General features: G+C 65.4%; 95 protein-coding genes, 1 tRNA gene, 1 rRNA gene and 2 pseudogenes. 66 read left to right on the forward strand and 33 right to left on the reverse strand.

Going from position 1 to position 115,343, the window contains the following annotated elements:
• Positions 1-4 precede the first annotated feature (4 nt).
• A 5S ribosomal RNA gene (rrf, locus tag AB4Y40_RS09595) occupies positions 5-118 on the forward strand.
• Between the two features lie 126 nt (positions 119-244).
• Here the strand turns inward: rrf and AB4Y40_RS09600 are convergent.
• A complete protein-coding gene (locus AB4Y40_RS09600; protein ID WP_368687488.1) occupies positions 245-1,438 on the reverse strand; it encodes a M20 aminoacylase family protein in 1,194 nt (397 codons plus the stop codon).
• A gap of 179 nt (positions 1,439-1,617) precedes the next feature.
• Here AB4Y40_RS09600 and AB4Y40_RS09605 point away from each other — a divergent pair, with 179 nt between their 5' ends.
• On the forward strand, positions 1,618-3,696 hold the full coding sequence (locus tag AB4Y40_RS09605) for a molybdopterin-dependent oxidoreductase (RefSeq protein WP_368687489.1): 2,079 nt from the start codon (positions 1,618-1,620) through the stop codon (positions 3,694-3,696).
• 148 nt (positions 3,697-3,844) lie between these two features.
• Positions 3,845-5,518: a long-chain fatty acid--CoA ligase gene (locus AB4Y40_RS09610; protein ID WP_368687490.1), complete on the forward strand. Its 1,674-nt coding sequence runs from the start codon at positions 3,845-3,847 to the stop codon at positions 5,516-5,518.
• 163 nt (positions 5,519-5,681) lie between these two features.
• On the opposite strand, the gene AB4Y40_RS09615 is transcribed toward AB4Y40_RS09610, so the two are convergent.
• Positions 5,682-6,878 carry a porin gene (locus tag AB4Y40_RS09615; RefSeq protein WP_368687491.1) on the reverse strand — a complete coding sequence of 399 codons (1,197 nt, stop codon included), beginning with the start codon at positions 6,876-6,878 and terminating at the stop codon, positions 5,682-5,684.
• Between the two features lie 308 nt (positions 6,879-7,186).
• Between AB4Y40_RS09615 and coq7 the strand changes: the two genes are divergently transcribed.
• The 18 genes from coq7 to lpxC all read left to right on the forward strand — a co-directional run bounded on the left by coq7 (position 7,187) and on the right by lpxC (position 27,663).
• Positions 7,187-7,849 carry a 2-polyprenyl-3-methyl-6-methoxy-1,4-benzoquinone monooxygenase gene (coq7, locus tag AB4Y40_RS09620; protein ID WP_133183005.1) on the forward strand — a complete coding sequence of 221 codons (663 nt, stop codon included), beginning with the start codon at positions 7,187-7,189 and terminating at the stop codon, positions 7,847-7,849.
• Positions 7,850-8,247: 398 nt separating this feature from the next.
• The gene (mraZ, locus tag AB4Y40_RS09625; RefSeq protein WP_368687492.1) at positions 8,248-8,676 is read left to right on the forward strand and encodes a division/cell wall cluster transcriptional repressor MraZ; all 429 of its coding nucleotides are present in this window, start codon (positions 8,248-8,250) and stop codon (positions 8,674-8,676) included.
• Between the two features lie 17 nt (positions 8,677-8,693).
• On the forward strand, positions 8,694-9,647 hold the full coding sequence (rsmH, locus tag AB4Y40_RS09630) for a 16S rRNA (cytosine(1402)-N(4))-methyltransferase RsmH (RefSeq protein WP_368687493.1): 954 nt from the start codon (positions 8,694-8,696) through the stop codon (positions 9,645-9,647).
• The gene (gene ftsL, locus AB4Y40_RS09635; RefSeq protein ID WP_028207784.1) at positions 9,644-10,000 is read left to right on the forward strand and encodes a cell division protein FtsL; all 357 of its coding nucleotides are present in this window, start codon (positions 9,644-9,646) and stop codon (positions 9,998-10,000) included. Before rsmH ends, ftsL begins: the two co-directional genes overlap by 4 nt.
• The gene (locus AB4Y40_RS09640; RefSeq protein WP_368687494.1) at positions 9,997-11,889 is read left to right on the forward strand and encodes a peptidoglycan D,D-transpeptidase FtsI family protein; all 1,893 of its coding nucleotides are present in this window, start codon (positions 9,997-9,999) and stop codon (positions 11,887-11,889) included. Before ftsL ends, AB4Y40_RS09640 begins: the two co-directional genes overlap by 4 nt.
• A complete protein-coding gene (locus tag AB4Y40_RS09645) occupies positions 11,886-13,436 on the forward strand; it encodes a UDP-N-acetylmuramoyl-L-alanyl-D-glutamate--2,6-diaminopimelate ligase (protein ID WP_368687495.1) in 1,551 nt (516 codons plus the stop codon). The genes AB4Y40_RS09640 and AB4Y40_RS09645 overlap by 4 nt, the downstream gene beginning before the upstream one ends.
• Entirely contained in the window at positions 13,433-14,857 is a 1,425-nt protein-coding gene (gene murF / locus AB4Y40_RS09650) for a UDP-N-acetylmuramoyl-tripeptide--D-alanyl-D-alanine ligase (RefSeq protein WP_368687496.1), read from the forward strand. The genes AB4Y40_RS09645 and murF overlap by 4 nt, the downstream gene beginning before the upstream one ends.
• 20 nt (positions 14,858-14,877) lie before the next feature.
• Positions 14,878-16,047 (forward strand): phospho-N-acetylmuramoyl-pentapeptide-transferase, encoded by a 1,170-nt coding sequence (mraY, locus tag AB4Y40_RS09655; protein ID WP_028207787.1) that lies wholly within the window; start codon positions 14,878-14,880, stop codon positions 16,045-16,047.
• Positions 16,048-16,075: 28 nt separating this feature from the next.
• Positions 16,076-17,593 (forward strand): UDP-N-acetylmuramoyl-L-alanine--D-glutamate ligase, encoded by a 1,518-nt coding sequence (gene murD / locus AB4Y40_RS09660; protein ID WP_368687497.1) that lies wholly within the window; start codon positions 16,076-16,078, stop codon positions 17,591-17,593.
• A complete protein-coding gene (gene ftsW / locus AB4Y40_RS09665) occupies positions 17,590-18,855 on the forward strand; it encodes a putative lipid II flippase FtsW (protein WP_368687498.1) in 1,266 nt (421 codons plus the stop codon). The genes murD and ftsW overlap by 4 nt, the downstream gene beginning before the upstream one ends.
• Complete coding sequence (gene murG / locus AB4Y40_RS09670; RefSeq protein ID WP_368687499.1) at positions 18,852-19,955, forward strand: undecaprenyldiphospho-muramoylpentapeptide beta-N-acetylglucosaminyltransferase; 1,104 nt, start codon at positions 18,852-18,854, stop codon at positions 19,953-19,955. Before ftsW ends, murG begins: the two co-directional genes overlap by 4 nt.
• Positions 19,952-21,346: a UDP-N-acetylmuramate--L-alanine ligase gene (gene murC / locus AB4Y40_RS09675; RefSeq protein ID WP_368687500.1), complete on the forward strand. Its 1,395-nt coding sequence runs from the start codon at positions 19,952-19,954 to the stop codon at positions 21,344-21,346. The genes murG and murC overlap by 4 nt, the downstream gene beginning before the upstream one ends.
• A 5-nt stretch (positions 21,347-21,351) precedes the next feature.
• Positions 21,352-22,293 (forward strand): D-alanine--D-alanine ligase, encoded by a 942-nt coding sequence (locus AB4Y40_RS09680; protein WP_368687501.1) that lies wholly within the window; start codon positions 21,352-21,354, stop codon positions 22,291-22,293.
• Between the two features lie 60 nt (positions 22,294-22,353).
• Positions 22,354-23,109 carry a cell division protein FtsQ/DivIB gene (locus tag AB4Y40_RS09685; RefSeq protein WP_322033927.1) on the forward strand — a complete coding sequence of 252 codons (756 nt, stop codon included), beginning with the start codon at positions 22,354-22,356 and terminating at the stop codon, positions 23,107-23,109.
• A gap of 27 nt (positions 23,110-23,136) precedes the next feature.
• Positions 23,137-24,369: a cell division protein FtsA gene (gene ftsA, locus AB4Y40_RS09690; protein ID WP_042270315.1), complete on the forward strand. Its 1,233-nt coding sequence runs from the start codon at positions 23,137-23,139 to the stop codon at positions 24,367-24,369.
• Positions 24,370-24,510: 141 nt separating this feature from the next.
• Positions 24,511-25,713 carry a cell division protein FtsZ gene (gene ftsZ / locus AB4Y40_RS09695; RefSeq protein WP_028207795.1) on the forward strand — a complete coding sequence of 401 codons (1,203 nt, stop codon included), beginning with the start codon at positions 24,511-24,513 and terminating at the stop codon, positions 25,711-25,713.
• Between the two features lie 263 nt (positions 25,714-25,976).
• Positions 25,977-26,486, forward strand: coding sequence for a peroxiredoxin (locus AB4Y40_RS09700; protein WP_368687502.1), 510 nt, complete (start codon positions 25,977-25,979; stop codon positions 26,484-26,486).
• Positions 26,487-26,745: 259 nt separating this feature from the next.
• On the forward strand, positions 26,746-27,663 hold the full coding sequence (lpxC, locus tag AB4Y40_RS09705) for a UDP-3-O-acyl-N-acetylglucosamine deacetylase (RefSeq protein WP_133183019.1): 918 nt from the start codon (positions 26,746-26,748) through the stop codon (positions 27,661-27,663).
• Between the two features lie 89 nt (positions 27,664-27,752).
• Here the strand turns inward: lpxC and AB4Y40_RS09710 are convergent, their stop codons facing one another.
• A complete protein-coding gene (locus AB4Y40_RS09710; protein WP_368687503.1) occupies positions 27,753-28,226 on the reverse strand; it encodes a DciA family protein in 474 nt (157 codons plus the stop codon).
• A 342-nt stretch (positions 28,227-28,568) separates the two neighbouring features.
• Here AB4Y40_RS09710 and secA point away from each other — a divergent pair, with 342 nt between their 5' ends.
• The 4 genes from secA (at position 28,569) to mutT (ending at position 34,055) form a co-directional block, all read left to right on the forward strand.
• On the forward strand, positions 28,569-31,373 hold the full coding sequence (secA, locus tag AB4Y40_RS09715; RefSeq protein WP_368687504.1) for a preprotein translocase subunit SecA: 2,805 nt from the start codon (positions 28,569-28,571) through the stop codon (positions 31,371-31,373).
• Between the two features lie 120 nt (positions 31,374-31,493).
• Positions 31,494-32,735 (forward strand): bifunctional glutamate N-acetyltransferase/amino-acid acetyltransferase ArgJ, encoded by a 1,242-nt coding sequence (gene argJ / locus AB4Y40_RS09720; RefSeq protein ID WP_368687505.1) that lies wholly within the window; start codon positions 31,494-31,496, stop codon positions 32,733-32,735.
• Positions 32,736-32,754: 19 nt separating this feature from the next.
• The gene (locus tag AB4Y40_RS09725; RefSeq protein ID WP_368687506.1) at positions 32,755-33,627 is read left to right on the forward strand and encodes an ATP-binding protein; all 873 of its coding nucleotides are present in this window, start codon (positions 32,755-32,757) and stop codon (positions 33,625-33,627) included.
• Positions 33,624-34,055, forward strand: a complete 432-nt coding sequence (mutT, locus tag AB4Y40_RS09730; RefSeq protein ID WP_368687507.1) for an 8-oxo-dGTP diphosphatase MutT — start codon at positions 33,624-33,626, stop codon at positions 34,053-34,055. Before AB4Y40_RS09725 ends, mutT begins: the two co-directional genes overlap by 4 nt.
• An 89-nt stretch (positions 34,056-34,144) precedes the next feature.
• Here the strand turns inward: mutT and AB4Y40_RS09735 are convergent, their stop codons facing one another.
• The 9 genes from AB4Y40_RS09735 to AB4Y40_RS09775 form a co-directional block, all read right to left on the reverse strand.
• Positions 34,145-34,339 carry a DNA gyrase inhibitor YacG gene (locus tag AB4Y40_RS09735; RefSeq protein ID WP_028207803.1) on the reverse strand — a complete coding sequence of 65 codons (195 nt, stop codon included), beginning with the start codon at positions 34,337-34,339 and terminating at the stop codon, positions 34,145-34,147.
• Between the two features lie 49 nt (positions 34,340-34,388).
• The gene (zapD, locus tag AB4Y40_RS09740) at positions 34,389-35,144 is read right to left on the reverse strand and encodes a cell division protein ZapD (RefSeq protein WP_254356868.1); all 756 of its coding nucleotides are present in this window, start codon (positions 35,142-35,144) and stop codon (positions 34,389-34,391) included.
• 128 nt (positions 35,145-35,272) lie between these two features.
• Entirely contained in the window at positions 35,273-35,893 is a 621-nt protein-coding gene (gene coaE, locus AB4Y40_RS09745; RefSeq protein WP_368687508.1) for a dephospho-CoA kinase, read from the reverse strand.
• 4 nt (positions 35,894-35,897) lie between these two features.
• Positions 35,898-36,815, reverse strand: coding sequence for an A24 family peptidase (locus AB4Y40_RS09750; RefSeq protein ID WP_368687509.1), 918 nt, complete (start codon positions 36,813-36,815; stop codon positions 35,898-35,900).
• A gap of 28 nt (positions 36,816-36,843) precedes the next feature.
• The gene (locus tag AB4Y40_RS09755) at positions 36,844-38,064 is read right to left on the reverse strand and encodes a type II secretion system F family protein (RefSeq protein WP_368687510.1); all 1,221 of its coding nucleotides are present in this window, start codon (positions 38,062-38,064) and stop codon (positions 36,844-36,846) included.
• The gene (locus AB4Y40_RS09760; RefSeq protein ID WP_368687511.1) at positions 38,061-39,275 is read right to left on the reverse strand and encodes a GspE/PulE family protein; all 1,215 of its coding nucleotides are present in this window, start codon (positions 39,273-39,275) and stop codon (positions 38,061-38,063) included. The genes AB4Y40_RS09755 and AB4Y40_RS09760 overlap by 4 nt, the downstream gene beginning before the upstream one ends.
• A 156-nt stretch (positions 39,276-39,431) precedes the next feature.
• Positions 39,432-40,751, reverse strand: coding sequence for an HlyC/CorC family transporter (locus AB4Y40_RS09765; RefSeq protein WP_083245610.1), 1,320 nt, complete (start codon positions 40,749-40,751; stop codon positions 39,432-39,434).
• A 188-nt stretch (positions 40,752-40,939) separates the two neighbouring features.
• Positions 40,940-41,016 (reverse strand) — tRNA-Pro (locus AB4Y40_RS09770).
• A gap of 37 nt (positions 41,017-41,053) precedes the next feature.
• Positions 41,054-42,046 (reverse strand): polyprenyl synthetase family protein, encoded by a 993-nt coding sequence (locus AB4Y40_RS09775; RefSeq protein WP_368687512.1) that lies wholly within the window; start codon positions 42,044-42,046, stop codon positions 41,054-41,056.
• 293 nt (positions 42,047-42,339) lie between these two features.
• Between AB4Y40_RS09775 and rplU the strand changes: the two genes are divergently transcribed.
• The 4 genes from rplU (at position 42,340) to proB (ending at position 45,432) form a co-directional block, all read left to right on the forward strand.
• Entirely contained in the window at positions 42,340-42,651 is a 312-nt protein-coding gene (gene rplU / locus AB4Y40_RS09780; protein ID WP_007180329.1) for a 50S ribosomal protein L21, read from the forward strand.
• A gap of 26 nt (positions 42,652-42,677) precedes the next feature.
• Complete coding sequence (rpmA, locus tag AB4Y40_RS09785) at positions 42,678-42,941, forward strand: 50S ribosomal protein L27 (protein ID WP_028207811.1); 264 nt, start codon at positions 42,678-42,680, stop codon at positions 42,939-42,941.
• A 183-nt stretch (positions 42,942-43,124) separates the two neighbouring features.
• A complete protein-coding gene (cgtA, locus tag AB4Y40_RS09790) occupies positions 43,125-44,228 on the forward strand; it encodes an Obg family GTPase CgtA (RefSeq protein ID WP_368687513.1) in 1,104 nt (367 codons plus the stop codon).
• Between the two features lie 85 nt (positions 44,229-44,313).
• Entirely contained in the window at positions 44,314-45,432 is a 1,119-nt protein-coding gene (proB, locus tag AB4Y40_RS09795; RefSeq protein WP_368687514.1) for a glutamate 5-kinase, read from the forward strand.
• A gap of 98 nt (positions 45,433-45,530) precedes the next feature.
• Here proB and AB4Y40_RS09800 read toward each other — a convergent pair whose 3' ends face one another.
• On the reverse strand, positions 45,531-46,100 hold the full coding sequence (locus AB4Y40_RS09800; protein WP_342924462.1) for a CNP1-like family protein: 570 nt from the start codon (positions 46,098-46,100) through the stop codon (positions 45,531-45,533).
• Between the two features lie 259 nt (positions 46,101-46,359).
• Positions 46,360-46,908 (reverse strand): annotated as a pseudogene (locus AB4Y40_RS09805) (RNA pyrophosphohydrolase); the annotation flags it as partial.
• A 277-nt stretch (positions 46,909-47,185) separates the two neighbouring features.
• Here AB4Y40_RS09805 and AB4Y40_RS09810 point away from each other — a divergent pair.
• Together AB4Y40_RS09810 and AB4Y40_RS09815 are read left to right on the forward strand one after the other, a co-directional pair.
• A complete protein-coding gene (locus AB4Y40_RS09810; protein WP_368687515.1) occupies positions 47,186-48,922 on the forward strand; it encodes a proline--tRNA ligase in 1,737 nt (578 codons plus the stop codon).
• A gap of 35 nt (positions 48,923-48,957) precedes the next feature.
• Positions 48,958-49,557: a MarC family protein gene (locus AB4Y40_RS09815; RefSeq protein WP_342924464.1), complete on the forward strand. Its 600-nt coding sequence runs from the start codon at positions 48,958-48,960 to the stop codon at positions 49,555-49,557.
• Positions 49,558-49,643: 86 nt separating this feature from the next.
• Here the strand turns inward: AB4Y40_RS09815 and AB4Y40_RS09820 are convergent, their stop codons facing one another.
• Positions 49,644-50,195 (reverse strand): hypoxanthine-guanine phosphoribosyltransferase, encoded by a 552-nt coding sequence (locus AB4Y40_RS09820; protein WP_028207817.1) that lies wholly within the window; start codon positions 50,193-50,195, stop codon positions 49,644-49,646.
• 147 nt (positions 50,196-50,342) lie between these two features.
• Positions 50,343-51,710: a signal recognition particle protein gene (ffh, locus tag AB4Y40_RS09825; RefSeq protein ID WP_069268510.1), complete on the reverse strand. Its 1,368-nt coding sequence runs from the start codon at positions 51,708-51,710 to the stop codon at positions 50,343-50,345.
• 116 nt (positions 51,711-51,826) lie between these two features.
• Between ffh and AB4Y40_RS09830 the strand changes: the two genes are divergently transcribed.
• The 7 genes from AB4Y40_RS09830 to AB4Y40_RS09860 all read left to right on the forward strand — a co-directional run bounded on the left by AB4Y40_RS09830 (position 51,827) and on the right by AB4Y40_RS09860 (position 59,990).
• On the forward strand, positions 51,827-52,756 hold the full coding sequence (locus tag AB4Y40_RS09830) for an inner membrane protein YpjD (protein ID WP_368687516.1): 930 nt from the start codon (positions 51,827-51,829) through the stop codon (positions 52,754-52,756).
• Positions 52,757-52,778: 22 nt separating this feature from the next.
• Complete coding sequence (locus tag AB4Y40_RS09835; RefSeq protein WP_368687517.1) at positions 52,779-53,087, forward strand: PP0621 family protein; 309 nt, start codon at positions 52,779-52,781, stop codon at positions 53,085-53,087.
• On the forward strand, positions 53,084-53,713 hold the full coding sequence (ampD, locus tag AB4Y40_RS09840) for a 1,6-anhydro-N-acetylmuramyl-L-alanine amidase AmpD (protein WP_368687518.1): 630 nt from the start codon (positions 53,084-53,086) through the stop codon (positions 53,711-53,713). Before AB4Y40_RS09835 ends, ampD begins: the two co-directional genes overlap by 4 nt.
• 559 nt (positions 53,714-54,272) lie before the next feature.
• Positions 54,273-57,263 (forward strand): ribonucleoside-diphosphate reductase subunit alpha, encoded by a 2,991-nt coding sequence (locus AB4Y40_RS09845; protein WP_368687519.1) that lies wholly within the window; start codon positions 54,273-54,275, stop codon positions 57,261-57,263.
• A gap of 554 nt (positions 57,264-57,817) precedes the next feature.
• Entirely contained in the window at positions 57,818-59,041 is a 1,224-nt protein-coding gene (locus AB4Y40_RS09850) for a ribonucleotide-diphosphate reductase subunit beta (protein WP_368687520.1), read from the forward strand.
• Between the two features lie 93 nt (positions 59,042-59,134).
• Entirely contained in the window at positions 59,135-59,461 is a 327-nt protein-coding gene (locus AB4Y40_RS09855; RefSeq protein WP_083245612.1) for a hypothetical protein, read from the forward strand.
• Between the two features lie 28 nt (positions 59,462-59,489).
• On the forward strand, positions 59,490-59,990 hold the full coding sequence (locus AB4Y40_RS09860; protein WP_321930803.1) for a histone H1-like DNA-binding protein: 501 nt from the start codon (positions 59,490-59,492) through the stop codon (positions 59,988-59,990).
• 261 nt (positions 59,991-60,251) lie between these two features.
• Here the strand turns inward: AB4Y40_RS09860 and AB4Y40_RS09865 are convergent, their stop codons facing one another.
• The 10 genes from AB4Y40_RS09865 to AB4Y40_RS09910 all read right to left on the reverse strand — a co-directional run bounded on the left by AB4Y40_RS09865 (position 60,252) and on the right by AB4Y40_RS09910 (position 68,834).
• Positions 60,252-60,728, reverse strand: a complete 477-nt coding sequence (locus tag AB4Y40_RS09865) for a glycine zipper 2TM domain-containing protein (RefSeq protein WP_368687521.1) — start codon at positions 60,726-60,728, stop codon at positions 60,252-60,254.
• A gap of 43 nt (positions 60,729-60,771) precedes the next feature.
• Complete coding sequence (locus tag AB4Y40_RS09870) at positions 60,772-61,713, reverse strand: carbohydrate kinase family protein (protein ID WP_368687522.1); 942 nt, start codon at positions 61,711-61,713, stop codon at positions 60,772-60,774.
• 101 nt (positions 61,714-61,814) lie between these two features.
• A complete protein-coding gene (gene tpx, locus AB4Y40_RS09875; RefSeq protein WP_368687523.1) occupies positions 61,815-62,315 on the reverse strand; it encodes a thiol peroxidase in 501 nt (166 codons plus the stop codon).
• Positions 62,316-62,421: 106 nt separating this feature from the next.
• Positions 62,422-63,792, reverse strand: coding sequence for a zinc-ribbon and DUF3426 domain-containing protein (locus AB4Y40_RS09880; protein ID WP_368687524.1), 1,371 nt, complete (start codon positions 63,790-63,792; stop codon positions 62,422-62,424).
• Between the two features lie 136 nt (positions 63,793-63,928).
• The gene (gene prmA / locus AB4Y40_RS09885) at positions 63,929-64,825 is read right to left on the reverse strand and encodes a 50S ribosomal protein L11 methyltransferase (protein ID WP_342924475.1); all 897 of its coding nucleotides are present in this window, start codon (positions 64,823-64,825) and stop codon (positions 63,929-63,931) included.
• Positions 64,826-64,828: 3 nt separating this feature from the next.
• A complete protein-coding gene (gene accC / locus AB4Y40_RS09890; protein WP_042270391.1) occupies positions 64,829-66,196 on the reverse strand; it encodes an acetyl-CoA carboxylase biotin carboxylase subunit in 1,368 nt (455 codons plus the stop codon).
• A 197-nt stretch (positions 66,197-66,393) separates the two neighbouring features.
• Positions 66,394-66,861 (reverse strand): acetyl-CoA carboxylase biotin carboxyl carrier protein, encoded by a 468-nt coding sequence (gene accB / locus AB4Y40_RS09895; RefSeq protein WP_342924476.1) that lies wholly within the window; start codon positions 66,859-66,861, stop codon positions 66,394-66,396.
• A 97-nt stretch (positions 66,862-66,958) separates the two neighbouring features.
• A complete protein-coding gene (gene aroQ / locus AB4Y40_RS09900; protein WP_042270394.1) occupies positions 66,959-67,411 on the reverse strand; it encodes a type II 3-dehydroquinate dehydratase in 453 nt (150 codons plus the stop codon).
• Between the two features lie 194 nt (positions 67,412-67,605).
• On the reverse strand, positions 67,606-68,178 hold the full coding sequence (locus tag AB4Y40_RS09905; protein WP_368687525.1) for a TlpA family protein disulfide reductase: 573 nt from the start codon (positions 68,176-68,178) through the stop codon (positions 67,606-67,608).
• A gap of 11 nt (positions 68,179-68,189) precedes the next feature.
• Entirely contained in the window at positions 68,190-68,834 is a 645-nt protein-coding gene (locus AB4Y40_RS09910; protein WP_368687526.1) for a UDP-N-acetylmuramate--alanine ligase, read from the reverse strand.
• Between the two features lie 249 nt (positions 68,835-69,083).
• Here AB4Y40_RS09910 and mpl point away from each other — a divergent pair, with 249 nt between their 5' ends.
• From mpl to mtgA, 5 genes are all read left to right on the forward strand, one after another.
• Positions 69,084-70,475 carry a UDP-N-acetylmuramate:L-alanyl-gamma-D-glutamyl-meso-diaminopimelate ligase gene (gene mpl, locus AB4Y40_RS09915; protein WP_368687527.1) on the forward strand — a complete coding sequence of 464 codons (1,392 nt, stop codon included), beginning with the start codon at positions 69,084-69,086 and terminating at the stop codon, positions 70,473-70,475.
• Positions 70,472-71,047: a YqiA/YcfP family alpha/beta fold hydrolase gene (locus AB4Y40_RS09920; RefSeq protein ID WP_368687528.1), complete on the forward strand. Its 576-nt coding sequence runs from the start codon at positions 70,472-70,474 to the stop codon at positions 71,045-71,047. The genes mpl and AB4Y40_RS09920 overlap by 4 nt, the downstream gene beginning before the upstream one ends.
• Positions 71,048-71,127: 80 nt before the next feature.
• Positions 71,128-73,254 carry a ribonuclease catalytic domain-containing protein gene (locus AB4Y40_RS09925; RefSeq protein WP_368687529.1) on the forward strand — a complete coding sequence of 709 codons (2,127 nt, stop codon included), beginning with the start codon at positions 71,128-71,130 and terminating at the stop codon, positions 73,252-73,254.
• Positions 73,251-74,126, forward strand: a complete 876-nt coding sequence (aroE, locus tag AB4Y40_RS09930) for a shikimate dehydrogenase (RefSeq protein ID WP_368687530.1) — start codon at positions 73,251-73,253, stop codon at positions 74,124-74,126. Before AB4Y40_RS09925 ends, aroE begins: the two co-directional genes overlap by 4 nt.
• Before the next feature lie 36 nt (positions 74,127-74,162).
• Positions 74,163-74,936: a monofunctional biosynthetic peptidoglycan transglycosylase gene (mtgA, locus tag AB4Y40_RS09935; protein WP_368687531.1), complete on the forward strand. Its 774-nt coding sequence runs from the start codon at positions 74,163-74,165 to the stop codon at positions 74,934-74,936.
• 81 nt (positions 74,937-75,017) lie between these two features.
• On the opposite strand, the gene queF is transcribed toward mtgA, so the two are convergent.
• The 3 genes from queF to ilvA are packed head-to-tail and all read right to left on the reverse strand — an operon-like array spanning position 75,018 to position 78,310.
• Positions 75,018-75,842: an NADPH-dependent 7-cyano-7-deazaguanine reductase QueF gene (gene queF, locus AB4Y40_RS09940; RefSeq protein WP_342924483.1), complete on the reverse strand. Its 825-nt coding sequence runs from the start codon at positions 75,840-75,842 to the stop codon at positions 75,018-75,020.
• Positions 75,839-76,771, reverse strand: a complete 933-nt coding sequence (locus AB4Y40_RS09945) for a 5'-nucleotidase (protein ID WP_368687532.1) — start codon at positions 76,769-76,771, stop codon at positions 75,839-75,841. Before AB4Y40_RS09945 ends, queF begins: the two co-directional genes overlap by 4 nt.
• A gap of 12 nt (positions 76,772-76,783) precedes the next feature.
• On the reverse strand, positions 76,784-78,310 hold the full coding sequence (ilvA, locus tag AB4Y40_RS09950; protein ID WP_368687533.1) for a threonine ammonia-lyase, biosynthetic: 1,527 nt from the start codon (positions 78,308-78,310) through the stop codon (positions 76,784-76,786).
• A 549-nt stretch (positions 78,311-78,859) separates the two neighbouring features.
• On the opposite strand from ilvA, the gene AB4Y40_RS09955 reads away from it, so the two are divergent.
• The 18 genes and pseudogenes from AB4Y40_RS09955 (at position 78,860) to AB4Y40_RS10040 (ending at position 101,404) form a co-directional block, all read left to right on the forward strand.
• Positions 78,860-82,906 (forward strand): DUF3683 domain-containing protein, encoded by a 4,047-nt coding sequence (locus AB4Y40_RS09955; RefSeq protein ID WP_368687534.1) that lies wholly within the window; start codon positions 78,860-78,862, stop codon positions 82,904-82,906.
• 41 nt (positions 82,907-82,947) lie between these two features.
• Positions 82,948-83,373 (forward strand): HIT family protein, encoded by a 426-nt coding sequence (locus tag AB4Y40_RS09960; protein ID WP_342921248.1) that lies wholly within the window; start codon positions 82,948-82,950, stop codon positions 83,371-83,373.
• Between the two features lie 78 nt (positions 83,374-83,451).
• Positions 83,452-83,865 carry a gamma-butyrobetaine hydroxylase-like domain-containing protein gene (locus AB4Y40_RS09965; RefSeq protein WP_368687535.1) on the forward strand — a complete coding sequence of 138 codons (414 nt, stop codon included), beginning with the start codon at positions 83,452-83,454 and terminating at the stop codon, positions 83,863-83,865.
• A 90-nt stretch (positions 83,866-83,955) separates the two neighbouring features.
• Complete coding sequence (ubiE, locus tag AB4Y40_RS09970; protein WP_133182926.1) at positions 83,956-84,687, forward strand: bifunctional demethylmenaquinone methyltransferase/2-methoxy-6-polyprenyl-1,4-benzoquinol methylase UbiE; 732 nt, start codon at positions 83,956-83,958, stop codon at positions 84,685-84,687.
• A gap of 36 nt (positions 84,688-84,723) precedes the next feature.
• Positions 84,724-85,740 (forward strand): Tim44 domain-containing protein, encoded by a 1,017-nt coding sequence (locus AB4Y40_RS09975; RefSeq protein ID WP_368687536.1) that lies wholly within the window; start codon positions 84,724-84,726, stop codon positions 85,738-85,740.
• Positions 85,741-85,911: 171 nt separating this feature from the next.
• Positions 85,912-86,547, forward strand: coding sequence for an SCP2 domain-containing protein (locus AB4Y40_RS09980; RefSeq protein ID WP_368687755.1), 636 nt, complete (start codon positions 85,912-85,914; stop codon positions 86,545-86,547).
• Between the two features lie 18 nt (positions 86,548-86,565).
• On the forward strand, positions 86,566-88,143 hold the full coding sequence (gene ubiB, locus AB4Y40_RS09985) for a ubiquinone biosynthesis regulatory protein kinase UbiB (protein WP_368687537.1): 1,578 nt from the start codon (positions 86,566-86,568) through the stop codon (positions 88,141-88,143).
• Positions 88,144-88,170: 27 nt separating this feature from the next.
• Entirely contained in the window at positions 88,171-88,821 is a 651-nt protein-coding gene (locus AB4Y40_RS09990) for a methyltransferase domain-containing protein (RefSeq protein WP_368687538.1), read from the forward strand.
• Positions 88,822-89,038: 217 nt separating this feature from the next.
• Positions 89,039-89,398: an FmdB family zinc ribbon protein gene (locus AB4Y40_RS09995; RefSeq protein ID WP_368687539.1), complete on the forward strand. Its 360-nt coding sequence runs from the start codon at positions 89,039-89,041 to the stop codon at positions 89,396-89,398.
• Between the two features lie 96 nt (positions 89,399-89,494).
• On the forward strand, positions 89,495-90,136 hold the full coding sequence (locus tag AB4Y40_RS10000) for a DUF502 domain-containing protein (RefSeq protein ID WP_042266455.1): 642 nt from the start codon (positions 89,495-89,497) through the stop codon (positions 90,134-90,136).
• A gap of 63 nt (positions 90,137-90,199) precedes the next feature.
• Positions 90,200-92,005: an aspartate--tRNA ligase gene (gene aspS, locus AB4Y40_RS10005; protein WP_368687540.1), complete on the forward strand. Its 1,806-nt coding sequence runs from the start codon at positions 90,200-90,202 to the stop codon at positions 92,003-92,005.
• Positions 92,006-92,153: 148 nt separating this feature from the next.
• On the forward strand, positions 92,154-92,630 hold the full coding sequence (gene nudB, locus AB4Y40_RS10010) for a dihydroneopterin triphosphate diphosphatase (protein WP_368687541.1): 477 nt from the start codon (positions 92,154-92,156) through the stop codon (positions 92,628-92,630).
• Between the two features lie 103 nt (positions 92,631-92,733).
• Positions 92,734-94,026, forward strand: a pseudogene (locus AB4Y40_RS10015) (phosphatidylserine/phosphatidylglycerophosphate/cardiolipin synthase family protein); the annotation flags it as partial.
• Between the two features lie 242 nt (positions 94,027-94,268).
• Positions 94,269-94,868, forward strand: coding sequence for a TetR/AcrR family transcriptional regulator (locus AB4Y40_RS10020; RefSeq protein WP_028206015.1), 600 nt, complete (start codon positions 94,269-94,271; stop codon positions 94,866-94,868).
• A 69-nt stretch (positions 94,869-94,937) separates the two neighbouring features.
• Positions 94,938-96,725: an acyl-CoA dehydrogenase C-terminal domain-containing protein gene (locus AB4Y40_RS10025; RefSeq protein ID WP_368687542.1), complete on the forward strand. Its 1,788-nt coding sequence runs from the start codon at positions 94,938-94,940 to the stop codon at positions 96,723-96,725.
• A gap of 129 nt (positions 96,726-96,854) precedes the next feature.
• On the forward strand, positions 96,855-99,296 hold the full coding sequence (locus tag AB4Y40_RS10030; RefSeq protein WP_368687543.1) for a 3-hydroxyacyl-CoA dehydrogenase/enoyl-CoA hydratase family protein: 2,442 nt from the start codon (positions 96,855-96,857) through the stop codon (positions 99,294-99,296).
• A 34-nt stretch (positions 99,297-99,330) separates the two neighbouring features.
• Positions 99,331-100,530: an acetyl-CoA C-acyltransferase gene (locus tag AB4Y40_RS10035; RefSeq protein WP_368687544.1), complete on the forward strand. Its 1,200-nt coding sequence runs from the start codon at positions 99,331-99,333 to the stop codon at positions 100,528-100,530.
• A 103-nt stretch (positions 100,531-100,633) separates the two neighbouring features.
• Positions 100,634-101,404, forward strand: coding sequence for an enoyl-CoA hydratase (locus tag AB4Y40_RS10040; protein WP_368687545.1), 771 nt, complete (start codon positions 100,634-100,636; stop codon positions 101,402-101,404).
• 15 nt (positions 101,405-101,419) lie between these two features.
• Here the strand turns inward: AB4Y40_RS10040 and fdhD are convergent, their stop codons facing one another.
• Complete coding sequence (gene fdhD / locus AB4Y40_RS10045) at positions 101,420-102,292, reverse strand: formate dehydrogenase accessory sulfurtransferase FdhD (protein ID WP_368687546.1); 873 nt, start codon at positions 102,290-102,292, stop codon at positions 101,420-101,422.
• Positions 102,293-102,467: 175 nt separating this feature from the next.
• On the opposite strand from fdhD, the gene AB4Y40_RS10050 reads away from it, so the two are divergent.
• Together AB4Y40_RS10050 and AB4Y40_RS10055 are read left to right on the forward strand one after the other, a co-directional pair.
• Positions 102,468-102,950, forward strand: coding sequence for a nitrate reductase associated protein (locus tag AB4Y40_RS10050; RefSeq protein WP_342921235.1), 483 nt, complete (start codon positions 102,468-102,470; stop codon positions 102,948-102,950).
• 248 nt (positions 102,951-103,198) lie between these two features.
• Positions 103,199-106,711: an EAL domain-containing protein gene (locus tag AB4Y40_RS10055; RefSeq protein ID WP_368687547.1), complete on the forward strand. Its 3,513-nt coding sequence runs from the start codon at positions 103,199-103,201 to the stop codon at positions 106,709-106,711.
• Between the two features lie 39 nt (positions 106,712-106,750).
• On the opposite strand, the gene AB4Y40_RS10060 is transcribed toward AB4Y40_RS10055, so the two are convergent.
• On the reverse strand, positions 106,751-107,146 hold the full coding sequence (locus AB4Y40_RS10060) for an acyl-CoA thioesterase (protein ID WP_028206008.1): 396 nt from the start codon (positions 107,144-107,146) through the stop codon (positions 106,751-106,753).
• 279 nt (positions 107,147-107,425) lie between these two features.
• Between AB4Y40_RS10060 and AB4Y40_RS10065 the strand changes: the two genes are divergently transcribed.
• Positions 107,426-109,354: an ABC transporter ATP-binding protein/permease gene (locus AB4Y40_RS10065; protein ID WP_368687756.1), complete on the forward strand. Its 1,929-nt coding sequence runs from the start codon at positions 107,426-107,428 to the stop codon at positions 109,352-109,354.
• Positions 109,355-109,401: 47 nt separating this feature from the next.
• Here AB4Y40_RS10065 and murU read toward each other — a convergent pair whose 3' ends face one another.
• Both murU and AB4Y40_RS10075 read right to left on the reverse strand, forming a co-directional pair.
• Entirely contained in the window at positions 109,402-110,163 is a 762-nt protein-coding gene (murU, locus tag AB4Y40_RS10070) for an N-acetylmuramate alpha-1-phosphate uridylyltransferase MurU (protein ID WP_368687548.1), read from the reverse strand.
• 11 nt (positions 110,164-110,174) lie between these two features.
• Complete coding sequence (locus AB4Y40_RS10075) at positions 110,175-111,248, reverse strand: aminoglycoside phosphotransferase family protein (RefSeq protein ID WP_368687549.1); 1,074 nt, start codon at positions 111,246-111,248, stop codon at positions 110,175-110,177.
• A gap of 247 nt (positions 111,249-111,495) precedes the next feature.
• Between AB4Y40_RS10075 and AB4Y40_RS10080 the strand changes: the two genes are divergently transcribed.
• Positions 111,496-113,880, forward strand: a complete 2,385-nt coding sequence (locus AB4Y40_RS10080) for an LPS-assembly protein LptD (RefSeq protein ID WP_368687550.1) — start codon at positions 111,496-111,498, stop codon at positions 113,878-113,880.
• A gap of 94 nt (positions 113,881-113,974) precedes the next feature.
• The gene (locus AB4Y40_RS10085) at positions 113,975-115,342 is read left to right on the forward strand and encodes a peptidylprolyl isomerase (RefSeq protein ID WP_368687551.1); all 1,368 of its coding nucleotides are present in this window, start codon (positions 113,975-113,977) and stop codon (positions 115,340-115,342) included.
• Position 115,343 lies beyond the last annotated feature (1 nt).

Consider the following 115,343-nt stretch of genomic DNA (forward strand, 5'->3'; position numbering starts at 1 on the left):
CATGCCTGATGACCATAGCGAGCTGGTCCCACCCCTTCCCATCCCGAACAGGACCGTGAAACAGCTCCACGCCGATGATAGTGCGGATTGCCCGTGTGAAAGTAGGTAATCGTCAGGCTCCTTATGCTGTAACGTCCAGAACCCCGGTGTCTCCGAAAGAGCACCGGGGTTATGGCGTTTACGCTTTAGAAGCAGCAAACAAAAAAGCCGTCCGGTGGACGGCTTTTTGCATTGGTGCCCAGAATTACTGCTGCGCCAGAAATCTCGTCGCCAGATGCACCCAAAACGACGATCCGACTGGCAGCAGTTGATCGTTGAAGTCATAGCTCGCGTTGTGCAGCATGCAAGGACCCGCGCCGTGTCCTGCATCCCGGTGACCACCTTCGCCGTTGCCGAGAAACGCGTAGCAACCGGGTTTCTCCAGCAGCATGAACGAGAAGTCCTCGGCGCCCATGGTCGGCTCGACGTTCGCATCGACGTGATCGGCACCGACCACCTCACGCATGACCTCCGCGGCGAACTGCGCCTCCGCGCTGCTGTTCACCGTCGGCGGATAGTTGCGATGGAAGGTGATGTCGACCGAGCAGTCGTACGCTTGCGCCGTGCTCTCGGTGATCTTGCGCAGTCGCGATTCGATCAGATCCAGCGTTTCCGTCGTGAAGGTACGCACCGTTCCCGCGATCCAGGCCGTATTCGGCACCACGTTGACCGCATCGCCCGCATGAATCTGTGTGATCGAGAGCACCGCCGTATCGAGCGGCTTCTTGTTGCGCGTGATGATGCTCTGCAGCCCGTTCGCGATCTGCACTGCTGTGAAGACCGGATCGCGGCCATTGTGCGGCAACGCCGCGTGCGAACCTACGCCCTTGATTTCAAGGCGGAATTCGTTGCTCGAGGCCATAATCGGCCCTTCGGTCACGCCGAAGTAGCCAGCCGGCATGCCCGGCCAATTGTGAATGCCGAAAACGGCGTCCACCGGAAACTGTTTGAAGAGGCCATCTTCGATCATGGCTTTCGCGCCGGCGCCGCCTTCTTCGGCGGGCTGGAAAATGAAGACGATCGTGCCGTCGAACTGCCCGTGTCGCGCGAGATATTGCGCCGCGCCAAGCAGCATCGCCGTATGGCCGTCGTGGCCGCACGCGTGCATCTTGCCTTCGTTGCGCGAGCGATGGTCGAATGTGTTGAGTTCCTGGATCGGCAACGCATCCATATCGGCGCGCAATCCGACCATCCGTTTGCCGGTGCCGCGTTTGAGCACGCCGACGACGCCGGTCTGGCCCATGCCGCGATGCACTTCGATGCCCCATTCTGTGAGTTTTGCCGCGACAAGGTCGGAGGTCTGGGTTTCTTCGTAGCGCAGTTCGGGGTGCGCGTGGATCGTTCGTCGGAGGCCCTGAATTTCGCCTTGGGCGGCCTGGATTTCCGGAATCAGTTTCATGGCGGACGGTGCTCAAAAAGTGGGCGCCCGGCTTTCGTCTCCAAAATAAGCCGGGTCTAGACGGACCATTCTACGCCGAACCTTTTTTTTCGCGCCAACCCACAGGGTGCGTACAGGGCGCGCACCCCGAACATAATAAAATCGCTCTTACGACAAAACGCCTGACCCACGGATTTCCGATGAACGCCCCAGCCGAATTTGCCCGTGCAGTGTGCCCGCACGATTGTCCCGATACTTGCGCGATGCGCGTGACCGTCGAAAACGGCCGGGCAATCAAGGTGAGCGGCGATCCCGATCACCCGCCGACGCAAGGCGTGCTGTGCACGAAGGTGACCCGCTATGCCGAGCGTGTCCATCATCCGAAGCGTTTGACGCAGCCGATGAAGCGTGTGGGGCGCAAGGGCGAAGGGCGTTTCGAGCCGATCAGTTGGGACGAAGCCTGTCGCCTTGCCGCCGACCGCCTCGGCGAAATCGCGCAGCGCGCGCCCGAAGCGATCCTGCCGTACAGCTATGCCGGCACGATGGGACTCGTTCAGGGCGATAGCATCGCGCAGCGCTTCTTTCACAAGCTCGGCGCGTCGCGTCTCGATCGCGCAATCTGCGCGGCGGCGGGCGCCGCCGGCCTGCGTTATACGTTCGGCTCGAGCCTCGGCATGCTCACCGAGTATTTCGCGGAAAGCGAAGTGATCCTGATCTGGGGCGCCAACCCGATCGCGTCGAACCTGCACTTCTGGACCCGCGCGCAGGAAGCGAAACGCAACGGTGCGAAGCTGATCGCGATCGACCCCTATCGCTCGCTGACGGCCGAGAAGTGCCATCAGCACATTGCGCTCAAGCCCGGCACGGACGGCGCGCTCGCGCTCGGCATGATGCACGTGCTGATCACCGAGGACCGTCTCGATCACGATTACATTGCGGCCCATACGCACGGCTTCGACGAGCTGAAGGCGCGTGCGCTCACCTACACGCCCGCACGCGTCGCCGCGATCTGTGGCATCGAGGAACAGGTCGTCGTCGATCTCGCGCGCCTCTACGCCTCGACGCGCAAGGCGGCGATTCGCATGAACTATGGCCTGCAGCGCGTGCGCGGCGGCGGCAACGCCGTGCGCGCCATCGCCTGCCTGCCCGCGTTGACCGGTGCGTGGCGCGAGCGCGCGGGCGGCGTGCTGCTTTCGTCGTCGGGCTGGGCCCCTGTCGATGCGAACGCGCTCCAGCGTCCGGATCTGATCCCGGGCTGGCCGCAGCATCAGCCGCGTATCGTCAACATGAACCAGATTGGCGACGCGCTCACGCACGCAGGCGACGCCGCATTCGGCCCGAAGGTCGAAGCGATCGTCGTCTACAACTCGAATCCGGTTGCGGTTGCGCCCGAATCGGCGAAGGTTGCGGCCGGCTTCGCACGCGAAGACCTCTTTACGATCGTGCTTGAGCAGTTCCAGACCGACACCGCCGATTACGCCGACCTGCTGCTGCCGGCCACGACCCAGCTCGAGCATCTCGACGTCCACAAGTCCTACGGCCACACGCACGTCATGGCGAACTTGCCTGCCATCGCGCCCGTTGGCGAGGCGCGGCCGAATACCGAAATCTTCCGCTCCATCGCGCGCGCGATGGGCCTGACCGAGCCGGCGCTGTTCGAAAGCGACGAAGACGTGGCGGCCCACGCTTTCGACTGGACCGATCCCGCGCTGGGCGGCGCCGACTGGGCGGCGCTCAAGCGCGAAGGCTGGCTGAAGCTGAACGTCGCCGAAGCACCGTTTGCGAACGGCGGTTTTCGCACGCCCACGGGCAAGTGCGAGTTCCATAGCGAGGCGCTTGCGAAGGCCGGGCTCGATCCGCTGCCCGACTATCTGCCGCCGCACGAATCGGCGGACGGTGCGCCCGAGCTCGCTGCGCGCTTTCCGCTCGCGATGATCTCGCCGCCCGCCCGCAACTTCCTGAACAGCACCTTCGTGAACGTGGAAAGCCTGCGCGCGACCGAGGGGGAGCCGCACGTGGACCTCCATCCGGCTGACGCCGCACGCCGCGAGATTGCCGATGGCGACGAGGTTCGCGTGTTCAACGACCGCGGCTCGATGCGCGCGCGGGCGCGCGTGACCGATCGGGCACGCAGCGGTCTCGTGGTGGGCCTGTCGATCTGGTGGAAGAAGCTTGCGCCGGATGGCCGCAACGCCAACGAGGTGACGAGCCAGGCGCTCACCGACCTTGGCGGCTCGGCGACGTTCTACGATTGCCTCGTCGAGGTCGAGCGGGCCTGAAAGCGTCTCACGCTACCGCTAGCGGCCCCGCGACGCGCGTTCGAGGGGCCTTTCTAACTCGCTGATTTGCTGACATAAAAGCTGGGTCGCCATGCTACGATCCAATTTTTTAGCACGACCATTCGAAAAATCAAGGAGGAGACGCTGCATGGAAAAAGTCTGGCTGAAATCGTACCCGCCCGGCGTTCCCGCTGAAATCGACGCAAGCCGTTACGCGTCCATCACTGCGCTGCTCGAGGAGAGCTTCAGCGAATTCCGTGCAAAGCCCGCTTTCGCCTGCATGGGCAAGACGATCACCTACGGCGAGCTGGACCAGCTCTCCCAGCGCCTGGCCGCGTGGTTCCAGTCGCGCGGCATCGCACGTGGTGCGCGCATCGCGCTCATGATGCCCAACGTGCTCCAGTATCCGGTCGCGCTCGCCGCGGTGCTGCGCGCGGGATATGTCGTCGTGAACGTGAATCCGCTCTACACGCCGCGCGAACTCGAACACCAGTTGAAGGACAGCGGCGCCGAGGCGATCGTCGTCCTCGAGAATTTTGCCGGAACCGTAAGCGCGGTCGTCGCCAATACGCGCGTGAAGCACGTGCTGGTCGCGGCGATGGGCGACCTGCTTGGCGCGAAGGGCTTCATCGTCAACTTCGTCGTGCGAAGCGTGAAGAAGATGGTGCCCGCCTGGAACCTGCCCGGCCACGTGCGCTTCAACGACGCGCTCGCCGAAGGGGCGCGCACAGGCTTCAAGCGCGTCGAGCAGACGCCCGAGGACGTCGCCTTCCTGCAGTACACGGGCGGCACGACCGGTGTGGCCAAGGGGGCGACGCTGCTGCATCGCAACCTGATCGCCAACGTGCTGCAGTCGGCGGCATGGACCGAGCCCGCGCTGGCGAAATTGCCGTCCGGTACGCAACCGGTGACGGTCGCGGCGCTGCCGCTGTACCACGTGTTCGCGTTGACCGTTTGCGGGCTGCTGACGCTGCGCACCGGAGGTCTCGCGATCCTGATCCCGAATCCGCGCGACATCGCCGGCATGATCAAGGAGCTGCGCGGGTACTCGATCACGTGTTTCCCCGCGGTGAATACGCTCTACAACGCGATGCTCAACCATCCGGAATTCGGCAATCTGGACTTTTCGCATCTGCTCGTTGCAAACGGCGGCGGCATGGCGGTGCAGGAAGCCGTGGCCAAGCGCTGGTACGAGCGCACGCATACGCCGATCGTCGAAGGCTATGGCCTCTCGGAAACCTCACCCAGCGTGACCTGCAATCCGGTCACGGCGACGGAATACACCGGCACGATCGGTTTGCCGCTGCCTTCCACCGAAATTTCGATTCGCGACGACGCCGGCAACGAACTGCCGATCGGCGAAGCGGGGGAGATCTGCATCCGCGGTCCGCAGGTGATGGCGGGCTACTGGCAGCGGCCGGAAGAAACGGCGAAGGTCATGACGCCGGACGGCTACTTCAAGTCGGGCGACATCGGTCTCATCAACGCGCGCGGCTACATCAAGCTCGTCGACCGCAAGAAGGACATGATTCTGGTCTCGGGCTTCAATGTGTATCCGAACGAAGTCGAGGACGTCGTGGCCAAGCTGCCGGGCGTGTTCGAAGTGGCGGCGGTGGGCGTGCCGGACCAGAATTCGGGCGAGGCGGTGAAGCTGTATATCGTCAAGAAGGACCCGGCGCTCACCGACAAGGACGTATTCGAGTACTGCAAGACGCAGCTCACCGGCTACAAGCGGCCGAAGATCATCGAGTTCCGCAACGATCTGCCCAAGAGCAACGTCGGCAAGATCCTGCGCCGCGAGCTGCGCGACGGTCGCGCCTGAAAACGCAAGAGCGAAGCGAAAGGCCCGCGAGTCAAAAGCGAAGAGCGGTCTGCCCATCGAGGGCAGGCCGCTTTTTTGTCGTGCGCACTGTGGCGAAACGACAAAACGCACCAAAGAAAAAAGGCGCCCGGAGGCGCCTTCGAGATTACAGCGACTGTTCTTCTTAGAACTTGTGACGGATACCAACGCGAGCCGTGAACACGTTGTTCGTGCTCGACGGCGTCAGGCCGTTGATCGACGCAACAGCGGTGCCGCCCGTCGAGTCGGAGCCCGTAGCGTGCTGGTACACGCCGATCAGGTAGACGTCCGTGCGCTTCGACAGGAAGTAGTCCGTGCCCAGTGCGTACTGGAAGTACTTCGCGCCGCTTTCGCTCGTGCCGTTCGCACGCGTGACGCTGCTGCCGTCCGTGAAGTCGAACGCAAAGCCTGCCAGCAGGGCCGGCGTGAACTGGTACTTGATGTTCGCTTCGACGTTGTTGAAGTTGGCGTTCGTGCCGCGTTCGAACAGCGAGGTCGACGTCGAGCCGAGGTTGCGGAAGCTGACGTTCGAGTACGTCAGGCCGAGCGTTGCTGCGCCGAACGTATATGCGCCGCCTGCGCCGATGACCTGGTACGTGTTAGCCGATGCGAAGCCGCCGTACACCGGGTTGAACGAAGTGCCCGTAACGCCCTTTACGCCCGTCTGCGGCGATGCGGTGCCGCCGTTGTTGAACAGGCCGCCGGTCGCGTTCGGCGTACGTGCGTTCAGGTAACCCACGCCGAGGACGAGGGGACCGTTGTTATAGCCGGCGCCCAACGACCAGATCTGGTTCGCCGAGAAGTTGCCTGCCTGGCCACCGAAGCTGTACGTGCCGCCGAAGGTCAGGCCAGCGTAGTTGGCGCTGGTGAACTTGACCGTGTTGTTCGTACGGTAGGCGTTGTTGAAGTTGTCCAGATCCTGCGGGTGCGCTGCGATGTAGCCACCCCACTGGTCGCCTGCTTCGAGCGGGCCGACGTAGTCGACGACGGAGTCGTACTGGCGACCCAGCGTGACCGTGCCGAATTGCGAGCTCGAGAGACCAACGTAAGCCTGACGACCGAACATCAGGCCGCCCTGGCCGAGCTTGCCGTTATTCACGTCGAAGCCGTTTTCGAGCACGAAGACTGCCTTCAGGCCGCCGCCGAGGTCTTCAGCGCCGCGCAGGCCGAAACGGCTGCCTTGCATCACGCCGCTCGACAGGTTGTACAGGTGCTTGCCACCCGAATTCGTGTTGATGTTGAAACCTTCGTCGATGATGCCGTACAGCGTGACGCTGCTCTGAGCGTGAGCAACGCCCGCGAACGCGCCCAGCGCAGCCAGCGCGAGAAGCGACTTCTTCATTGAATGATCTCCAGTGTTTGCGAATCTTTTGCGTCTTTTAACGGGACCAGTTTTTTATCTTGCGTAGGGTCCTGTCCTTCTAACTTCGCGAGAAGTTGCACGTAATGTAACAAAAGGGTTAATAGTCACAAAGGAAAAGCCTGGGCCTCGCTAAGTACCTGTTTCGTTTACACAACATGGTCTAGAATATGCAGCTATCTATCGGCGCTGCCCCGGATTGACGGATGTCCGTGAGTTTGTGTAGTGGTGAAAGGGCAGTCCGGGCGAGCGACCAATCCGGCTCGCCAACGAAATGAAAGGGAGGCTGGATGACGCTAGATGACTTGATTACCGAATTCGACCGGGGCCTGCGCTCTCTCACCGGCGTGTCGCGCATGACGCGTCCGATGCCGCAGCCTTCCCCCGTTACCATCGAAGTGACGCCCGAGGGCGATGCCGTACCCGCCGGCAGCGAACTCACGCCTGCCGAGCGCACGCACGCCGCCGGGCTCATGCGCGTCAATCACGTCGGCGAAGTGTGCGCACAGGCGCTGTATCAGGCGCAGAAAATCTCGGCGCGCTCGCCCTCGCTCAGGGCGGCCTTCGAGCAGGCCGCGCGCGAAGAAGAGGATCACCTTGCGTGGACCTCGCGCCGGCTGCAGGCGCTCGACTCGCGTCCGAGCCTGCTCAATCCGCTGTGGTACGCGGGCGCACTCGCGATCGGCTTCGCCGCCGGCCGCCTCGGCGACAAGGTGAGCCTCGGCTTCATGGCCGAAACCGAGCGCCAGGTCGAGCATCATCTCGACAGCCACCTCGACAGCCTGCCGCCCGCCGATCTCGAGTCGCGCGCGGTCGTCGAGCAAATGCGCGCCGACGAAATCTCGCACGCCAAATCGGCCACCGATCTGGGCGGCGTCGAATTGCCTTTGCCGGTGCGTTCGCTAATGCGTGTAGCATCGAAAGTCATGACGCGAACCGCCTACTACATCTGATTAATGGCATGGGCCGGCAATCGCTGTCGGCCCAAACCCGGATTAATCTTTCAGAGCTTTCAGCCCCCGGTTTTAATCCCCGCAAGCCCCCCGCTCGATCCCGCCGTAGGCCGTTTATCGCCGCGCTTTTCACGTATCACCTTCAGAACCTGCGTTAGCTCATTCATTCATAACGGTTTTTGGCTTTTGTCCCGACTTCAACAAGTGCCGCTAAGTCCTTGTTCTAGCGGATAAATTTCGTCAAAAAACGTCCGGTCTCCCTTGACCCTCGTTGGGCGTTCCTCTAAAGTGGGAGACAGTGTGAGAAAGTGTATTTTTGTGTGATTTCAGGCGCGTATTCAGGTAGATTTTCCGGGATTTAGGCGGGCGGCGAAAAGCGCCGCATTAGGGGGAGCAAATTGTTCCAGGGGGCGTCGGCGCTAACACTCGATGCGAAAGGACGGATGTCGATTCCGTCGCGCTATCGGGAAGCGCTGCAACAACAGGCAGAAGGACGGGTGACGATCACCAAGCACCCGGACGGCTGCCTGTTGCTATTTCCGTGCCCCGAATGGGAAGTGTTCCGCTCGAAGGTCGCCGCCTTGCCGATGGACGCGCACTGGTGGCGCCGTATTTTTCTGGGCAATGCGTCCGACGTCGATGTCGACAGTGCGGGCCGCGTGCTCGTCTCACCTGAATTGCGTCTGGCGGCAGGAATGGAAAAGGAAGTCATGCTGCTCGGCATGGGTAGTCATTTTGAGTTGTGGGATGCGCAGACCTACGCCGCCAAGGAACAGGCGGCAATGGCGCAGGGCATGCCCGACGCCTTGAAAAATTTCACGTTCTGATCGCGGTTCAAAAAGCTATGGCATCTGCGATGGGACAGGGACTGCAGCATCGCACGGTGCTGCTAGACGAAGCGGTGAACGCGCTGGTCACGCGCGCGGACGGCGTCTATGTGGACGGCACGTTCGGTCGCGGCGGGCACAGTCGCGCGATCCTCGGGCGTCTCGGCGAGGCCGGGCGCCTGATCGCGTTCGACAAGGACCCGCTGGCGATCGCGACGGCGCAAACCGTGAACGACGCGCGGTTTTCGATCGTGCATGAGAGTTTTGCTTCGCTGCGCGACGAGCTCGCGTCGCGCGGGGTAGGGCGTGTGTCGGGAATATTGCTGGACCTTGGCGTGTCGTCGCCGCAGTTCGACGATCCGCAGCGCGGTTTCAGTTTCCGCGCGGATGGTCCGCTCGACATGCGGATGGACCCGACGCGCGGCGAGTCCGCCGCTGACTGGCTCGCTCGGGCCACGTTGCAGGAACTGACGGAGGTAATTCGGGATTATGGGGAAGAACGGTTTGCTTTTCAGATTGCAAAGGCGCTTGTTGCTCGCCGGGCAGAGTCCGACCGTCTCGGGCCTCTCGACAGCACGGGCGAGCTTGCCCAAATCGTGGCTAACGTCGTCAAAACCCGTGAGAAGGGTAAGGACCCGGCAACCCGCACCTTTCAAGCTATACGGATTCACGTCAATCAAGAGCTTGCGGAGCTGCAGGTCGTTCTAGAAGCAGCACTGTCGTTGCTGGAACAGGGGGGGCGGCTGGTGGTCATCAGCTTTCATTCGCTCGAAGACCGGATCGTCAAGCGGTTCATGCAGGCGCACGCGAACGCGCCGGCGGTGGACCGCCGCCTGCCGATCCGCGCCGTCGACCTGCCGAGCCCGCCGCTCAAGCTGCTCGGGCGCGTGTTCGCGAGCGACGAGGAAGTCGCCGCGAATCCGCGCGCCCGCTCGGCCGTGATGCGCACCGCGGAGCGCGTCACGCCATGAATCGTCTGAACATCTTCCTGCTGATCGTCGTCATGGGGTGCGCGCTTTCCGTCGTGAACGCCACCAATCAGCAGCGTCAGATCTTCATCCAGTTGCAACGCGCGCAGTCGCAGGAGCATCAGCTCCAGCAGGACTACGCACAGCTTCAATATCAGCAGAGTGCGCTGTCGAGAACGTCGCGCATCGAACAGATCGCCACCGACTCGCTCAAGATGCAGCCCGTCACGACCGGACGCACGCAATATCTGACGCTCGCGCCCGGCAGCGCCACCGCCGTCGACGCCCCCGTGCCGACCTCGGCGCCCCCGCAGGGCGCCGCGCCCACGCCTGCCCGCCGCGGAGGCACGCGATGAAAAAGGACAATCGCCGCAAGAGCGTCGCCTTCAGCGCCAACCCCATTCTCTCCGTGCGCCTGCCGATGTGGCGCTCGAAGCTCGTCGTGTTCCTGCTCTTCATGGCGTTCGTCGCGCTTGCCGCGCGCGCGTTCTGGATTCAGGGCCCGGGCAACGCGTTCTATCAGAAGCAGGGCGAAAGCCGCTACCAGCGCACGATCGAGCTGCCGGCCACGCGCGGCAAGATTCTCGACCGCAACGGCCTCGTGCTCGCCACGAGCCTGCCCGTGCGCGCGATCTGGGCGATTCCCGAAGCCGTCCCCGACGATCTCGGCGCCGACAAGCTCAACCAGCTCGGCGCGCTGCTCGGCATGAACACGAAAGAGCTGCGCGCGAAGCTGTCTGAAGACAAGACCTTCGTCTACGTGAAGCGCCAGGTGCCGCTCGACGTCGCGCAGAAAGTGACGGCGCTCGACATTCCGGGCATTTACCAGCGCAACGAATACAAGCGCTTCTATCCGGAAGGCGACGTCACTGCGCACTTGATCGGCTTCACCAACGTCGAGGACGAGGGCCAGGAAGGCGTCGAGCTGTCGGACCAGAAAGTGCTCGCGGGCGTGCCGGGCATTCGCCACGTCATCAAGGACCGCATGGGCCACATCGTCGAGGACGTCGACGAAACGGTCGTGCCCCACGATGGCAAGGACGTCGAACTTTCGATCGACAGCAAGATTCAGTACATCGCCTATTCGAACCTGAAAGCCGCCGTCGAGAAGTTCAAGGCCAAGGCCGGCGCCGCGATGGTGGTGGACGTGCGCACCGGCGAAGTGCTCGCGCTCGTGAACTATCCGACCTACAACCCGAACGACCGCTCGCACCTCACGGGCGAGCAGCTGCGCAACCGCATTCTCACCGACGTGTTCGAGCCGGGCTCGATCATGAAGCCGTTCACGGTGTCGCTCGCGCTGGATCTGCACCGCGTCTCGCCGAGTACACTGGTGGATACGGGCGCGGGCCACTTCACCCTCGACGGCGCGACCATCACCGACGACGCCGGCTTTGGCGTGCTGACGGTGGGCGGCGTGATCCAGAAGTCGAGCAACATCGGTGCGACCAAGATCGCGATGACGCTGCGCCCCGAAGAAATGTGGGACATGTACACCAGCATCGGTCTCGGTCAGGCGCCGAAGGTCGGGTTCCCCGGCGCGGCGGCGGGCCGTTTGCGTCCGTGGAAAAGCTGGCGCCGCATCGAGCAGGCGACGATGTCCTACGGCTACGGCCTCTCCGTTTCGCTGTTCCAGCTCGCGCGCGCGTACACGGCGATCGCGCACGACGGCCAGATTCTGCCGGTCACGATCTTCCGCCACCCGGGCGACACGCAGCCGGTGCAGGGCACCCAGGTCTTCGCGCCGACCACGGCGCGTGAAGTGCGCACGATGCTGGAGAGCGTGGTGTCGAAGGACGGCACCTCGCCCGACGCCGCCGTGCCCGGCTACCGCGTGGGCGGCAAGTCCGGCACGGCGTACAAGCACGGCCCGCACGGCTACGATCATTCGAAATATCGCGCGTCGTTCGTCGGCATGGCGCCGATGCCGAATCCGCGCATCGTCGTGGCCGTCACGGTCGACGAACCGACGGCCGGCAGCCACTTCGGCGGCGCGGTGTCGGGTCCGGTGTTCTCGGGCATCGTCGGCGATACGCTGCGCTCGCTCAACGTGCCGCCGGACATGCCGGTGAAGCAGCTCGTCGTCGAGGACACCAGCGCCGCCGCCTCGGCCCCGGCCGTCGCGAACGCGCCCGCTACGCCGGTGAAGCGCGTGTCGAACACGACTACCGCGAAAAGCGCCGCCGCCGCGCGTCACATGACCATCGCGGACAACGCGAAAAATCGACCCGGAGTCGTCCGATGAGCGCCACGCGCAACCAGCATCCCGCGCACCGGCAGATCGCGGACGCGCTCGCATGGCTGCGAACGCACGTCGCGTCCGCAGCCGGCCTGCACGCCGACACGCGCTCGCTCCAGCCGGGCGACGTGTTTCTCGCCTACGCCGTAGAGGGCGCGGACAACCGCCCGCACATCGCCAATGCGATCGAGCGTGGCGCCGCAGCCGTGCTGTATCAGCCGGAAGGCTATGCGGGCGAACAGCCCGACGCGTCGATTGCGCTCGCAGTGCCGCAGCTCGACGTGCTCGCGGGCGAAATCGCCAGCGGCTGGTATGGCGACCCGAGCGATGCCATGCTCGTGGTCGGCGTGACGGGCACGAACGGCAAGACGTCGTGCAGCCAGTGGATCGCCTCGGCGTTCACGGCCATCGGCCAGAAGTGCGCGATCGTCGGCACGCTGGGCACGGGCTTTCCGGGCCAGCTCGTGCATACGGGCTTCACTACGCCCGACGCGCCGCAGCTGCAGCGCAGCCTAGCGCAATTGCGCGGTGCCGGCGCACAGGCGATTGCGATGGAAGTCTCTTCGCACGCGCTGCATCAGGGCCGCGTGAACGGGACCTCGTTCGACATCGGCGTCTTCACGAATCTCACGCAAGACCATCTCGACTATCACCACACTTTCGAGGCCTACGAGGCCGCGAAGGCGCGTCTGTTTGCATGGCCGGGCCTGCGCGCCGCGATCATCAACGCCGACGACGCAGCGGGGCGCCGCCTGATCGCCGCGACACGCGGCAAGGCTCGCACGATTGCGTATGGCGTGGCGACGCCCGCCGCCGACGCACCCGTTGCCGACGCGTGGCTGCGCGCGAACGACGTGCGCGCCACTGCCACCGGCACGGCATTCCATCTGGAAACGTCGGACTGGGGCGAGGCGCAAGTCGAGGCGCATGTGCTCGGCCTCTTCAACGTGAGCAATCTGCTCGGCGTGCTCGGCGCGCTGCTTGCGGCGAACGTGCCGCTCGTCGCGGCGCTCAACGAGATCTCCAAGCTGCAGCCGGTGAACGGGCGCATGGAGCGTCTCGGTGGCCGCGCCGATCACGACGAGCCGCTCGTCGTGATCGATTACGCGCATACGCCGGACGCGCTCGAAAAAACGCTCGAAGCGCTGCGCCCGATGGCAGCGGCACGCGGCGGCCAGCTCGTCTGCATGTTCGGCTGCGGCGGCGATCGCGACGCGACCAAGCGCCCGCTCATGGGCGCGATCGCGGAACGCCTCGCCGACCAGGTCGTCGTGACGAGCGACAACCCGCGCAGCGAGACGCCCGCGGCGATCATCGAGCAGATCGCACAAGGCATGCGCGACGCCGCGAAGGCGCGCCGCATCGAGGATCGCGCGAGCGCGATCCTGCAGGCGGTGCGCGGCGCGGCGCGCGAAGACGTCGTCGTGCTGGCCGGCAAGGGCCACGAGGCGACCCAGGAAATCATGGGCAAGAAGCGCGCGTTTTCCGATCAGGACCACGCGCGGCTTGCACTCGCCGCCCGTGCCACGCACGGGCGCGGAGGTGGTGAATGACGATGCTTTCCCTGCGCGAAGCCGCGGCGCTGATTCCCGGCGCGAGCGTACTCGGCGACGAGAACGCCACGTTCGAGCGCATTTCGACCGACAGCCGCACCACGGGCCCCGGCGATCTCTTCGTCGCGCTCAAGGGCGACCGCTTCGACGCGCACGACTTTCTCGGCGAGGTCGCGAACCGTCACGTGAGCGCGGCGCTCGTTTCGCGCAGCCCCGGCGACTGGCGCATTCCCGCGCTACGCGTGGACGACACGCGCAAGGCGCTCGGCGCGCTCGCGCTCGGCTGGCGCCGCCGCTTCTCGATGCCGCTCGTCGCCGTGACGGGCAGCAACGGCAAAACGACGGTCAAGGAAATGATCGCGTCGATCTTCGCGGCGGCCGTGGGAGAAAATTTGCGTCTCGCGACCACCGGAAACCTCAATAACGACATCGGCGTGCCGTTAACGTTGCTGCGTTTGAGCGGCGCTCATCAGCTGGCGGTGGTCGAACTCGGCATGAATCACCCGGACGAGACCGAGTTGCTGGCGAAATTCGCCGAGCCGACGGTCGCGGTGGTGAACAACGCGCAGCGCGAGCATCAGGAATTCATGGCGACGGTGGAAGCCGTCGCGCTCGAGCATGCGAGCGTGATTCACGCGCTCAAGCCCACGGGCGTCGCGGTGTTTCCGGCCGACGATGCCTACGCGAGCATCTGGCGCGTGGCGGCGACGGGTTCGCGCATTCTCGACTTCGCGCTGCATACGGAGACGCGTGCGGTGGAAGCGGCAGTCACCGGCAAGCTCGTCGACAAGCTGGCGGGCAACCGGCTCGCGATCGCGACGCCGGAAGGCCATCTCGAAGTGGAGTTGAAGGTGCTGGGCGCCCACAACGCGCACAACGCGCTCGCGGCCACGGCGGCGGCGATTGCGTCGGGCGTCTCGCTCGAGGCGATCGGCCGCGGGCTCGAGGCGTTCGAGCCGGTCAAGGGCCGCTTGCAGGTGAAGCGCGCGGCGCTCGGCGAGCTGACGGGCGCGACGGTGATCGACGACACCTACAACGCGAATCCCGATTCGGTGCGCGCAGCGATCGACGTGCTGGCTTCGCGCACGTCGCCGCGCGTGCTGGTGCTCGGAGACATGGGCGAAGTCGGCGACGACGGTCCCGCATTTCACCGCGAGGTGGGCGCCTACGCGAAGGAACGCGGCATCGACGCGCTCTACACGCTCGGCGACGCAGCGCGTGACAGCGCGGCGGCGTTCGGCGCGCAGGCGCTGCATGCCGCCGACGTGGGCGAGCTCGTGCGCGCGCTGGCTGGTGCCGGTTACGGCGCCGGCGCAACGATTCTCGTGAAAGGCTCGCGCTTCATGCAGATGGAGCGCGTAGTAGCGTCACTCACGAATCCGCAAAACCCTGCGCCGGACGCGAAGTCCGGTGCGCACTGAAATACGAAGGAATACAAGGCATGCTACTGGCGCTGGCGCAATGGCTGCAGAATGACGCAAGCTTCTTGCGCGTGTTCAGTTATCTGACGTTCCGTGCGGTGATGGCCACCATCACCGCGATGGCGATCGGGCTTTTTCTCGGCCCGTGGGTGATCCGCAAGCTCACCGCAATGAAGGTCGGCCAGGCCGTGCGTACGGACGGCCCGCAGACTCACCTCGTGAAGTCCGGCACGCCTACCATGGGCGGCGTGCTCATTCTGCTGGGCATCGCGGTTTCCACCTTGCTGTGGGGCGACCTCACGAACCGCTTCATCTGGATCGTGATGCTCGTCACGTTCGGCTTCGGCGCGATCGGCTGGGTCGACGACTATCGCAAGGTCGTCTACAAGGACCCGCGCGGCATGTCTTCGCGCGAGAAGTACTTCTGGCAGTCGGTGATTGGTCTGTTCGCGGCGGTGTACCTCGCGTTCAGCGTCTCCGAGGCGAGCAACGTGCGCGTGTTCGATCTCTTCATGGCGTGGGTGCGCAGCGGCCTGTCGATGGGCCTGCCCGCGCGCGCCGACTTGCTGCTGCCGTTCCTCAAGTCGATCAGCTATCCGCTCGGCGTGTGGGGCTTCATCGCGCTCACGTATTTCGTGATCGTCGGCGCGAGCAACGCCGTGAACCTCACCGATGGCCTCGACGGCCTCGTGATCATGCCGGTCGTGCTGGTCGGCGCATCGCTCGGCGTGTTCGCCTATGTGATGGGCAGCTCGGTCTACTCGAAGTATCTGCTTTTTCCGCATATTGCCGGAGCGGGCGAACTGCTCATCTTCTGTTCGGCGATGGGCGGGGCAGGGCTCGCGTTCCTCTGGTTCAACACGTATCCGGCCCAGGTCTTCATGGGCGACGTGGGCGCGCTCGCGCTCGGCGGCGCGCTGGGAACCATCGCGGTGATCGTGCGTCAGGAAATCGTGCTCTTCATCATGGGCGGCATCTTCGTGGCGGAGACGCTCTCCGTGATGCTGCAGGTCACCTGGTTCAAGTACACGAAAAAGCGTTACGGCGAAGGGCGCCGCATCTTCAAGATGGCGCCGCTGCATCACCATTTCGAACTGTCCGGCTGGAAGGAAACGCAGGTTGTCGTGCGTTTCTGGGTTATCACGCTGATGCTGTGTCTGATTGGTCTATCCACGCTCAAGCTGCGTTGAGCCTTTAAGTAAGCAAGGGAAGCAAGCGATGTTCGGCGAGAAGTTTCGGGATCGGCAAAAGCCGATGGTGCTCGTGCTGGGACTCGGGGAATCGGGTCTCGCGATGGCGCGCTGGTGCGCGCGGCATGGTTGCCGCCTGCGCATTGCCGACACGCGCGAAGTGCCGCCCAATCTTCCCGAACTCGCCGCGCGCGGCATCGACGCCGATTTCGTCGGCGGTCCGTTCACGACGGCGCTGCTCGACGGCGTGGAACTCGTCGCGATTAGCCCGGGCCTCTCGCCGCTCGCCGAAGATCTCGTGCCGCTGATCGCGGCGGCGCGCGAGCGCGGCATCGAAGTGTGGGGCGAGCTCGAACTCTTCGCGCAGGCGCTGCGCCATCTCGGCGAGAGCGGCTACGCGCCGAAGGTGCTCGCCATCACCGGCACGAACGGCAAGACCACCACGACGAGCTTGACCGGCATGCTCTGCGAGCGCGCGGGCAAGCGCGTGGCGGTGGCGGGCAATATCAGCCCGGCCATGCTCGACAAGCTCGCCGAAGCCATCGACAACACCGCGCTGCCCGACGTCTGGGTGCTCGAACTGTCGAGCTTCCAGCTCGAGACGGCGCACACGTTCGAGCCGGACGCCGCGGCGGTCCTCAACATCACGCAGGACCATCTCGACTGGCACGGCGGCCTCGACGCTTACGCGGCCGCGAAGGGCCGTATCTTCGGGCCGCGCACGACGCGCGTGCTCAACCGCGACGACGCGCGCGTCATGTCGCTCGCGAGCGCGAAGGCGAGCGGCGACGCGAAGATCGTGACCTTCGGCCTGAACGAGCCCGAGAACGACGGCGACCTGGGTCTGTTGCGCGAGAACGGCATGCAGTGGCTCGTGCAGGCCCACGACCTCGACGCGGCCGACGTGCCTGTCTCCCCGCGTCGCCGCAAGCAGCAGGAAGCGGCGCCCGTGAACCTCGGCATGAAGCGCCTCATGCCCGCCGACGCCCTGCGCATTCGCGGCCTGCACAATGCGGCCAACGCGCTCGCGGCGTTTGCGCTCACGCGCGCGATCGATCTCGCGCCCGCGCCGCTTCTGCACGGCCTGCGCGAGTATCGCGGCGAGCCGCATCGCGTGGAGCTGATCGCCTCGATCGACGGCATCGACTACGTGGACGACAGCAAGGGCACGAACGTCGGCGCGACAGTGGCGGCGCTCGACGGCCTCGCGCAGCGCACGGTGCTGATCGCCGGCGGCGACGGCAAGGGCCAGGACTTCGATCCGCTCGCCGCGCCGGTTGCGCGCTGGTGCCGCGCCGTGATGCTGATCGGCCGCGACGCGTCGAAGATCCGCGCGGCGCTCGAAGAAACCGGCATCGCGATGAGCGACTACGCGACGCTCGAGGAAGCCACGCGCGCGGCGACGGCGCTCGCGCAACCCGGCGACGTCGTGCTGCTTTCGCCCGCTTGCGCGAGCCTCGACATGTTCCGCAACTACGCCCATCGCGCGGCCGTGTTCCACGACACCGTAGAAGAAATCGCCGCAGAACGGGGGACGATGATATGAGCTGGTCCGAGCGATTCGGTGCGCGCCTCTCGCGCGAAAACGGCCAGGCCGGCGGCTCGTCGAGCGGCGGCGCGCGCTCGGGCGGTCTCGCGAGCGTCGTCAACGGCGTGCGTCCCGGACGCTCGCGCATGCTCGACTACGACCACTCGCTGCTGTGGGCCGTGATCGCGCTGCTCGGGCTTGGCGTGGTGATGGTCTACTCGGCCTCGATCGCCATGCCCGATTCGCCCAAGTACGCCTCGTACCGCGACTGGGCGTTTCTCGTGCGCCACCTCGTTTCGCTCGCGATCGCCACGGTCGCGGCGCTCGTCGCGTTCCGTATTCCCGTTTCGACGTGGGAGCGTTACGCGCCCAAGCTCTTTCTCATCTCGCTCGCCATGCTGGTGGTCGTGCTGATTCCGCACATCGGCAAGGGCGTGAACGGCGCGCGCCGCTGGATTCCGCTCGGCGTGACGAACATGCAGCCGTCGGAAATCATGAAGCTCGCCGTGACGATCTACGCTGCGAACTACACGGTGCGCAAGCAGGAATACATGCATAGCTTCGCGAAAGGCTTCCTGCCGATGGCATTCGCCGTGGGCGTGGTCGGCGCGCTGTTGCTGCTCGAGCCTGACATGGGCGCATTCATGGTGATCGCCGCGATCGCCATGGGCGTGCTGTTCCTCGGCGGCGTGAACGGCAAGCTGTTCGGCGGCCTCGTGGCCACGGCAGTGGGCACCTTCACGCTGCTCGTGTGGGCGTCGCCGTGGCGCCGCGAGCGGATCTTCGCGTACCTCGATCCGTGGGACGACCGCTACGCACAGGGCAAGGCGTACCAGCTCACGCACTCGCTCATCGCGTTCGGTCGCGGCGAATGGTTCGGCGTGGGTCTTGGCGGCAGCGTCGAGAAGCTCAACTATCTGCCGGAAGCGCATACCGACTTCATTCTCGCCGTGATCGGCGAGGAACTCGGTTTCGTCGGCGTCCTCGTCGTGATCCTGCTGTTCTACTGGATCGTGCGCCGCTCGTTCGAGATCGGCCGTCAGGCGCTCGCGCTCGACCGCACGTTCGCGGGCCTCGTCGCCAAGGGTCTTGGCGTGTGGTTCGGCGCGCAGGCCTTCATCAACATGGGCGTGAACCTGGGTCTCTTGCCGACCAAGGGTCTCACGCTGCCGCTCGTGAGCTATGGCGGCTCGGGCATCCTGCTCAATTGCGTCGCCGTGGCGTTGCTGCTGCGCGTGGATTACGAAAACCGGGTCCTGATGCGCGGAGGCAAGGTATGACTGCAGCGACGCGCACGCTCATGGTGATGGCCGGCGGCACCGGGGGACACGTGTTCCCGGGGCTCGCCGTCGCGCATCGCATGGAGCAGTGGGGCTGGCGCGTGGTGTGGCTCGGCAATCCCGCAGGCATGGAAGCGACGCTCGTGCCCAAGCACGGCATCACGATGGAATACGTGCGCTTTGGCGGCGTGCGCGGCAAAGGCATCAAGACCAAGCTGATGCTGCCGCTGAACCTGCTGCGCGCCTGCACGCAGAGCCTCGCGGCGCTGCGCCGCGTGAAGCCCGACGTCGTGCTCGGCATGGGCGGCTACATCACGTTCCCGGCGGGCGTGATGAGCGCGCTGTCGGGCCGTCCGCTCGTGCTGCATGAACAGAATTCGATCGCCGGTCTCGCGAACAAGGTGCTCGCGAAGCTGGCCAGGCGCGTGCTCGTGGCGTTTCCGGGCGCCTTGCCGAACGCCGAGTGGACCGGCAACCCGATCCGCGAGGCGCTCGAACACGTCGACGCACCGGCGGCGCGCTACGCCGCGCGCAGCGGTCCGCTGCGCGTGCTCGTGGTGGGCGGCAGCCTCGGCGCCACGGCGCTCAACGAAGTGGTGCCGCGCGCGCTGTCGCTGCTTGCACCAGAAGAGCGTCCGCACATCGTGCATCAGGCGGGCGCGAAGCACATCGACGCCTTGCGTCAAAACTATCTCGACGCCGGACTCGAACTGAACGACACGGTGCAGCTCGTGCCGTTCATCGACGACATGGCGAGCGCCTATCGGAACGCGGATCTCGTGGTCTGCCGTTCGGGCGCAATGACGGTGGCCGAGATCGCGGCCGTGGGCGTGGCGGCATGCTTCGTGCCGTTCCCCTACGCCGTGGACGACCACCAGACCACCAACGCCGCGTTCCTTGCCGACAAGGACGCAGCGCTCGTGGTGCAGCAACGCGACCTGACGGCGGAGGGACTCGCCGACTGGTTGCGGCATCAGACCAGAACATCGCTGGCAGAAATGGCCGGGCGCGCTCGCGCGCTCGCGAAACCCGACGCCGCCGATCAGGTCGCGCGCATCTGCGCGGCCGTGGCGGGCGTAGTAGCGGGAGGAAAGCAATGAAACACATCGTCAAACATATCCATTTCGTCGGCATCGGCGGCGCGGGCATGAGCGGCATCGCCGAAGTGCTCGTCAATCTTGGCTATCAGGTAAGCGGCTCGGACCTCGCGAAGAACGGGGTCACCGATCGACTCGCCGCGCTCGGCGCGCGCATCGCGATCGGCCATGCCGAAGAGAACATCGAAGGCGCGAATGCCGTAGTCGTTTCGACCGCGGTGCGCAGCGACAACCCCGAAGTGCTCGCGGCACGCCATCGCCGCATTCCCATCGTGCCGCGTGCCGTGATGCTCGCGGAACTGATGCGTCTGAAGCAGGGCATCGCAATTGCAGGCACGCACGGCAAGACCACCACGACCTCGCTCGTGGCGAGCGTGCTGGCCGCGGGCGGGCTCGATCCGACCTTCGTGATCGGCGGGCGTCTGATCAGTGCGGGCGCGAACGCGCGCCTCGGCACGGGCGACTTCATCGTGGCGGAAGCCGACGAATCCGACGCATCGTTCCTGAACCTGTTCCCGGTGATCGAAGTCATTACGAACATCGACGCCGATCACATGGACACCTACGGGCACGACTTCGCGCGCCTGAAGCAGGCGTTCATCGAGTTCACGCATCGCCTGCCGTTCTATGGCATCGCGGTGCTGTGCGTGGACGACCCGAACGTGAAGGAGATTCTGCCGTTCGTCTCGAAGCCGATCATCCGTTATGGCTTCGCGTCCGACGCGCAGGTGCGCGCGGTCAACGTGGTCGCGCGCGAAGGCAAGATGTACTTCACGGTGATGCGCGAAGACGCGCCGTCGCTCGACATCGTGCTGAATCTGCCGGGCACGCACAACGTGCAGAACGCGCTCGCTGCGATTGCGATCGCGACCGAACTCGAAGTCAAGGACGCCGATATTCAGCGCGCGCTCGCGGAATTCAACGGCGTGGGCCGTCGTTTTCAGCGCTATGGCGAAATTCCCGTCAACGGCGGCGGCGCCTGGACGTTGATCGACGACTATGGCCATCACCCGGTGGAAATGGCCGCGACGATCGCAGCGGCGCGCGGCGCGTTTCCCGAGCGCCGTCTCGTGCTGGCGTTCCAGCCGCACCGCTACACGCGGACGCGCGACTGTTTCGAAGACTTCGTGCGCGTGCTGTCGACCGTCGATGCGCTCGTGCTGACCGATGTCTATGCGGCCGGCGAAGCGCCGATCGTCGCAGCGGACGGCCGTGCGCTCGCACGCGCGATTCGCGTCGCGGGCAAGGTCGAGCCCGTGTTCGTCGAGACCGTGGATGAAGTGCCGGAGGCGCTAGCTGCTGTCGTGCGCGACGGCGATGTGGTGATTACGATGGGTGCGGGTTCGATCGGCGGTGTGCCGGGTCGAATCGCCCAACAGGAACAGAAGGCGTGAGTGACATGAGCAGTATCGATCCGAAACAATTTGGCAAGGTCGCGGTGCTGTACGGCGGCGTGTCGGCCGAGCGCGAAGTGTCGCTCAAGTCGGGCACGCTGGTGCTGCAGGCGTTGCAGAGCGCCGGCATCGACGCGCATCCGTTCGACCCGTCCGAGCGGCCGCTTTCGGCGCTCAAGGACGAAGGTTTCGTGCGCGCGTTCAACGCGCTGCATGGCGGCTATGGCGAAAACGGCCAGATCCAGGGCGCGCTCGACTTCTACGGCATTCGCTATACGGGCACGGGCGTGCTCGGCTCCGCGCTCGGGCTCGACAAGTTCCGCAGCAAGCTCGTGTGGCAGCAGCTCGGCATTCCCACGCCGCCGTTCGAGGCGGTGCTGCGCGGCGACGACTACGCGGCGCGCGCGCCGCAGATCGTCGCGAAGCTCGGCCTGCCGCTCTTCGTGAAGCCCGCGAGCGAAGGCTCGAGCGTGGCCGTGATCAAGGTGAAGGCGGAAAGCGAACTCGTGCCGGCGCTCGAAGAAGCCGCAAAGTTCGACAAGATCGTGCTGGTGGAAAAGAGCATCGAAGGCGGCGGCGAGTACACCGCGTGCATCGCGGGCGACCTCGATCTGCCGATCATCAAGATCGTGCCGGCGGGTGAGTTTTACGACTACGACGCGAAGTACATCCTCGACACGACGCAGTATCTGATTCCGTGCGGCGTCGCGCCGGAGAAAGAAGCGGAACTGAAGAAGCTCGCGCGCCGCGCGTTCGACGTGCTCGGCTGCACCGATTGGGGCCGCGCCGATTTCATGATGGACGGCGCAGGCAACGCGTACTTCCTCGAAGTGAACACGGCGCCGGGCATGACCGATCACTCGCTGCCGCCGAAGGCCGCGCGCTCGGTAGGCATCGAGTATCGCGATCTGGTGGTGCGCGTGCTGGCACAAACGCTAAAAGATTGAACCCCTGATTAATCTCTGACCGACGAATTGCCGAACCAGTAGTGAACCGACAATCTCGAAATGTGGAATAACGTACGCCAGCTCAACCTTGCCGCCAACGCGTTGCACGCGCTGCTCGCGCTCGCGCTGCTGGCGGCCGGCTGCTACTGGCTCGTGCAGCGTCCGAACTTCGCGCTGCGAGAGATCCGCATCGAGGGCGACACCGAGCACATCAACTCGCCCACCGTGCGTGCGAGCGTGGTCGGCCGGCTGAAGGGCAACTTCTTCACTGTCGATCTCGATACGGCGCGCGCCGCGTTCGAGCAGATGCCGTGGGTGCGTCACGCGAGCGTGCGCCGCGTGTGGCCCAACGCACTGGCTGTCACGCTCGAAGAGTACAAACCGCTGGGCACGTGGGGCAGCGATCAGCTCGTGAGCACGGATGGCGAACTGTTCACGGCGAACCAGGGCGAACTCGACGAAGAGTTGCCCGCGTTCGACGGCCCCGACGGCACGGCGCCCGAGGTGGTTGCGCGCTACCGCGACCTGGAGAAGTGGTTCGCGCCGCTCGGGCTCACGCCCGACGAAGTGACGCTCTCGCCGCGTTACGCATGGACGGTGAAGCTCTCGAACGGCATGCAGGTGGAGCTGGGCCGCGAGCGCAACGCCGACACACTGAGCGAGCGTTCTCACCGCCTCATCGCGGCATGGTCGGCGGTAACGCAACGTTGGGGCAAAGAGATCGAATACGCGGACTTGCGTTATCCAAACGGGTTTGCGATAAGGGCGGCCGGCATGCGCTTCATCAGTGACACGCCCGCTCCGGGCAAGAAGTAACAGGACATCACACGCAACGAGCACGATATGAGTAAAGACTATAAGGATCTGCTGGTCAGCCTCGACATCGGGACGTCGAAGGTGGTGGCCGTCGTCGCCGAATTGAAGGGCGAAGGCCACTACGAAGTGATCGGTCTCGGCCAGAGCGAATCGAAAGGTCTCAAGAAAGGCGTGGTGGTGAACATCGAGGCCACAGTGCAGTCTATCCAGAGAGCGCTCGAAGAAGCGGAACTCATGGCCGACTGCAAGATCACTAACGTATTCACCGGCATTGCGGGTAGCCATATTCGCAGCTTCAACTCGAGCGGCATGGTCGCCATCAAGGAGAAGGAAGTCACGCAGGCAGACGTCGCGCGCGTGATCGAAACGGCGAAGGCGATCAACATCCCGACCGACCAGCAGGTGCTGCATATCCTCACGCAGGAATTCATCATCGACGGCCAGGAAGATGTGCGCGAGCCGATCGGCATGAGCGGCATCCGCCTGGAAGTGAAGGTGCATATCGTGACGGGCGCGGTGAGCGCGGCGCAGAACATCGTGAAGTGCGTGCGCCGTTGCGGCCTCGAAGTGAACGACCTCATCCTGCAGCCGCTCGCTTCGTCGCTGGCGGTGCTGACCGAGGACGAGAAGGAACTGGGCGTGGTGCTCGTCGACGTCGGCGGCGGCACGACCGACATCGCGATCTTCAGCGAAGGCGCGATTCGCCACACCGCGGTGATTCCGATCGCGGGCGACCAGGTGACGAGCGACATCGCCATGGCGCTGCGCACGCCCACGCCCGACGCGGAAGACATCAAGGTGAGCTACGGCATCGCGAAGCAGGCGCTCGCCGATCCGGACGAGATGATCGAAGTGCCGGGGCTGGGCGAGCGCGGTCCGCGCACGCTGTCGCGCCAGGCGCTCGCCGCCGTGATCGAGCCGCGCGTGGAAGAGCTTTTCTCGCTCGTGCAGCAGGTGGTGCGCGAGTCGGGCTACGAAGAACTGCTGAGCTCGGGTGTCGTGCTCACGGGCGGCGCCGCGATGATGCCGGGCATGGTGGAGCTGGGCGAGGACATTTTCCTGAAGCCGGTGCGCATCGGCGTGCCGGAATACGCGGGCGGTCTGGCCGACGTGGTGCGCAATCCGCGCTACTCGACGGCGATGGGCCTGCTCGTCGAAGGCCGCTCGCAGCGCATGCGCGGGCGCAAGGTTGCAGTGCAGTCGGGGTCGATGGGCCAGGTCTTTTCACGCATGAAGGACTGGTTCCTCGGCAACTTCTAACCACAGAAGTCGCAGGACAGAAGGCGAAGTACAAGCTTCGAAAATCGCGCTGGTGACGGCGGCTAGCGCGCAGTGGAAGGTTGCCCGATCTTCCACTGGATAACGGCCGAGGAGCGGAATCTTTTTCTTGACGGAGGCAACATGGAATTCCAGATGCTGGAAACCGAAACCAACGGCACCATCATCAAGGTGGTAGGCGTTGGTGGTGCGGGCGGCAATGCCGTGCAGCACATGATCAACCGCGGCGTGCAAGGCGTCGACTTCATCGTGATGAACACGGACGCACAGGCGCTCTCGCGCTCGCGTGCATCGGCCGTGATTCAGCTCGGCAACACGGGCCTTGGCGCCGGGGCGAAGCCGGAGATGGGCCGCGCGGCAGCAGAAGAAGCCCGTGAGCGCATCGCCGACGCACTGCGCGGCGCACACATGGTGTTCATCACCGCCGGCATGGGCGGCGGCACCGGCACGGGCGCAGCCCCGGTCGTCGCGCAGATCGCCAAGGAGATGGGCATTCTCACAGTTGGCGTGGTGAGCAAGCCGTTCGAGTTCGAAGGCGGCAAGCGTATGCGCGTGGCGGAAGCCGGCTCGCAGCAACTGGAGGATCACGTCGACTCGCTGATCGTCGTCCTGAACGACAAGCTGTTCGACGTGATGGGCGATGACGCCGAGATGGACAAGTGCTTCCAGTGCGCGGACGACGTTCTGAACAACGCAGTTGCCGGCATCGCCGAAATCATCAACGTCGACGGCCTCGTGAACGTCGACTTCGAAGACGTGAAGACGGTGATGGGCGAGCAGGGCAAGGCGATGATGGGCACGGCGACGGTTGCCGGTGTCGATCGCGCACGCCTCGCGGCGGAACAGGCCGTGGCGAGCCCGCTGCTCGAAGGCGTCGATCTGTCGGGTGCGCGCGGCGTGCTGGTCAACATCACGTCGAGCCGTTCGCTGCGTCTGTCGGAAACGCGCGAAGTGATGAACACCATCAAGAGCTATGCCGCAGAAGACGCGACGGTGATCTTCGGTGCGGTGTACGACGACGCGATGGGCGACGCGCTGCGCGTGACGGTGGTGGCAACGGGCCTCGGCCGCGCTGCGAAGAAGCAGCAAGCCGCGCCGATGCAACTGCTGCGCACGGGCACGGACAACCAGCCGATCCCGGCTCCGGCGGGTTCGTACGCACCGCAGCACAGCGGCCACGGCAACACGGCCGACTACGGCGCGCTCGACACGCCGGCAGTGTGGCGCACGTCGCGCGACACCGCGGCTTCGCACGTGCAGGCGCTGCAGGAAAAGGGCGTCGACACGTACGATATCCCGGCGTTCCTGCGCAAGCAGGCGGACTGACACGCGAGCCGATCTGACTGCGGCAGGGCACGCGTTGCCCTCGCCCGCAGACAGACAGCGCGCTGCGTAGCAATGAAGGCGAGCAAGGCCAGCAAGGCCGCATCCGCGAGGATGCGCGGCAGGGACGGTTGCCCGCCACGCGTTGAGCGTGGGGGACAGGCGCGGTGTCGCCAGGCGTTCCTGTGTAACCTTGGAGTACATCGTTGCCCAACATTGCACGACGCCAGCGCGACACGCTTGCGCATCGTTGCGAAGGACGAGTCATGATCAAACAGGGTGAAACGCTGCCCGAAGCGACCCTCTTCGAGTTCGTCGAAGACGCGCGCGAGGGTTGCACGCTGGGGCCGAACAGCTTCGACGTGCAAAAGGAAGCGGCGGGCAAGCGCGTGGTGATCTTCGGATTGCCGGGCGCGTTCACGCCCACGTGCTCCGCGAAGCACGTGCCGGGTTACGTCGAGCACTATGACGCGCTGCGCGCGGCCGGTGTCGACGAGGTCTGGTGCGTGTCCGTCAACGACGCGTTCGTCATGGGCGCGTGGGGACGCGATCAGCGTACCTCGGGCAAGGTACGCATGATGGCCGACGGCAGCGCAGCGTTGACTCGTGCACTCGGACTGGAGCAGGATTTGTCGGCGCGTGGCATGGGAATCCGCTCCCAGCGCTATGCGATGGTGGTCGACGACGGCGTGGTCAAGACGCTGCACGTCGAAGCACCCGGCAAGTTCGAAGTGAGCGATGCTGCGAGCATACTTGCCACGTTGACCCGCGCATGAGCGCGTTCGCGGGCGCGGCGTTGCCCTGAAGCAACGTGTACCTGCGGCGCAAATGTGACAGGCGATTACGTGAGCCCAGCGGGCCGATTACCCCGGGAACGCCTCCGTTCCGGGCGTCGGCCCGCGCTCCATCCCCATTGGGTAACACGGGGAAACAGTTTGTCACGCCGGTGAAAACGACGGACTCGGCGCAACTGGAGTATAATTCGTGCTATGAATTAAAAAGTCCCGATTGGGATTTTCAATGAGCAAGAAGACCATGTTGAAGCAGCGAACCATCAAATCAATCGTGAAGACAGTCGGCATCGGCCTGCATTCGGGGCGCAAGGTCGACCTGACGCTCCGTCCGGCGGCGCCGAACACGGGCATCGTGTTTTCGCGCGTGGATTTGCCGACGCCGGTGGACATCCCCGCATCGGCGATGGCGATTGGCGATACCCGCCTCGCTTCGGTGCTGCAGAAAGACGGCGCACGTGTCTCGACGATCGAGCACCTCATGTCCGCCTGCGCAGGCCTTGGCATCGACAACCTCTACGTGGATGTGACCGCCGAGGAAATTCCGATCATGGACGGCAGCGCGGCTTCGTTCGTGTTCCTGATCCAGTCGGCGGGTATCGAGGAGCAGAACGCTCCGAAGAAGTTCATCAAGGTCAAGAAGCCCGTGGAGATCCGCGACGGCGACAAGTTCGCACGCCTCGACCCTTACTTCGGCTTCAAGCTCAAGTTCACGATCGACTTCCGCCACCCGGCCGTCGACAAGACGGGTCAGGCGCTCGAAGTGGACTTCGCGAATACCTCGTACGTGCGCGAAATCGCGCGCGCCCGCACGTTCGGCTTCGCGCACGAAGTCGAGATGATGCGCGAGCTGGGCCTCGCGCGCGGCGGCAGCATGGACAACGCCATCGTGCTGGACGAGTACCGCATTCTGAACAACGACGGCCTGCGCTACGACGACGAGTTCGTGAAGCACAAGATGCTCGACGCGATCGGCGACCTGTACGTGGTCGGCCATCCGCTGCTGGCGGCGTACGACGCGTACAAGTCGGGCCACGGCCTGAACAACGCGCTGCTGCGCGAGCTGCTCGCGAATGAGGACGCCTACGAGATCGTTACGTTCGACGATCCGCAGAAGGCGCCGCGCGGCTTCGGCTACGAGGCACAGACCGCATTCGCCTGAGTTTCGGGTGCGATCTGGCAGTAAAAAGGGCAGCTATATGCTGCCCTTTTTCTTTTTTGCGCGGCTTCGAGAAATTTCGGCGCCGCAGATCAGCGCTTTTTGGTGTGGCGCGCCGCCATCTTCGCGAGGGCGGCCTGCAGCGGCGAGGCCTCGAGCGTCTCGCTCAGCGCCTGGAGCGCTGCCGCGCCGGCCGGCGTCATGCGCGCCTGCTTGGGCGGCGTGGGATCTTTCACGGCTTGCGGACGCACGCGGATGCGCACACTGTTCAACGCCCAGCCGCGCGCCTGCAGGTCCGCCACGAGCCGGGGCTCCAGATGCCGCAACCGCGCGGCTAGCGCATTGTGCGCGGTGAAAAGGGCCAGCGTGCCGTCCTTGATGAAGCCGGGCTCGACGCTCGCCGCGAGATAGTCGGGCAGCAGCGCGTTCAGGTCGCGCTGGATCGCCGCGATCTGCTCGACGCCGGCGCGCAGCGGCGCGAACGCGTCCGTGCGGCTCAGCACTTCAGCGAGCGGCTGGGGGGCGCGTGGTCCCCTGGACCTTGAAAACGGCGAGAAACGGCTCATGTGGCGTAAGGAGGGGCGAGCGCGCGGACGGGACTCTGATGCCGTCATTGTAGCCTGCGCACCGCTCATCCAAGCGCCTTCAGGCCATTCGGCCAGGGCCGCATCGCGGCCCTTCGCCGCACGGCGGGAAGGCCGTCCGTGCGGGCACCGCGCGCCAGAGCCGTCTTCGCGCTGACACAGGCGGGTGAGAGGGCGCGTGCTAAAATGCCCGATTCGAATCCACCATTTTTGGGCTAAAGCCGCCGAGGTCCCTCCGGTCCGGATGCGTAGTGCACACATGCACAACCCGCTGAACCCGCCCTCAGGAATCACGGCCGAAGCCGCGACGCAGACACCGATCCGATGACCACCGGTTTCTTACAGAAAATCTTTGGCAGCCGCAATCAGCGCCTGATCAAGCAATATCAGAAGACGGTCGCGGCGATCAACGCGCTCGAACCGAAGATCGAGCAGTACACCGACGAGCAACTGCGCGCGAAGACGGTCGAGTTCCGCGAGCGCGTGGCCAATGGCACCTCGCTCGACGAACTGCTGCCCGAGGCGTTCGCCGTTTGCCGCGAGGCGAGCAAGCGCGTGCTGAAAATGCGCCACTTCGACGTGCAGCTGATCGGCGGCATGGTGCTGCATTACGGCAAGATCGCTGAAATGCGCACCGGCGAAGGCAAGACGCTCGTCGCCACGCTGCCCGTCTACCTGAATGCGCTGTCGGGCCGCGGTGTCCACGTCGTGACGGTGAACGACTACCTCGCGCAGCGCGACGCCGAATGGATGGCGCGCCTCTACAACTTCCTCGGTCTGTCCGTCGGCATCAACCTGTCGCAGATGGACCACGCGACGAAGCAGGAAGCGTACGCCGCGGACATCACCTACGGCACGAACAACGAGTTCGGCTTCGACTACCTGCGCGACAACATGGTCTACGAGACCGAGGCGCGCGTGCAGCGTGCGCTGAACTTCGCCGTGGTCGACGAGGTGGACTCGATCCTGATCGACGAAGCGCGTACGCCGCTCATCATCTCGGGCCAGGCCGAAGACCACACCGAACTCTACGTGCGCATGAACGCGCTGCCGCCGCTGCTCGAGCAGCAGATCGGCGAAGAGAAGGCCGACGGCACGGGCGTGGAAAAGCCGGGCGACTACACGCTCGACGAAAAGGCGCGCCAGGTGTTCCTCACCGAGTCGGGCCACGAGAAGGCCGAGCGCATGCTCTCCGAGTGGGGCCTGATCGGCCAGGGCGAAAGCCTCTATGCGCCGCAGAACATCACGCTGATGCACCACGTGTACGCCGCGCTGCGCGCCCACACGCTGTTTCACAAGGACCAGCACTACGTGGTGCAGAACGGCGAAGTCATCATCGTCGACGAATTCACCGGCCGTCTGATGGCCGGCCGCCGCTGGTCGGACGGCCTGCACCAGGCCGTGGAAGCGAAGGAACACGTGAAGATCCAGAGCGAGAACCAGACGCTCGCTTCGATCACGTTCCAGAACTACTTCCGCATGTACGCGAAGCTCTCGGGCATGACGGGTACGGCCGACACCGAAGCGTACGAATTCAACGAGATCTACGGCCTCGAAACGGTGGTGGTCCCGACGAACCGCACACCCAAGCGGATCGACAAGCAGGATCAGATCTACAAGACGGCGAACGAACGCTACGACGCCGTGATCCGCGATATCCGCGAATGCTACGAGCGTGGTCAGCCGGTGCTGGTCGGCACGACGTCGATCGAAAACTCGGAGCTGCTTTCGAACCTGCTCACGAAGGCCGGTCTGCCGCACGAAGTGCTCAACGCGAAGCAGCACGCGCGTGAAGCCGCGATCGTCGCTGAAGCGGGCCGTCCGCAGCGCGTCACCATCGCCACCAACATGGCGGGCCGCGGTACCGACATCGTGCTGGGCGGCAATGCGGAGAAGCAGGCAGCGTTTATCGAAGCCGACGAAGCGATTCCCGCCGACGAAAAGGCGCGCCGCATCCAGCAACTGCACGACGAGTGGCAAACGCTGCACGATCAGGTGAAGGCCGCGGGCGGTCTGCACATCATCGGCACCGAGCGTCACGAGTCGCGCCGGATCGACAACCAGCTGCGCGGCCGTGCGGGCCGTCAGGGCGACCCGGGTTCGTCGCGTTTCTATCTCTCGCTCGAAGACCCGCTGCTGCGCATTTTCGCGGGCGACCGCGTGCGCGCGATCATGGACCGCCTGAAGATGCCGGAAGGCGAGGCGATCGAGGCGGGCATCGTCACGCGTTCGATCGAATCGGCGCAGCGCAAGGTCGAAGCGCGCAACTTCGACATCCGCAAGCAGCTGCTCGAATACGACGACGTCTCGAACGATCAGCGCAAGGTGATCTACCAGCAGCGCAACGAACTGCTCGAAGCGCATGACATCACCGAAACGATCGGCGCGATGCGCCATGGCGTGATCACCGACATCGTGCGCCAGTTCGTGCCGCACGGCAGCATCGAAGAGCAGTGGGACGTGCCCGAGCTCGAAGAAGTGCTGCGCAACGAATGGCAGCTCGACCTCGCGATCCAGGAGATGATCAACGAGTCGTCGTCGATCGACGCCGATGAAATTCTCGAAGCCGTACTGGCCGCCGGCGACGAAGCGTACGAGCAGAAGGTCGCGCTCGTGGGCCGCGAATCGTTCAGCGCGTTCGAGCGCTCGGTCATGCTGCAAACGCTCGACCGCAGCTGGCGCGAACACCTCGCGGCGCTCGACCACCTGCGCCAGGGCATCCATCTGCGCGGCTATGCGCAGAAGAACCCGAAGCAGGAGTACAAGCGCGAGGCGTTCGAACTGTTCGCCGCGATGCTCGAAGCCGTCAAGCTCGAAGTCACGCGCATCGTGATGAACGTGCAGATCCAGTCGCCGGAGCAGCTCGAACAGGCGGCCGAGCAGATCGAAGAGCAGGGCCATCATGTCGAGAACGTCGAGTTCCGCCATGCCGAATTCGCCGAAGCCGACACGGCGCCGGCTCCCGCGGCTGCCGCACCGGTGGCTGCCGACGCCGCCGCCGCGATGGTGGGCGCGGCCATGAGCCATACGCCGCCGGTGGGCAGCGAGATGCCGAAGGTGGGCCGCAACGATCCGTGCCCGTGCGGCAGCGGCAAGAAGTACAAGCAGTGTCACGGCAAGATCGCGTGACGCAGGCTTGAACGTAGATTCCGGTGGCCCGCTTTCCCTGGCGGGCCTTGCGTTTTGAATCCCGATGCCGGCCAGGCTCCAGCGCCCTGGCCGGCATTGCCTTTTCGACAGGTCGCCACCATGGCTGTCAATTTCCCCTCGATTGATCCCGCACAACTTCATCCGGTCGCCGGCGTGACGCTCGGCTGGGCGGAAGCCAACATCCGCAAGCCCAATCGCAAGGACGTCCTGGTGATTTCCGTCGACGAAGGCGCGAGCGTGGCCGGCGTGTTCACGCTGAACCGTTTCTGTGCCGCGCCGGTGACGGTGTGCCGCGAACATCTCGCGAAGGTGCGCGCCGGCGGCAAGGGCATTCGCGCGCTGGTGGTGAACACCGGCAATGCGAACGCGGGCACCGGCGAGCCGGGCATGAAGCACGCCCGCGAGACCTGCGATGAACTCGCGCGCCTGGCCGGCCTCGAATCCTCGCAGGTGCTGCCGTTCTCGACCGGCGTGATCCTCGAGCCGCTGCCCATCGACCGCCTGAAGGCGGGCCTGCCTGCCGCGCTGGCGAACCGCAAGGCCGCGAACTGGTACGACGCCGCGCAGGCCATCATGACGACCGACACGCTGCCGAAGGCCGTGTCGCGCCAGGTGACGGTCGACGGCCACACCGTCACGTTCACGGGCATCAGCAAGGGCGCGGGCATGATCAAGCCGAACATGGCGACCATGCTCGGCTTCCTCGCTTTCGATGCGAACGTCGCGCAGCCCGTGCTCGACGAACTCGTGAAGTACGTGGCGGACCGCTCGTTCAACTGCGTCACGATCGACGGCGATACCTCGACCAATGACTCGTTCATCATGATCGCCTCGGGCAAGTCGAGCCTGCCCGCGATCACCTCGACGGATACGCCCGCCTACGCCGCGCTGCGCGACGCCGTGACGGCCGTCGCCCAGGAACTCTCGCAGCTGATCGTGCGCGACGGCGAAGGCGCGACCAAGTTCATGACCGTGCAGGTGGAAGGCGGCAAGGACGTGGCCGAGTGCCGCCAGATCGCCTATGCGATCGGCCATTCGCCGCTCGTGAAGACGGCGTTCTACGCATCGGACCCCAACCTCGGCCGTATCCTCGCGGCGATCGGCTATGCCGGCGTGACGGACCTCGACGTCGACAAGATCGACCTGTATCTCGACGACGTGCTCGTGGCGAAAGCGGGCGGTCGCAACCCGGCCTACCGCGAAGAAGACGGCCAGCGCGTCATGAAGAAGAGCGAGATCCTGATTCGCGTGCTGCTCGGCCGCGGCGACGCGCAGGCCACGATCTGGACCTGTGACCTCTCGCACGACTACGTGAGCATCAACGCGGATTACCGCTCCTGATTTCAAGCGCCTTCACCACATGGACAAGCTCGAACAGTTTCTGACCCGCGCCGAAGCGCTGCTCGGCCGCCTCGAGGCCGTGCTGCCGCCGTCGGCACCCGATGTCGACTGGAACGCGGCCGTCGCGTTTCGCTGGCGCAAGCGCCAGGGGCGCGGCTTCCTGCAGCCGGTGCCCGCGATCTCGCTGATCTCGCTCGACGACCTGCAGAACATCGACCGGCAGAAAGATCTCATCGACCGCAACACGCGCCAGTTCGTGCAGAAGAAGCCCGCGAACAACGTGCTGCTCACCGGCGCACGCGGCACCGGCAAGTCATCGCTGATCAAGGCCTGCCTGAACGCGTACGCGCAACAGGGCCTACGCCTGATCGAAGTCGACAAGGACGATCTGCATGACCTCGGCGATATCGTCGATCTCATCTCGACGCGCCCCGAGCGCTTCATCGTGTTCTGCGACGACCTCTCGTTCGAGGAAGGCGAATCGGGCTACAAGGCGCTGAAGGTGGCGCTGGATGGCTCGGTGGCTGCGCAGTCGGACAACGTGCTGATCTACGCGACCTCGAACCGGCGCCATCTGCTGCCCGAGTACATGAGCGACAACGAGACGTACAAGCACATGCCCGACGGCGAGATTCATCCGGGCGAAGTGGTGGAAGAGAAGATCTCGCTGTCCGAGCGTTTCGGCCTTTGGGTGAGCTTCTATCCGTTCAAGCAGGACGACTATCTGACGATCGTCGGCCACTGGCTGCGCCATTTCGGTTGCGACGACGCCGAAGTCGAATCGGCGCGCGGCGACGCACTCGTCTGGGCGCTGGAGCGCGGCTCGCGTTCGGGCCGCGTGGCGTGGCAATTCGCACGCGACTGGTCGGGCAAGAAGGCGCAAGAGGCATGAGCGCCGAGGCCAACACCGCAAACGATGCTTCCGGAAAGACACGCCCCGTGACGGAAGTCGCGGTGGGCGTGCTGGTGCAGCCCGATGGCCGCTACCTGCTCGCGCAGCGCCCCGCAGGCAAGCCGTATGCAGGCTACTGGGAGTTTCCGGGCGGCAAGCTGGAACCGGGCGAAACGGTCGAAGCGGCGCTCGCGCGCGAGCTGCACGAGGAGCTGGGCATCGACGTGATGGTGTGCCACCTGTGGCACACGCTTGAACACGACTACCCGCACGCCTACGTACGGCTCTACTTCTGCAAGGTGACCGAGTGGACCGGCGAGCCGCATGGCCGCGAAGGTCAGGCGTTCGTCTGGCAGTCGCTGCCGGCGAGCGTCGAGCCGCTCTTGCCCGCGACGATTCCCGTGCTGGAGTGGCTCGCCGCGGAGTAACACCCAGCGGCCACGACGATGCAAAAGGCCGCTGTGTGTGATGCACAGCGGCCTTTTTTCGTCCGGCGCAAGCGCGTCGCGGCGCTCGCTTACTGGCGCGTATCGGTGGGCGGCGCGTCTTCAGGCGGCGTTTCGTCGTCGGCGCCGCCAATGCGGTATTTTTCGGCCGCCCATGCGCCGAGGTCCATCTGCTTGCAGCGCTCGGAGCAGAACGGTCGGAAGCGGTTTTCCGGCACCCAGCGGACTTCCTTGCCGCAGGTCGGACATTTGACGACAGTGGTCATGCGATAGAACTTTGGTTGCGTTGAGTCTGGCGTGGCGGCGCGTCCGGTTTTACAGGCTGCACAGCGTGAGCTGGAACGGCACGTCCTGATCGACGGCCCGCGGACGCAGATCGCCATCCTGCACGGTGAAGCGCACCCACAGCATGTACTTGTTGGCGCTCGCCTCGGGAATCATGCGCAATTCCGGTGCCACGCGGACCTGCATGAGCTGATACGCACGGCCCGACAGCATCTGCTGATAGCTGCCCTGCATCGCCATCACCTTCGACGCCTGGCCCGACTCGCGCGCGAGGCGTAGCACGATGGCGGCGGCGTCGCGCAGCGGCAGCAGCGGCGTGACCCATTTCGCGATGTCCTGGCGGCGCTGATCGGCGTGCAGTTGCTGCCACGCGTAATACGACGGCAGATCGAACTTGCAGGTGCCGCCGGGAATGATCGCGCGGCTGCGGATGCTCGTGAGCCACTCGTTGTCCATCAGGTGCTGGCCCGTCTTGCCTTGCATCTGCGTGAGGCCGGCGAGCGTCTGCTCGATTTCGCCCAGCACGGTTTCGAGCGCATTCTGCTCGATGCCGGGATTGCCGCGGAACGGCGCGAGCGTTTGGCGCTGCCGCTCGAGTTCCTTCATGAGATCCGACTTCAGGTCGGCGCGGCCTGCGACTTCGGCGATTTCGAAGAGCGTCGTAAGCGCGACGTGATGTTCCCTCGGATCCTCCTGGGTCAGGAAAAACGTGAAGCGCTCGAACAGGTCTTCGAGGCGCAGCAGCGTCCGGATTCGCTCGTTGAAGGGATACTCGTAAAGAATCAAGCGCGCTCGCCTCGGGCGTGGTAGGTGACGGATTGCAGGACATTCTAATGCCGTGGGACTACGGTCGCAATCGCGCCGGGCCGGCGCTATGCCGATGTGACCCGCTAATCGCGCGCGGATGGCGCCTTTTACGCTTTACTGGCCTTTTCGGCAGCGAGCCTGAGATACGTCTGGTGCAATGCGTCGACGTCCTGATCGAGCGTTTCGAGCGTCGCACCGTTGTCGTTCACCACCACGTTGTCGGCGGCCGCGAGGCGTGCTTCGCGCGTGGCCTGCCGCGCGATGATGGCGAGCACTTGCTCACGTGTGAAGCCATTGCGGCGCATGACACGCGCGATCTGCGTTTCCACGCTGCAATCGACGGTGAGCACGCGATCGACACGCGTTTTCCAGGTGCCCGACTCTACGAGCAAGGGCACGACCACGATCACGTACGGCCCGCTGGCCTCTCGCGTTTCGCGTTCGGTCTCGGAGCGGATCAACGGGTGCGTGATGGCCTCGAGCCGCTTGCGCGCGGACTCGTCGCCGAACACGAGCGTGCGCATGCGCGCGCGGTCCATCGAACCGTCCGGCGCGACGAATTCAGGGCCGAATTCCGCGGCGATCTGCGCCATCGCGACGCCGTGCGGTGCGGTAATGCGATGCGCGATGAGATCGGTGTCGACGATCGTCACGCCGCGCGCGGCAAAGCCATCCGCGACCGTGGACTTGCCGCTGCCGATGCCGCCCGTCAATCCGACCGCGAACATTTGATCAGTTCCCCCACGCAAATACGCCATACAGCGGTGTGCCCGCAAACAATGTGACGAGTGCGCCAGCGGCCAGATACGGGCCGAACGGCAGCGGCTCTTCGAAACGCATGCGTCCCGTCAACGTAGCGATGATGCCGACGAGCGCGCCGGCCACTGCGGCGATCACGACGATCTGCGGCAGCGCGCTCCAGCCGAGCCATGCGCCGAGCGCGGCGAGCAGCTTGAAGTCGCCGTGGCCCATGCCTTCTACGCCACGCAACAGCTTGAAGATCCAGTAGACGCACCAGAGCGCCAGATAGCCCGCGACCGCACCGATCACCGCTTCGCGCAGCGTGACGAAGGTGCCGGCAAAATTGACCAGCAACCCGACCCACAGCAGCGGCTGCGTGATCTCGTCGTGCAGCATCTGGTGTTCGAGGTCGATGGCGCTTGCAGCGATGAGCGTGGCGCACAACACGAAGGCGGCGAGCGCCTTGCCGGTGGGTCCGAAGGCGAGCAATGCGCCGGCCGCGCAGGCCGCGCCCGCGATCTCGATGAGCGGGTAGCGCACGCTCACGCGCGCATGACAGTGCGAGCAGCGCCCGCGCAGCGCGACCCAACTGAGCACCGGGATGTTTTCCCGCGCGCGCAGGACGTGGCCGCAGTGCGGGCACGCGCTGCGTGGGAGCCAGAGGTTGTAGCGCGCAGGCAGCCCGTCTTCTTCGAAGAGCGGACCGGGCGTGCCCGTCGCTTCGGCCACATCGGCGCGCCACGCGCGCTCCAGCATGATCGGCAGCCGGTGCACGACGACGTTGAGGAAGCTGCCGATGACGAGCCCGAACGCAATGGCGAAGACCATGAGCACGCCGAACGGCAGAGCGGCGAGAGCGGCTGCGAGCGGCGTTGCGGTATCGGGCGTGGACAGGAGTTGGACGGGCATGAGAGGGAACCGGAATCTGGCTGCGATGCTACACCACGTTGCCCAGTTGAATGATGGGAAGATACATCGCCATGACGAGGCCGCCGACCAGCGCACCGAGCACGACGATCACGAGCGGCTCGCACAGGCTCGACACGAGCGCGATCTTTTCGTCGACCTGACGGTCGGCGAGCGAGGCCACATCGAGCAACATCGCATCGAGCGCGCCCGATTCTTCCGCGACCGCAACGGGCTGAACCACATCGGCCGGAAAGCATCCCGCCGCACGCATGGCTGCGGCGAGCCGCTCGCCGTGCCGCAGGCGCTCGCTGATACCTGCGCTCGCGCGATCGAAGAAGGCGTTGCCGCTTGCGTGCGCGAGCGAATCGAAGGCGTCGGCGAGCGGCGTGCCGGCGGCGAGCAGCGTACCGAGCGCTCGGCTCCAGCGGGCGGCACACAGTGTGGTGAGCAGCGCACCGCAAAGCGGGAGCCTCAGCAGCGTGCATCCGAACGCGATGCGCGTGGCTTCCGAGCGGCGCAAGCCCGCTCGCAGGGCGAGCGTGCCGGTGGCTGCGGCTACGGCAGCCGGCACGCTCCAGCGCGCGGCGCCCGCCGAGAGCGTCAGCACGAACCGCGTGGGCGCGGGCAGGGCAGCGCCGAAGCCGTCGAAGATCTGCTTGAACGTGGGCACGACCCAGACCAGCAACGCCGCCGTAATGACAAACGCGAGCAGCAGCACTGCGACGGGGTAGGTGAGCGCGGCGCGCACTTTGGCGCGCTGCGCGGCGGCACGCTCGCGGTCGTCGGCGAGGCGCGCGAGTACGGCGGCGAGCGCACCCGAGGCTTCGCCAACGGCGACGAGCTGGCAATACAGCGCGTTGAAACGCGCCGGATGTTGCGCGAGCGAGTCGGCGAAGCGCAGGCCGCCGGCGATGTCGCGCGCGAGCGCGGCGGCAATGCGCGGCATGCCGTTCGGTCCCGGCGAGAGCGCGAGCAGTTCGAGCGCGTTCGCAAGCGGCAGGCCGGCGCGCAGGAGGCTCGCGAGCTGGCGCGTAAAGCGTGTGACGTCCGCGTGACGTGCCTTGGGCGCGCCTGCGCTCGACCTGCGCTCGATGGCGAGCACGGTGATGCGCTCGCGCTTGAGCGCGGCGCGCACAGCCGCGGCGTCGAGCGCGATCAGCGTGCCACGCCTGGTCGTGCCCGATGCGTCGAGACCGCGCCACACGAAGCGCCACTCGGATGGGCCGCGATGGGCGCGCGCGGCGCTCATGGCGCTTCCGTTGCGGCAAGCGCTTCGGCGAGGCTCGTGGTGCCGTCGCGCACGCGTGCGAGCGCCGCGTCGCGCAGGGTTGCCACACCGCTTCTGCGTGCTGCGCGAGCGATTTCGTGCGCGCCGCTCCCAGTGACGATCAGGTCGCGGATGGTCTCCGAGATCGGCAAGACCTCGTGAATTCCCACGCGGCCGCGATAGCCGATGCCGTGGCAAGCCTCGCAGCCGCGCGCAATATAAGGCTGCGTCATGTCACCGTCGTAGGTGTTGAGTCCCGCCGCGACGAGTGCCGCCGGCGAAGCTTCGCCGCGCACGCGGCATTGCGGGCATAGCCGCCGCACGAGACGTTGCGCCGTGACGAGCCGCAGCGAGGCCGCCAGGTTGTACGGTTCGACGCCGATGTCGACGAGCCGTGCGCAGGCCGCGCTGGCGTCGTTCGTGTGCACGGTCGAGAGGACGAGATGGCCGGTCTGCGCGGCCTTGACGGCCACGCTGGCGGTTTCTTCGTCGCGGATTTCGCCGATCATGATGACGTCCGGGTCCTGGCGCAGCAGCGCACGCAGTGCTACCGCAAAGGTGAGCCCGGCCTTCTCGCGCACGTTGACCTGATTGATGCCTGCGAGCTGGATTTCGGCGGGATCTTCCACCGAGCAGAGATTGCGCGTCGTGCCATTGAGCCTTTGCAGGAAGCAGTAGAGCGAGAGCGTCTTGCCGCTGCCGGTGGGGCCCGTGACGAGGACGAGACCATGCGGCGCGCCGATCGCTTCGGCTACGGTGCGCTGTTGCGCTTCGTCGAGCCCGAGTTCGGCAAGCGACAGTTCGGCGGGGAGCGCTTCGAGCCTGCGCAATACGAGCTTTTCGCCATGAAGTGTGGGCAGCGAATTCACGCGATAGTCCTCGGCGGCTTGCGACGCCCCCGAGAGTGCGAGCCGCAGCCTGCCGTCCTGCGGAATGCGCCGTTCGGCGATGTCCATGCGGGCGAGCACCTTGATGCGCGTGACGAACGCATCGCGCAGATGCGCGGGCGGCCGCACCATTTCGTGCAGTACGCCGTCGATGCGCAGACGCACGCGCCAGCCGTGTTCCATCGGCTCGATGTGCAGATCGGAGGCGCTGCGCCGCGCGGCTTCGCGCAGCGTTTCGGAGAGCAGGCGAACGGCGGGTGCGTCGTCGAGTTGCGGTGCGGAGACAGGCGCAGATGTGCGCGCCATTGCTCCGCTGCCCGTACCGCCTTCGGCAGCCGCGGCGGCAAAAGGGCGCGCACGATAAGGAGTAGAAAGCATCGGCATGCCGGCGCGAAGCCGCCTCGAACAGATGACGCCTTCATCATGGCGCGAGGCGCACTGCGCCGCCACCCGGCCGAACGGCTAACGTCCCGGCAGCAGCTTCTTCGCCTTTTGCAGCGTGCCCTGGCGCGGCTTGGCGCCGGGTTTGAAGAGCTTGACCGTGCGTACGGCCTGGTCGTCGCTGCGTAGCACTTCGAGCTTCACGTCGCCGATCTGCAGGCACACATCGCCTTCGGGAATCTCTTCGAGCACTTCGAGGATCAGGCCGTTGAGCGTCTTGGGCCCATCCGTGGGCAGCTTGATATGAAGCCAGCGATTGAGTTCGCGCAAAGGCATGCTGCCCGGCACGATACATTCGCCTTCGTCGTTCCAGCCGCCGCGTCCGGTGCCGCTGCGCGGCATCGAGGTGGTGAATTCGCCGATCAGCTCCTCGATGATGTCTTCGGGTGTCACGAGTCCTTCCATCTCACCGTACTCGTTCACGACGAGCGCGATGCGATGGCGGCTTTCCTGGAAGTACTGAAGTTGCTGGAATCCAGGCGTGCCCGTGGGCACGAAGTACGGCTCGGCAAGCAGTTCGCGCAGCGTCTCGCGCTCGAATTCCTGGTTATGCAGCGCGGCCAACGTCTTGCGCACATGCAGCACGCCGAGCACCCGGTCGATGTCGCCTTGATAGACGATCAGCTTGTTGTGATAGCAGGTCTCGAGCTGATGCAGGATGTCTTCGAGCGGGGCGTCGTAGTCGAGCGCCTCGATGCGCCGGCGCGGAATCATCACGTCGTCGACGGTGATGTTCTCCAGGTCGAACAGGTTGAGCAGGATGCTGCGGTGCTTGGTCGGCATGAAGCTGCCCGACTCGAGCACGATGGTGCGCAACTCCTCGGTGGAAAGCCGCTGGTCATGCGCCTTGTGCGTATTGATGTGCAGGATGCGCAGGATGGTGTTCGCAAACATGTTGACGAACCAGATGAGTGGCTTCGTCACACGCATGAGCGGCGCGATCAGCAGGCTCGCGGGCAGCGCGATTTTTTCCGGAAACGTTGCGCCCACAATCTTCGGCGTGATTTCCGCGAACACGATGATGAGGAACGCGACGATGCCCGTCGCGATCGAGAGCACGAGGTTATTGCGGCCGAACGTATGGAGCGCGATCGAGGTCGTGAGGACCGGGATGATGGTGTTGAAGAGATTGTTGCCGATCAGGATCACCGAAAGCAGCAGGTCGGTGCGCGCGAGCAGCTTCTGGGTGGTCTTCGCGCCGAGCGTGCCGTGATTGGCGAGGTATTTGAGCCGATGGCGATTGAGCGCCATCATCGCCGTTTCGGAGATGGAGAAGAAGCTGGAGCAGATGAGCAGGACGAAGACGGCGCAAATCTGCGCCCATAAGGGAAGGTGGTCCACGCGTCGAGACAATGAGGGGGGGCGGATGGGGAAACTATAACAGAGGGGTACCGCAGTTCCAGGGCCACTGGCCGAACGGACAAGGCGGTTGCCGGTTACGCGCCGCGAGTTGCCGGACAGGGATGGAAGTGCGGGAGATGCAGGCGAAAAAAAACCGCGCAATGAATGCGCGGTTTTTTCTCGAATTCTGGTCGGGGTGAGAGGATTCGAACCTCCGGCCTCTACGTCCCGAACGTAGCGCTCTACCAGGCTAAGCTACACCCCGAATTGACTGCTGGACTCCACAACTTGCTTCGTCTGTTTCAAGACTGGCGCGTCGTCGAGTAAGAACATAATTCTAGCAGGCTATCTTTGTAAATGGAAGGGGGGAACGCTGAAATCGCATCGGCGGCGGCCCGGGCCTCGGTGCGCGCGCATTGCAGCGTGTGCTCGAGCGCGCCTGAGCGCGTGATCGCCGCGAAGATTTCATCGAAACGCGTCGTGCCGCCTTGCTCGATCGCTTCGCGCGCAAGCGCGGCTTCCGCCGCCGTGCCGTGCTCGATCAGCCAGATGAGCGGCAGCGTGGGCTTGCCTTCGCGCAGGTCGTCGCCCGCGTTCTTGCCCATCGATTCAGGCGTGCCCGTGTAGTCGAGCCAGTCGTCCATGATCTGGAATGCCGTGCCGATGCGCCGCCCGTACTCGGCTGCGGCTTCCTCGGTGCGCGCATCCGCCCCCGAAAGCACCGCGCCGAGCTGCGCCGCGGCTTCGAAAAGCTTGGCGGTCTTGTAGCGGATCACCTGCATGTAGCGGTCGGTGTCCACGTCGGCGTCGTGCATGTTCAGCAGCTGCAGGACTTCACCCTCGGAGATGATCGTCGTGGCGGCGGACAGGATTTCCATCACGCGCATCTTGCCGACGCCCACCATCATCTCGAACGAGCGTGAGTACAGGTAATCTCCCACCAGCACGCTGGCGGCGTTGCCGAACAGCGCGTTGGCCGTCTGGCGGCCGCGCCGCAGGTCCGATTCGTCGACGACGTCGTCGTGCAGGAGGGTCGCCGTGTGAATGAACTCGACGACCGCTGCAAGCACATGGCGCTCGGTGCCGTGGTCGCCGAGCGCGCCGGCCACCATCAGCAGGAGCGCCGGACGCAGCCGCTTGCCGCCCGCGCCGATGATGTACTCGGAGATCTGGTTGATCAGCATCACCTCGGACGCCAGGCTCTGCCGGATGACACGATTCACCTGCTCCATGTCACTGGCGATGGGGGCAAGCAGGGTGGCTGCGCTGGGGGATGGGGTGGCGGTGGACGACATGATGGCAAATAGGGGTAGTGCCGCGGATTATAAGGCGAATCGACAGCATGCCGGACGCTCCGCTACCGTCCTGCCGATGGCTCCCTCTATTTTCTCGCGGCCCGGACGGCCGCATGGATGCTGGCGCTATGCTGTGCGGATAGCCTTGGAGTCCGTCTGACGGGCCCAGGATCCCTCGCGCGCACTCGCGCAACGGACTTGCACAGCTTTTGACCGCCAAGCTAACTCTATGTATAATCTAAGGTTTCGGGCGCGCAGTGTGCCTGAAAAGATTACTCAGAGTGAGGTTCTCAATGTACGCGGTCATAAAAACCGGCGGCAAGCAGTACAAGGTTGCCGTTGGCGAAAAACTTAAAGTAGAACAGATACCGGCTGACATTGACGCAGAAATCACGCTCGACCAGGTTCTCGCAGTGGGCGAAGGCGAATCGATTAAGTTCGGTACGCCGCTGGTCAGTGGGGCTTCCGTCAAGGCCACCGTTGTGTCGCAAGGCCGACACGCCAAAGTGACCATCTTCAAGATGCGTCGCCGGAAGCACTACCAGAAGCATGGCGGCCACCGCCAGAACTACACCGAACTGCGCATCGACGCGATCAACGCGTAAGCGCACGCAGGTAAAGGAGCAAACAAATGGCACACAAAAAGGCAGGCGGGTCGTCACGTAACGGCCGCGACTCAGAGTCGAAACGACTTGGCGTGAAGGTGTACGGCGGCCAGGCGATCCTCGCAGGCGGCATCATCGTTCGCCAGCGCGGCACGCGCATGCACCCGGGCCTGAACGTCGGTATCGGCAAGGACCACACGCTCTACGCGCTGGTCGACGGCCACGTCGCGTTCACGATCAAGGGCGCAGCCAACAAGCAACTGGTCAACGTCGTCCCGGCAGCGGCCTAAGCTTTAGACCGCTCGCGAGCGGGCTGCACGCGACGCAAGGAAGGCCCCGCGAAGTTTGCGGGGCCTTTTTATTTATCCGCAGTCTTTCGGGGTCGTAACGGGCTTCCGTTGACTTGCGGTGCGTTGTTGGCCAGTTTCGGCCATGGCGGGCAAAATATCGATATCCACGGGACGGAGTAACTCATGAAGTTCATTGACGAAGCGAAGATCGAAGTCATCGCCGGCGATGGGGGCGATGGCAGCGCGTCGATGCGACGCGAGAAGTTCGTCCCGTTCGGCGGGCCGGACGGCGGTGACGGCGGGCGCGGCGGCAGCGTCTACGCCGTCGGCGACCGCAACATCAACACCCTCATCGACTACCGCTACACGAAGAAGCACCAGGCGCGCAACGGCGAGAACGGCCGCGGCTCCGACTGCTACGGCAAGGGCGGCGACGACATCACGCTGCGTATGCCGGTGGGCACGGTCATCACCGACCAGGACACGGGCGAGCTGATCGCCGACCTGACCGAGCACGAACAGCAGGTGATGGTCGCGAAAGGCGGCGCGGGTGGCCTCGGCAACCTGCATTTCAAGTCGTCCACGAACCGCGCGCCGCGTCAGAAGACCGACGGCAAGCCCGGCGAGCGCCGCATGCTCAAGCTGGAACTGAAGGTGCTGGCCGACGTCGGCCTGCTCGGCATGCCGAACGCGGGCAAGTCCACGTTCATCGCCTCGGTGTCGAACGCGAAGCCCAAGATCGCCGACTACCCGTTCACGACGCTCGCGCCGAATCTGGGCGTGGTGCGCGTGGGGCCGAGCAAGAGCTTCGTGATCGCCGATATTCCGGGCCTGATCGAAGGCGCCGCCGAAGGCGCGGGCCTCGGTCACCAGTTCCTGCGCCATCTGCAGCGCACGAACCTGCTGCTGCATCTGGTCGATCTCGCGCCGTTCGACGAAAGCGTCGATCCGGTTGTCGAGGCGAAGGCGATCGTCGGCGAGCTGCGCAAGTACGACGAGACGCTCTATGACAAGCCGCGCTGGCTCGTGCTGAACAAGCTCGACATGGTGCCGGACGATGAGCGCGCCGCGCGCATTGCGGACTTCGTGAAGCGCTTCGAGTGGGACGGTCCCGTGTTCGAGATTTCCGCGCTCACGGGGCAGGGCTGCGAAAACCTGTGTTACGCGGTGTACGACTACGTCTCCGCGCACTCGGACGCGCGCCGTGCTGCCGAAGCCGAAGACCTCGCCTCGGACGTGCGCTTCCGCGAGGGCAAAGGTGGGAACGCGGAGCAGCCGCAGGAGTAATTCGCTGCACCGGCCGGCGCGCGAGCCGCGCACGCCGCGCCGGGGAAACTTCACGCGTCATCAGTCATTTGGGAGACCGCGCAGCATGCGTTCCGTCATCGCCGATTCGCGGCGTCTGGTAGTGAAAGTCGGTTCGAGCCTCGTCACCAACGACGGCCGCGGGCTCGATCATGCGGCAATCGGCCGCTGGGCCGCGCAGATTGCGGCGCTGCGTGCGCAAGGCAAGGAAGTCGTGCTCGTGAGTTCGGGCGCGATCGCCGAAGGCATGCAACGGCTCGGCTGGACGAAGCGGCCGCGCGAGATCGACGAGCTTCAGGCTGCCGCCGCAGTCGGGCAGATGGGGCTTGCGCAGGTCTATGAGAGCCGCTTTGCCGAGCACGACATCCGCACTGCGCAGATCCTGCTCACGCATGCCGACCTGGCTGACCGCGAACGCTATCTCAATGCGCGCTCCACCTTGCTCACGCTGCTGCGCCTCGGCGTCGTGCCGATCATCAACGAGAACGACACCGTGGTCACCGACGAAATCAAGTTCGGCGACAACGACACGCTCGGCGCGCTCGTTGCGAACCTGATCGAAGGCGATGCGCTCATCATCCTCACCGACCAGAGCGGGCTTTATACGGCCGATCCGCGCAAGGATCCGGGCGCGACGCTCGTGCAGGAAGCCGACGCAGGCAAGCCGGAACTCGAGGCGATGGCGGGCGGCGCGGGCTCGAGCATCGGCCGCGGCGGCATGCTCACCAAGATCCTCGCGGCCAAGCGCGCCGCGCATAGCGGCGCGAACACGGTGATCGCGAGCGGGCGCGAAGCGCAGGTGCTCGTGCGTCTGGCCGCGGGCGAGGCGATCGGCACGCAGCTCATCGCACGCACGGCGCGCATGGCGGCGCGCAAGCAGTGGATGGCCGACCACCTGCAGGTGCGCGGCCACGTCGTGATCGACGACGGCGCGGTGCAGAAGCTCACGGCAGACGGCAAGAGCCTGCTGCCCATCGGCGTGACCGGTGTGCAGGGTGCGTTCGCGCGCGGCGAGGTGATCGCTTGCCTGAACGGCCTGGGCGTGGAAGTGGCGCGCGGGCTCACCAACTACAGCAGCGCGGAAACGAAGCTGATCCAGCGTCATCCGAGCGGCGAGATCGAGGGCATCCTCGGCTATATGCTCGAGCCGGAGCTGATTCACCGCGACAATCTCGTGCTGGTTTGACGGCCGTTCCTGGCCAGCCTCGCATCGCCTCACCAGAAGTTAAAAAGCCGCTGTGGCCAAAGGCCGCAGCGGCTTTTTTTCATGCCCATCAAAGGCAGTTAACGCACCAGCGTCGACTGCGTGCGGCCGTAGCGCAGGTTTTCGATCAGGGTCGACGCCTTCGCGATCGGCATCTTGTTGGCGCAGAAGTAGTCCTGATAGAGCCTCGACTGGTATGCGTTGAGCGTGCCGTTCTCGATGCGCGACCAGTTGTTCGCGACGGTCTGGTCCCAGCCGTTGTGATCGGCGTCGAGGCTCGCGTAGAGGCGCCACTCGTAGGTGTCGCAGCGAATCCCTTCGTAGTTCACGTTACGCGCGCCGCTCGGGCTCGTGATGACGATCGTATAGCGCACGACGCCATCCGTGCCGACCGTGAGCGATGCGGGGTCGATGGCGAACTTGAGCGGCGAGTTGTTCGAGACGTCGAACGGCAGCAGCGTCGCGCCGGCCTGCGGCAGCGGCGGCAGGCCTTCGAGCTTGTTTTCCTGCCATTCGCCCTTGCGGTCCAGAAGGTAGACGAACGCGCTGTCGTCCTTGTTCGTGGGACCGGAACTGGAGCACGCGGCCAGTCCTGACACAAGCAGCACACCGCCTGCGGCGCATGCCGCAGCAAGAGCAAATCGTTTCAAATTGGTTTCCTCGAAGCACGGGCGCGCGTTACGAACGAACGGCGCCGCGAATGCGAACCGGCGGGACCCGGCGCGTGATGCGCCGGGCCCCGCCGGTTCGGGCGTTCTTTGCGTTGGCTCAAGCCCCTTGATCCTGCTCGTCCTGCGCAGGCTCGATGATACTCTGCGCCGACGCGCAATCGCTTTCGATCGGCGTACGCGGCGTACGTTCGGCTACGCCTTCCGGTGCAACCTCATACGGCTCGGCGTGCACCGCGTCTGCGTGCGCCGACGTCACGATGCGCGGGTAGCGCACCTCGTGAGCCTGCACGCCCAGACGCTCCTGACGCGGCGCGGGCCGGCGCAGGAAGCGCGAAAGTTCGGTCAGCGCGAGCTGATAGACGTCGCGCTTGAACTCGATGACCGCTTCGAGCGGCACCCAGTATTCATTCCAGCGCCACGCATCGAACTCGGGATGCTCCGTTGCCCGCAGGCAGATATCGCAGTCGCGCCCGACCATACGCAGCAGAAACCAGATCTGTTTCTGGCCGCGATAATGGCCGCGCACTTCGCGCTTGATGAACTTGTCCGGCACCTCATAACGCAACCAGTCGCGTGTGCGACCGACGATCTTGACGTGCTCCGGATGCAAACCGGTTTCTTCGTGCAACTCCCGAAACATTGCCTGCATGGGGGTTTCACCATACTTGATGCCCCCTTGCGGAAACTGCCAGGAATGTTCGCGAACCCGCTTGCCCCAAAACACCTCGTTTCGCGCGTTCAAGAGGATGATGCCGACGTTCGGGCGAAACCCCTCACGATCCAGCATACAACCACCTTCGAATCCTTTAAAATTGCTTTGATTATAAACAGATAACGGCCCTCACGCACCCGCCGTCCGTGACCCGCCGTCCGGAAAGTCGAGCGAATGGCCGAGACTGCGCAAAACGGTCTCGGGGCGCGATCGGCTTCGAGTTTGGCCGCGCCCGTCGCTGGCGTCATCAGCACGGCGCCCGGCACGTTGTCATAATGGCGGGTTCGTGAACTCCTCCGCTGGTCACTTCTTCGGGCGGTCCGCACCGGGCCGCCGCTTTTGGATAATTTGAATGAAAGCCTCCCGTTTCTTTATCGGCACCCTGAAGGAAGCGCCCGCTGACGCGGAAATCGTCAGCCACAAGCTGATGGTTCGCGCGGGCATGATCCGTCGCATCGCTGGCGGCATTTACAACTATCTGCCGATCGGTCTGCGTTCGATCCGCAAGGTCGAGCAGATCGTGCGCGAGGAAATGAACCGCGCCGGCGCCATCGAGCTGCTCATGCCGGCCGTGCAGCCGGCCGAGTTGTGGCAGGAATCGGGTCGCTGGGAACAATACGGGCCGGAACTGCTGCGCTTCAAGGATCGCAAGCAGAGCGACTTCGTGATGGGCCCGACGCACGAAGAGGTCGTCACCGACATCGCGCGCGGCCAGATCAAGAGCTATCGCCAGCTGCCGGTGAACTTCTATCAGGTGCAGACGAAGTTCCGCGACGAAATCCGTCCCCGTTTCGGCGTGATGCGCGGGCGCGAATTCATCATGAAGGACGCGTACTCGTTCGATAAGGACGTCGAAGGTCTCAAGCTGTCGTACCAGAAGATGTACGACGCTTACGTGCGCATCTTCACGCGACTGGGCCTGCAGTTCCGCGCAGTCGCGGCCGACAACGGCTCGATCGGCGGCAGCGGCTCGCACGAATTCCACGTGATCGCGGAAACGGGCGAGGACGACATCGCCTACTGCCCGAGCTCGGACTTCGCGGCCAACGTCGAAGCCGCCGAAGCGCTGCCGCTCATCGCGCAGCGCGGCGCACCCACGCAGGCGCTGACGAAAACGCCCACGCCGGGCGCGGCCAAGTGCGAAGCCGTCGCCGAACTGCTCGGCATCCCGCTCGAAAGCACCATCAAGTCGATCATCCTCGCGACGGACAACGAAGGCGCCGAGCCCACGATCTGGCTGCTGATGCTGCGCGGCGACCACGACCTGAACGAGATCAAGGTCGGCAAGCTCGAAGGCCTGAGCGGCTTCCGCTTCGCGACCGAAGCGGAAATCGTCGAGTGGTTCGGCACGCCGCCGGGCTACCTCGGACCGCTTAACACGAAGAAGCCGGTCAAGGTGATCGCCGATCGTACGGTCGCGAACATGAGCGATTTCGTGGTCGGCACGAACGAAGTCGACTTCCACACCACGGGCGTGAACTGGGGCCGCGACCTGCCGGAGCCGGTCGTCGCCGACATCCGCAACGTGAAGAAGGGCGATCCCTCGCCGGACGGCAAGGGTGTGATCGACATCTGCCGCGGCATCGAAGTGGGCCACGTGTTCCAGCTCGGCACGAAGTACTCGGAAGCGATGAACGCCACGTTCCTCGCCGAGAACGGCAAGCCGGCGCCGATGCAGATGGGCTGCTACGGCATTGGCGTCACGCGTATCCTCGGTGCAGCCATCGAGCAGAACTTCGACGAGAAGGGCATCATCTGGCCTGAGTCGATCGCGCCGTTCCAGGTCGTCGTGTGCCCGATGGGCATGGACCGCAGCGAGCTCGTGCGCGAGCACGCCGAGCGCGTCTACAACGAACTGCTCGAAGCGGGCGTGGACGTGATTCTCGACGACCGCGGCGAGCGTCCGGGCGTGATGTTCGCCGACTGGGAGCTGATCGGCGTGCCGCATCGTCTCGTGATCGGCGAGCGCGGCCTGAAGGACGGCAAGATCGAGTACCAGGGCCGCCGCGATACCGAAGCGACGCTGCTAGCGGCCGATGAGGCCGCGCAGACGGTGGCGCAGAAGATCCGCGCGGCACTCGCGGTTTAACGACGGTCCATCCCGGTTAAAGGAGCGCTGCGAGCGTGGAGTACAGTTTTCTGTCCGCTACGGTCCTGCTGCTCCTCATCACCGACCCGCTCGGGAATATTCCGCTCTTCATCAGCTGCCTGCGCGGCGTTGCCAAGCAGCGCCGCGCGGTCGTGATCCTGCGCGAGGTCGCGATCGCGTTCGTGATCCTGCTGATCTTCATGGTCGCCGGCAACAGCTTCCTGCGCATGATGGGGCTCACCGATACCTCGCTGCGCATCGGCGGCGGCATCGTGCTGTTCCTGATCGCGCTGCGCATGATCTTTCCGCATCCGGGCGGCCCGTTCGGCAGTGGCGACAAGGGCGGCGAGCCGCTCATCGTGCCGCTCGCCATTCCCGCGCTGGCGGGGCCTTCGGCGCTCGCCACGGTCATGCTGCTCACCTCGCAGGCGCCCGGCAAACTCTATGAATGGGTGGCCGCGCTCGTCGTGACGATGGTGATCTGCGCGGTCGTGCTGGTGATGGCGGAGCGCATCCAGCAGTGGCTCGGCGAGCGCGTGGTGACGGCCTTCGAGCGGCTGATGGGCCTCGTGCTCGTGGCGATATCGGTGGAGATGATCCTCGCGGGGATCGCCACCTTCGTGCATCACCTCTGACGCCGCGTGCAGCGCGCGTCGCAGGCAATAAAAAAGCAGCCCGCGGGCTGCTTTTTTCATGACGCTCCGATTAACTCAGAAGCGCTTCAGGCTCCTTCGGTCAGCGCACGGATGGTCGGCAGATTGCGCCAGTAACCCTTGGCGTCCATGCCGCAGCCGAACACGTAGCGGTCCGGCACCGAAAAGCCGCAGTAGTCGGGATGCAGCGGCTTGGCCTTCGTGAGCGTCTTCTCGCACAGCACGGCCGAGAGGAAACGCTTCGCGCCCATGTCCATGATGCGGTCGCGAATCGCGGCCATGGTCTCGCCTTCGTCGAGGATGTCGTCGAGCACGAGCACCACACGGTCCTTCACCGACTCGCGCGGCGCCACGCGCCACTGCATCTCGGCGCTGCCCTTGATCGCGTTGCGGTAGCGCGTGAGGTGGATGTAGTCGAACTCGAGCGGGAAGTCGAGGTGCGGCAGCAGCATGCCGGTGAACACGGCGGCGCCGCCCATCACCGACAGCACGAGCGGGAAGTCCTCGCTGATCTCGGCGCGGATGGCTTCGGCCATCCGGCCGATCGACGCATTGACGTCGCCCTCCGAAACGATCTCTTCGGAGTGGCGGAAAATGTGCAGGGCTTCTTCGCGATTCATGACTCTGGCGGGAAGGTAGCTGTAGCTACTGAAGTGTGGAAAATAACGGCGGCGCGCGCTACAGCATAAACCCGCGCATTTGGTCCGTCGCGCGCCGCGTCGAGTCGGGCCGCCGTGCGCGCGATATGCGCCGTGCGGCCCGCGGGATCAGCGCATGCCGGGCATCATGCCCTTCATGCCGCGCATCATCTTCTGCAGATTGCCGCCCTTGAGCTTCTTCATCATGGTGCGCATCTGCTCGTACTGGTTGAGCATGCGGTTGACTTCCTGTACCTGCACGCCCGCGCCCGCCGCGATGCGGCGCTTGCGCGTGGCCTTGATGAGCTCGGGCTTGGCGCGCTCGGCGGGCGTCATCGAGTTGATGATGCCTTCCATGCGGCGCATCTGCTTCTCGGCCTGGCCCATGTTGGCGCCCGAGGCGGCCTGCTGGAACTGCGCGGGCAGCTTGTCCATGAGCGACGACAGGCCACCCATGCTCTTCATCTGCGAAAGTTGCGCGCGGAAGTCATTGAGGTCGAAGTCGCCGCCTTTCTTGACCTTGTCGGCGAGCTTTTGCGCGGCCTGGACGTCCACGCCGCGCTGCGCTTCCTCGACGAGCGCGAGAATGTCGCCCATGCCGAGAATACGGTTCGCCATGCGGTCCGGGTGGAACACCTCGAGGCCGTCGAGCTTTTCCGCGACGCCGACAAACTTGATCGGCTTGCCCGTGATGTGGCGCACGGAGAGCGCCGCGCCGCCGCGCGAATCGCCGTCGAGCTTGGTGAGCACGACGCCGGTGAGCGGCAGGGCGTCGTTGAACGCCTTCGCGGTGTTGACCGCGTCCTGGCCGAGCATGGCGTCGACCACGAACAGCGTTTCAGCGGGCTTGAGCGAGGCGTGCAGCGCGGTGATCTCGTTCATCATCGCCTCGTCGATACCGAGGCGGCCGGCCGTGTCGACGAGCAGCACGTCGTGGTAGTGGCGTTTGGCCCAGTCGACCGCCGCGGCGGCGATCTCGACGGGCTTCTGGTCCGGCTGCGAGGGGAAGAAGTCGGCGCCGACCTGTTCCGTCACCGTCTTCAACTGCGCGATGGCGGCCGGGCGGTAGACGTCGCACGAAACGGTGAGGACCTTCTTCTTGTACTTCTCGCGCAGGAGCTTGGCGAGCTTGCCGGTGGTGGTGGTTTTACCGGCGCCCTGCAGGCCCGCCATGAGGATGACGGCAGGCGGCGTGACGGCGAGGTCGAGTTCGGCAGCACGGCCTTCGTAGTCGCCGCCGATCACGGCGGTCAGCTCGCGCTGCACCACGCCGACGAGCGCCTGGCCCGGCGAGAGGCTGGAGATCACTTCCTCGCCGAGCGCCTTCTCCTTCACCTTGGCGATGAATTCGCGCACGACGGGCAGCGCCACGTCCGCTTCGAGCAGGGCGAGACGCACCTCGCGCAGCATTTCCTGCGTATTGGCTTCGGTCAGCCGGGCTTCGCCGCGCAGCGTCTTGACGACGCGCGCCATCCGTTGAGTGAGATTGTCGAGCATGGGGAGGCGGTGAGCAGTGCGGCCCGGCCCGCGCGCGCAAAACGGGAATGCGCCGCGTTTCGTCGCCGATTCGTTAGGTAAGCGCGCGGCCAGGGGGCCTATAGTAAACTTCGAACATGGTTATTGTACTGTATGCCCTCACCGTGCTCCTGTACGGCGGATTGTGCGCCGCCGACTGGCGTGCGCTGCGCCGCGCGGGTACCGCGCCGCTGCTCGGCAGCGTGCCGCCCGTTCCGGTGACGTTCGGCGCGGGCGGCGACGCCCTGCGCGCGCGGACTTTCGGCCCGCTTTCGCGTGCGCTGCTCTTCGTCGCGCTCGCCGCGCACGGCGTGCTCCTGCACATGACGATCTTCCCCGCCAACGAAATGGTGTTCGGCTTCGCCTTCGCGTTGTCGGCCATGTTCTGGCTCGGCGCCGGCATCTACTGGATCGAGAGCTTTTTCTTTGCGCTCGACGGCCTGCGCCTCCTGCTGCTGCCGTTGGCGGCCGTCGCGTCGATCCTGCCGTTCGTGTTCGGCGGCGTGCGCGTGCTGCCCTATGCGGCCGCGCCGATGTTCAAGCTGCACTTCGTCATCGCGAACATTGCCTACGGGCTCTTTGCGATCGCCGCGTTGCATGCGGTGCTGATGCTCGCCGTCGAGCGCCGGCTGCATGCGCTCAAGGGCGCGGGCTTCCAGCGCAACGCGAGCAATCGCGGCGGCGGCTGGCTCTCGAACTGGATCGAGACGCTGCCGCCGCTCCTCACCATGGAAAAGCTGCTGTTCCGCCTGATCGGCGCGGGCTTCGTGCTGCTCACGGCCACGCTCGTCTCGGGCATCGTGTTCAGCGAGCAGTTGATCGACCGGCCGCTTTCGCTCGATCACAAGACCGTCTTCGCGATTCTTTCGTGGCTGATGTTCGGCGCGCTGCTCACCGCGCGCAAGATTTCCGGCTGGCGCGGCCGCGCTGCGCTGCGCTGGGTGATCGCATCGTTCATCGCCTTGCTGCTCGCCTATGTGGGCAGCCGTTTCGTCTTCGAGGTGCTGCTGCACCGCCCCGTGGTTTGAGTCGTGTGAGTCGCGTGTTCCGATGAGACAGATTCTTCTCCTCGTCCTGCTGTTCGTGGTCGGACAGTGGTTCGTCAAGGCGCTGCGCCGTGCGCAGACGCAAACGCGTGCCGGTGCCCAACCGGGGCAGGGCGCTGCGCGCAGCGCCAATGGCGGCGCGAGCGCGAGCGGCAAACCCGCGCTGCCCGAGCCGATGGTGCGCTGCGCCGAGTGCGGTGTGCATGCGCCGCGCAGCGAATCGGTGAATGTCGGCACGCGCTCGTTCTGCAGTTCCGAGCACGCGCGCGCGTACGACGCGCGCGCCACGGCCCAGGATCGCCCCGCACGATGAGCGCTGCTGCATCGCCAGGATCGCGCGCGTACGAAGTCGATGCGCAGGGCTGGGTGTCCGGCGCGCGCCGCCTGCCTTCACCCAACTTCGAGGCCCGCCCGCAAGGCGCCGTGCCGACGCTCATCGTCGTCCACAACATCAGCCTGCCGCCCAACGTCTTCGGCGGCCCCGAGATCGCCGATCTCTTTCTCAACCGCCTCGACTGCGACGCGCATCCGTACTTCGATGCCAACCTGCGCGGCGTGCGCGTCTCGGCGCACTTCGTCATTCATCGCGATGGCGCGCTCGAGCAGTTCGTCTCGTGCGACGAGCGCGCGTGGCACGCGGGCGCGTCGAGCTTCTTCGGGCGCGAGCGCTGCAACGATTTCGCCATCGGCATCGAGCTGGAAGGCAGCGACTCGACGGCCTTCGAGGCGCCGCAATACGCCACGCTCGCCGCGCTCGTGAAGGCGCTCGTCGCGCACTATCCGATCGAGGCGCTGGCGGGCCATTCGGACATCGCGCCTGGGCGCAAGACCGACCCCGGCCCGCACTTCGACTGGGCGCGCCTCAAACACGATACGCAGCTCGCCGATGCCAGCTTCCCCTATATCCAGGGGCACGGCGCGCAGAACGCGGCGTCGTGACACGTTCGATCGCCTGCTGAACCCTCTCAAACTGCACAAGAAATAAGCACCTTTTGCGCGCAAACGCAGGGTCTTCGCGCGCGCCTCGCAGACCACTCGCAGGGGCATTCGCCGCCAGGCCCCGCGCTGCTTGGCTTGTGGCCTTGTCAAGATAGGACCAGCAAAAAAAGCCATTTGATCGTACTGTTTCTTCCACTATACTTGGTACCCGAAACAAGGCTTCACACCATATGTTGTGTTGTACCGCGGCGCCCCGCTTCATTCGCAAGGCGCCGCGCGCGTTACCAGCATAGAAAAAACAGAAACTTTGTACGGTGCCGTCGGCCGAGAGAACCGGCGCACCGGCTGTAATCGAGAGAGAAGGTACAGCCAATGATCGCGACATCCACGATGAAGACCGAAGCAGTCCGTGATTCATCTGCCTTGTCGCATCCGGCAGCCTCGCCAGGCTGGACTTTTTTCTCTGCCCGATCGAGCGTGCACACGGGGGCACGACGTCGGCGTCCGTCTTAATCCGCGAACTCTCTTCGCACCTTTCCAGGACCCAGGAGCTTTGCACATGCAAACGACCGATAACGTCTCGACCCGGTATGAAGGCGCGCCCGCCGCGCACACGCTGGGTGGCCAACCGCAAGACGGCCAGACGAGCGCGCAGCAGTTCGCCGACCACAAGGTGATTCGCCGCAACGGTAGCGTGGTGTCGTTCGAACCTTCGAAAGTCGCGATCGCGATGACGAAGGCCTTCCTCGCCGTGAACGGCGGCCAGGGCGCGGCTTCGGCGCGCGTTCGCGAGCTCGTCGAGCAGCTCACGCAGAACGTCGTGCGCGCACTCGTGCGCAGCCGTCCGAACGGCGGCACGTTCCATATCGAAGACATCCAGGATCAGGTCGAACTCGCGCTGATGCGCGGCGGCGAGCACAACGTCGCGCGCGCCTACGTGCTGTATCGCGAGAAGCGCAACCAGGAGCGCGCCAACGCGCCGGAAACGGCCGCGAGCGCAGCGCCCGGCATCAACGTCACGGACAACGGCGTGACGCGCCCGCTCGACATGCAGGCGCTGCGCGCGCTGATCGACTCGTCGTGCGACGGTCTCGGCGACGCGGTCAACGCCGACCCGATCGTCGCGGAAACGGTGAAGAATCTGTACGACGGCGTGCCGATGAGCCAGGTCTACGACTCGGCCATCCTCGCTGCGCGCACGATGATCGAAAAGGACCCGGCGTATAGCCAGGTGACCTCGCGCATCCTGCTGCACACGATCCGTCGCGAAATTCTCGAAGAGGAAGTGACGCAAGCCGAAATGGCCGTGCGCTACGCCGACTACTTCCCGCAGTTCATCAAGCGCGGCGTGGAAGCGGGCCTGCTCGACGACAAGCTGCAGCAGTTCGACCTCAAGCGTCTGGGCAACGCGCTCGACGCGGGCCGCGATCTGCAGTTCGGCTACCTCGGCCTGCAGACGCTCTATGACCGCTACTTCCTGCACGTCGGCGGCACGCGCATCGAAATGCCCCAGGCATTCTTCATGCGCGTCGCGATGGGCCTCTCGCTCAACGAGATCGACCGCGAAGCGCGCGCGATCGAGTTCTACAACGTGCTCTCGTCGTTCGACTTCATGTCGTCCACGCCCACGCTGTTCAACTCGGGCACGCACCGCTCGCAGCTCTCGTCGTGCTACCTCACGACGGTGGCCGACGACCTCGACGGCATCTACGAGGCGCTCAAGGACAACGCGCTGCTCTCGAAGTTCGCCGGCGGTCTGGGCAACGACTGGACGCGCGTGCGCGCGCTCGGCTCGCACATCAAGGGCACCAACGGCAAGTCGCAAGGCGTCGTGCCGTTCCTGAAGGTCGTGAACGACACGGCGGTCGCCGTGAACCAGGGCGGCAAGCGCAAGGGCGCGGTGTGCGCCTACCTGGAATCGTGGCACCTCGACATCGAAGAATTCCTCGAGCTGCGCAAGAACACGGGCGACGACCGCCGCCGCACCCACGACATGAACACGGCGAACTGGATTCCCGACCTGTTCATGAAGCGCGTGATGGAAGGCGGCGACTGGACGCTCTTCTCGCCCTCGACCTGCCCGGATCTGCACGACAAGTTCGGCGCCGAATTCGAACAGGCTTACACGGCTTACGAAGAGAAGGTCGCGCGCGGCGAGATCAAGCTGTTCAAGAAGCTGCCGGCCGCGCAGCTGTGGCGCAAGATGCTCGGCATGCTGTTCGAAACGGGTCACCCGTGGATCACGTTCAAGGATCCGTGCAACATCCGTTCGCCGCAGCAGCACGTGGGCGTCGTCCACTCGTCGAACCTGTGCACGGAAATCACGCTGAACACCAGCGACAGCGAAATCGCCGTGTGTAACCTGGGCTCGGTGAACCTGGTCGCGCACATGGTGGAGCAGGCCGACGGCACGTACGCGCTCGACCACGACAAGCTCAAGCGCACCATCAGCGTGGCGATGCGCATGCTCGACAACGTCATCGACATCAACTACTACGCGGTGTCGAAGGCGCGCAACTCGAACCTGAAGCACCGTCCGGTGGGCATGGGCATCATGGGCTTCCAGGACTGCCTGCACGTTCTGCGCACGCCGTTTGCTTCGCAGGAAGCCGTGGAGTTCGCCGACCGCTCGATGGAAGCCGTCTGCTACTACGCGTACTGGGCGTCGACGGAGCTGGCAGCCGAGCGCGGCCGCTACTCGACCTACCGCGGCTCGCTGTGGGATCGCGGCATCCTCCCGCAGGACACGCTCAAGCTGCTCGCCGAAGCACGTGGCGGCTACGTCGAAGTCGACTCGAGCGAATCGATGGACTGGACGTCGCTGCGCGAGCGCATCGCGACGCACGGCATGCGCAATTCGAACTGCATCGCGATCGCGCCGACCGCGACCATCTCGAACATCATCGGCGTGTCGCCTTGCATCGAGCCGACGTTCCAGAACCTCTACGTGAAGTCGAACCTCTCGGGCGAATTCACGGTGGTGAACGACTACCTGGTGCGCGACCTGAAGGCGCGCGGCCTGTGGGACGAAGTCATGGTCGCCGACCTGAAGTACTTCGACGGCATGCTCTCGCGCATCGACCGCGTGCCGGCCGATCTACGCGCTGTGTATGCAACGGCGTTCGAAGTCGACCCGACGTGGCTCGTCGAAGCCGCATCGCGTCGTCAGAAGTGGATCGACCAGGCGCAGTCGCTGAACATCTTCATGGCCGGCGCATCGGGCAAGAAGCTCGACGAGATCTACAAGCTCGCATGGGTGCGCGGTCTGAAGACCACGTACTACCTGCGCACAATGGGGGCGACGCACGTCGAGAAGTCGACGGTTGCGCACGGCGCGCTCAACGCCGTGCCGACGGGCGGCGAAGGCGGCGGCAATGCAGGCGGCGCCTTCGGCGGTGCAACGGGCGGCGCATTCGGCGGTGCAGCAGGCTCGACCACGATGCAGGCCGCACCGGAAGCCGCGGTTGAAGCGGCGCCGGAAGCCGATGGTCCGGTGTGCATGATGCGTCCGGGCGACCCCGGCTTCGAAGAGTGCGAGGCTTGCCAGTAAAGCTGGCTGCGCATGATGCGTGCGGTGCAACGCCGCGCGCATCATGCGAGGACTGCAGCATCCGTAGTAAACAGTAGTCGAAGCAGTCGTAGCGAGATGTAACAACGAACGAGGCGCGCGCAATGCGCGCCGACTCTCCCGGCAACTCGCACCACGCGCGTTGCACTACGCGAAAGAGGCAACAGGAAGGAATCCCTGGAGTTTCTCGCAGGGACAAGACTTAAGGCCGCGCGAGCTTCCAGCGCCGCGCGCGGCAGGCAGTGAGCGGCGAGTGAGAACGCACTCGCAGCGCGAGCGAAAAGCGCGCGGCGAACCCCGTCTTTCACACACGCTCTCGATGTCGCGAAGACCTTCGAAGCACCTCGCACATGCGAAGTGAGCACGACGAATGAGTGCTCTCTACACAGTGCTCACGCGATGCAATCGACACGATGCGATAACAAAGTGTTGTATCGAGGTCGCAACGCGAATCGAAAACAGGATTTTTCGTGTGCGAACCCTTTTATCGCTCACGAAAAGATGGTACAAACCGATCTAAATTGATGGTGACATTTATGCTCAACTGGGATGACGAGATCACGGCCGTAACTCCGTCGAGCGGTGCGCAGCAAAACGCAATGCGCAACCCCGCGGGTCAGGCTGTCCAGGCTGCCGAGGTGCAGTTTGGTCTGCGTTCCGCTCCACAGGCTTCCACGGCGACCAACATCTTCGCCAGCGACTTCGCCGTCGCACCGCCGCCGCAAGCGCCGGTCTCGACCGAAGCGCGCGTGAATGTCGCCGACAAGCGCATCATCAACGGCCAGACCGACGTGAATCAGCTGGTCCCGTTCAAGTACAAGTGGGCTTGGGAAAAATACCTGGCGGGCTGTGCGAACCACTGGATGCCGCAGGAAATCAACATGTCCCGCGACATCGCCCTGTGGAAGGACCCGAACGGTCTGACCGAGGACGAGCGCCGCATCGTCAAGCGCAACCTCGGCTTCTTCGTGACCGCCGACTCGCTCGCCGCGAACAACATCGTGCTCGGCACCTACCGGCACATCACGGCGCCCGAATGCCGCCAGTTCCTGCTGCGCCAGGCGTTCGAAGAGGCGATCCACACGCACGCCTACCAGTACATCGTCGAGTCGCTGGGTCTGGACGAGAGCGAGATCTTCAACGCGTACCACGAGGTCAAGTCGATCCGCGACAAGGACGAGTTCCTGATCCCGTTCATCCAGACGCTGACTGATCCGTCGTTCAAGACCGGCACGCTCGAAGCCGACCAGAGCCTGCTCAAGTCGCTCATCGTGTTCGCCTGCATCATGGAAGGCCTGTTCTTCTATGTCGGCTTCACGCAAATTCTCGCGCTCGGCCGCCAGAACAAGATGACCGGCGCCGCGGAGCAATACCAGTACATCCTGCGTGACGAGTCGATGCACTGCAACTTCGGCATCGACCTCATCAACCAGATCAAGCTTGAAAACCCGCACCTGTGGACCCCGGCGTTCCGTGCGGAGATCACCGAACTGTTCAAGCATGCGGTCGACCTCGAGTACCGCTACGCCGAGGACACCATGCCTCGCGGCGTGCTCGGTCTGAACGCATCGATGTTCAAAAGCTATCTGCGCTTCATCTGCAACCGCCGTTGCCAGCAGATCGGTCTCGATCAGCTGTTCCCGAACGAAGAGAATCCGTTCCCGTGGATGAGCGAGATGATCGACTTGAAGAAGGAACGCAACTTCTTCGAGACGCGCGTGATCGAATATCAGACGGGCGGTGCGCTGTCCTGGGAATAACCCGGGCGCACTGCGGTGCAAGTCTTTTGGGGTTGCCGCGAGGCGCCGTGCAGGCGCCTCGACCGGCATGATGATTAGGAGCAGGAACGCCTGATGCAAAGCATGCCCGGAGCCAGGCTGGCTCACCGACGTGACAGGCACTTTGCGAACCCTTCAGAGGGATGGGCAAACTTCCCCCCGGAAAAGCGCGCAGGCTTCGCGTGTCGTGAGGCCGCCGCTTTCAACGAACGTTGCCCGGTGTCGGTAGCCGACGCCGGAATGACCTGGCGCGCTGTGCCTCGTGGCACGGCGCGCCTTACCGCATTCATTAGCGTAAGCGCGCGGGATCAGCGTACGCCGATGAATAGCCCGCTTCGCAGCGTGCGCCGTGAGAAGCGTTCGCGGGAAGCGGGTTTTGACGAAGGGTGTAGTTTGAACTGACTCTCATCTGAACCTGAAGGAGAAAAAAATGGCTACTGCCAAGAAGAAACCGGCGGCTAAGAAGGCCGCAGTGAAGAAGGTTGCAGCGAAGAAGGCAGCTCCGGCGAAGAAGGCCGCAGCGAAGAAGGTCGCGGTCAAGAAGGTTGCAGCCAAGAAAGTCGCCGTGAAGAAGGTTGCTGCGAAGAAGGCAGCACCGGCGAAGAAGGCCGCAGCGAAGAAGGTTGCAGCCAAGAAAGTCGCCGTGAAGAAGGTTGCTGCGAAGAAGGCAGCGCCGGCGAAGAAGGCCGCAGCCAAGAAGGTTGCCGCGAAGAAGGTTGCAGCCAAGAAGGCGCCTGCGAAGAAGGCTGCTGCCAAGAAGGCTGCGCCTGCGAAGAAGGCTGCCGCCAAGAAGGCTGCCAAGAAGGCACCTGCGAAGGCCGCTGCCGCACCTGCTGCCCCTGCTGCGCAACCGTCCGCGCCCGCAGCAACGGTCAAGACTGCCCTGAATCCGGCCGCAGCATGGCCGTTCCCGACCGGCAGCCGTCCGTAAGCAGTCCGAGACGAAGCGCGCAGGCTACGTCGTACGCGCGCTTCGTTGGCCGGGCCGGGCGGCATGATGCGCAAGGCTCGATCCCGATCCCGTCGCTGGGTTGTCCGCGGCGGGATTTTTTTCGTCTGGAGTTCGTAATAGTTGGGGTGAGGTCACCCGCATGCCGCGCGCGGGCATGAAAAAAGGCGCATGCACAGGGGAGCACATGCGCCTGAGGTTCCGCATCCGGCGCAAGGCGCCGCTGCGGTACAGGGGAAAGCTTTAGTGCGTGATGCGCGTCACGCCGCCGCTCGAGAGCAGCCGCACGCGGTCGCCCGCGTTGAAGACTTCGCCGGTCGCGGATTGCGTAATGGCGCGGTAGTCGCCGTTGTCGAGGCGCACCGTGATCTCGAGGCCGTCGCGCATGGCCACGCCGTTCTCGACCGCGTTGCCGGCCACGGCGCCCGCAATGCCGCCGATGATGCCGGTGACGATCGAGCCCGTGCCGCCGCCGATCTGGCTGCCGGCCACCGCGCCGAGCGCGCCGCCACCGATCGCGCCAAGGCCGCTAGGCTGGCCGTTGTTCGAGCTGATCTTTACCGCGCGTACGCTTTCAACCGTGGCCATGCGCACCGATTGCTCGCGCTGCGCCTGCGAGGCCGTGTACACATCGGCGGAACTGCTGTTGTAGGCGCAGCCCGACATCGCGAGCGACCCCGCGAGCATGGCTGCAACAATCAGACGACTTGTTATTTTCATTCCCGTAGCTCCAATGGGCGCCGTTCGTGTGCGGCTCCCGCGTTCAGTTCGGCAGTTCGTAGCCGAATGCCTCCTTGAACCGTTCGTTGATCTGCGCTCGCGTGGGCGCATAGTTTTGCGGACCGAGATGCTCGATCTTGAGCGCGCCCATCAGGCTCGCGAGACGCCCCGTGGTTGCCCAGTCGAGGCCGTTCTCGATGCCGTAGAGCAGGCCGCCGCGGAAAGCGTCGCCGCAGCCGGTCGGGTCGAGCACCTGAGCGGCCTTGACCGGAGGAATCTCCTCGATCTTGCCGCCGTGGTAGATCTGCGAGCCGTGCTCGCCGCGCGTGATGATCAGCGCGTCGACATGGCTGGCGATTTCGTCGAACGACCAGCCGGTGCGATGGCTAACAAGATTGGCTTCGTAGTCGTTGACCGCTACGTAGGTCGCAAGTTCAATCGCGCGGCGCAAAGAGGCGCCGTCGAAGAGCGGCAGACCCTGGCCCGGATCGAAGATGAACGGCACGCCGGCCTTCGCGAACTGCTCGACGTGCTGGACCATGCCGTCGAAGCCGTCCGGGGCGACGATGCCGAGCTTGATGCCGGGTGCTTCGTCGGCGCGGTTCAAATGCGATTGCATCATCGCGCCCGGGTGGAACGCGGTGATCTGGTTGTTCTCGAGGTCGGTCGTGATCATCGCCTGCGCGGACCACGTCTCTTCCAGCACGCGCACGTGCGCCTTCGAGAGGCCGAGTGTGTCGAGGCGTTCGAGGTACGGCCGTGCGTCGGCGGCGCCGAGCGTCGCCATGATGCGGGCGTCGCCGCCGAGCAGATGCAGCGCGTACGCGATGTTGCCGGCACAGCCGCCGAACTCGCGGCGCATCGTCGGCACCAGAAAGCTCACGTTCAGGATGTGCACCTGCTCGGGCAGGATGTGCTCCCGAAAGCGACCCTCGAAGGTCATGATGTTGTCGTAGGCGAGCGAGCCGCAGATCAGCGTAGCCAAGGCGGAATTTCCTGTAGGGCGTGGTAGGGGAAGGGGCGGCGCACCGGCCTGCGCATTGGCATCAGCAAACAGGCTCTGAGTGAGTGTGCGCCGCCGCCGGATTACTTCAGCGCGGCGAGTGCGGCGTCGTAGTTCGGTTCGTTCTTGATTTCGCCAACGCGCTCGGCGTGCAGGACGTTGTCGTTTTCGTCGAGCACGACGACGGCGCGCGCGGTCAGGCCGGTGAGCGGGCCGCTCGTCACGTCCACGCCATAGGCTTGCGCGAATTCATGGCCGCGGAAGGTCGAGGCCGTGACGACGTTGGCGATGCCTTCGGTCGTGCAGAAGCGCGCGGCGGCGAACGGCAGGTCGCCCGAGATCACGACGACAGTCGTGTTGTCCAGGCCGGCGGCGGCTTCGTTGAACTTGCGCGTGGAGGTGGCGCAGGTCGGCGTGTCGAGGCTCGGCACGATGTTCAGCACCTTGCGCTTGCCGGCGAAATCGGCGAGCGAGACAGGCTTCAGATCCTTGCCGACGAGCGAGAACGCCGGGGCCTTCTGGCCGACGCTCGGGAAGGTGCCGGCGACGTCGATCGGGTTACCGCCTAGCGTGACTTGACTCATGATGTGCTCTCCGGGAATGCATGGTGTGGTGAATGGCGCACCCGCGCGAAGCGGGACGCCGGGAAACGCGCGGGGCACGCCAGTGCACCCGCGTACAGACGGAAAATCAGGGGTAGAAAATCTCGATGCGGAAGTTCGACGCCACCACGTCGCCCGTGTCGAGCCGCACGATCATGGTCTGCGTGGTGCGTGCGGGCAGACCGGCTTCGATGGACGTGCCGGGCGTGACGTAGTCCTGCGGCCATAGCACGCGCCGCACGACGATGTTGTTCTGCCGGTCGAGCAGCGACAGCTCGATCGCGGGGTACGCGAGCGCCACGTTGAAGCGGTTGCGCAGCGGCACTTTCAGTTCGAGGTGATGCGGCTCGTTGTCGACCTGGCGCAGATCGGACGGCTCGACCAGCAGGCCGTCGATGTCGCGCGGCGGCAGCACGCGGCAGCCGAGCTGCTCGCACGCCTGCTGATAGAGCGACTGCGAGTCGGGCCAGTAGACCATGACCGTTTCGCGCTGCCACCACGCGAGCTGCACGACGAGCAGCGCGAGCAGCAGGATGGCGATGAGCGTGCCGAGAATGCGCCAGACGAGGCCGCGCGAGCCGCGCGGGCGGGCGGGCGCTTCACGGGTGACGGCGAACGGTGAGGCGCCGTCGTTGGGCGAGAGCGCGCTGAACGCGGGCTCCGGTGCGGCTTCGCGGGTGCGCGGGCCGAGTGCGGGCTCCGGGTCGTTCATGCGAGCCGCAGCCGATGCTTCGTTGGCCGAAAAGGTCGGCTCGGTCGGGCCGCCCGTGCCCAGGTTCGGCTCGCTGCGCGTCCAGCGCGCGGCGGGCGGGAAGGGTTCGGCGGCTGCGGGCTGCCGGGGCGGCGGTACCGGTGCTGCTGCGGGTGCCGCCGGCGCGTGCGGCGCAGCTTGTTGTGGTGCGCGCCCGAGCGTCGGTTCGTCGTCGAAGGCGACCCGCGACTCGGCTCCGGGCGCGACCCCTGGCGAGGCGCCACGGGCAACGCTTGCCCCTTGCAGTTTGTCGGCGTCGTATTTCAGGCGCGGATCGCGCTGGCTGTCCTGCGGCGGTGCCCACGGGTCCCACGTGCGATTCGTGAAATTGGGTGTGGCGCCCAGCGTGGGGGGCGGCTCTTGCGATGGCGTTGCTGCGGGCTGATCCGCCTGATCAGGCTGAACATCGGGCTGCTGCGAAGTAGACTGTGACTGCGATGCGAACTGTGAAGCGAGTCCCGAAGCGGGCTGCGCAGCAAAGCGTGAAGCGGGCTCCGATGGCGGCGAGGTCAGGCTGGCCGCGATTTCGGCAGCAACGGGCACCGCGCGCGTAAAGTCGCCACCTTCGGGCATCTCGTACAAACTGCCCGACGCGTCGAACGCTTCCTGGCAATGTCCGCAACGCACGAGGCCTCGCCGCACGGCAAGCTGCGTAGGCTGGATGCGGAATACGGTTTCACAGAAGGGGCAGCGCGTTGCCAGAAGCATGTGGGCCGAGGATCTGGGTAGACCGGAGGATTGGTGATACCCGCATTCTACTGGCAATCCACCGCAGGCTACGACTTCGGTCTTGCCGCTTGGGGCGCGATCAGGCGCGTGCGAGCCCGATCGGAACGCACAGGGATTACGCGCGCCGCGTGCCCGCGAGGCAGACCCAGCCTTCGTGTTCGCGCCAGACCGAGATGTCGATCCACTGCGCGTACACCTGCGCAACTTCCTCGGCCTGGCGCGCGAGGATGCCCGAAAGTGCGATGCGTCCGCCCGGCTTTACGCGCGAGGAGAGCATCGAGGCCATCAGCTTGAGCGGATTCGACAGAATGTTGGCGACGACGATGTCGAACTCGCCGGCGGGGCAATCGTCGGGCAGGCCGTAAGTGACCTCCGCGCGATTGCGCTCGCTGTTGTGGCGCGCCGAGTCGACCGCCTGCGGGTCGATGTCGATGCCGATCACCGGATTCGCTCCGCACTTCTTCGCGAGGATCGCGAGGATGCCCGAGCCGCAGCCGTAGTCGAGCAGCGAATTGCCGGGCTGCACGTGCTGTTCGAGCCATTCCATGCACAAACGCGTGGTGGGATGGCTGCCCGTGCCGAACGCGAGGCCCGGGTCGAGTTCGAGCACGAGCGCGTTCGGGTCCGGGGCATCGTGCCACGACGGCACGACCCAGATGCGCTCACCGATCTGGATCGGGTCGAACTGCGATTGCGTCAGACGAACCCAGTCCTGCTCCTCGACTTCGCGCAGCGAGAACTTCGGCGTTTGCGTGAGACCCAGCTCGTTCGAAGCGGCCATGAGCAGCACGGCGGGATCCTGATCGGCGCCGATCAGCGCAATCACGCGCGAATGCTGCCACGCAGTGCGCTCGGGTGTGAGGCCCGGCTCGCCGAAGAGCGGCTGCTCGTCGGGCGTGTCGGCGTCGGCGTCTTCCACCGACACCGAGAGGGCGCCAAGCTCGATCAGCGCGTCGGAAAGTTCTTCCGCGCGGTCACGCTCTAGCTCGACGATCAGTTCCCGGTAGCTCATGAATTACGCTTCGTCCTTCTTCACTGCCTGACGTTCGGCCAGACGGCTTTCGAGGTAGTGAATACTCGTGCCGCCCTCGACGAACTTCGCGTCGAGCATCAGTTCGCGGTGCAGCGGGATGTTGGTCTGGATGCCTTCGACCACCATTTCCGAGAGCGCGATGCGCATGCGCTGAATGGCCTGCTCGCGCGTCGCGCCGTAGGTGATCAGCTTGCCGATCATCGAATCATAGTTCGGCGGCACGAAATAGCCATTGTAGGCATGCGAGTCGACGCGCACGCCAGGACCGCCCGGCATGTGCCACGACGTGAGCCGGCCCGGCGACGGCGTGAACTTGAACGGATCTTCCGCGTTGATGCGGCACTCGATCGCGTGGCCCTTCAGCTGGATGTCGCGCTGGCGGAACGAGAGCTTCTCGCCCGCGGCGATGCGGATCTGCTCCTGCACGATGTCGATGCCCGTGATCAGCTCGGTGACCGGGTGCTCGACCTGCACGCGCGTGTTCATTTCGATGAAGTAGAACTCGCCGTTTTCATACAGGAACTCGAACGTGCCCGCGCCGAGGTAGCCCATCTTCTTGCACGCGTCGGCGCAACGATCGCCGATGCGATCGAGCAGGCGGCGAGCGATGCCCGGCGCCGGCGCTTCCTCGATCACCTTCTGGTGGCGGCGCTGCATGGAGCAGTCGCGCTCGCCGAGCCACACGGCGTTCTTGAACGAGTCCGAGAGAATCTGGATCTCGATGTGACGCGGGTTCTCGAGATACTTCTCCATGTAGACCTGCGGGTTGCCGAACGCACGGCCGGCTTCCTCGCGGGTCATGTTGACCGCGTTCACGAGCGCCGCTTCCGTGTGCACGACGCGCATGCCGCGCCCGCCGCCGCCGCCCGCCGCCTTGATGATGACGGGGTAGCCGATCGCGCGCGCGATCTTCACGATTTCCTTCGGATCGTCGGGCAGTGCGCCTTCCGAGCCCGGCACGCAGGGCACGCCGGTCTTGATCATGGTCTGCTTCGCCGTGACCTTGTCGCCCATCATGCGGATCGTTTCCGGGCGCGGGCCGATGAACGTGAAGCCCGACTGCTCCACACGCTCGGCGAAATCGGCGTTCTCGGAGAGGAAGCCGTAACCGGGGTGGATCGCTTCTGCGTCGGTGACTTCGGCCGCGCTGATGAGCGCCGGCATGTTCAGGTAGGAGAGGTTCGAAGGCGCCGGGCCGATACAGACCGCCTCGTCCGCGAGCTTCACGTACTTGGCTTCCTTGTCGGCTTCCGAATAGACGACGACCGTCTTGACGCCGAGTTCGCGGCACGCGCGCTGGATGCGGAGCGCGATTTCGCCACGATTGGCAATGAGGATTTTTTCAAACATGGTGGGTATTCGACTCATCAATGGGCGTCGCAAGTCGTATGTGCGTACGCCTGTCGATCGGAGTTAGCGCTTTAGCGGTTACTGCGATCCCATGTAAAACGCAGAGGATCGGTCGCGTGCGTCGCCGTCATGGGGCGCCAAACGCGACGAACGCGGCGCGGCCAAAAAAGAAAGACCGCTGCCGCGCGCAGAAATGCTTAGGCGATCACGTAGAGCGGCTGGCCGTATTCGACTGCCTGGCCGTTCTCGACGAGGATTTCCTTGACCACGCCGGCCGTATCCGACTCGATCTCGTTGAGCAGCTTCATCGCTTCGATGATGCAAAGCGTCTGGCCTTCCTTGACCGTGTCGCCAACCTGGACGAACGGGTCGGCGCCCGGCGACGGCGCGCGGTAGAACGTGCCCACCATCGGCGAGGTCACGACGTGGCCCTGCGGCACGGCGGGCGCGGCGGGAGCCGCAGCGGCGGCTTCGCCGACATGGGCGGGCGCTGCGAGCGGAGCACCCATGGCCGGCGCCGCGTATTGCGCGGGGCCCGGCTGCACGTAAACGGGCGGCGCGTTCTTGACGATGCGCACCTTGCCTTCACCCTCGGTCACTTCGAGCTCCGAGATGCCCGATTCGGAGACGAGGTCGATCAGAGTCTTCAGCTTACGTAGATCCATGGTGCAGCCCCTTTTACTTTGAATACGTGAAGTGCCGGGGCGCGCGCGTCCCGGCACGGGTTGTTGTTCAGGTATTGGCGGTCATCCGGCGCGGGAATCAGGCCGCCGACCGGGCAGCGAGCCGGTCGAGCGCGTATTCGAGCGCGTAGAGATAACCCTTCCAGCCGAGGCCGCAAATCACGCCTTCGGCCTGGTCGGAAAAATACGAATGGTGCCGGAAGGACTCGCGGCGATGCACGTTCGACAGGTGAATCTCGACGAACGGGATGCCGACGCCTGCCAGCGCATCCCGGATCGCCACGCTCGTATGCGTGTACGCGGCCGGGTTGATCAGGATGAAGTCGGTCTGCTCGGTGCGGGCCGACTGGATGCGGTCGACCAGCGCGCCTTCGTGGTTGCTCTGGAAGGTCGCGAGCTCGACGCCGGCGTCCGCGGCACGGTCGGAGAGCGCCTGATCGATCTGCGGCAGCGTCACGCGCCCATACACCTCCGGTTCCCGGGTGCCGAGAAGATTGAGGTTGGGGCCGTGCAGAACCAGCAGTCGCGTCATGGTCGCTTCTTTTTCCGTGGAATTGCGCGAACTTTAGCGCCGATTAGAGAAATTTGTCTAGTTTTCCGATAAGGGGATATGGCCCTGACTACGTCTTGCGGCGAGGGTCCGGGCCGATCTTCAGTCAAATCACAGGATTCTTACGGCAAAAGCTACGTTATGGCGCTTAAGATTGTGTCAAACATTCCGCTGCGTCAAAGCGCGTCGAGCGTGCGTCGAAGCTCGTCCGGCTTGATTTGCCCTAATTTTGTCGCACGAACGGCGCCGTTCGCGTCGATTACCACCGTGTAAGGTAAGCCGCCTGCGTTGTTGCCGAATGCGCGCGCGACGTCCGCGCCGCCGAAGCCGGCGATGTAGATCGGGTAATCGACGGGCACCTTCTTGAGGAACGTCTTGATGTTCGCGGCCGAATCCACGCCGACGCCGACGAACTGAATCCCCTTCTTCGCGTACTCGCGCTGGAGCGCGGAAAGCTCCGGCATTTCCTCGACGCACGGGCCGCACCAGGAGGCCCAGAAGTTGACCACGATCGGCCGGCCCTTGTAGATGGCGAGCGATTGCGCCTTGCCGTCCGGGTTCGTGACCGCCGCCGACCAGAGCTGGCCGACCGCATTCTGCTTGCCGCTCGCGCTCGCCGAGGCCGCGCTTACCGAGGCCGCGTCGGCCACGCCGGCGCTGCCGCTCGTGGCCCAGTGCCCAGCCAGTATGCCGCCGCCTGCGGCGATTGCCGCCACTGCCACGCCGGCCAGAATCCGCTTCGTATTCATCGCTGCCGTTATCAGGTTGTGGAAGAAGTGGCGCCGCTCTCGTCGATCAGCGCCTGGAGGGCCTGCGCATTGGCGCGCGGCAGCCTGCCACGCGCGTCGGCGCGCACGGCGCCGCGCAAGTCGTCCGTATTGTAGAGTGCAACGTGTATGCCCACCGGCTCCTCAGCGCGTGACGGGCGCCACATGAAGCTGAGTGTCTCCACGAAGCCGCGCGCCGCGAAATGGCGCGTTTCCGACACGTCGTACTGCACGTTCGCGTTCAGGAGCCAGATCGCGACATCCTTCGCGTTGTCACAAAAAATCTGCAGGTGGATGTCGGAGTGCTCGCCCGCCGTGCCGTTGAGCACCGCGCCGGTCAGGAACGGGTTGAACGCCTCGAGCCGCTGCATCCATTCGAGCGCGATCTCGCGCAGGCGGCGCAGCACCACCGGCTGGCTGTCGCTCTGAAAGAGGGCCTGATATTCGCGGATCTCTTCCTCGATCTGGTCGTTGTCGGGCAGCCAGGTGCCTTCGATACGCGTTTCCCCGACCACCTGCCGGGCTGCCTTGCGTTTGGCGGTGGCGTAGTCGAGGCCGTCCTCGGCGATCATCCTTGCTGCCGCGATGGCGATTTCCTCGCGCACGCGCTGGGGATCGAAATGTGATCTGCGAACCATCCTTGAATGATACTAGAGATCGCCTTGGGCTCCTGCAGGCGGCCACTGCGCCGCACCTGCTGCCGGGTGCCCAGGGATTTTCCGTCGCTGCGGGGGCCGAGGTCGAGCCAATAGGGCTCAGGGCCTCGGGTACAATACCGGTTCTTTGCTGCGGCGGCGCAGGGCTGCCGTCGTTCCAGCTTCCCCGTCCTTTTCAACCCGATCAAACCGATCAACGCGTTCACGACGCCCGCGCGGCGCGACAGGCTTATGCACATCCATATCCTCGGCATCTGCGGCACGTTCATGGGCGGACTCGCGGTGCTCGCGCGCAGCGCGGGCCACACGGTGACCGGCTGCGACGCCGGCGTGTACCCGCCGATGAGCACCCAGCTCGAAGCGCAGGGCATCCGCCTCATCGAGGGTTACGACGCGAGCCAGACCGAACTCAAGCCCGATCTCTACGTGATCGGCAATGTGGTCACGCGCGGCAACCCGCTGATGGAGGAGATCCTCAATCGCGGCTTGCCGTACACGTCGGGTCCGCAATGGCTCGGCGAACACGTGATGCGCGACAAGTGGGTGCTCGCGGTGGCGGGCACGCACGGCAAGACCACCACGAGCTCGATGCTCACGTGGCTGCTTGAAGACGCGGGCCTCAATCCCGGCTTCCTGATCGGCGGCGTGCCGCTGAATTTCGGCGTATCCGCGCGCCTGACCGATTCGAGCTTCTTCGTGATCGAAGCCGACGAGTACGACACGGCGTTCTTCGACAAGCGCTCGAAGTTCGTTCATTACCGTCCGCACACGGCGCTGCTCAACAACCTCGAATTCGATCACGCCGACATCTTCCCCGATCTCGCGGCGATCGAAACGCAGTTCCATCACCTCGTGCGCACGATTCCGGGCGTGGGCCGCATCGTCACGAACGGCCGCTCGGACGCGCTCGAGCGCGTGCTCACGCGCGGCGTATGGAGCGACGTGGAGCGCTTCGGCGTGGATGGCGGCTGGCAGGCGCTGCCGGCGGAAGACGGCGTGGCCGTGGACGAGCGCTTCGCCGTCTATCACAACAGCGAACGTGCAGGCGTGGTGGACTGGCAGATCCAGGGCGAACACAACCGCCTGAACGCGCTCGCGGCGATTGCCGCCGCGCGCAGCGTGGGCGTGCCGCCCGCGCAGGCCGCGGCCTCGCTCGCCACGTTCCGCAACGTGAAGCGCCGCATGGAAGTGCGCGGCAGCGTCGACGGCGTGACCGTCTACGACGACTTCGCGCACCATCCCACGGCCATCGAAACGACGATCGCCGGCCTGCGCACGCGCGTCGGCCACGAAAACACGCGCATCCTCGCCGTGCTCGAGCCGCGCTCGAACACGATGAAGCTCGGCGTGATGAAGGCGCAGCTGCCCGCCAGTCTCGCCGACGCCGACCTCGTATTCGGCTACGGCGCAGCGAGCGGCAAGGACGCGCTCGGCTGGGACCTCGCCGGTGCCCTTGCGCCGCTCGGCGAGAAGGCCCGCGCCTTCCACGATCTCGACGCGCTCGTGAAGGCGGTCGTCGCAGCCGCACGCCCCGGCGACCAGGTGCTCGTGATGAGCAACGGCGGCTTCGGCGGCGTGCATCAAAAGCTGCTCGATGCGCTGTCGGCACGGAGCGCGGCGTGATCGTCTATCTGCACGGCTTTCGCTCGTCGCCCCAGTCGTTCAAGGCGCGCCTCTTGGCGGCGCGCATGGCCGAGCTGGGACGCAGCGGCGAGTGGCTGTGCCCGACGCTGCCGGTTTCGCCGCGCGACGCGATTGCGCTCGCCGAGCAGGAGATCGGCGCGCAGTGGAAGCCGGGCGAGCGCGTCACGCTCATCGGCAGTTCGCTCGGCGGCTACTTCGCCACGCATCTCGCGGAAAAGCACGGCTGGCGCGCTGCGCTGCTGAACCCCGCCGTGGTGCCTGACCGCGATCTGTCGAAGTATCTCGGCGAGCAGCCGCTCTGGCACGGCGGCGGCAGCATCGTCGTCGAACCGCGTCATCTGGAAGAATTGCGCGCGCTGGCCGTGACGAAGGTGACGCAACCCGCGCGCTACTATCTGGTCGCCGCGACCGGTGACGAAGTGCTCGATTACCGCGAGATGCTCGCGCACTATCCGGGTGTGCCCACACACCTGATCGAAGGCAGCGATCATGGCATCAGCGAGTTCTCAGATTACGTCGACGAAGTGATCCGTTTCTGCGATGCCGCCTGATGCGTGCGAACGCCTATATGTATACAGCACCGCCCGCGCGCCGCGCCGGCGGTCGAAGCAAGTCTGAACGAGAGTATTGAGTGAACGTTTTCTTTGAGGAATCGGGCAGTTTCAAGGCCGGCAGCGTGCTGTCGCGCCAGGGCGATGCATTCCAGGTCGAGCTGCCCGGCGGGCGGCGCGCCAAGGTGCGCGCGAAGGACGTGCTGATCGAGTTCGAAAAGCCGGCTGCGAGCGAACTGCTGGAGAAGGCGGACGCCGCCGCCCAGGAGATCGATCTCGACTTCCTGTGGGAGTGCGCGCCCGCCGAGGAATTCGCCTACACGGCGCTCGCGAGCGAGTACTTCGGCGAAACCTACGGCCCGGTCGAGCGCGCCGCGCTCGTGCTGCGCCTGCATGGCTCGCCCGTGTACTTTCGCCGCAAGGGGCGCGGCCAGTATCAGCGCGCACCCGAAGAGCAGCTCAAGATGGCGCTCGCCTCGCTCGAGCGCAAGCGTCAGCAGGCGCTGGTGCAGGCCGGCTACGAAGAGGAGCTGAAGGCGGGTGGACTGCCCGAGGCCTTCAAGGGCAAGGCTCTCGGACTCCTCACGAAGCCGGACAAGAACGCCATCGAATACAAGGCGCTCGAAGCGGCGGCTGCCGCGCGTGGCATTTCGATGCCGCGCCTCATGCTCGAAAACGGCGGCATCGCTTCGCCGCGCGCGCTGCACGAAGCACGCTTCCTCGCGGACTTCTTCCCGCACGGCACGGGTTTTCCGCCCGTCGAAGTGGGCACGCTGCCCGAGGATCTGCCCGACGCCGCCGAGCACGTGCAGGCGTTTTCGATCGACGACGTCACGACGACCGAAATCGACGACGCCTTCTCGATCGAACATCTGGCGGACGGCCGCGTGCGCATCGGCATTCACATCGCGGCGCCCGCGCTCGGCATCCAGCGCGGCGACACGGCGGATACGATCGCGCGCACGCGTCTTTCGACGGTCTACATGCCCGGCGACAAGATCACGATGCTGCCCGACGATTTCGTCGACGCGTTCACGCTCAAGGAAGGCGGTCTGCGCCCGGCGCTGTCGCTCTACTGCATCGTGAACCGCGAGACGCAGGAGATCGTCGCGACCGAAACGCGCGCCGAGCGCGTGTTCGTGAAGAGCAATCTGCGTCACAACACGCTCGACGAAGTCGTCACCGAAGAGACGCTCGCAGCGGGCACGGGCGAGTATCCGCACAAGGACGACATCGCCGTGCTGTGGCCGTTCGCGCAGGCGCTGTTCGAGAAGCGCCAGCAGGCACGCGCCGGTTACGGCCTGCGCCGCGAGGTCCAGCGCAACACCGACTTCAACTTCTACGTGGAAGGCGAGCATGTGACCATCTCGCCGCGCCGCCGCGGCTCGCCGCTCGACCTGATCGTCGCGGAGCTGGCGATTCTCGCGAACTCCACGTGGGGCGCCTTCCTGCACGACCATGGCGTGCCGGGCATCTATCGCTCGCAGCGCGCGTTCGGCGCGCCGACCGGTCCCAAGCGCACGCGCATGCAGACCAACGCCGCGCCGCACGAAGGCCTCGGCGTCGCGCAGTATGCGTGGAGCACCTCGCCGCTGCGCCGCTACGTGGACCTCGTGAACCAGTGGCAGCTGCTCGCCTGCGTGGAGCACGGCGTGGCCGCCAAGCTCGTCGCGCCGTTCAAGCCCAAGGACGCCGATCTGTTCGCCGTCGTGCAGGGCTTCGACGAGACTTACACCGCCTATGCCGACCATCAGCGCCGCATGGAGTACTTCTGGTGCCTGCGCTGGCTGCAGCAGGAGATGCGCGGTGAGGCGGGCCGCGAGCCGCGCCGCGAATTCCCGGCGAGCGTGGTGAAGGACGACCTGGTGCGCTTCGAAGAAGTGCCGCTGCTCATGCACGTGCCCGCACTCGGCGTGCACGCGCGCGGCACGCGCCTGATGATGGAAGTGCTGTCGATCGACGAGCTGACCATCGAGGCTTCGGTGCGCATGCTGCGCGTGCTCGACGCGCCCGTCGTGACGAGCGGCGAGCCGGCCGAAGAGGATACGGGCGAAGACGAAGAGCTGATCGAAGCCGCCGACGAGTCCGCGCAAAGCGAAGCGGAAGCCGTCGCGGAAGCGGGCGAAGCGGAAGGCGAGCCGGCAAGCGACGCGCCCGCGGCAGAAGAACAATCGAGCGAACAGCACGCCACGGAGCCGCGCGAATGAGTGCCAGCGAGTCGAAGCCGGTTGTGAGCGCCGACCGCTACGCCGTCGTCGGCAACCCGGTGGCGCACAGCAAGTCGCCGTACATCCACGCACAGTTCGCGCTGCAAACGGGTGAGCGCGTCGAATACGACCGGCTGCTCGCGCCGCTCGACGGTTTCGTCGAGCATGTGCAGGCCTTTCACGCGGCGGGCGGTCGCGGCCTGAACGTGACCGTGCCGTTCAAGCTGGAAGCGCACGCGCTTGCGCACAAGCTCTCGCCGCGTGCGGCGGCGGCGGGCGCGGTCAACACGCTGCGCTTCGACGCGGACGGCATTTTCGGCGACAACACCGACGGCTTCGGCCTCGTGCGCGACATCGAGGTGAACCTCGGCGTTGCGCTCGAAGGGGCGCGCGTGTTGCTGCTCGGCGCGGGCGGCGCGGCGCGCGGCGTTGTGCTGCCGATGCTCGAGCGCCGGCCGCGCGAGATCACCATCGTGAACCGCACGGCGCCCAAGGCGCACGCGCTCATCGAGCAGTTCGCAGGCGCGGCGGGCGAGTTCGGCTGCCTGCTCAACGGCGGTGGCCCTCATGCACTCGATCCCAAGCCCTACGACGTGATCGTGAACGCGACGGCGGGCAGCCTCGATGCGGCCTTGCCCGAGTGCGACGAGCGCGCGTTCGGCACCGGTACGCTCGCCTACGACATGATGTACGGCGCGCAGCCCACCGTGTTCATGCGCCACGCGCAGGCACTCGGCGCGCGCGCGGCCGACGGCCTTGGCATGCTGGTCGAGCAGGCCGCCGAGTCGTTCTTCTTGTGGCGCGGCGTGCGGCCCGAGGGCGCGCCGGTGCTGGCGGCATTGCGCGCGCAGCTCGCCGCGCAGGCCGCGTAACGCGCAGCGCCGCTCGCACAAAACGGAGACGACGCCATGCGCAGGCAAGCCATCGGTGCGCAGGCCGCGGCGGTCGCGAGCGGCAGCGGGCGGCGCGCGCAGTCGCGCAAACGTCCCGGCGCGCTGCGCTGGCTGACCTGGGTCGTCTCGGTGTGCGCGATGGCGTGGATCGCCACGCAACTCTTCTACTTCGCGCAAATCGCGCTGTGGAACTTCGTCGATCCGCAAACCACGGCGTTCATGCGCACCGACGCCGCGCGTCTTTCCGCCGAGCGCGCCGGTCTCACGATCCAGCACGAATGGGTGCCGTACGAGCAGATCTCGCGCAACCTGAAGCGCGCGATCATCGCGTCCGAGGACGCGAACTTCGTCAACAACAACGGCTACGAAACCGACGCCATTCTCCAGGCGTGGGAAAAGAACAAGCAGCGCGGCCATATCGTGCGCGGCGGCTCGACCATCACGCAGCAGCTCGCGCGCAACCTGTTCCTCTCGCGCGAACAGAGCTACATCCGCAAGGGCCAGGAGTTCATCATCACGTGGATGCTGCAGACGCTGCTCGACAAGGAGCGCATCTTCGAGATCTATCTGAATTCGGTGGAGTGGGGCAACGGCGTGTACGGCGCGCAAGCCGCTGCGCGCTACTACTACCGCACGAGCGCCGCGAAGCTCACGCCGTGGCAGTCGGCGCGGCTCGCAGTGATGCTGCCGCGTCCCAAGTACTTCGACGAGCATCGCAACTCGACCTATCTCGCGCAGCGCACCGCCGTGATTGCGCGGCGCATGGGGGCGGCCGAGCTGCCGCATTAAAGCGCCATCGCATCGCCACGCCAATGAAAAACGCGCCGTCTTTGCGGCGCGTTTTCGTTTGCTTGCCTGCGTTGCTTCCGCTTACTGGCGCGCGAGCCGCGCGTTGTCCGGCATCGGCATGTTGAAGTTGGTGCGAAACGGATTGATGTCGAGGCCGCCGCGCCGGGTGTAGCGCGCGTAGACGGCGAGCCGGTCCGGTTTACACTCGCGCAGGATGTCCATGAAGATGCGCTCGGCGCACTGCTCGTGAAAGCCCGTGTGATTGCGGTACGAGATGATGTAGCGCAACAGGCCCGCCTGATCGATCTGCGGCCCGACGTAGTGGATCTGCACGCTGCCCCAGTCGGGCTGGCCCGTCACCGGGCAGTTCGACTTGAGCAGGTTCGAGATCAGCGTTTCTTCTACCGGGGCTTCGTCGAAGGCCGCCTTCAGCAGCGTCGGCTCCGGGTGATAGATCTCCGTGTCGAGATCGAGGCGATCGAGCGAGAGTCCGTCGAATTCCTCGAACGGGATCTTGCCGAACGCGCCCGGCTGCTCGAGCCGCACCGATACCGATGCGCCGCAAGCCGCCGTCACATCGCGCCTGATCGTGTCGCGCACCACCTCGGCGGATTCGAACGGCGTTTGCGCGAACGAGCCCAGATAGAGCTTGAACGACTTCGATTCGATGATGTTCGGCGAGTCGGCGGGAATGAAGAACGTGGCGATCGCGATCTGCGGCTTGCCGCGCGCGTTGAGCCACGAAAGCTCGTAGGCGTTCCAGATATCGCTGCCGAAGAAGGGCAGTTGCGCGCCAATGCCGATCTGCTCGCGCGCACCCGCGCGCGGGATCGGGAACAGGAGCGAAGCGTCGTATTGCTCGGTGTAGGTGGAGGCCTTGCCGAGTGGCGATTGGTCGGGAGTCATGATGCGTTGGCTTCGGTTGCGAGATTGGTCACGCCGCTTGCCACGTGCCCGGTGGCCGTGACCGAGCGCGCGGATTCGCAGGTGCGGATCTGGTCGTCGAAGAAAAAATCGGGTTCGAACTCGTGCAGGAACGGGCCTTTGTCGAGTCCGCCAAGGAACATCGCTTCGTCGATCTCGATGTTCCAGGCCATCAGCGTACGGATTGCGCGCTCGTGCGCCGGCGCCGAGCGCGCGGTGACGAGGGCGGTGCGGATGCGCATTTGCGCGTTCGCGTCGGCGAGCTTCTGCAGACGGTTGAGTGCGGCCAGCAGCGGCTGCAGCGGGCCTTGCGCGAGCGGCAGTTCGCGGTTGTCGCGCTCGTGGCTCACGAAGGCGGACAGCCCCTTGCTCTGGAAGATCTGCTCGGCTTCGTCCGAAAACAGCACCGCATCGCCGTCGAACGCAATGCGAATCTCGTGCGCGTTGCGTTCCGCCATTGTCGCCGAATTTTGGTCAATGCGCGGAAAGACGCGTGCGGCGGGGAAACCGGCGTCGAGCGCGCTCTTCACGTCGGCCGGATTCGCGGAGAGAAACAGCGACGCATTGAGCGGCTTGAGGTAGTGCCAGGGCTCGCGTCCGCGCGTGAACACGCCGCGCTGAATGTCGAGCCCGTGCTCGCGGCACGAGCTGAACGCGCGCAGACCGCTGATGGGATCGCTGCGCGAGAGGATCACCACTTCCACGTGATGTGCGCCGTCATTGAGCGCGAGCAGCTTGCGGATCAGCGCGAACGCCACGCCTGGCCGCGCGGGCACGTTCAGGCGCTCGCGCTGGAGCGCCTCGTAGGCTCGCAGGTCGCCGGCCTCGAACACGTGGTTTTCCTCCTCGAAATCGAAGAGCGCACGTGACGAAATGGCGACGACGAGCTTGTCGGAAAGCGAAACGGACACGATGGCCGCTCGTTACGCGAGGAACAACCGGTACGCCGGATTGCTCGTCTCTTCCCAGTGCGGATAGCCGAGCGTGGCGAGAAAGCGGCGGAACTCGGCATCTTCGGCGGCGGGCACCTGGATGCCCACCAGAATCGAGCTGTAGTCGGCGCCCTGGTTGCGGTAGTGGAACAGGCTGATGTTCCAGTTCGGCGCCATCGACGAGAGAAAGCGCATGAGCGCGCCCGGCCGTTCCGGAAACTCGAAGCGGAACAGACGTTCGTCGTGCGCGAGCGGCGAGCGACCGCCCACCATGTAGCGGATGTGCTGCTTCGACAGTTCGTCGCCCGTGAGATCGACGCTCGGAAAGCCGTGATCGACGAAGGTCTTCGCGATCTGCTGCGACTCGCCGCGGTTGCGGATCTGCACGCCCACGAAGATGTGCGCGCGTTCGGCGTCGTCGATGCGGTAGTTGAACTCGGTCACGCTGCGCGTGCCGACCAGTTCGCAGAAGCGCTTGAAGCTGCCGCGCTCCTCGGGGATCGTCACCGCGAACACCGCCTCGCGCGCCTCGCCCACCTCGGCGCGCTCGGCCACGAAGCGCATGCGGTCGAAGTTCATGTTCGCGCCCGAGGTGATCGCCACCAGCGTCTGGCCTTCAATGCCCTCGCGCTCCGCGTACTGCTTCGCGCCCGCCACGGCCAGTGCGCCTGCGGGTTCGAGCACGCTGCGCGTGTCCTGGAAGACGTCCTTGATCGCGGCGCAAAGCGCGTCCGTATCGACCGTGAGCACTTCGTCGAGATACTGCTGGCACAGGCGGAAGGTTTCCTCGCCCACGAGCTTGACGGCCGTGCCGTCCGAGAACAGGCCGACTTCGGTGAGTTCCACGCGCCTGCCGGCCTGGATCGACTGCGCCATTGCGCAGGAATCGTCGGTCTGCACGCCGATCACCTTGATCTCGGGGCGCACGGCCTTCACGTAGGCCGCCACACCCGCAGCCAGCCCGCCGCCGCCGATCGGCACGAAGATCGCGTGAATCGGGGCCTGATGCTGGCTCAGCACCTCCATCGCCACGGTGCCCTGGCCGGCGATCACGTGGGGATCGTCGAACGGATGCACGAAGGTCAGGCCGCGTTCTTCCTGCAGGCGTACGGCGTGGGCGTAGGCGTCGCTGTACGACTCGCCGGCCTGCACGACCTCGACGGTCGCGCCGCCGTGGGCGCGCACGGCATCGACCTTCACCTGCGGCGTGGTCACCGGCACGCAGATCACGGCCTTCACGCCGAGCTTCGCCGCCGACAGCGCCACGCCCTGCGCGTGATTGCCCGCGGAGGCGGTGATCGCGCCGCGCTCGAGCTGCGCGGGCGAGAGATGCGCCATCTTGTTGTAGGCGCCGCGCAGCTTGAAGGAGAACACCGGCTGGTTGTCCTCGCGCTTGAGGAACACGGCGTTGCGCAGGCGCGCCGAGAGGTTCGGGGCGCGCTCGAGTTCGGTCTCGCGGGCAACATCGTAGACGCGGGCGGTGAGGATTTTCTTCAGGTAATCGTCGTGGGAGGCCATGCGAGGGCGCGCCGGGCGCGGGTTCAGGGCGGGAAAGCGTAAATGATAGCGCCAACGGCTCCCGCGCTGGCAGCACGGGAAGGTGGCTGGCGTTGGATGCGGCGGCGCGATTCGCCGACCGGCCGGAAGGCAAATCATCGTCAAAGCGCACGCAATGAGGCGCAAACTACCCGTCAACGCAAGTGAATCTTGTGTGTTCACCAGGTTCCCACGCGGCGTCAGCGCGGGTGCGGATCATGCGGTAAAATCCTTTTTCGAAACAAGGATCGGATGATGCACTGGCAACCTCGGACAGCCCATTTGATGCCCGCACGGCGCGTAACCCGCCCGGCGGCGCAGCGGCACGCCCGCCACGCACGATCGTGTCGCTAAATCCGAGCGCCGGGGAACCATCGGCGTGAGCGTTGCCGCCATGTGCCTCCCCACCCCTTTCGTCCGCAGCCTGCCACAGGCGGACACGATTTCAGAATAGCGCCCCACGCGCCCCGTCAGTATCCGTCGCAGCGGCCGCGAGCCGTGCGCGGGACTGGCCCAAAGAGTCGTCCAACCATGAACGCACCTCAAGTTTTCGATCCTCACGGCGCCGCCGCCGCCGTGGCCGCCGACATCGAACCGCGCCTGCGCGAGATTCCCTATAACTACACGTCGTTTTCGGACCGCGAGATCGTCATCCGCCTGCTCGGCGAAGACGCATGGAACGCGCTCGCCGAGCTGCGCGCGGAGCGCCGCACCGGCCGCTCGGCGCGCATGCTCTACGAAGTGCTGGGCGACATCTGGGTCGTGCGCCGCAACCCGTATTTGCAGGACGATCTGCTCGACAATCCGAAGCGCCGCGCGCTCCTGATCGAGGCGTTGAACCACCGCCTCGCCGAAATCGAGAAGCGCCGCCGCGCCGACCTGCAGGAGCACACCGACAAGGAAGGCGTGGACCGCGCCGCGCGCGTGGAAAAGCTGGTCGGCGCCACGCGCCGCGCCATCGACGCCTTCGCGGGCGAGTTCGAGAAGATGGCCGACCTGCGCCGCCGCGCGACCAAGGTGCTCGGCAAGCGCACGGCCAAGGACAACATCCGCTTCGACGGCCTCGCGCGCGTCTCGCACGTGACCGACGCGACCGACTGGCGCGTGGAATATCCGTTCGTCGTCCTCACGCCCGATACCGAAGCCGAAATCGCCGGCCTCATCAAGGCCTGTTTCGAACTCGGCCTCACCGTGATTCCGCGCGGCGGCGGCACGGGCTACACGGGCGGCGCGGTGCCGCTCACGCCGTTCTCGGCCGTCATCAACACCGAAAAGCTCGAGCAGCTCGGCCCCGTCGAAATGACCGAGCTGCCGGGCGTGAACCGCAAGGTCGCGACCATTTTCTCGGGCGCGGGCGTGGTCACGCGCCGCGTGACCGAGGCCGCCGACGCCGCGGGCTTCGTCTTCGCCGTCGATCCGACTTCGCTCGATGCGTCCTGCATCGGCGGGAACGTCGCGATGAACGCGGGCGGCAAGAAGGCGGTGCTGTGGGGCACGGCGCTCGACAATCTCGCCTGGTGGCGCATGGTCGACCCGCAGGGCAACTGGCTCGAGGTCACGCGTCTTGACCACAACATGGGCAAGATTCACGACATTCCCGTGGCGCGCTTCGAGCTGAAGTGGTTCGACGGCGAATATGCGCCGGGCGAAAAGCTGCTGCGCTCCGAATCGCTCGATATCGAAGGCAAGCGCTTCCGCAAGGAAGGCCTCGGCAAGGACGTCACCGACAAGTTCCTCGCCGGCCTGCCGGGCGTGCAGAAGGAAGGTTGCGACGGGCTCATCACGTCCGCGCGCTGGGTGCTGCACAAGATGCCCGCGCATACGCGCACGGTCTGCCTGGAGTTCTTCGGCCAGGCGCGCGAGGCGATTCCGAGCATCGTCGAGATCAAGGACTACCTGTTCGAGACGTCGAAGCAGGGCGGCGCGATTCTCGCGGGCCTCGAGCACCTCGACGAGCGCTACCTGCGCGCCGTGGGCTACGCGACCAAGAGCAAGCGCAACGCGTTTCCGAAGATGGTGCTGATCGGTGACATCGTCGGCGACGACGCCGATGCGGTGGCCGCCGCGACCTCGGAAGTGATCCGCATGGCCAACGGCAAGAGCGGCGAAGGCTTTGTCGCGGTGTCCGCCGAGGCGCGTAAGCGCTTCTGGCTCGACCGCAGCCGCACGGCCGCCATTGCCAAGCACACCAACGCGTTCAAGATCAACGAAGACGTCGTGATCCCGCTCAATCGCATGGGCGAGTACACGGACGGCATCGAGCGCATCAACATCGAGCTGTCGATCAAGAACAAGCTGCAACTGGTCGACGCGCTCGAAGCGTTCTTCAAGGCGGGCAAGCTGCCGCTCGGCAAGACCGACGACGCGAACGAGATTCCCTCCGCGGAACTGCTCGAAGACCGCGTCCAGCAGGCGCTCGACCTGCTCAAGCGCGTGCGCGAGCGCTGGACCTTCGTGGGCGAGAAGCTCGATCTGTCGCTGCGCGAGGCGCAGCACTATCTCGTGCAGCTGGGCTACGAGGCGCTGGCGGAGAAGTTCGCCGACCGCGTGGATGCGCAGCCCGACGCCAACGTCTTCCACGTGACTCAGGACCGCACGGTGCGCATCTCGTGGAAGCAGGAGATCCGTGCGGAACTGCGCAAGATCTTCAACGGCGGCGAATTCAAGCCGATCCTCGAAGAGACCCAGGCGATCCACAAGAAGGTGCTGCGCGGCCGCGTGTTCGTGGCGCTGCACATGCACGCCGGCGACGGCAACGTGCACACGAACCTGCCGGTCAACTCCGACAACTACGAGATGCTGCAGGACGCGCACCATGCGGTCGCGCGCATCATGAAGCTCGCGCGTTCGCTCGACGGCGTGATTTCGGGCGAGCACGGCATCGGCATCACGAAGCTCGAATTCCTCACGGACGAAGAGATCGCCGAGTTCCGCGCCTACAAGCAGCGCGTCGATCCGCAAGGCCGCTTCAACGCGGGCAAGCTGCTCGAAGGCGCCGACCTGCGCAACGCCTACACGCCGTCGTTCGGCCTGATGGGCTACGAGTCGCTCATCATGAAGCAGTCCGACATCGGCGCGATCGCCGATTCGGTGAAGGACTGCCTGCGCTGCGGCAAGTGCAAGCCAGTGTGCGCGACGCACGTGCCGCGCGCGAACCTGCTCTACAGCCCGCGCAACAAGATTCTCGCGACGTCCTTGCTGGTCGAGGCGTTCCTGTACGAAGAGCAGACGCGCCGCGGCGTGTCGATCAAGCATTGGGACGAGTTCAACGACGTGGCCGACCACTGCACGGTCTGCCACAAGTGCGTGACGCCGTGCCCGGTCAAGATCGACTTCGGCGACGTGACCATGAACATGCGCAATCTGCTGCGCAAGATGGGCAAGAAGAAGTTCAACGCGGGCAACGCGGCGGGCATGTTCTTCCTGAACGCCACCAACCCGCAGACCATCAACCTCGCGCGCACCGCGATGATGGGCGTGGGCTACAAGGCGCAGCGCCTCGGCAACGACCTGCTCAAGAAGGTCGTGAAGAAGCAGACGGCGCTGCCGCCCGCATCGACGGGCAAGCCGGCCGTGGTCGAGCAGGTGATCCACTTCGTCAACAAGAAGATGCCGGGCAACCTGCCGAAGAAGACGGCGCGCGCGCTGCTCGACATCGAAGACAACAAGATCGTGCCGATCATCCGCAACCCGAAGACGACGAACGTCGATTCGGAAGCGGTGTTCTACTTCCCCGGCTGCGGCTCGGAGCGTCTGTTCTCGCAAGTGGGCCTCGCCACCCAGGCGATGCTCTGGCAAGCGGGCGTGCAGACGGTGCTGCCGCCGGGCTACCTGTGCTGCGGCTATCCGCAGCGCGGCTCGGGCCAGTACGACAAGGCCGAGAAGATCGTCACCGATAACCGCGTGCTGTTCCACCGCGTCGCGAACACGCTCAATTACCTCGACATCAAGACCGTCGTGGTGTCGTGCGGTACGTGCTACGACCAGCTTGCGGGTTATGAATTCGACAAGATTTTCCCGGGATGCCGCATCATCGACATCCACGAGTTCCTGCTCGAGAAGGGCATCAAGCTCGACGGCGTGACGGGCACGCGCTACATGTACCACGACCCGTGCCACACGCCGATCAAGACGATGGATCCGGTCAAGCTCGTCAATGAGCTGATGGGTTCTGAAAAGGACGGCTACAAGATCGAGAAGAACGATCGCTGCTGCGGCGAATCGGGCACGCTGGCCGTGACGCGCCCGGACGTTTCGACGCAGGTGCGTTTCCGCAAGGAAGAGGAAATCCGCAAGGGCGCGGCGAAGCTGCGCGGCATTCCGATCGTTGGCAACGGCGCGAACGGGGTGCAGCCGGCGACGCAGCAGGAAGCGGGCGGGCAGGGTACGACGCAGGACGTCAAGATTCTCACGTCTTGCCCGTCTTGCCTCCAGGGTCTGTCGCGGTACAACGAAGACGCCAACATCGAAGCCGACTACATCGTGGTGGAAATCGCCCGCCACATACTTGGCGAAAACTGGATGGCGGACTACGTTCAGAACGCGAACAATGGCGGAATCGAGCGCGTGCTGGTCTAATGGCAGCGCTCAATTTTCCGTGAACGGGTTCGAGGACGACGATGACATGCGTATTCTGCAGTGAGGAAGGCGGCGATCTGCTGTGGCAGGACGAGCGCATGCGCGTCGTGCTCGCGACTGCCGAGGCCGACTATCCCGGCTTTTGCCGGGTCATCTGGAATGCGCACGTCGCCGAATTCTCGGACCTGGGCGCGGCCGACCGGGAACATCTGATGCGCGCCGTGTACGCCGTCGAGCGTGCGCTGCGCCGCGTCATGCAGCCATCGAAGGTGAATCTGGCGAGCCTCGGCAACCAGGTGCCGCACGTGCACTGGCACGTCATACCGCGTTTCACGAACGATGCCCATTTCCCGCTGCCCGTCTGGGCGCCGCGCCAGCGCACGGTGTCCGAGGCGATGCTGGGCCAGCGCCGCGCGCAGGCTACGCTGCTGCGCGACGCGGTGCGCCAGGAAATGGAGCAGGCTTAAGGCCTGAGCGGGCGGGGGCGGTGAGCGTCCAATGCGCGTCCAATTGCGTCCAGTACGCGTCCAACAGCGGGAACGAACATGAGTGGACTGAAATCCGATACGCCGGTGCCGACCGGCGTCGTGGTGCACGCCGTTTCGCGCGTGCTGGAACTCCAGTATGCGAACGGGGAGAGCTACCGCGTGCCCTTCGAGCTGATGCGCGTGTATTCGCCCTCGGCCGAGGTGCGCGGGCACGGCGCCGGCCAGGAAACGCTGCAGACGGGCAAGCGCGAGGTGACGATCACGGCGCTCGAAGGTGTCGGCAACTACGCGCTGCAGCCCACGTTCTCCGACGGCCACAACACCGGCATCTACTCGTGGGACCAGCTCTACGAGCTCGCCACGCGCCAGGACGAACTCTGGGCGGAATATTTCGCCAGCCTGAAGGCGGCGGGCGTCGAGCGCGACGCCCCCATGGCGGCGCCCCCTGCCGCGCATGGCCACTGCCACTGACGCTTCCTGTTACGATCCAGCCCCGCCGCATCTCTGACAGAGGCGGCGCAGCACACCAATAGAACACCCTTCCGCGAAAGGACGAGCGCGATGAGCAAAACCCACTTCGGCTATCAGACAGTCGACGAACAGGACAAGGCGAAGAAGGTGGCCGGCGTGTTTCACTCGGTCGCCTCGAACTACGACCTGATGAACGATCTGATGTCGGGCGGGCTGCACCGCGCGTGGAAGGCGTTCACGATCGCGCAGGCGAACATCCGGCCCGGCGCGAAGGTGCTCGACATCGCCGGCGGCACCGGCGACCTTTCCATGGCGTTCGCGAAGAAAGCGGGCCCGACAGGCGAGGTCTGGCACACCGACATCAACGAGTCGATGCTGCGCGTGGGCCGCGACCGCCTCATCGACAACGGCGTGATCACGCCGGCGCTCCTGTGCGACGCCGAGAAAATCCCCTTTCCGGACAACTACTTCGACGTGGTGACCGTGGCTTTCGGGCTGCGCAACATGACGCATAAGGACGCCGCGCTCGCCGAGATGCGCCGCGTGCTCAAGCCGGGCGGGCGCGTGCTCGTGCTCGAATTCTCGAAGGTCTGGGAGCCGCTCAAGAAGGCGTACGACGTCTACTCGTTCAAGGTGCTGCCGTGGCTCGGCAAGCGCTTCGCCCAGGACGCGGACAGCTACCAGTACCTCGCGGAATCGATCCGCATGCATCCGGACCAGGAAACACTCAAGACCATGATGGAACAAGTCGGCCTCGACGCCGTCAAATATTACAATTTGTCAGCTGGCGTGGTAGCCTTACACGTCGGCACAAAGTATTAGTGTTCCCAACTCACTGTCTTTAAAGGAATTTCCGCCATGTCTGAGCCCTGCAACGTTGCTTCCAAAAAGCTTTCATCGTCATGGGCCAGACGAATCGGCGTCCTGGCCCTTGCCGGCGTGATGATTGCCGGCAGCCTCGCATCGTTCGATGCAGAGGCTCGCCGCATGGGTGGCGGCCGCAGTTTCGGCAAGCAGTCGTCCACAGCTACGCAGCGCAGCACCACGCCGCCGCCGGCCCAGCCCACCCCCACGAATCCCGCGCAGCAGGCCGGAGCCCAGCGCGCTCCCGGCACGCCGGCTCCCACGCCTGCGGCCGCACCGGCGCGCAATCGCTGGCTTGGGCCGATCGCGGGCCTCGCGGCCGGTCTCGGCATCGCCGCGCTGCTTTCGCACTTCGGTCTTGGCGAGGCGTTTGCCGGCATGATGGCCAACATGATCGTGATCGCGATCATCGCCTTTATCGCCGTCTGGCTGATCCGCAAGTTCATGAGCCGCCGTCGTGCCGCGGAACCCGCGTACCAGGGCGGGTACTCGTCGAACAGCATGAACCCGTCGTCGGGCGGGTATCAGCCGCAGGAGCCGCGCTACACCGCGCCGCCCACGGGGCAGTACCTCGCGCCTGAAGCCAATCCGGTCAGCACGCCGAACATCGATACGCCGGCAGCCGCATCGATTCCGGCCGGCTTCGACACGGAAGCCTTCGTGCGCAATGCGAAGGTCTACTTCGTGCGCCTGCAGGCCGCGTGGGACGCCGGCAACATGGACGACATCCGCGAATTCACGACGCCCGAGATGTTCGCCGAAATTCGCGTCGATCTCGCGGGCCGCGGCGCGCAGCCCAACCAGACCGACGTCGTGCAGCTCAACGCGGACCTGCTCGGCGTGGAAGACCGCGGCAGCGAATACCTGGCGAGCGTTCGTTTCTCCGGCCTGATTCGCGAAGCCATGGGCGAGCCGGCCGCGCCGTTCGTCGAGGTGTGGAATCTCTCGAAGTCGCGCACGTCGGGCGAAGGCTGGCTGCTCGCGGGCATCCAGCAGGTCGAATCTCACTGAGTCGGCACCCGGGCCGCGCGGCTCGTGACTTGATCCAGATCGGCGTGCGGCGCCTTCCGGGCGCCGCGCCGCATGAGACAGGGCAGGGCGGCGGCGCGATACTGTGGCTCGAACGTTACAATAGGAACCCGCCCGGGCTTGTGCCCGAGCGGGTTTTCTTATTCCATGCCGATGACTCTTGCCGCCAAGCCCTTCGCTGCTGCCGTCAACCACCTGCTCGCCCGCGAAACGTGGGCACGCGAGCGTCTCGCCCCCTATGCCGGCAAGACGGCCCGCCTCACCTGTCCGCCCGTCGTGCTCACGCTGCTCGTGCAGCCGGACGGCTATCTGGGCGCGGTCGAGGATCACGATGCGGGCGACGTCGATGTGACGCTGTCACTGCCCGCGGGCGCGCTCTCGTCGTTCATGCAGGGCGGTCAGGCGGCCGTGATGAAGCACGTGAAGATCGAGGGCGATGCTGAGTTTGCGCAGGTCATCGGCAAGCTCGCCGAGCATCTGCGCTGGGAGCCCGAAGAGGACCTCGCGAAGCTGATCGGCGACGCGCCGGCTTCACGCATCGCCACGCTCGCGCGCGCCGCAAGCGAGCAGGCCCTGCGCACCGGGCGCAACGTGCTCGGCTCGGTCACGGAATATCTGCTCGACGAAAATCCGCAGCTCGTGCGGCGCGCCGAGCTCGACGGCTTCAACGAGGAGCTGTCGCGCGCACGCGATGCGCTGGCGCGCGTGGAAAAGCGCATCGAGCGGCTCGAACAAAAATCACCGGCCGGCGGCGGGAGCCAAAGCGCTGCGCCGCGCGGTTCGCGCTAGTCAACAGGCCCCCCAGACATGCGTTTTCTGCGTTTCCTCAAGATTTTCTTCACCGTCATCCGCTTCGGCCTGGACGAGATGATGTTGAGCCGGATCAACGACCGGCGTGTCGCGCTGCTCCTGCGCATCACCACGATCGGCCGTCGCTTCGACGATCCGCCCGGCTTGCGTCTGCGTCTCGCGCTGGAAAGCCTCGGCCCGATCTTCGTGAAATTCGGCCAGGTGCTGTCCACGCGCCGCGACCTGCTGCCGCCCGATATCGCCAACGAACTGGCGAAGCTGCAGGATCAGGTGCCGCCGTTCGATTCGAACGTGGCGATCGGCCTGATCGAGAAGTCGCTGGGCGCACCGGTCGACACGATCTTCGACGAGTTCGAGCGCGTGCCGGTGGCGAGTGCGTCGATTGCGCAGGTGCACTTCGCAAAGGTGAAGTCGGGCCAGCACGCGGGCAAGCCGGTGGCCATCAAGGTGCTGCGGCCGAACATGCGTCCGGTGATCGACTCCGACCTCGCGCTGCTGCGCGACATCGCCGTGTGGGCCGAGCGGCTGTGGGCCGACGGCAAGCGCTTGAAGCCGCGCGAAGTGGTCGCCGAATTCGACAAGTACCTGCACGACGAGCTCGACCTCATGCGCGAGGCCGCCAACGGCAGCCAGTTGCGCCGCAATTTCGCGGGCCTCGATTTGCTGCTCGTGCCGGAAATGTACTGGGAATTCAGCACGGCCAACGTGCTCGTGATGGAGCGCATGGTCGGCGTGCCGATCAGCCAGGTGGACAAGCTGCGGGCGGCGGGTGTGGACATTCCGAAGCTCGCGCGCGAGGGCGTGGAGATCTTCTTCACGCAGGTGTTCCGCGACGGCTTCTTTCACGCCGACATGCACCCCGGCAACATTCAGGTGAGTCTCGATCCCGCGCATTTCGGCCGCTATATCGCGCTCGATTTCGGCATCGTCGGCGCGCTGTCGGACTTCGACAAGAATTATCTAGCGCAGAACTTTCTCGCGTTCTTCAAGCGCGACTATCACCGCGTGGCGACGCTGCATATCGAGTCGGGGTGGGTGCCGCCCAACACGCGCGTGGAAGAACTGGAAAGCGCGATTCGCGCCGTGTGCGAACCGTATTTCGACCGGGCGCTGAAGGACATCTCGCTCGGCCAGGTGCTGCTGCGCCTGTTCCAGACCTCGCGGCGCTTCAACGTTGAAATCCAGCCGCAGCTCGTGCTGCTACAAAAGACCATGCTCAACGTCGAGGGCCTCGGGCGTTCGCTCGATCCGGAGCTCGATCTCTGGAAAACGGCGAAGCCTTATCTCGAGCGCTGGATGACCGAGCAGATCGGCCTGCGCGGCTGGTACGAGCGCTTCAAGATCGAAGCGCCGCAATGGAGCAAGACGCTGCCGCAATTGCCGCGCCTCGTGCATCAGGTGCTGCTGCATCGCCAGGAGCCGGGCGGCTTCGCGAACGACGAGACGATCCGCGCGATGCTCGCCGAGCAACGCCGCACGAACCGCCTGCTGCAGGGCCTGCTCGTATTCGGCGTGGCCGTGGGCGTGGGCATGGTGGCGGCGCGCGTGTGGCTCGCGTTCGCCTACGGCGGCTGACGGACCACGAGAACAAGGAGTGAGACGATGAGCGACCCGACCCTGCCGCCGCAACCGGGCGACGTGCCCGAGTTCGAAACCCGCGACCCGGCGTCGCCCTCGTTCTGGGACGAGCGCTTTGCGCGCGGCTTCACGCCGTGGGATCAGGCGGGCGTGCAGCGCCAGTTCGAAGCCTTCGCCACCGCGCACCCCGAGGCCGCGGTGCTGATTCCGGGCTGCGGCAACGCCTGGGAGGCCCGCTGGCTCGCCGAGCGCGGCCGCACGGTGCGCGCCATCGACTTCGCGCCGGCCGCGATCGCGAGCGCGCGCGCGGCGCTGGGGCAGTATGCGGGTGTCGTCGAAGAGGCGGACTTCTACGCCTACACGCCGCCGTTCACGCCGGCCTGGGTGTTCGAGCGCGCGTTCCTGTGCGCGCTGCCCAAAGCGCAGCGCGCGAGCTACGCCACCCGCATGGCCGAGCTGTTGCCGCCCGGTGCGTTGCTCGCGGGCTACTTCTTCATCGGCGAGACGCCCAAGGGGCCGCCGTTCGCGATCGCGCGCGACGAACTCGACGCCTTGCTCACGCCGTACTTCACGCTGGCCGACGATCAGCCCGTGGCCGACTCGCTGCCCGTGTTCGTCGGGCGCGAGCGCTGGCTCGTGTGGCGCCGCAACGACGTCGCGCCGTCGCCCGGTTGAGCGGTCCGACGCACTCACGCCTTGCGCTCGCCGCCCTCCATGGCCGCGCGCGCTCTTGATGTGCGCGCAACCTGCCCTCATCTGTATTGAGGCAGCCGCAACCCGCCGACCTCCCTGCAGGACACCCCACCCCGGTAAATGCCAGGGGCGATCCTGGTTTGCGGCTATAATTCAAGGCTTTGCAAGCAATTATCAGATTTTCATCAGGATAGAGATCATGCCGATCTACGCTTATCGCTGCGAGTCGTGCGGCTTCGACAAGGACGTGCTCCAAAAGATGAGCGATGCGCCCTTGACGCAGTGCCCGAGCTGTGGCGCGGACACGTTTCGCAAGCAGGTGACCGCAGCGGGCTTTCAGCTGAAGGGTTCGGGCTGGTACGTCACCGATTTCCGCGGCGGCAACGGCAGCAAGAGCGCGGCGGCGACCGACGCGAAGGCGGCTGGCGAAAACGCGCCGTCGTCGGAAGCCGGCAAGCCGGCCGGCGAGGGCGCTGCGAGCGCTTCCAGCGATGCGGGCGCAGCCGCGCCCGCCGCGAGCAGCCCAGCGAGCACGCCCAGTCCGGCAGCCTCGACCTGAAAAACCTGCGGCGCGATTCCCGCATTCCCGGGGACACGCGCCGCGCCGAAGCCGCGCCGGCAGCCCGTTTGCCGCGCGGTCCGCATGGCGGTGTACATGACGATCAAGAAAGCGACGTTCAAATCGGTATTCCTGACCGGCCTGCTGGTGCTGGTGCCGCTGGCCATCACGCTGTGGGTGCTGAACCTCGTGATCGGCACGATGGATCAGACTCTGCTGCTGCTGCCCGAATCGTGGCGGCCGGAGCGCATGTTCGGCGTGCGCCTGCCGGGACTCGGCGCGGTGCTCACGCTCGCGTTCATCTTCGGGGTCGGTCTGCTCACGCATAACTTCATCGGCCAGAAGCTGGTGGAGTGGTGGAACGCACTGGTGCGCCGCATTCCGATCATCGGACCGCTGTACGGCAGCATCCAGCAGGTTTCCGATACACTGCTTTCAAGCAACGGCAATGCATTTCGCAAAGCGCTCCTGATCGAGTACCCGCGCAAGGGTTCGTGGACGATCGCGTTTCTCACCGGCATTCCCGGCGGCGACGTGGTCAACCACCTGCAGGAAGATCACGTGAGCGTCTATGTCCCGACTACGCCGAATCCGACGTCGGGCTTTTTCCTGATGGTGCCAAAGAGCGAGGTGGTCGAGCTGGACATGACCGTCGACGCCGCGCTCAAGTATATTGTTTCGATGGGCGTGGTCGCGCCGGCAACCTCACCACGCCGCCCCATCGATCCTCCGCTTTAATACCGGACGACGCGCTGCCGCGCGCCGCTCCCGTTCATTCATGCATAACGAAAGACGAACATCATGTCGATGAGATCTGAATACTGCGGTCTGGTGACCGAACAGCTGCTGGGCCAAACTGTTTCGCTGTGCGGATGGGTGCAGCGCCGCCGCGACCATGGCGGCGTCATCTTCATCGACCTGCGCGACCGCGAAGGCCTCGTTCAGGTCGTCTGCGATCCGGACCGCGCGGAAATGTTCAAGATCGCCGAAGGCGTGCGCAATGAGTTCTGCGTGCAGGTCAAGGGTCTCGTTCGCAATCGTCCGGAAGGCACGGTCAACGCGAACCTCACGAGCGGCAAGATCGAAGTGCTGTGCCACGAAATCGTGGTGCTCAACGCGTCGGTCACGCCGCCGTTCCAGCTCGACGACGACAACCTCTCGGAAACCACGCGCCTCACGCATCGCGTGCTCGACCTGCGCCGTCCGCAGATGCAGCACAACCTGCGTCTGCGCTACCGCGTGACAATGGCCGTGCGCAAGTATCTCGACGCGCTCGGCTTCATCGACATCGAAACGCCGATGCTCACGAAGAGCACGCCGGAAGGCGCGCGCGACTACCTCGTGCCGTCGCGCGTGAACGCAGGCCAGTTCTTCGCGCTGCCGCAGTCGCCGCAGCTCTTCAAGCAGCTCCTGATGGTGGCGAACTTCGATCGCTACTACCAGATCGTCAAGTGCTTCCGCGACGAAGACCTGCGCGCCGACCGTCAGCCCGAATTCACGCAGATCGACTGCGAAACGTCGTTCCTCGGCGAGCAGGAAATCCGCGACCTGTTCGAAGACATGGCGCGTCACGTGTTCAAGGAAACGATCGATGTCGAGCTCGACGCGAAGTTCCCGATCATGCCGTACGCGGAAGCCATGAGCCGCTTCGGTTCGGACAAGCCGGACCTGCGCGTGAAGCTCGAATTCACCGAACTGACCGACGCCATGAAGGACGTCGACTTCAAGGTGTTCAGCTCACCGGCCAACACGAAGGACGGCCGCGTCGCGGCGCTGCGCGTGCCGAAGGGCGGCGAGCTGTCGCGTGGCGACATCGACGGCTACACGGAATTCGTGCGCATTTACGGCGCGAAGGGTCTCGCGTGGATCAAGGTCAACGAAGTCGCGAAGGGCCGTGACGGTCTGCAAAGCCCGATCGTCAAGAACCTGCACGACGCTGCGATCGCCGCGATCCTCGAGCGCACCGGCGCGCAGGACGGCGACATCATCTTCTTCGCGGCAGACCGCGCGAAGGTCGTGAACGACAGCCTCGGCGCACTGCGCCTGAAGATCGGCCACTCGGAGTTCGGCCGTGCCAACGGCCTCGTCGAGAAGGGCTGGAAGCCGCTGTGGGTGATCGACTTCCCGATGTTCGAGTACGACGAGGAAGAAAACCGCTACGTGGCCGCGCACCACCCGTTCACGAGCCCGAAGGACGAGCACCTGGAATACCTCGAAACGGATCCGGGCCGCTGCCTCGCCAAGGCTTACGACATGGTGCTGAACGGCTGGGAAATCGGCGGCGGCTCGGTGCGTATCTATCAGGAAGACGTACAGAGCAAGGTGTTCCGCGCGCTCAAGATCAATGCGGAAGAAGCACGCGCGAAGTTCGGCTTCCTGCTCGACGCGCTGCAATACGGCGCGCCGCCGCATGGCGGTATCGCGTTCGGCCTGGACCGCATCGTTACGATGATGGCCGGCGCCGATTCGATTCGCGACGTGATCGCGTTCCCGAAGACGCAACGCGCGCAGGATCTGCTCACGCAGGCGCCGAGCCCGGTGGACGAGCGCCAGCTGCGCGAACTGCACATCCGTCTGCGTCAGCCTGAGCAGAAGACGGCGCAGTAAGCCGCATTCCTGCCGCGAAGGCCCGTCAGGGCTTTTGCATCGCAACAACAAAAAAGGCGCATCGTGCGCCTTTTTTGCTTTTTGCGTTAAATTACCTTTAGACGCGCCGCAAGCGCGCAGCGCGCGTTCCTCCCCACGCTCCATCACCATGCAGAAGCCGCCGAAGATTCCGGAATCCGTACTCGTCGTCATCCATACGCCGCAACTGGAGGTCCTGATCATCGAACGTGCCGACCGGCCGGGTTTCTGGCAGTCGGTCACCGGCTCGAAAGATCGCCTCGACGAGCCGTTCGCCGAAACCGCCGTGCGCGAGGTGGGCGAGGAGACGGGTATTGCCGTCGGTGCGGTGGAGGTTCCGCAGGCGGCGCTGCTCGACTGGCACCACGAGATCGAGTACGAAATCTATCCCGTGTGGCGCCATCGCTATGCGCCCGGCGTCACGCGCAACACCGAGCACTGGTTCAGCCTGGAAGTGCCCACGGGCACAGTCGTCACGCTCGCGCCGCGCGAGCATACGGCGTATGTGTGGCTGCCCTACGAGCAGGCGGCGGCGAAGTGCTTCTCGTGGTCGAACCGCGAGGCCATTCTGCAACTGCCCATGCGGCTACGTGAAGGACGCGGGTGAGCGCAACATGAGCGAAACCAGTACCGATCCCGGCATTGAATCGCAGCGCGTGGTGAGGCTGCGCGAGGCGCTGCTTGGCCGGCGCTATCGTTCGCGCTATCGCTTCACGAGCGGCAACGACGTGCGTCTGTTCGGCTCGAGCGCCGGTCTGTTCGGCGCGATGATCGAACGCATCGACGCCGCCGAGCGCGACGTCGCGCTCGAAACCTATATCTTCTGCGACGACGAAATCGGCCGCGCGCTCTCCGACGCGCTCATGCGCGCAGCGGCGCGCGGCGTGCGCGTGCGCGTCATCACCGACGGCATCGGCTCGCCGCGCATCGCGCTGTTCGAGACCTGGCCGGGCGCGGGGGTGGAGCACCGCGTCTACAACCCGCACATCTTCGGGCGCTTCGGCTTTTCGCGCACGCACCGCAAGCTCGCCGTGATCGACGACCAGTTCGCCTTTTGCGGCGGCATCAACGTGATCGACGATTTCGAGCAGGACGGCCACCGGCTGCCGTATGCGCGCTGGGATTTCGCCGTCGAGCTGTCTGGCCCCGTGGTCGTGGACGTGCGGCTCGCGATCGAGCAGCAGTGGCGGCGTATCCGGCTCGGCTACCGGCCGCCGCTGCCCCAGCAGGTCTCACCCGGCGTGCCCGCGAGCGCGGGCTTCATGTCGCCGCATCCCACCGGCCACACGGTGGGGCGCCCCACGCAGATCGTCGACGACGCGCTGCGCGCGCTTGCGCCCACGGTGCGCTCGTCGCGCGCGAAGCGCTTCTTCACGCGTCTGCGCGAGCGCCTGCGCGCGAGCGTGCGCGATCCGCGCGCGGCGCAGGTGCCCTGCGTGGCGTTCGTCGCGCGCGACAACGTGGTGAACCGGCGCGCGATCGAAAAGGCTTATCTCGACGCCATCGGCGAGGCGCGCAAGGAAGTGCTGCTCGCCAATCCGTATTTCATGCCGGGCCGGCGGCTGCGTCGCGCGCTCGTGAGCGCCGCGGAGCGCGGCGTGGCGGTCAAGCTTCTGGTCGGACGAAAGGAATTCAAGGTTCTCGACTACGGAGTGCCGTTCCTCTATCACCAGCTTCTCAGCGCGGGCGTGCAGATTGCGGAGTACGAGAAAACGATGCTCCACGGCAAGGTGGCCGTCGTCGATTCGAGCTGGGGCACCGTGGGTTCCTCGAACCTCGACGCGCTCAGCCTCGTGCTCAATAACGAGGCCAACGTGCTGCTCGTGCAGCATCCGCAGATCGAACAGCTGCGCTGCGAGATCCTCGCGGCGTTCGGCGACGCTGCACAGATCGACCGTGCGCGCTACGAGGCGCGGCCGTGGCACGTACGCGCCGTGAACTGGCTGGCCTGGGCGTTCTATCGTGCGCTCATGAAGCTCATCACCGTGGGCGGCTACGACTAGAAACAGAAAGCTGCCATACGAATCCCCGCTCGTGCAATCGAGAGAATGTCGGCTTGCGCGCGGCGCACGAACCTCGAAAATTAGAGTACCGGTTAGAAATCGGTTTCTAATAAAGTCCTTGTTTCGCGGACGGCCGTCCTCAACAATAGTACGGCCGTTCGATTTAATTCGGGCCCAGATGTAAGCAGTTAATGAGCAGTTGACAGCGACATCGAGGCCACATCGTTACGGTAAAGAAAGCTATGCGAAAAGGCGAACAGACACGAGCCGCCATTCTGGATGCAGCACTCGACCTCGCAGGTCGCGATGGCCTTGAAGGCTTGACCATCGGCCTGCTCGCCGAGCGCATGCAGATGAGCAAGAGTGGCGTCTTCGCTCACTTCGGGTCTCGGGAAGACCTGCAGGTCGAGGTGGTGCGCGAGTACCACCGTCGATTCGAGGAAGAAGTCTTCTTTCCGAGTTTGCGCGAGCCACGCGGTTTGCCGCGTCTGCGTGCGATGCTGTCGCGATGGTTCGAGAAGCGCATTCACGAAGTCACGACCGGCTGCATCTACATCAGCGGCGCCGTCGAGTACGACGACCGCGCGGACAGCCAGGTGCGCGAGACGCTGGTCGCCAGCGTGTCGATGTGGCGTGCGGCGCTCCTGAGGGCCATTTCGCAGGCAATCGAAGAAGGCCATTTGCGCAAGGAGACCGATCCCGCGCTGATGCTCTTCGAACTGTATAGCGTGACGCTCGGCCTGCATCATGACGGCCGCTTCCTGCATCTGCCGGACGCGGTCGAGCATACGTGGGCTGCGTTCGAAAAGCTGATTGTTTCGTATCAGAGCGAGACCCAGTAGCGCCCGGCCGCAACATCGAAGTCGCGGCGGCGCGCGAGGGACCCGAAGCTCAAATTTTGGAGAGAAGACATGGGACAGTACACCGCGCCGCTGCGCGACATGCAGTTCGTTCTGCACGAACTGCTGAACGTGGAAGGCGAAGTGAAGCAGATGCCGAAGCACGCCGACCTCGACGCCGACACCATCAACCAGGTGCTCGAAGAAGCCGGAAAATTCTGCTCCGAGGTGCTGTTTCCGCTGAACCAGGTCGGCGACCGTGAAGGCTGCACGTATGCCGGCGACGGCGTCGTCACCACGCCCGCTGGTTTCAAGGAAGCGTACAAGCAATACGTCGAAGCGGGCTGGCCCGCGCTCGGCTGCGATCCCGAACACGGCGGCCAGGGCCTGCCCGCGTTCGTGAACAACGCGCTCTACGAAATGCTGAACTCGGCGAACCAGGCGTGGACCATGTATCCGGGTCTCTCGCATGGCGCCTACGAGTGTCTGCATGCGCACGGCACGCCCGAACTCCAGAAGGCTTATCTGCCGAAGCTCGTCGAAGGCGTGTGGACCGGCACGATGTGCCTGACCGAGCCGCACTGCGGCACCGACCTCGGCATCCTGCGTACGAAGGCCGAGCCGAACGGCGACGGCTCGTACGCGATCACCGGCACGAAGATCTTCATCTCGAGCGGTGAGCACGACATGGCCGAGAACATCATCCACCTCGTGCTCGCTCGACTGCCCGATGCGCCGCCGGGAACCAAGGGCATCTCGCTGTTCGTCGTGCCGAAGTTCATCCCCACGGCAGCCGGCGAAGTGGGTGAGCGCAACGGCATCAAATGCGGCTCGATCGAACACAAGATGGGCATTCACGGCAACGCGACCTGCGTGATGAATCTCGACGGCGCGAAGGGCTGGCTCGTCGGCGAACCGAACAAGGGCTTGAACGCCATGTTCGTGATGATGAACGCGGCGCGTCTGGGCGTCGGCATGCAAGGCCTCGGCCTCACCGAAGTCGCGTACCAGAACTCGCTCGTCTATGCGAAGGAGCGCCTGCAGATGCGCTCGCTGACCGGTCCGAAGGCGCCCGAAAAGGCCGCTGACCCGATCATCGTGCATCCGGACGTGCGCCGCATGCTGCTCACGCAGAAGGCCTGGGCCGAAGGCGCGCGCGCCTTCACGTACTGGTCGGCGCTGCAGATCGACAAGGAGCTCTCGCACGGCGACGAAGGCGAGCGCAAGGAAGCGGCCGACCTCGTCGCGCTGCTCACGCCGATCATCAAGGCCTTCCTCACCGACAACGCGTTCGAGAGCACCAACCTCGGCATGCAGGTGTTCGGCGGCCACGGCTTCATCTCCGAGTGGGGCATGGAGCAGTACGTGCGCGATGCGCGTATCAACCAGATCTACGAAGGCACGAACACGATCCAGTCGCTCGACCTGCTGGGCCGCAAGGTGCTGGGCGATATGGGCGCGAAGCTCAAGAAGTTCGGCAAGCTCGTGACGGATTTCGTCGAAGCCGAAGGCGTCAAGCCGGAAATGCAGGAGTTCGTGAATCCGCTCGCCGACATTGGCGACAAGATGCAGAAGCTCACGATGGAAATCGGCATGAAGGCGATGCAGAACCCGGACGAAGTGGGCGCGGCCGCGGTGCCGTATCTGCGCACGGCGGGCCACCTCGTGTTCGCCTACTTCTGGGCACGCATGGCGCGCATCGCGCTCGACAAGGAAAGGTCGGGCGATCCGTTCTACAAGTCGAAGCTGGCCACTGCGCGTTTCTATTTCGCGAAGCTGTTGCCCGAAACGGCCACGTCGATCCGCCAGGCGCGCGCGGGTTCGAAGACGCTGATGGAAGTCGACGAAGCGCTGTTCTAAGAGCCAACGGGCGCGCGCTTTTCGAAGGCGCGCGCCCAGTCAACACGATGTCCAGAGGCGGCCCACGTCGATGCGCGCCGCCCTCACACCTCAATCCGCTCGACATTGCATACCCGCTGGAGGAACAACGTGAGCAACCTCAATATTCGCAAGGTGGCCGTGCTCGGCGCCGGCGTGATGGGCGCGCAGATCGCCGCGCACCTGATCAACGCCCGCGTGCCCGTGCTGCTGTTCGATCTGCCCGCGAAAGAAGGCCCGAAGAACGCGATCGCGCTGAAGGCGATCGAGACGCTCAAGAAGCTCTCGCCCGCGCCGTTCGGCGTGAAGGACGACGCGCAATACATCACGCCCGCGAACTACGAAGACGACATCGCGAAGCTCGCGGAATGCGACGTGGTGATCGAGGCGATCGCCGAGCGCATGGACTGGAAGCACGACCTCTACAAGAAGGTCGCGCCGCACCTCGGCCCGAAGGCGATTTTCGCGACCAATACCTCGGGCCTGTCGATCACCGAACTCTCGCATGGCTTCGACGATGCGTTGAAGGCGCGCTTCTGCGGCGTGCACTTCTTCAACCCGCCGCGCTACATGCACCTCGTCGAGCTGATCCCGACGACGCAGACGAAGCCCGAAATCCTCGACCAGCTCGAATCGTTCCTCACGAGCGTGGTGGGCAAGGGCGTGGTGCGCGCGAAGGATACGCCGAACTTCATCGCGAACCGCGTGGGCGTGTTCTCGATCCTCGCGGTGATCGCCGAGGCGAAGAAGTTCGGCCTGCGTTTCGACGAAGTCGATGACCTCACGGGCGCGCGCCTTGGCCGCGCGAAGTCGGCGACGTTCCGCACCGCCGACGTAGTGGGTCTCGACACGATGGCGCACGTCATCAAGACGATGCAGGACAACCTGAAGGACGATCCGTTCTTCCCGGTCTACGAGACGCCGGCCGTGCTCGCAGGTCTCGTGGCGAAGGGCGCGCTCGGCCAGAAGACGGGCGGCGGCTTCTATCGCAAGGAAGGCAAGGCCATCAAGGTGCTCGACGCCGACACGGGCGAGTACGTCGACGGCGGCGGCAAGGCCGACGAGCTGGTGGGCCGCATCCTCAAGCGTCCGCCCGCCGAGCGTCTGAAGCTGCTGCGCGAAACGCAGCATCCGCAGGCGCAGTTCCTGTGGTCGATCTTCCGCGACGTGTTCCACTACATCGGCGTGCATCTGCAGTCGATCGCGGACAACGCGCGCGACGTCGATCTCGCGATCCGCTGGGGCTTCGGCTGGAACGAAGGTCCGTTCGAAGGCTGGCAGGCCGCGGGCTGGAAGCAGGTCGCCGAGTGGGTGAAGGAAGACATCGACGCGGGCAAGGCGCTGTCGAATGCACCGCTGCCCGCCTGGGTGTTCGAAGGCGCGGTCGCCGCGAACGGCGGCGTGCACGGCGCGGAAGGTTCGTGGTCGCCCGCTGAAGCGCGCTTCGTGCCGCGCTCGACGCTGCCGGTGTACGAGCGTCAGGTGTTCCGTGCGGCGCTGTTCGGTGAAACGAGCGCGCGCGATCCGAAGACCTACGGCAAGACGCTGTTCGAGAACGACAACCTGCGCGCCTGGGTGGACGACCGCGCGGGCGAGGACGACGTCGTCATCGTCTCGTACAAGAGCAAGATGAACACGATGGGCCCGGGCCTGCTCGACTCGCTCGTGAAGGCCATCGACATCGCGGAAGACGGCTACAAGGGCCTCGTGATCTGGCAACCGACGTCGCTGAAGCTCGGCGCGCCGGGCGGCCCGTTCTCGGCAGGCGCGAACCTCGAAGAGGCAATGCCCGCGTTCATGATGGGCGGGGCGAAGGGCATCGAGCCGTTCGTGAAGAAGTTCCAGGACACGATGCTGCGCGTGAAGTACGCGAACGTGCCGGTGATCACGGCGGTGTCGGGCATCGCGCTCGGCGGCGGCTGCGAAATCATGCTGCAAAGCGCGAAGCGCGTGGCGCATGTCGAGAGCTATGTCGGCCTCGTGGAAGTGGGCGTGGGTCTCGTGCCCGCTGGCGGCGGCCTGAAGGAGGCGGCGATTCGCGCAGCCGAAGCCGCGCAGGCGATCGGCGCGGCACCGAGCGATCTGCTCCGGTTCCTGCAGAAGTCGTTCGAAAACGCAGCGATGGCGAAGGTCTCGGCCTCGGCGCACGAAGCCCGCGCAATGGGCTATCTGAAGCCTTCGGACACGATCGTCTTCAACGTGTTCGAACTGCTCGACACGGCGAAGAAGGAAGCGCGCGCACTCTCCGCCGCGGGCTATCGTCCGCCGCTGCGTGCGACGCAGATTCCGGTGGCGGGCCGCTCGGCGATCTCAACCATCAAGGCATCGCTCGTGAACATGCGCGACGGCCGCTTCATCAGCGACCACGATTTCCTGATCGCGAGCCGTATCGCGGAAGCGGTGTGCGGCGGCGACGTCGAGGCGGGCAGTCTCGTCGACGAAGAATGGCTGCTCAAGCTCGAGCGCCGCGCCTTCGTCGATCTGCTCGGCACGCAGAAGACGCAGGAACGCATCATGGGCATGCTGCAAACCGGCAAGCCGGTGCGCAACTAAGCGGCACGACGCACACCAGATACTGGAGTAAGAGATGAGCAAACAGTTGCAGGACGCATACATCGTCGCCGCTAGCCGCACGCCCATCGGCAAGGCGCCGCGCGGCGTGTTCAGGAACACCCGCCCGGACGAACTGCTGGTTCACGCGATCAAGTCGGCTGTGGCGCAGGTGCCGGGCCTCGACACGAGCGTGATCGAAGACGCCATCGTCGGCTGCGCGATTCCCGAAGCCGAGCAGGGCCTGAACGTGGCGCGTATCGGCGCGCTGCTCGCGGGGCTGCCGCAGAGCGTGGGCGGCGTGACCGTCAACCGCTTCTGCGCATCGGGCCTCACGGCGCTCGCGATGGCCGCGGACCGCATCCGCGTGGGCGAGTCCGACGCGATGATCGCAGGCGGCTGCGAGTCGATGAGCATGGTGCCGATGATGGGCAACAAGCCGTCGCTCTCGCCGCACATCTTCGATCGTAACGAAGACATCGGCATCGCCTACGGCATGGGCCTCACGGCCGAGAAAGTGGCGGAGCGCTGGAAAGTGAGCCGCGAGGCGCAGGACGCGTTCTCGGTCGAATCGCACCGCCGCGCGCTCGCCGCGCAGCAGGCCGGCGAATTCAAGGACGAGATCTCGCCGTACACGCTCATCGAGCGCACGCCCGATCTCGCCACGGGCGAAGTGAAGGTGAAGGAGCGCCTGATCGAGCTCGACGAAGGCCCGCGCGCCGATACGACGCTCGAAGGCCTCGCGAAGCTGCGCGCGGTGTTCGCGAACAAGGGCTCGGTCACGGCCGGCAACAGCTCGCAGACTTCGGACGGCGCGGGCGCGCTGATCGTCGTCTCCGAGAAGATCCTCAAGCAGTTCAACCTCACGCCGCTCGCGCGTTTCGTGAGCTTCGCGGTGCGCGGCGTGCCGCCGGAGATCATGGGCATCGGTCCGAAGGAAGCGATTCCGGCGGCGCTCAAGGCAGCGGGCCTGAAGCAGGACGATCTCGACTGGATCGAGCTGAACGAAGCGTTCGCTGCGCAGTCGCTGGCGGTGATCCAGGACCTGGGCCTCGATCCTTCGAAGATCAATCCGCTTGGCGGCGCGATCGCGCTGGGCCACCCGCTCGGCGCGACGGGCGCGATCCGCGCCGCGACGGTCGTGCACGGCCTGCGCCGCCGCAACTACAAGTACGGCATGGTGACGATGTGCGTCGGCACCGGCATGGGTGCGGCGGGCATCATCGAGCGGCTGTAAGCGTCTATCTGACTGACGCATTGGCGTTATCGACACGGTTCGCAGACTTCGCGGTCTGCGGGCCGTTTTTCGTATCACGATTGGGATGCGAGGAGACAGGTACATGAGCAACGAAATCCTGCTAGCACACGAAAACGGCGTGCTCACGATCACCATCGACCGGCCTGCGCGCAAGAACGCGCTCACGCCCGCGATGTATCAGGCGATGGCCGACACGCTCAACGGCGCGAACAAGGACGCCTCGGTGCGCGCGGCGCTGCTGCGCGGCCACGCCGAGATCTTCACGGCCGGCAATGACATCGAAGACTTTCTGAAGGGGCCGCCCGCAGCCGCCGATTCGCCCGTGATCCGCTTTCTCGACGCCATCGCGGCGTTCGAGAAACCGCTCGTCGCCGCCGTGAAAGGGCCGGCGATCGGCGTGGGCACGACGCTGCTGCTGCATTGCGACATGGTCTATGCCGCCGACAACGCGCGTTTCGCCGTGCCGTTCGCGCAACTCGGGCTGTGCCCCGAAGCGGCTTCGTCGCTGCTGTTGCCGCGCATTGCGGGCCACCAGGGCGCGGCGGAAAAGCTGCTGCTCGGCGAGACCTTCGACGCGGCGGAGGCGCATCGCATGGGCTTCGTGAACCGCGTGCTGCCGGCCGCCGAGCTCGACGCGTTCGTCGCCGGGCAAATGGCGAAGCTCGTGGCGCTGCCGGCGTCGTCGCTGCGCGTGACGAAGTCGCTCATGAAGCGCGCGGACACCCACGAGGTCAAGACGCGCATGAGCGAAGAGTTCGTGCACTTCGGCAAGATGCTGCTCGCGCCCGAAGCGCGCGAGGCGTTCACGGCGTTCCTCGAAAAGCGCAAGCCGGATTTCCGGCAGTTCGATTAAGCCGCGAGTGATGACTCAGGCCGTTGCGTAATCGACGTACCCGGACTCGCGGCAAAAGCTCACGAGCCGCAGTCCGGCGCGCTTTGCGATGGCGATGGCTAGCGAGGAGGGCGCCGAGATCGTTGCGACCATCGGAATGCCTACGCGCGCGGCCTTGCGCACCAGCTCGTAGCTTGCGCGGCTCGACAGGAAAACGAAGCCCTGCTGCGTGTCGGCGCGCTCCATCACGAGCTGGCCGATGAGTTTGTCGAGCGCGTTGTGGCGGCCTACGTCTTCGAAGGCGCGCAGGATCGCGCCGTGTTCGTCGCACCACGCGGCCGCGTGCAGGCCGCCCGTGAGCTTCGTGAGCGCCTGATGCTGCGGCAGTTCGCGTGCGGCGCGCGCGATGGCGTCGGGCGCGAGGCGCGCAATGAAGCCCGTATCGGGCACCTGCTCGGGTTCGAGATCGAGCAGGTCGATGCTCTCGATGCCGCACACGCCGCAGCCGCTGCGCCCGGCGAGCGCGCGGCGCTTTTCCTTGAGCTCGACGAACGCCTGCTGCACCACGGTCAAGTGGACTTCGGCATGCGGCAGGTCCGCATCCTCGTGCCAGTACACCTCGATGTCCTGAATATCGGCGTTGCGCCCGACGATGCCTTCGGAGATCGCGAAGCCCACGGCGAACGCTTCGAGGTCGCGCGGCGTGCACATCATGACCGCGTGCGAGATGCCGTTGAAGACCAGCGCGACGGGCCATTCCTGGCCCACGTGGTCCTCGCGCGTTTCCACGGCGCCGCCGCCGCGGTGCCGATGCACGCGCAATTCGATGGCGCCAGGCTGGCCTTCGGTTTCGAGGGGATGCGTCGGCGGATTCGTCGTCGTGATCTGCGGCCGGTCTGCGGTGCTCATTGGCGTGCGGGTTGGGGTGCGAGTTGAGAGGGGCAAGCGCAAAACTCCATCAGTCCTTGTGCGGCGCGGTACCGCAGCGCCGCCGGGGGACAGCGGGGCCGCGCCGCGCGCGGAAGGTTCTAAAATACCTCAAGCGGGCCGCCCGCGCTTATGCCCGCCTCGCGAGGATACCGTCATGGCATTGAACGAAGCTCCGCTGCTTTTCCGGTTCGAGGTCGACTCGTCGGAAAACCTCACCTTTATCCCGATGTGCGTGCGCTTCAACCTGGATCGCTTTGGTCTGCGCATTTCGCTCGCGCAATGGCAACTGCTGCCTTACGAGGACCGCCGGCTGCTGGCGTGTTTCCCCGTGGACGAGGACACGCAGATCGAGCCCAATTTCGACCACGCGCTCTTCGAGATGATGCGCACGCACGCGAACGTCGAACCCGAATGGTTCGCGCCCGAAGAAGCGCCGGCCTGGCGCGACGTGAATGCGGTGCCCGGCGGCATTGCGCTGCAGTCCGAGCTTGCCAGCCTGCAGGCGCCCGGCCTCGAGGACTGGGCGCAGCTCGATCCGTTCCAGCGCTACGTGCTCGCGAAGCTCGCGCGCAAGCCCGAGAGCAATCACGACTTCGCGCCGGCGATGCACGAGTTCGGGCTGGCGGTGCCGCGGTGATGCTCACCCGCTGATTCCCGCCGCGCGTGCCCGTCACGATTCATCGTCGATCCCTACCCGATTCCCGCTGACCGCGGCAGCCTCGCGCCGCCGCGGGTCGTTTTCCGCTTCTTTCTCCACCTTGACCCTCAAGACCCGGCCGGCCCTGCCGTTATTTCGGGTTGGCGCGTCAGGCGCCGACCGGTCGCGCGCAGTCGTGACCCATCATCCCGCGCTCACGGCGCGGGCGCGAACGACGCTCGGCATTCATGAACCTTCTTTTTTCGAAGCGCCAACTCATCAATCTGGCCGTCGTCGCGGCGGCCGTTGGCGCGAACGCTTTTGTCGCCTGGACGCAGATCGACGGTCAGCGCGAGATCGACCAGCGCGCGAGCCAGGCGGCGACGATCCGTCACGACCTCGACCGCTATCGCGATGCGCTTGGCAGCGGCGTGAGCGCGCTGGGCCGTTTCGCCGTGCAGGGCCAGCCGGAGTCAGCCGCCGCGCACGACGCGCGCGCCGCCATGCTCGACGAAACCACCCGCGCCCTGCGCGCGGAGCTGGCCGGCAACGCCGACCTCGCGGCCCGTTTCGACGCGCTGGCGGGGCAGGGCGCCACGCTTGCGAACGAGATCGACGTGACACTTGCGCGCGCCGAGCAACGCGTTACCGACGAGGGCGGGCAGGCGGCCGTGGCGGCGGGGGCGAGCGGGACCGTGGCAGCGCAGGCCGTACCGGCTGATGGCGCGGCCAGCCAGGAATTCGGCACGGCCATGCCCGCGAATGCCGCGCGCTCGCCCGCGGCGCCGTGGGGCGCGCCCGAGGCGACCGCCCGCAACGCCGCCGCGAAGACGATTCAACCCGGGAACACCGCGGACGCGCGCATGGCCGGTCATGTCGTGACCGGCACGATCCTGCCGCTGCACGCCGCAGCGGATGAGGCGGCGAGCGCCGTGACGCTGGATACCCTGACGGTGGCACCGGCTGTCACCAACGGCGCCCAGAACCCCATCACGGCGACCGCTGCGCTGCCCGACCCGGCAACGCCGTCGCCCGCCACGGCCGCGTGGCTCGCCGGCGAATACATCCGCATCGACAACCTCGTGGACCAGCTCGACGGACAGCTCGCGTCGCTGCAACGCGCCGAGGATCTGGCGCTCGCCGCCGCGCTCGCCGACTCGGCGCGCTCGGGCGGCCGCGCGCTGTTGCTGCTGATCGTGACGATGCTCGCGGGCGCGACGCTCCTCATCTACACGTTCGGCGCGCGCGAGAGCGCCGCCCGCGAGAAGCTGCGCGCCGTGAGCGGCATGCGCCTGCGCAGTGAGCGCTTTCAGGGCCTGTTCGACGCGCATCCGGTGCCGATGTACGTGTTCGACCGCGAAACGCTGCGCTTTCTCGCCGTGAACGCCGCCGCGATCCAGCAGTACGGCTACAGCGAGGAAGAGTTCCTCACCATGACGATCCGCGATATCCGTCCCGCCGAAGACGTTTCGCGGCTCGAGCAACACCTCACGCGCTCGGACATGGTCACGCAGAACGTGCGCATGATGGCCGGCATCTGGCACCATCGGCGCCGCGACGGCTCGATCATCAGCGCCGACATCTCGCATCACTCGCTCACCTTCCTCGGCCGCGATGCCGTGTTCGTGCTCGCCGACGACGTCACCGAGCAGATCAAGGCCGAAGCGGAGGCGCAGCGCTCGAACCAGATGCTCGAGTCGGTGATCGACAATATCCCGCAGCGCATCTTCTGGAAGGACGCGCAGTCGCGCTATCTCGGCTGCAACATGACCTTTGCGCGCGACGCGGGGCTCGCGTATCCCGAGCAGATCATCGGCAAGTCCGACGACGACCTGCCGTGGCGCGCCTACGCCGACGGCATGCGCGAACAGGACCGCGAGGTGATCGAGTCGGGGCTGCCGCGCATCAACTATGAAGACAACCATACGATCGACGGCCTGCACCGCACGACGCTCACGAGCAAGCTGCCGCTGCTCGACGGCGACGGCCGCGTGATCGGCGTGCTCGGCTCGTACTCGGACACCACCGAAAGCAAGCGCGCCGACCTCGCGCTGCGCCTGCAAAGCCGCGCGCTCGACGCATGCGTGAACGCGATTCTGATCACCGCGCCGGGCCCGGGCGGCAGCAATCTGATCGAGTACGCGAATCCGGCGTTTCGCCGCATCACGGGCTTCGATCCGGCCGAGGTGATCGGCCAGGACTGCCGCCTCCTGCAGCGCGACGACCGCGATCAGGACGGCCTCATCGCGGTGCGCAAGGCGCTGCTGTCCAATCGCGAAGTGAGCGCGGTGCTGCGCAACTACCGCAAGGACGGCGCGCTCTTCTGGAACCAGCTGCTGATCGCGCCGGTGCCCGATCTCGATGGCCGCATCACGCATCACATCGGCATCATCAACGACGTGACCGAGCTGATCCGCTACCAGGAGCAGCTCGAATACCAGGCGAACTACGACAGCCTCACGCTGCTGCCCAACCGCAACCTGCTGCGCGACCGTCTCCAGCACGCCCTGCTCGCGGCGCAGCGGCACGACACGGGCGTGGCCGTAGTGTTCATCGACCTCGACGGCTTCAAGAACGTCAACGACAGCCTCGGCCACAGCGTGGGCGACCGGCTGCTGGGCGTGGTGGCCGAGCGGCTCCAGCGCTGCACGCGCACGACCGACACGGTCGCGCGCCACGGCGGCGACGAGTTCGTGATCGTGCTCACCGACACCATCGATGAGAAGTCGCTGATCGGCTGGATGGAGCGGGCGCGCTCGCTGATCTCGGAGCCGGTGTGGATCGACGGCACCGAGCTGTATGTGGGCTGCAGCATGGGCGCGAGCGTCTACCCGCAGGACGGCAACGACGCCGAAACGCTCATGAAGAAGGCCGACGTCGCGATGTACCGCGCGAAGGACATGGGCCGCAACACGTTCCAGTTCTTCGAGCCCGAAATGAACGCGAATGTGGGCGCGCGCCTGAATCTCGAGCGGCGCCTGCGCCGCGCGCTGCGCGACAGCGAGTTCCTGCTGCACTACCAGCCGCAGGTGGAGATCGAGGGCGGGCGCATCATCGGCATGGAGGCGCTGGTGCGCTGGCGCGATCCGGAGGTTGGGCTCGTCTCGCCTGCGCAGTTCATTCCCGTGGCCGAGGAGAGCGGCCTGATCGGCCCGCTTTCCGACTGGGTGCTGCGCGAGGCCTGCCGGCAGAATCGCGCATGGCAGCTCGCGGGGCTGCCGCCCGTGCGCGTGTCCGTGAACTTCTCGGCGAAGACGTTCCACCAGCGCGACATTGCGCAACTCGTGAAGGACGTGCTGCAGGAAACCGGCCTCGAAGCCTGCTGGCTCGAGATCGAGCTGACCGAGAGCACGCTCATGCGCAATGCCGAAGAGGCCGTGTCGATGTTGAACGAGCTGCACGCGCTGGGCATCGGCATCGCCATCGACGACTTCGGCACCGGCTATTCGAGCCTGAGCTATCTGAAGCGTCTGCCGGTGGACCGGCTCAAGATCGACCGCTCGTTCGTGGCCGACATCGGCACGAGCAGCGACGACGAAACGATCACGGCGGCCATCATCGCGCTGGCGCACGAGCTGCAGTTGCAGGTGATCGCGGAAGGGGTGGAGACTTCGGCGCAGTTCGCCTTCCTGCGCGAGCGCGCGTGCGACGAGCTGCAAGGCTACTTCTTCGCGCCGCCGCTACCCGGCGACGAGGCCGCGGCACTGTTGCGCGCGAGCGCAACCTACGAGGAAGCGCCCGGGCTCGCCTGGACGGGCTGAGCCCGGCGCCGCGGCCCGGCGTTCGCGGCTGCGTTGCCTTTATTCGATCGGCGGCAGCTGGCGCGGGCGGCGGTCCGCGCCGGTCGCGACATAGGTGAGCGTGGCTTCCGTCACCTTGACGACTTCCTCCTGGAGGCGCATGCGCTGCGCGTACACCTCGACCTCGACGGTCACCGAGGTGTTGCCGGTCTTGACGATGTCGGCGTAGAAGCTCAGCAGATCGCCCACGAACACCGGTTGCTTGAACACGAACGAGTTCACGGCGACGGTCGCGACGCGCCCGTTGGCGCGGCGGCTCGCCGGAATCGAGCCGGCAATGTCGACCTGCGCCATGATCCAGCCGCCGAAGACGTCGCCGTGAACGTTGGCATCCGAAGGCTGCGGCACGACGCGCAGCGCAGGCGATTTTTGGGGGAGCGGGAAGGAGTCGGTCATCGGGCTTCCATGAAAAGGGATCGAACGGCGCAAGGCGTTGCGGCGCGGGCCTGGGGCGCCCAGCGGCGCGCGCCGCCTTCTGCGACAATACGTTGATCAGGAATTGTACGGGAAAGCATCAGGCGCGGCGGGTGGTCGATTCGAGCCCTCCACCTTCGCGAAACCCGTCGCCAGGAACCTCACAACAGCCCCACATGACTCGCCGGGCCGTTTGCGCCGCGCCAGCTTCCGGTCCCCGAACCGGCCCTGGCGCGCCAAATGGCACAGGCATCTCGCCCCATGCGCCGCTTTCCCGCTTCCAACGAACCCGCGCTGCCCGCCACCGGGCCGCGCAACGACTGGCAGACGATCGTTTCGCTGCTGCCTTACCTCACGGCCTACAAATGGCGCGTGGCGTTCGCGCTCACCTGCCTGATCGGCGCGAAGGTGGCCAACCTCGGCGTGCCGATCGTGATGAAGCACATCGTCGACGGTCTCGCCTCGGTGCGCCATCTCACGGCGCTCGGTCGCGCGGAGCACGCGCCCGGCATCGTGCTCGCGGGCGGCATCGGACTGCTCGTGGTGGCGTACGCCGTCGTGCGTCTGTCGACGTCGCTGTTCACCGAACTGCGCGAGATCCTCTTTTCGAAGGTGACCGAGAGCGCCGTGCGCCAGCTCGCGCTCAAGGTGTTCCGCCATCTGCATGCGCTCTCGCTGCGCTTTCACCTCGAACGGCAGACGGGCGGCATGTCGCGCGACATCGAGCGCGGCACGCGCGGCATCACGCAGCTCATTTCGTACTCGCTCTACAGCATCCTGCCGACGCTCGTGGAAGTGGGCCTCGTGCTCGGCTTCTTCGCGGTGAAGTACGAGGCGTACTACGCGATCGTCACGCTCATCGCGCTCGTGGCGTACATCGTGTTCACGGTGAAGGTAACCGAGTGGCGCACGCATTTCCGCCGCACGATGAACGAGCTCGATTCGCGCGCCAACGCACGCGCGATCGATTCGCTGATCAACTACGAGACCGTGAAGTACTTCGGCAACGAAGAGTGGGAGACGAAGCGCTACGACGAGAACCTGCACCGCTACCGGCAGGCCGCGATCAAGTCGCAGCACTCGCTTTCGGCGCTCAACTTCGGACAGCAGGCAATCATCGGCACCGGGCTCGTGTTCATCCTCTGGCGCGCCACCCAGGGCGTGATGGCGGGGCGGCTCACGCTCGGCGACCTCGTGCTCATCAACACCTTCATGCTGCAGCTCTACATTCCGCTGAATTTTCTCGGCGTGGTGTATCGGGAGCTCAAGCAAAGCCTCACCGACATGGACCGCATGTTCACGCTGCTCACCGTCGAGCGTGAAGTGGCCGACGTGCCCGGCGCGCAGGCGCTTGCGGTGCGCGGCGGCGAGGTGCGCTTTGCGCACGTGAACTTCGCGTATGAGCCGTCGCGCCAGATTCTGCACGACCTGAGCTTCACGATTGCGGCGGGCACGACCACGGCCGTGGTGGGGCATAGCGGCTCGGGCAAGTCCACGCTCGCGCGGCTCCTGTTCCGCTTCTACGATCTCGATCGCTCCGATCCTGCCAAAAGCGGCGGGGCGATCACCATCGACGGCCAGGATATCCGCGATGTGACGCAGGATTCGTTGCGCGCCTCGATCGGCATCGTGCCGCAGGACACGGTGCTGTTCAACGACTCGATCTACTACAACATCGCCTATGGCCGGCCCACGGCGAGCCGCGAGGAAGTCATTGCGGCGGCGCGCGCGGCGCACATTCACGCGTTCATCGAGAGCTTGCCCAAGGGCTACGACACGCCCGTGGGCGAGCGCGGCCTGAAGCTTTCGGGCGGCGAGAAGCAGCGCGTGGCGATCGCGCGCACGCTGCTCAAGAATCCGCCGATCCTGCTGTTCGACGAGGCGACGTCAGCGCTCGATTCGCGCTCGGAGCGCGCCATCCAGCACGAGCTCGACCAGATTGCGCGCGAGCGCACCACACTCGTGATCGCGCACCGGCTCTCGACCGTCGTGCACGCGCAACAGATCATCGTGATGGATCATGGGCGCATCGTCGAGCGCGGCACGCATGCGCAATTGCTGCAAGCGGGCGGACACTATGCGCAGATGTGGGCGCTTCAGCAGCAGAAGGCGGGTGAAGCGCCCCAGTCGCAGTCACAGTCCCAGGCACAACAGGGGCAGGTGGAGTTGCCGGCGGCGGGTGGAAACTGAAGAAGCGCGCCGCACCCGCGTTGGTACGGCGCGCCGTGTTGCCCGTTTCAGCCGTGGTGCGCGCTCGTCGAATTTCGCAGCGCGGCGTCGAGCGCTTCGAGCTGCGCGGGCGTGCCGACGTTTTCCCAGACGCCTTCATATAGCTCGCCGCTTACGCGTCCCTGCGCGATCGCCTCGCGATAGTACGGCGTGAGCGCGCGCTTCGTGCCGCGCGCGAGATCGCGGAACATGCGCGTGTCATAGAGGCCGATATTGCCGAACGTGTAACGCGGCGCGCCTTCGAGCGCGAGCCGACCGTCGGCGCCCAGCGCGAAGTCGCCCTTCGGGTGGAACGGCGGGTTCGGCACCATCACGAGATGCATGCCCGGCTGCGCTTGCGCCGCAAGCGCTTGCGCGTGCGTGTTCAGGCGCGCGAAATCGTAGGCGCTGTAGACGTCGCCGCTCACCGCGAGGAACACCTCGGGCGTGCCCGTCGACTCGATCAGCGGCAGCGCCTGGGCAATGCCGCCCGCCGTTTCGAGCGCGTCGGGCTCGGGCGAATAGTGGAGCGTCACGCCAAAGCGCTCGCCGTCGCCGAGCGCGGCTTCGATCTGCGCGCCGAGCCAGGCGTGATTGATGACGATGCGCGTGTAGCCCGCCGCGGCGAGCCGCTCGATCTGCCACACGACGAGCGGTTTGCCGCCCACGGCGAGGAGCGGCTTCGGGCAGGTGTCGGTGAGCGGGCGCATGCGCTCGCCGCGTCCGGCGGCGAAGATCATGGCGGTGCGGCCGTGGCCCGCCGTGGCCGGCGTGTGATTCGATTGGGTCATGACGGCCCGTTTCAGAAGGTGTAAGCGACTTCGACGGCGCTGCCCTGCAGCTCGTCGATGAGCCGCGCGAACGGCGCGAGCGGGCGGTAGCGGTGCGCGACCTTGCTCGCGTAGGCGAGAAAGCGCGGCAGGTCGGCCATGTAATGCGGTTTGGCGTCGCGATAGTTGATGCGGCAGAACAGGCCGAGCACCTTGATGTGGCGCTGCAGGCCCATCCACTCGAGCTGGCGGTAGAACTCGCCGAAGTCGGCATCGACGGGCAGTCCCGCTTTCTTCGCGCGCTCCCAGTAGTGCGCGAAGCAGTCGAGTTCGAACTCCTCGTCCCAGCTCAGGAACGCGTCGCGCAGCAGCGAGACGACGTCGTACGTGATCGGGCCGTACACGGCGTCCTGGAAGTCGAGCACGCCGGGGTTGGGCGTGGCGATCATCAGGTTGCGGGGCATGAAGTCGCGCAGCATGAAGCTGTGCGGCTGCGCGCGGGCGCTCGCCACGAGCAGGGCGAAGGTGCGATCGAGCACGCCGCGCGTGGCTTCGTCGACCTTGCGGCCCAGATGGCGCTCCAGATACCACTCGGGCATCAGCTCCATCTCGCGGCGCATGAAGGCTTCGTCGAACTCCGGCAGCACGCCCGGCCGCGAGCTGAGCTGCCAGCGGATCAGCGCGTCGATGGCGTCGCGCATCAGCTCGCGCGAGCGCGCGCCGGGGCCGGCTTCCTGCAGCGCATTCAGGTAGGGCGCGGTGCCGAGATCGGTCACGAGCATGAAGCCCGCGCCGAATTCGGCTTCGAGCACGCGCGGCACGTGCACGCCGGCCGCCTCGAGCAACTGCGCGATCTGGGCGAATTCGCGGCTTTTTTCGGGCGGCGGGGCGTCGACGGCGATCAGCGACGCGCCGTGCGCGCCCGCGCTCGCGAGGCGGAAATAGCGCCGAAAGCTCGCGTCGGCCGAGGCCGGGGCGAGCGTTGCGAGGTCGAGGGCGTACTGGCCGGCGTGGCTGCCGAGCCAGGCGGCGAGCAGGTCGCGGCGATTGTCGGTCGGAGAGGCGCCAGGGGCAGCGGCGGGAGAATGCGCGGCAGAAAAGGTCATGAAAGCCAGAGGCAAAATCAGTGGATCAACGTCTTGCCATATAATACCCCACGACTTTTTTGACGCGACTCGCGCCAAAGCCCGCATGACGGTTCGCTCGCCGCATTCATCGTCGCTCCAGGGGGGCGATGAATTGTAATTATTTGTTTGCAGCCCGGCCTCGATCCGGTTCATCGGGAGGCGGGTGCCCAGGCGGGCCACCATCATGGAGAGGGCAGGCGGCCGGGCCGATTCGCCAAAACCATACATGCCGCCCAGACAGTTTTTCCAGACGATCTCCCCTAGTGACGACGGCGTGCCGGGCAAGCGGCGGCTCATCGCGGCACTCCTGGCCGTACCGGGTCTGGTGCCCGCGCTCGCGCACGCCCAGCTTTCGGGCGCGGCCGCGCAGCCCGAGCAGCTCGACGGCCCGTGGAGCCTGCGGATCGCACCGCAACTCGAAGATCACCCCAATGCGTCGGGTCAGCACCCGGCGACGTTCGTGCTCGGCGATTCGACGACGGGCACGGTGGACACCGACCTCGCCGTGAAAGGCGCGTCCGAGCTGCGTCAGGGTTCGAACGTGGTGAAGGGCGACGCCCTGCACTACGACCAGGACACCGACATGGCCAATGCCTACGGCAATGTCACGGTCGTGCAGAACGGCACGACGTTCTCGGGGCCCGAGGCGCATTTGAAGGTCGAGGCGAACGAGGGCTTCATGCCCGCGCCGAAGTACCATTTCACGCTCACGGGCGGCTCGGGCAGCGCCGCGCGCGCCGACCTGCTGGACAGCGAGCGCTCGGTGCTCACGACCGGCACCTACACCGCGTGCCACTGCTCGACCAATCCGGCGTGGTACATCAAGGGCAGCGAGTTCGATTTCGACACCGGCAGCGACGAAGGCGTCGCGCACAACGCCGTGCTGTTCTTCCAGGACGTGCCGATCTTCGCGAGCCCGTGGCTGTCGTTCCCGCTTTCGGGCGACCGCCGCAGCGGCCTGCTGCCGCCGACGTTCTCGGTCAGCTCGACGAACGGCTACGAAATCTCGCTGCCGTATTACTTCAACATCGCGCCGAACCGCGACTTCACGTTCACGCCCGAGATCATCTCGAAGCGGGGCGTGTTCCTGCAGGGCAACTACCGGTATCTCTCGACGAATTACTCGGGCTCGATCACCGGAACGTTCCTGCCGGACGACGCGATCACGAAGACGAACCGCTACGCGCTGTTCATCCAGCACAACCAGAACTTCGGCAACGGGTTCGGCGGTTACGTCTACTACAACAAGGTCTCGGACAACACCTATCCGTCGGACCTGTCGTCGCCGGCCAACCAGTTCCTGAACGGTACGCAGACGCTGTATCAGCAGGAAGCCGGCCTCACGTACAACAACGGGCCGTGGTCCGTGCTGGGCCGCTACCAGCACTGGCAGACGGTCGAATCGTCGACGCCGCCTTATGGCCGCGAGCCGCAGTTGAACGTGAAGTACGCGAAGTACAACGTCGGCGGCTTCGACTACGGCATGGAAGCCGACTACTCGCGCTTCCGCATCACGGAAGACAACGCGACCGAAGGCGACCGCGTCGTCTTCAACCCGTACGTGTCGTACTCCCTGATGGGGCCGGGTTACTTCGTCACGCCGAAGGTGCAGTGGCACTTCGCGTCGTACAACCTGAGCAACATCGGCCCGGCGGGCACGACCTTCGGCTCGCCGGTCGGTACGCCGAAGAGCTTCACCGAATCGATCCCGACCTTCAGCTTCGACACGGGCCTCGTGTTCGACCGCTCGGTCCACCTGTTCGGTCAGGATTACATCCAGACACTGGAACCGCGCTTGTACTACGTGTACACGCCGTACCGCAACCAGCAGTTCGCGCCCCTTTTCGATACCGCCGAGTCGGACTTCGGCCTCGCGGAAATCTTCACGCCGAACACCTTCGTCGGTAACGACCGCATTGCCGACGCGAACCGTCTGACGGCCGCACTGACCACGCGCTTCATCGACCCGGCCTCGGGCGACGAGCGCGCGCGCTTCGTGATCGCGCAGCAATACTACTTCCAGGACCAGCGCGTCACGCTCAACTCGGGCGAAAGCACGAGCCAGGCGACGCATTCGGACCTGATTGCGGGCGCCGCCCTGAAAATCGGGGCCGGTTTCGCTTCGGAAACGGCGTTCCAATATAATGCGGACAGCAACCAGCTCACCAAGGCGAGCATCGGTTTCGGGTACAGCCCGGGAACGAGCCGCGTGCTGAACGTGGCCTACCGCTACACGCGCGCCAACACGACGCTCGACTTCCAGCCGATCAATCAGGTTCTGATCTCGGCTCAATGGCCGTTCTCGCACCGGGTGTACGCCGTGGGCCGCTTCAACTACGATCTGAACGGCCATCGGATCGTCGACGGCCTGGTCGGCATGCAGTACGACGCCGACTGCTGGGTGCTCGGGGTCGGCCTGCAGCGTTACGCGAACGGGCTCAATACGTCGGGCACGCCGAATTCGTCAACGCGGTTTCTCGCGCAGCTTACGCTCAAGGGACTGTCGAACGTCGACAACGGGCTGGTGGCGGCGTTCCGGACCGCAGTGCCGGGGTACACGCAGCTACCGGGTCAGGCGCCGCCGGACTCGCGCTTCACTGATTATCAATAACGCGTGATCCGGAGCGCATGGCTTGCGCCTCGGGGCAACGCGGTGTCGGTTGCATAGAGACGGGCGAAGCGTGCCCGCCAACATTGGAGTATCTGTGGGAATCATGAAAAAGCTTCGCCTGGCAGCGTACGCTGCGAGTCTCTTCGCCGTCGCAGGCGTGTTGCCGGCCGCGCCGGCGCAAGCTCAAGGTCTCCCGGCCGGCAACGGCCAGACGGTCGACACGATCGCCGCAGTCGTCAATGACGGCGTGATCACCCAGCGCGAGCTCGACAGCCGCGCCGAAATGATTGCTCACCGGCTGCAGCAGCAGAACGCGCCGGTTCCGCCCGACGAGCAGCTGCGCGCGCAGGTGCTCAACCAGATGGTGCTCGAACGCATTCAGCTCCAGAAGGCCAAGGAAGACGGCATCACCGTCGACGACGCCGGCGTGCAGCGCACGCTCGAGCGCCTCGCCCAGGCCAACGGCATGGATCTCGCCACCTATCGCGCGCGCATCGAGGCGGCCGGCGTGCCCTGGACCACCTTCACGCGCGACGCACGTACGGAGCTCACGCTCTCGAAGCTGCGCGAGAAGGAAGTGGACAGCAAGGTCACGGTGACCGACGCCGAAGTCGCGAACTACATCGCGAGCCAGCGCGGACCGAACGCGGGCCAGTCGAGCGACCTGCACTTCCAGCACATCTTCATCAAGGCGCCGCTGAACGCCTCGGAGACCGACATCGAAGCCGCGCAGGCGAAGGCCAATGCGCTGCTCAAGGAAGCCCAGTCGGGTGGCAAGTTCGAGAGCCTCGCGAAGTCGAACTCGCAGGCGAGCGACGCGGGCAAGGGCGGCGACATGGGTTTCCTGCCGCAGTCGAAGCTGCCGCCTGAATTCGTGACCGCCGCTTCCACGATGCGTCCGGGCGAGGTGAACCCGTCGGTGATCCGCACCAACGACGGCTTCGAGATCGTGCGCCTCGTCGAGCGCCGCCAGGGCCAGGGCACGGCCGCCGATGCGCCCAAGCTCGTGCAAACGCACGTGCGCCACATCCTGCTGCGTGTGGGCGACGGCATGTCCGAGCCCCAGGCGCGCCAGAAGCTGCTCGAAATCCGCCAGGAAATCGCGGCGGGCGGCGACTTCGCCAAGTTCGCGCGCACCTATTCGCAGGACGGCTCGGCCTCGCAGGGCGGCGACCTCGGCTGGATCAGCCCGGGTGAGACCGTGCCTGAATTCGAGCGCGCCATGAACACGCTGCAGGACAACCAGCTGAGCGAGCCGGTGCGCACCGAGTACGGCTACCACTTGATCCAGGTGCTGGGCCGCCGCGACGCCGAAGGCTCGATCGCGCAGCAAATGGAACTCGCGCGCCAGGCCATCGGCCAGCGCAAGGCGGAGCAGGCCTACGCCGACTGGCTGCGCCAGCTGCGCGACAGCGCCTACGTCGATTACAAGATCGCGGGCATGACGCCGCCGCACAACTAAG

Origin of the sequence: Paraburkholderia sp. EG287B, from assembly GCF_040965595.1 — a bacterium.
Lineage (GTDB): Bacteria > Pseudomonadota > Gammaproteobacteria > Burkholderiales > Burkholderiaceae > Paraburkholderia.

Coding starts and splice junctions, on each gene's coding strand:
- AB4Y40_RS09600 (WP_368687488.1), bottom strand. CDS start 1,438: ATGAAACTGATTCCGGAAATCCAGGCCGCCCAAGGCGAAATTCAGGGC.
- AB4Y40_RS09605 (WP_368687489.1), top strand. CDS start 1,618: ATGAACGCCCCAGCCGAATTTGCCCGTGCAGTGTGCCCGCACGATTGT.
- AB4Y40_RS09610 (WP_368687490.1), top strand. CDS start 3,845: ATGGAAAAAGTCTGGCTGAAATCGTACCCGCCCGGCGTTCCCGCTGAA.
- AB4Y40_RS09615 (WP_368687491.1), bottom strand. CDS start 6,878: ATGAAGAAGTCGCTTCTCGCGCTGGCTGCGCTGGGCGCGTTCGCGGGC.
- coq7 (WP_133183005.1), top strand. CDS start 7,187: ATGACGCTAGATGACTTGATTACCGAATTCGACCGGGGCCTGCGCTCT.
- rsmH (WP_368687493.1), top strand. CDS start 8,694: ATGGCATCTGCGATGGGACAGGGACTGCAGCATCGCACGGTGCTGCTA.
- ftsL (WP_028207784.1), top strand. CDS start 9,644: ATGAATCGTCTGAACATCTTCCTGCTGATCGTCGTCATGGGGTGCGCG.
- AB4Y40_RS09640 (WP_368687494.1), top strand. CDS start 9,997: ATGAAAAAGGACAATCGCCGCAAGAGCGTCGCCTTCAGCGCCAACCCC.
- AB4Y40_RS09645 (WP_368687495.1), top strand. CDS start 11,886: ATGAGCGCCACGCGCAACCAGCATCCCGCGCACCGGCAGATCGCGGAC.
- murF (WP_368687496.1), top strand. CDS start 13,433: ATGACGATGCTTTCCCTGCGCGAAGCCGCGGCGCTGATTCCCGGCGCG.
- mraY (WP_028207787.1), top strand. CDS start 14,878: ATGCTACTGGCGCTGGCGCAATGGCTGCAGAATGACGCAAGCTTCTTG.
- murD (WP_368687497.1), top strand. CDS start 16,076: ATGTTCGGCGAGAAGTTTCGGGATCGGCAAAAGCCGATGGTGCTCGTG.
- ftsW (WP_368687498.1), top strand. CDS start 17,590: ATGAGCTGGTCCGAGCGATTCGGTGCGCGCCTCTCGCGCGAAAACGGC.
- murG (WP_368687499.1), top strand. CDS start 18,852: ATGACTGCAGCGACGCGCACGCTCATGGTGATGGCCGGCGGCACCGGG.
- murC (WP_368687500.1), top strand. CDS start 19,952: ATGAAACACATCGTCAAACATATCCATTTCGTCGGCATCGGCGGCGCG.
- AB4Y40_RS09680 (WP_368687501.1), top strand. CDS start 21,352: ATGAGCAGTATCGATCCGAAACAATTTGGCAAGGTCGCGGTGCTGTAC.
- AB4Y40_RS09685 (WP_322033927.1), top strand. CDS start 22,354: ATGTGGAATAACGTACGCCAGCTCAACCTTGCCGCCAACGCGTTGCAC.
- ftsA (WP_042270315.1), top strand. CDS start 23,137: ATGAGTAAAGACTATAAGGATCTGCTGGTCAGCCTCGACATCGGGACG.
- ftsZ (WP_028207795.1), top strand. CDS start 24,511: ATGGAATTCCAGATGCTGGAAACCGAAACCAACGGCACCATCATCAAG.
- AB4Y40_RS09700 (WP_368687502.1), top strand. CDS start 25,977: ATGATCAAACAGGGTGAAACGCTGCCCGAAGCGACCCTCTTCGAGTTC.
- lpxC (WP_133183019.1), top strand. CDS start 26,746: ATGTTGAAGCAGCGAACCATCAAATCAATCGTGAAGACAGTCGGCATC.
- AB4Y40_RS09710 (WP_368687503.1), bottom strand. CDS start 28,226: ATGAGCCGTTTCTCGCCGTTTTCAAGGTCCAGGGGACCACGCGCCCCC.
- secA (WP_368687504.1), top strand. CDS start 28,569: ATGACCACCGGTTTCTTACAGAAAATCTTTGGCAGCCGCAATCAGCGC.
- argJ (WP_368687505.1), top strand. CDS start 31,494: ATGGCTGTCAATTTCCCCTCGATTGATCCCGCACAACTTCATCCGGTC.
- AB4Y40_RS09725 (WP_368687506.1), top strand. CDS start 32,755: ATGGACAAGCTCGAACAGTTTCTGACCCGCGCCGAAGCGCTGCTCGGC.
- mutT (WP_368687507.1), top strand. CDS start 33,624: ATGAGCGCCGAGGCCAACACCGCAAACGATGCTTCCGGAAAGACACGC.
- AB4Y40_RS09735 (WP_028207803.1), bottom strand. CDS start 34,339: ATGACCACTGTCGTCAAATGTCCGACCTGCGGCAAGGAAGTCCGCTGG.
- coaE (WP_368687508.1), bottom strand. CDS start 35,893: ATGTTCGCGGTCGGATTGACGGGCGGCATCGGCAGCGGCAAGTCCACG.
- AB4Y40_RS09750 (WP_368687509.1), bottom strand. CDS start 36,815: ATGCCCGTCCAACTCCTGTCCACGCCCGATACCGCAACGCCGCTCGCA.
- AB4Y40_RS09755 (WP_368687510.1), bottom strand. CDS start 38,064: ATGAGCGCCGCGCGCGCCCATCGCGGCCCATCCGAGTGGCGCTTCGTG.
- AB4Y40_RS09760 (WP_368687511.1), bottom strand. CDS start 39,275: ATGGCGCGCACATCTGCGCCTGTCTCCGCACCGCAACTCGACGACGCA.
- AB4Y40_RS09775 (WP_368687512.1), bottom strand. CDS start 42,046: ATGTCGTCCACCGCCACCCCATCCCCCAGCGCAGCCACCCTGCTTGCC.
- rplU (WP_007180329.1), top strand. CDS start 42,340: ATGTACGCGGTCATAAAAACCGGCGGCAAGCAGTACAAGGTTGCCGTT.
- rpmA (WP_028207811.1), top strand. CDS start 42,678: ATGGCACACAAAAAGGCAGGCGGGTCGTCACGTAACGGCCGCGACTCA.
- cgtA (WP_368687513.1), top strand. CDS start 43,125: ATGAAGTTCATTGACGAAGCGAAGATCGAAGTCATCGCCGGCGATGGG.
- proB (WP_368687514.1), top strand. CDS start 44,314: ATGCGTTCCGTCATCGCCGATTCGCGGCGTCTGGTAGTGAAAGTCGGT.
- AB4Y40_RS09810 (WP_368687515.1), top strand. CDS start 47,186: ATGAAAGCCTCCCGTTTCTTTATCGGCACCCTGAAGGAAGCGCCCGCT.
- AB4Y40_RS09820 (WP_028207817.1), bottom strand. CDS start 50,195: ATGAATCGCGAAGAAGCCCTGCACATTTTCCGCCACTCCGAAGAGATC.
- ffh (WP_069268510.1), bottom strand. CDS start 51,710: ATGCTCGACAATCTCACTCAACGGATGGCGCGCGTCGTCAAGACGCTG.
- AB4Y40_RS09830 (WP_368687516.1), top strand. CDS start 51,827: ATGGTTATTGTACTGTATGCCCTCACCGTGCTCCTGTACGGCGGATTG.
- AB4Y40_RS09835 (WP_368687517.1), top strand. CDS start 52,779: ATGAGACAGATTCTTCTCCTCGTCCTGCTGTTCGTGGTCGGACAGTGG.
- ampD (WP_368687518.1), top strand. CDS start 53,084: ATGAGCGCTGCTGCATCGCCAGGATCGCGCGCGTACGAAGTCGATGCG.
- AB4Y40_RS09845 (WP_368687519.1), top strand. CDS start 54,273: ATGCAAACGACCGATAACGTCTCGACCCGGTATGAAGGCGCGCCCGCC.
- AB4Y40_RS09850 (WP_368687520.1), top strand. CDS start 57,818: ATGCTCAACTGGGATGACGAGATCACGGCCGTAACTCCGTCGAGCGGT.
- AB4Y40_RS09855 (WP_083245612.1), top strand. CDS start 59,135: ATGCAAAGCATGCCCGGAGCCAGGCTGGCTCACCGACGTGACAGGCAC.
- AB4Y40_RS09860 (WP_321930803.1), top strand. CDS start 59,490: ATGGCTACTGCCAAGAAGAAACCGGCGGCTAAGAAGGCCGCAGTGAAG.
- AB4Y40_RS09865 (WP_368687521.1), bottom strand. CDS start 60,728: ATGAAAATAACAAGTCGTCTGATTGTTGCAGCCATGCTCGCGGGGTCG.
- tpx (WP_368687523.1), bottom strand. CDS start 62,315: ATGAGTCAAGTCACGCTAGGCGGTAACCCGATCGACGTCGCCGGCACC.
- AB4Y40_RS09880 (WP_368687524.1), bottom strand. CDS start 63,792: ATGCTTCTGGCAACGCGCTGCCCCTTCTGTGAAACCGTATTCCGCATC.
- prmA (WP_342924475.1), bottom strand. CDS start 64,825: ATGAGCTACCGGGAACTGATCGTCGAGCTAGAGCGTGACCGCGCGGAA.
- accC (WP_042270391.1), bottom strand. CDS start 66,196: ATGTTTGAAAAAATCCTCATTGCCAATCGTGGCGAAATCGCGCTCCGC.
- accB (WP_342924476.1), bottom strand. CDS start 66,861: ATGGATCTACGTAAGCTGAAGACTCTGATCGACCTCGTCTCCGAATCG.
- aroQ (WP_042270394.1), bottom strand. CDS start 67,411: ATGACGCGACTGCTGGTTCTGCACGGCCCCAACCTCAATCTTCTCGGC.
- AB4Y40_RS09905 (WP_368687525.1), bottom strand. CDS start 68,178: ATGAATACGAAGCGGATTCTGGCCGGCGTGGCAGTGGCGGCAATCGCC.
- AB4Y40_RS09910 (WP_368687526.1), bottom strand. CDS start 68,834: ATGGTTCGCAGATCACATTTCGATCCCCAGCGCGTGCGCGAGGAAATC.
- mpl (WP_368687527.1), top strand. CDS start 69,084: ATGCACATCCATATCCTCGGCATCTGCGGCACGTTCATGGGCGGACTC.
- aroE (WP_368687530.1), top strand. CDS start 73,251: ATGAGTGCCAGCGAGTCGAAGCCGGTTGTGAGCGCCGACCGCTACGCC.
- mtgA (WP_368687531.1), top strand. CDS start 74,163: ATGCGCAGGCAAGCCATCGGTGCGCAGGCCGCGGCGGTCGCGAGCGGC.
- queF (WP_342924483.1), bottom strand. CDS start 75,842: ATGACTCCCGACCAATCGCCACTCGGCAAGGCCTCCACCTACACCGAG.
- ilvA (WP_368687533.1), bottom strand. CDS start 78,310: ATGGCCTCCCACGACGATTACCTGAAGAAAATCCTCACCGCCCGCGTC.
- AB4Y40_RS09955 (WP_368687534.1), top strand. CDS start 78,860: ATGAACGCACCTCAAGTTTTCGATCCTCACGGCGCCGCCGCCGCCGTG.
- AB4Y40_RS09960 (WP_342921248.1), top strand. CDS start 82,948: ATGACATGCGTATTCTGCAGTGAGGAAGGCGGCGATCTGCTGTGGCAG.
- AB4Y40_RS09965 (WP_368687535.1), top strand. CDS start 83,452: ATGAGTGGACTGAAATCCGATACGCCGGTGCCGACCGGCGTCGTGGTG.
- ubiE (WP_133182926.1), top strand. CDS start 83,956: ATGAGCAAAACCCACTTCGGCTATCAGACAGTCGACGAACAGGACAAG.
- AB4Y40_RS09975 (WP_368687536.1), top strand. CDS start 84,724: ATGTCTGAGCCCTGCAACGTTGCTTCCAAAAAGCTTTCATCGTCATGG.
- AB4Y40_RS09980 (WP_368687755.1), top strand. CDS start 85,912: ATGACTCTTGCCGCCAAGCCCTTCGCTGCTGCCGTCAACCACCTGCTC.
- ubiB (WP_368687537.1), top strand. CDS start 86,566: ATGCGTTTTCTGCGTTTCCTCAAGATTTTCTTCACCGTCATCCGCTTC.
- AB4Y40_RS09990 (WP_368687538.1), top strand. CDS start 88,171: ATGAGCGACCCGACCCTGCCGCCGCAACCGGGCGACGTGCCCGAGTTC.
- AB4Y40_RS09995 (WP_368687539.1), top strand. CDS start 89,039: ATGCCGATCTACGCTTATCGCTGCGAGTCGTGCGGCTTCGACAAGGAC.
- AB4Y40_RS10000 (WP_042266455.1), top strand. CDS start 89,495: ATGACGATCAAGAAAGCGACGTTCAAATCGGTATTCCTGACCGGCCTG.
- aspS (WP_368687540.1), top strand. CDS start 90,200: ATGTCGATGAGATCTGAATACTGCGGTCTGGTGACCGAACAGCTGCTG.
- nudB (WP_368687541.1), top strand. CDS start 92,154: ATGCAGAAGCCGCCGAAGATTCCGGAATCCGTACTCGTCGTCATCCAT.
- AB4Y40_RS10020 (WP_028206015.1), top strand. CDS start 94,269: ATGCGAAAAGGCGAACAGACACGAGCCGCCATTCTGGATGCAGCACTC.
- AB4Y40_RS10025 (WP_368687542.1), top strand. CDS start 94,938: ATGGGACAGTACACCGCGCCGCTGCGCGACATGCAGTTCGTTCTGCAC.
- AB4Y40_RS10035 (WP_368687544.1), top strand. CDS start 99,331: ATGAGCAAACAGTTGCAGGACGCATACATCGTCGCCGCTAGCCGCACG.
- AB4Y40_RS10040 (WP_368687545.1), top strand. CDS start 100,634: ATGAGCAACGAAATCCTGCTAGCACACGAAAACGGCGTGCTCACGATC.
- fdhD (WP_368687546.1), bottom strand. CDS start 102,292: ATGAGCACCGCAGACCGGCCGCAGATCACGACGACGAATCCGCCGACG.
- AB4Y40_RS10050 (WP_342921235.1), top strand. CDS start 102,468: ATGGCATTGAACGAAGCTCCGCTGCTTTTCCGGTTCGAGGTCGACTCG.
- AB4Y40_RS10055 (WP_368687547.1), top strand. CDS start 103,199: ATGAACCTTCTTTTTTCGAAGCGCCAACTCATCAATCTGGCCGTCGTC.
- AB4Y40_RS10060 (WP_028206008.1), bottom strand. CDS start 107,146: ATGACCGACTCCTTCCCGCTCCCCCAAAAATCGCCTGCGCTGCGCGTC.
- AB4Y40_RS10065 (WP_368687756.1), top strand. CDS start 107,426: ATGCGCCGCTTTCCCGCTTCCAACGAACCCGCGCTGCCCGCCACCGGG.
- murU (WP_368687548.1), bottom strand. CDS start 110,163: ATGACCCAATCGAATCACACGCCGGCCACGGCGGGCCACGGCCGCACC.
- AB4Y40_RS10075 (WP_368687549.1), bottom strand. CDS start 111,248: ATGACCTTTTCTGCCGCGCATTCTCCCGCCGCTGCCCCTGGCGCCTCT.
- AB4Y40_RS10080 (WP_368687550.1), top strand. CDS start 111,496: ATGCCGCCCAGACAGTTTTTCCAGACGATCTCCCCTAGTGACGACGGC.